This window comes from Faecalibacterium prausnitzii, assembly GCF_049532945.1.
Taxonomy (GTDB): domain Bacteria; phylum Bacillota; class Clostridia; order Oscillospirales; family Ruminococcaceae; genus Faecalibacterium; species Faecalibacterium prausnitzii_N.
Genome location: NZ_CP186691.1, coordinates 173,015 through 287,319, shown reverse-complemented (window position 1 = coordinate 287,319; position 114,305 = coordinate 173,015). Strand labels below are relative to the sequence as shown.

The 114,305-nt window shown below is 53.8% G+C and carries 108 protein-coding genes, 2 tRNA genes and 5 pseudogenes (2 of these 115 running past the window's edge); 76 read left to right on the top strand and 39 right to left on the bottom strand.

Annotation, left to right across the window (positions count from 1 at the left end; translation table 11 throughout):
- Together ACNQFG_RS01355 and ACNQFG_RS01350 are read left to right on the top strand one after the other, a co-directional pair.
- Positions 1-176 carry the 3' portion of a hypothetical protein gene (locus ACNQFG_RS01355; protein WP_423405729.1) on the top strand. It extends 94 nt beyond the left edge of the window, so 176 of the gene's 270 nt are visible here — the last part of the coding sequence; the start codon falls outside the window, past its left edge; it ends in the stop codon at positions 174-176.
- Complete coding sequence (locus ACNQFG_RS01350; protein WP_423405728.1) at positions 113-508, top strand: hypothetical protein; 396 nt, start codon at positions 113-115, stop codon at positions 506-508. The genes ACNQFG_RS01355 and ACNQFG_RS01350 overlap by 64 nt, the downstream gene beginning before the upstream one ends.
- 54 nt (positions 509-562) lie before the next feature.
- On the opposite strand, the gene ACNQFG_RS01345 is transcribed toward ACNQFG_RS01350, so the two are convergent.
- Both ACNQFG_RS01345 and ACNQFG_RS01340 read right to left on the bottom strand, forming a co-directional pair.
- Complete coding sequence (locus ACNQFG_RS01345) at positions 563-1,669, bottom strand: DUF3048 domain-containing protein (protein WP_423405727.1); 1,107 nt, start codon at positions 1,667-1,669, stop codon at positions 563-565.
- 36 nt (positions 1,670-1,705) lie between these two features.
- Complete coding sequence (locus ACNQFG_RS01340; RefSeq protein ID WP_423405726.1) at positions 1,706-2,965, bottom strand: DUF3048 domain-containing protein; 1,260 nt, start codon at positions 2,963-2,965, stop codon at positions 1,706-1,708.
- A gap of 243 nt (positions 2,966-3,208) precedes the next feature.
- On the opposite strand from ACNQFG_RS01340, the gene ACNQFG_RS01335 reads away from it, so the two are divergent.
- Positions 3,209-3,284 (top strand) — tRNA-Lys (locus ACNQFG_RS01335).
- Positions 3,285-3,439: 155 nt separating this feature from the next.
- On the opposite strand, the gene ACNQFG_RS01330 is transcribed toward ACNQFG_RS01335, so the two are convergent.
- From ACNQFG_RS01330 to ACNQFG_RS01300, 7 genes and pseudogenes are all read right to left on the bottom strand, one after another.
- A complete protein-coding gene (locus tag ACNQFG_RS01330; RefSeq protein WP_423405725.1) occupies positions 3,440-4,843 on the bottom strand; it encodes a site-specific integrase in 1,404 nt (467 codons plus the stop codon).
- Positions 4,844-4,857: 14 nt separating this feature from the next.
- A complete protein-coding gene (locus ACNQFG_RS01325; protein ID WP_097774241.1) occupies positions 4,858-5,163 on the bottom strand; it encodes a helix-turn-helix domain-containing protein in 306 nt (101 codons plus the stop codon).
- A 371-nt stretch (positions 5,164-5,534) separates the two neighbouring features.
- A complete protein-coding gene (locus ACNQFG_RS01320) occupies positions 5,535-6,881 on the bottom strand; it encodes a DNA primase family protein (protein WP_097774213.1) in 1,347 nt (448 codons plus the stop codon).
- The gene (locus tag ACNQFG_RS01315) at positions 6,844-7,296 is read right to left on the bottom strand and encodes a CHC2 zinc finger domain-containing protein (protein ID WP_423406533.1); all 453 of its coding nucleotides are present in this window, start codon (positions 7,294-7,296) and stop codon (positions 6,844-6,846) included. Before ACNQFG_RS01315 ends, ACNQFG_RS01320 begins: the two co-directional genes overlap by 38 nt.
- A gap of 192 nt (positions 7,297-7,488) precedes the next feature.
- Positions 7,489-9,051 (bottom strand): relaxase/mobilization nuclease domain-containing protein, encoded by a 1,563-nt coding sequence (locus ACNQFG_RS01310; RefSeq protein WP_423405724.1) that lies wholly within the window; start codon positions 9,049-9,051, stop codon positions 7,489-7,491.
- Positions 9,014-9,460, bottom strand: a pseudogene (locus ACNQFG_RS01305) (plasmid mobilization protein). Before ACNQFG_RS01305 ends, ACNQFG_RS01310 begins: the two are co-directional and overlap by 38 nt.
- 303 nt (positions 9,461-9,763) lie before the next feature.
- Positions 9,764-9,913, bottom strand: a complete 150-nt coding sequence (locus ACNQFG_RS01300) for a hypothetical protein (RefSeq protein ID WP_181969060.1) — start codon at positions 9,911-9,913, stop codon at positions 9,764-9,766.
- A 455-nt stretch (positions 9,914-10,368) separates the two neighbouring features.
- On the opposite strand from ACNQFG_RS01300, the gene ACNQFG_RS01295 reads away from it, so the two are divergent.
- The 4 genes from ACNQFG_RS01295 (at position 10,369) to ACNQFG_RS01280 (ending at position 15,232) form a co-directional block, all read left to right on the top strand.
- Positions 10,369-11,049 carry a response regulator transcription factor gene (locus ACNQFG_RS01295; RefSeq protein WP_005942822.1) on the top strand — a complete coding sequence of 227 codons (681 nt, stop codon included), beginning with the start codon at positions 10,369-10,371 and terminating at the stop codon, positions 11,047-11,049.
- Positions 11,050-11,058: 9 nt separating this feature from the next.
- The gene (locus tag ACNQFG_RS01290; RefSeq protein ID WP_423405723.1) at positions 11,059-12,096 is read left to right on the top strand and encodes a sensor histidine kinase; all 1,038 of its coding nucleotides are present in this window, start codon (positions 11,059-11,061) and stop codon (positions 12,094-12,096) included.
- 101 nt (positions 12,097-12,197) lie between these two features.
- A complete protein-coding gene (locus tag ACNQFG_RS01285; RefSeq protein WP_005942816.1) occupies positions 12,198-12,881 on the top strand; it encodes an ABC transporter ATP-binding protein in 684 nt (227 codons plus the stop codon).
- A complete protein-coding gene (locus tag ACNQFG_RS01280; protein WP_423405722.1) occupies positions 12,878-15,232 on the top strand; it encodes an ABC transporter permease in 2,355 nt (784 codons plus the stop codon). Before ACNQFG_RS01285 ends, ACNQFG_RS01280 begins: the two co-directional genes overlap by 4 nt.
- Positions 15,233-15,305: 73 nt before the next feature.
- Here the strand turns inward: ACNQFG_RS01280 and ACNQFG_RS01275 are convergent.
- Positions 15,306-15,485, bottom strand: a pseudogene (locus ACNQFG_RS01275) (DUF6061 family protein); the annotation flags it as partial.
- A 305-nt stretch (positions 15,486-15,790) separates the two neighbouring features.
- On the opposite strand from ACNQFG_RS01275, the gene ACNQFG_RS01270 reads away from it, so the two are divergent.
- Entirely contained in the window at positions 15,791-16,405 is a 615-nt protein-coding gene (locus ACNQFG_RS01270; protein ID WP_423405721.1) for a PBECR4 domain-containing protein, read from the top strand.
- A 54-nt stretch (positions 16,406-16,459) separates the two neighbouring features.
- Here the strand turns inward: ACNQFG_RS01270 and ACNQFG_RS01265 are convergent, their stop codons facing one another.
- The 3 genes from ACNQFG_RS01265 to ACNQFG_RS01255 all read right to left on the bottom strand — a co-directional run bounded on the left by ACNQFG_RS01265 (position 16,460) and on the right by ACNQFG_RS01255 (position 18,953).
- Positions 16,460-17,791: a hypothetical protein gene (locus ACNQFG_RS01265; RefSeq protein WP_423405720.1), complete on the bottom strand. Its 1,332-nt coding sequence runs from the start codon at positions 17,789-17,791 to the stop codon at positions 16,460-16,462.
- The gene (locus ACNQFG_RS01260) at positions 17,788-18,261 is read right to left on the bottom strand and encodes a DUF4365 domain-containing protein (RefSeq protein WP_423405719.1); all 474 of its coding nucleotides are present in this window, start codon (positions 18,259-18,261) and stop codon (positions 17,788-17,790) included. Before ACNQFG_RS01260 ends, ACNQFG_RS01265 begins: the two co-directional genes overlap by 4 nt.
- Positions 18,262-18,704: 443 nt before the next feature.
- Positions 18,705-18,953, bottom strand: coding sequence for a DUF6061 family protein (locus ACNQFG_RS01255; protein ID WP_423405718.1), 249 nt, complete (start codon positions 18,951-18,953; stop codon positions 18,705-18,707).
- Positions 18,954-19,631: 678 nt separating this feature from the next.
- Between ACNQFG_RS01255 and ACNQFG_RS01250 the strand changes: the two genes are divergently transcribed.
- From ACNQFG_RS01250 to ACNQFG_RS01210, 9 genes are all read left to right on the top strand, one after another.
- Positions 19,632-21,164 carry a type I restriction-modification system subunit M gene (locus tag ACNQFG_RS01250; protein ID WP_423406532.1) on the top strand — a complete coding sequence of 511 codons (1,533 nt, stop codon included), beginning with the start codon at positions 19,632-19,634 and terminating at the stop codon, positions 21,162-21,164.
- Positions 21,164-22,258 (top strand): restriction endonuclease subunit S, encoded by a 1,095-nt coding sequence (locus ACNQFG_RS01245; protein WP_423405717.1) that lies wholly within the window; start codon positions 21,164-21,166, stop codon positions 22,256-22,258. The genes ACNQFG_RS01250 and ACNQFG_RS01245 overlap by 1 nt, the downstream gene beginning before the upstream one ends.
- A gap of 86 nt (positions 22,259-22,344) precedes the next feature.
- Positions 22,345-22,794 (top strand): endonuclease domain-containing protein, encoded by a 450-nt coding sequence (locus ACNQFG_RS01240; protein ID WP_423405716.1) that lies wholly within the window; start codon positions 22,345-22,347, stop codon positions 22,792-22,794.
- 201 nt (positions 22,795-22,995) lie between these two features.
- Positions 22,996-23,181, top strand: coding sequence for a hypothetical protein (locus ACNQFG_RS01235; RefSeq protein WP_423405715.1), 186 nt, complete (start codon positions 22,996-22,998; stop codon positions 23,179-23,181).
- A 9-nt stretch (positions 23,182-23,190) separates the two neighbouring features.
- Positions 23,191-24,228: a hypothetical protein gene (locus ACNQFG_RS01230; RefSeq protein ID WP_423405714.1), complete on the top strand. Its 1,038-nt coding sequence runs from the start codon at positions 23,191-23,193 to the stop codon at positions 24,226-24,228.
- 18 nt (positions 24,229-24,246) lie between these two features.
- A complete protein-coding gene (locus ACNQFG_RS01225; protein WP_423405713.1) occupies positions 24,247-24,777 on the top strand; it encodes a hypothetical protein in 531 nt (176 codons plus the stop codon).
- Positions 24,778-24,792: 15 nt separating this feature from the next.
- Positions 24,793-28,179, top strand: coding sequence for a DEAD/DEAH box helicase family protein (locus ACNQFG_RS01220; protein ID WP_423405712.1), 3,387 nt, complete (start codon positions 24,793-24,795; stop codon positions 28,177-28,179).
- Between the two features lie 163 nt (positions 28,180-28,342).
- On the top strand, positions 28,343-28,648 hold the full coding sequence (locus ACNQFG_RS01215) for a hypothetical protein (RefSeq protein WP_423405711.1): 306 nt from the start codon (positions 28,343-28,345) through the stop codon (positions 28,646-28,648).
- A 246-nt stretch (positions 28,649-28,894) separates the two neighbouring features.
- Positions 28,895-29,077 carry a hypothetical protein gene (locus ACNQFG_RS01210; RefSeq protein WP_423405710.1) on the top strand — a complete coding sequence of 61 codons (183 nt, stop codon included), beginning with the start codon at positions 28,895-28,897 and terminating at the stop codon, positions 29,075-29,077.
- A 94-nt stretch (positions 29,078-29,171) separates the two neighbouring features.
- Here the strand turns inward: ACNQFG_RS01210 and ACNQFG_RS01205 are convergent, their stop codons facing one another.
- Both ACNQFG_RS01205 and ACNQFG_RS01200 read right to left on the bottom strand, forming a co-directional pair.
- Positions 29,172-29,645 (bottom strand): hypothetical protein, encoded by a 474-nt coding sequence (locus ACNQFG_RS01205; protein ID WP_423405709.1) that lies wholly within the window; start codon positions 29,643-29,645, stop codon positions 29,172-29,174.
- 232 nt (positions 29,646-29,877) lie between these two features.
- Positions 29,878-30,747: a patatin family protein gene (locus tag ACNQFG_RS01200; protein WP_423405708.1), complete on the bottom strand. Its 870-nt coding sequence runs from the start codon at positions 30,745-30,747 to the stop codon at positions 29,878-29,880.
- Positions 30,748-30,812: 65 nt separating this feature from the next.
- Here ACNQFG_RS01200 and ACNQFG_RS01195 point away from each other — a divergent pair, with 65 nt between their 5' ends.
- Complete coding sequence (locus ACNQFG_RS01195) at positions 30,813-30,983, top strand: hypothetical protein (RefSeq protein WP_423405707.1); 171 nt, start codon at positions 30,813-30,815, stop codon at positions 30,981-30,983.
- Positions 30,984-31,023: 40 nt separating this feature from the next.
- Here ACNQFG_RS01195 and ACNQFG_RS01190 read toward each other — a convergent pair.
- A tRNA-Ile gene (locus tag ACNQFG_RS01190) sits at positions 31,024-31,100 on the bottom strand.
- Positions 31,101-31,182: 82 nt separating this feature from the next.
- The gene (locus tag ACNQFG_RS01185; RefSeq protein WP_423405706.1) at positions 31,183-31,602 is read right to left on the bottom strand and encodes a hypothetical protein; all 420 of its coding nucleotides are present in this window, start codon (positions 31,600-31,602) and stop codon (positions 31,183-31,185) included.
- A gap of 135 nt (positions 31,603-31,737) precedes the next feature.
- Between ACNQFG_RS01185 and ACNQFG_RS01180 the strand changes: the two genes are divergently transcribed.
- The 6 genes from ACNQFG_RS01180 (at position 31,738) to ACNQFG_RS01155 (ending at position 37,212) form a co-directional block, all read left to right on the top strand.
- Positions 31,738-32,232 (top strand): conjugal transfer protein TraD, encoded by a 495-nt coding sequence (locus tag ACNQFG_RS01180; protein ID WP_423405705.1) that lies wholly within the window; start codon positions 31,738-31,740, stop codon positions 32,230-32,232.
- Positions 32,229-33,512: a glycoside hydrolase family 10 protein gene (locus ACNQFG_RS01175; protein ID WP_423405704.1), complete on the top strand. Its 1,284-nt coding sequence runs from the start codon at positions 32,229-32,231 to the stop codon at positions 33,510-33,512. Before ACNQFG_RS01180 ends, ACNQFG_RS01175 begins: the two co-directional genes overlap by 4 nt.
- Before the next feature lie 94 nt (positions 33,513-33,606).
- On the top strand, positions 33,607-34,152 hold the full coding sequence (locus ACNQFG_RS01170; RefSeq protein ID WP_097791546.1) for a hypothetical protein: 546 nt from the start codon (positions 33,607-33,609) through the stop codon (positions 34,150-34,152).
- On the top strand, positions 34,149-35,078 hold the full coding sequence (locus tag ACNQFG_RS01165) for a DMT family transporter (RefSeq protein WP_423405703.1): 930 nt from the start codon (positions 34,149-34,151) through the stop codon (positions 35,076-35,078). The genes ACNQFG_RS01170 and ACNQFG_RS01165 overlap by 4 nt, the downstream gene beginning before the upstream one ends.
- On the top strand, positions 35,054-35,611 hold the full coding sequence (locus ACNQFG_RS01160; RefSeq protein ID WP_423405702.1) for a M48 family metallopeptidase: 558 nt from the start codon (positions 35,054-35,056) through the stop codon (positions 35,609-35,611). Before ACNQFG_RS01165 ends, ACNQFG_RS01160 begins: the two co-directional genes overlap by 25 nt.
- Before the next feature lie 110 nt (positions 35,612-35,721).
- Entirely contained in the window at positions 35,722-37,212 is a 1,491-nt protein-coding gene (locus ACNQFG_RS01155; RefSeq protein WP_423405701.1) for a lipopolysaccharide biosynthesis protein, read from the top strand.
- 79 nt (positions 37,213-37,291) lie between these two features.
- Here the strand turns inward: ACNQFG_RS01155 and ACNQFG_RS01150 are convergent, their stop codons facing one another.
- From ACNQFG_RS01150 to ACNQFG_RS01135, 4 genes are all read right to left on the bottom strand, one after another.
- Complete coding sequence (locus ACNQFG_RS01150) at positions 37,292-38,410, bottom strand: foldase (protein WP_423405700.1); 1,119 nt, start codon at positions 38,408-38,410, stop codon at positions 37,292-37,294.
- Positions 38,411-38,464: 54 nt separating this feature from the next.
- The gene (gene mfd / locus ACNQFG_RS01145) at positions 38,465-41,923 is read right to left on the bottom strand and encodes a transcription-repair coupling factor (RefSeq protein ID WP_423405699.1); all 3,459 of its coding nucleotides are present in this window, start codon (positions 41,921-41,923) and stop codon (positions 38,465-38,467) included.
- A 30-nt stretch (positions 41,924-41,953) separates the two neighbouring features.
- A complete protein-coding gene (gene pth, locus ACNQFG_RS01140; protein ID WP_423405698.1) occupies positions 41,954-42,532 on the bottom strand; it encodes an aminoacyl-tRNA hydrolase in 579 nt (192 codons plus the stop codon).
- A gap of 167 nt (positions 42,533-42,699) precedes the next feature.
- Entirely contained in the window at positions 42,700-43,455 is a 756-nt protein-coding gene (locus ACNQFG_RS01135) for a UDP-N-acetylglucosamine diphosphorylase (RefSeq protein ID WP_423405697.1), read from the bottom strand.
- Between the two features lie 373 nt (positions 43,456-43,828).
- On the opposite strand from ACNQFG_RS01135, the gene ppdK reads away from it, so the two are divergent.
- Together ppdK and ACNQFG_RS01125 are read left to right on the top strand one after the other, a co-directional pair.
- A complete protein-coding gene (ppdK, locus tag ACNQFG_RS01130) occupies positions 43,829-46,495 on the top strand; it encodes a pyruvate, phosphate dikinase (RefSeq protein ID WP_298638711.1) in 2,667 nt (888 codons plus the stop codon).
- Between the two features lie 245 nt (positions 46,496-46,740).
- Positions 46,741-48,324, top strand: a complete 1,584-nt coding sequence (locus tag ACNQFG_RS01125; RefSeq protein WP_423405696.1) for a C69 family dipeptidase — start codon at positions 46,741-46,743, stop codon at positions 48,322-48,324.
- A 111-nt stretch (positions 48,325-48,435) separates the two neighbouring features.
- Here ACNQFG_RS01125 and ACNQFG_RS01120 read toward each other — a convergent pair whose 3' ends face one another.
- On the bottom strand, positions 48,436-49,596 hold the full coding sequence (locus tag ACNQFG_RS01120; RefSeq protein ID WP_423405695.1) for a helix-turn-helix transcriptional regulator: 1,161 nt from the start codon (positions 49,594-49,596) through the stop codon (positions 48,436-48,438).
- 173 nt (positions 49,597-49,769) lie between these two features.
- Between ACNQFG_RS01120 and ACNQFG_RS01115 the strand changes: the two genes are divergently transcribed.
- The 9 genes from ACNQFG_RS01115 to ACNQFG_RS01075 all read left to right on the top strand — a co-directional run bounded on the left by ACNQFG_RS01115 (position 49,770) and on the right by ACNQFG_RS01075 (position 58,444).
- Positions 49,770-50,288, top strand: a complete 519-nt coding sequence (locus ACNQFG_RS01115; RefSeq protein WP_423405694.1) for a hypothetical protein — start codon at positions 49,770-49,772, stop codon at positions 50,286-50,288.
- A 10-nt stretch (positions 50,289-50,298) separates the two neighbouring features.
- Positions 50,299-50,523 (top strand): hypothetical protein, encoded by a 225-nt coding sequence (locus ACNQFG_RS01110; RefSeq protein WP_128118643.1) that lies wholly within the window; start codon positions 50,299-50,301, stop codon positions 50,521-50,523.
- A 463-nt stretch (positions 50,524-50,986) separates the two neighbouring features.
- Positions 50,987-53,671, top strand: coding sequence for a CRISPR-associated helicase Cas3' (gene cas3 / locus ACNQFG_RS01105; RefSeq protein ID WP_423405693.1), 2,685 nt, complete (start codon positions 50,987-50,989; stop codon positions 53,669-53,671).
- Positions 53,658-55,292, top strand: a complete 1,635-nt coding sequence (gene casA, locus ACNQFG_RS01100; RefSeq protein WP_423405692.1) for a type I-E CRISPR-associated protein Cse1/CasA — start codon at positions 53,658-53,660, stop codon at positions 55,290-55,292. Before cas3 ends, casA begins: the two co-directional genes overlap by 14 nt.
- A 12-nt stretch (positions 55,293-55,304) precedes the next feature.
- Complete coding sequence (gene casB / locus ACNQFG_RS01095; protein ID WP_423405691.1) at positions 55,305-55,919, top strand: type I-E CRISPR-associated protein Cse2/CasB; 615 nt, start codon at positions 55,305-55,307, stop codon at positions 55,917-55,919.
- Between the two features lie 2 nt (positions 55,920-55,921).
- Positions 55,922-56,980, top strand: a complete 1,059-nt coding sequence (gene cas7e / locus ACNQFG_RS01090) for a type I-E CRISPR-associated protein Cas7/Cse4/CasC (RefSeq protein WP_412375881.1) — start codon at positions 55,922-55,924, stop codon at positions 56,978-56,980.
- Entirely contained in the window at positions 56,980-57,642 is a 663-nt protein-coding gene (cas5e, locus tag ACNQFG_RS01085; protein ID WP_423405690.1) for a type I-E CRISPR-associated protein Cas5/CasD, read from the top strand. Before cas7e ends, cas5e begins: the two co-directional genes overlap by 1 nt.
- A 15-nt stretch (positions 57,643-57,657) precedes the next feature.
- Positions 57,658-58,290 (top strand): type I-E CRISPR-associated protein Cas6/Cse3/CasE, encoded by a 633-nt coding sequence (gene cas6e, locus ACNQFG_RS01080; protein ID WP_423405689.1) that lies wholly within the window; start codon positions 57,658-57,660, stop codon positions 58,288-58,290.
- A 1-nt stretch (position 58,291) separates the two neighbouring features.
- Positions 58,292-58,444: a hypothetical protein gene (locus ACNQFG_RS01075; RefSeq protein WP_423405688.1), complete on the top strand. Its 153-nt coding sequence runs from the start codon at positions 58,292-58,294 to the stop codon at positions 58,442-58,444.
- A gap of 411 nt (positions 58,445-58,855) precedes the next feature.
- Here ACNQFG_RS01075 and ACNQFG_RS01070 read toward each other — a convergent pair whose 3' ends face one another.
- Positions 58,856-59,386, bottom strand: a complete 531-nt coding sequence (locus ACNQFG_RS01070; RefSeq protein WP_423405687.1) for a YcxB family protein — start codon at positions 59,384-59,386, stop codon at positions 58,856-58,858.
- Positions 59,387-59,520: 134 nt separating this feature from the next.
- Here ACNQFG_RS01070 and ACNQFG_RS01065 point away from each other — a divergent pair, with 134 nt between their 5' ends.
- From ACNQFG_RS01065 to ACNQFG_RS00995, 15 genes and pseudogenes are all read left to right on the top strand, one after another.
- Complete coding sequence (locus ACNQFG_RS01065) at positions 59,521-61,053, top strand: histidine kinase (RefSeq protein ID WP_423405686.1); 1,533 nt, start codon at positions 59,521-59,523, stop codon at positions 61,051-61,053.
- Positions 61,025-61,858 carry a response regulator transcription factor gene (locus tag ACNQFG_RS01060; RefSeq protein WP_423405685.1) on the top strand — a complete coding sequence of 278 codons (834 nt, stop codon included), beginning with the start codon at positions 61,025-61,027 and terminating at the stop codon, positions 61,856-61,858. Before ACNQFG_RS01065 ends, ACNQFG_RS01060 begins: the two co-directional genes overlap by 29 nt.
- Positions 61,855-62,865, top strand: a complete 1,011-nt coding sequence (locus tag ACNQFG_RS01055; RefSeq protein ID WP_423405684.1) for a TRAP transporter substrate-binding protein — start codon at positions 61,855-61,857, stop codon at positions 62,863-62,865. The genes ACNQFG_RS01060 and ACNQFG_RS01055 overlap by 4 nt, the downstream gene beginning before the upstream one ends.
- A 240-nt stretch (positions 62,866-63,105) precedes the next feature.
- Positions 63,106-64,200: a TRAP transporter substrate-binding protein gene (locus ACNQFG_RS01050; protein ID WP_423405683.1), complete on the top strand. Its 1,095-nt coding sequence runs from the start codon at positions 63,106-63,108 to the stop codon at positions 64,198-64,200.
- 99 nt (positions 64,201-64,299) lie between these two features.
- Positions 64,300-64,821: a TRAP transporter small permease gene (locus tag ACNQFG_RS01045; protein WP_005937205.1), complete on the top strand. Its 522-nt coding sequence runs from the start codon at positions 64,300-64,302 to the stop codon at positions 64,819-64,821.
- Between the two features lies 1 nt (position 64,822).
- Positions 64,823-66,163: a TRAP transporter large permease gene (locus ACNQFG_RS01040; protein WP_005937207.1), complete on the top strand. Its 1,341-nt coding sequence runs from the start codon at positions 64,823-64,825 to the stop codon at positions 66,161-66,163.
- 277 nt (positions 66,164-66,440) lie between these two features.
- Complete coding sequence (locus ACNQFG_RS01035) at positions 66,441-66,992, top strand: hypothetical protein (RefSeq protein WP_097791565.1); 552 nt, start codon at positions 66,441-66,443, stop codon at positions 66,990-66,992.
- A gap of 195 nt (positions 66,993-67,187) precedes the next feature.
- On the top strand, positions 67,188-67,982 hold the full coding sequence (locus ACNQFG_RS01030) for a dipicolinate synthase subunit DpsA (RefSeq protein WP_423405682.1): 795 nt from the start codon (positions 67,188-67,190) through the stop codon (positions 67,980-67,982).
- A pseudogene (locus ACNQFG_RS01025) lies at positions 67,979-68,565 on the top strand (dipicolinate synthase subunit B). Before ACNQFG_RS01030 ends, ACNQFG_RS01025 begins: the two are co-directional and overlap by 4 nt.
- Before the next feature lie 76 nt (positions 68,566-68,641).
- On the top strand, positions 68,642-69,955 hold the full coding sequence (locus ACNQFG_RS01020) for a D-alanyl-D-alanine carboxypeptidase family protein (protein ID WP_423405681.1): 1,314 nt from the start codon (positions 68,642-68,644) through the stop codon (positions 69,953-69,955).
- 186 nt (positions 69,956-70,141) lie between these two features.
- Entirely contained in the window at positions 70,142-70,708 is a 567-nt protein-coding gene (rfbC, locus tag ACNQFG_RS01015) for a dTDP-4-dehydrorhamnose 3,5-epimerase (protein WP_423405680.1), read from the top strand.
- A 6-nt stretch (positions 70,709-70,714) separates the two neighbouring features.
- Entirely contained in the window at positions 70,715-71,524 is an 810-nt protein-coding gene (locus ACNQFG_RS01010; protein ID WP_223388262.1) for an ABC transporter permease, read from the top strand.
- A gap of 12 nt (positions 71,525-71,536) precedes the next feature.
- Positions 71,537-72,280, top strand: coding sequence for an ABC transporter ATP-binding protein (locus ACNQFG_RS01005; RefSeq protein WP_005943870.1), 744 nt, complete (start codon positions 71,537-71,539; stop codon positions 72,278-72,280).
- Between the two features lies 1 nt (position 72,281).
- Positions 72,282-74,173, top strand: a pseudogene (locus ACNQFG_RS01000) (glycosyltransferase family 2 protein).
- A complete protein-coding gene (locus ACNQFG_RS00995; RefSeq protein WP_423405679.1) occupies positions 74,170-74,706 on the top strand; it encodes a DUF5662 family protein in 537 nt (178 codons plus the stop codon). Before ACNQFG_RS01000 ends, ACNQFG_RS00995 begins: the two are co-directional and overlap by 4 nt.
- A gap of 52 nt (positions 74,707-74,758) precedes the next feature.
- Here ACNQFG_RS00995 and ACNQFG_RS00990 read toward each other — a convergent pair whose 3' ends face one another.
- Both ACNQFG_RS00990 and ACNQFG_RS00985 read right to left on the bottom strand, forming a co-directional pair.
- Positions 74,759-76,054 carry a cation:proton antiporter gene (locus ACNQFG_RS00990; protein WP_423405678.1) on the bottom strand — a complete coding sequence of 432 codons (1,296 nt, stop codon included), beginning with the start codon at positions 76,052-76,054 and terminating at the stop codon, positions 74,759-74,761.
- Between the two features lie 271 nt (positions 76,055-76,325).
- Entirely contained in the window at positions 76,326-77,354 is a 1,029-nt protein-coding gene (locus ACNQFG_RS00985) for a glycosyltransferase family 2 protein (RefSeq protein WP_423405677.1), read from the bottom strand.
- Positions 77,355-77,603: 249 nt separating this feature from the next.
- On the opposite strand from ACNQFG_RS00985, the gene ACNQFG_RS00980 reads away from it, so the two are divergent.
- Complete coding sequence (locus ACNQFG_RS00980) at positions 77,604-79,187, top strand: RecQ family ATP-dependent DNA helicase (RefSeq protein ID WP_423405676.1); 1,584 nt, start codon at positions 77,604-77,606, stop codon at positions 79,185-79,187.
- A 44-nt stretch (positions 79,188-79,231) separates the two neighbouring features.
- On the opposite strand, the gene ACNQFG_RS00975 is transcribed toward ACNQFG_RS00980, so the two are convergent.
- On the bottom strand, positions 79,232-80,353 hold the full coding sequence (locus ACNQFG_RS00975) for a glycosyltransferase family 4 protein (protein ID WP_423405675.1): 1,122 nt from the start codon (positions 80,351-80,353) through the stop codon (positions 79,232-79,234).
- Positions 80,354-80,653: 300 nt separating this feature from the next.
- Between ACNQFG_RS00975 and glmM the strand changes: the two genes are divergently transcribed.
- The 3 genes from glmM to ACNQFG_RS00960 are packed head-to-tail and all read left to right on the top strand — an operon-like array spanning position 80,654 to position 82,808.
- The gene (glmM, locus tag ACNQFG_RS00970; protein WP_423405674.1) at positions 80,654-82,039 is read left to right on the top strand and encodes a phosphoglucosamine mutase; all 1,386 of its coding nucleotides are present in this window, start codon (positions 80,654-80,656) and stop codon (positions 82,037-82,039) included.
- 26 nt (positions 82,040-82,065) lie between these two features.
- The gene (locus ACNQFG_RS00965; RefSeq protein ID WP_423405673.1) at positions 82,066-82,521 is read left to right on the top strand and encodes an InlB B-repeat-containing protein; all 456 of its coding nucleotides are present in this window, start codon (positions 82,066-82,068) and stop codon (positions 82,519-82,521) included.
- An 11-nt stretch (positions 82,522-82,532) separates the two neighbouring features.
- Entirely contained in the window at positions 82,533-82,808 is a 276-nt protein-coding gene (locus tag ACNQFG_RS00960) for a hypothetical protein (RefSeq protein ID WP_118552354.1), read from the top strand.
- 81 nt (positions 82,809-82,889) lie between these two features.
- Here ACNQFG_RS00960 and lepA read toward each other — a convergent pair whose 3' ends face one another.
- The 3 genes from lepA to ACNQFG_RS00945 are packed head-to-tail and all read right to left on the bottom strand — an operon-like array spanning position 82,890 to position 86,536.
- Positions 82,890-84,701: a translation elongation factor 4 gene (gene lepA, locus ACNQFG_RS00955; RefSeq protein WP_423405672.1), complete on the bottom strand. Its 1,812-nt coding sequence runs from the start codon at positions 84,699-84,701 to the stop codon at positions 82,890-82,892.
- A 34-nt stretch (positions 84,702-84,735) separates the two neighbouring features.
- Entirely contained in the window at positions 84,736-85,935 is a 1,200-nt protein-coding gene (gene alr / locus ACNQFG_RS00950) for an alanine racemase (RefSeq protein ID WP_423405671.1), read from the bottom strand.
- A gap of 31 nt (positions 85,936-85,966) precedes the next feature.
- The gene (locus ACNQFG_RS00945) at positions 85,967-86,536 is read right to left on the bottom strand and encodes a hypothetical protein (RefSeq protein ID WP_207685813.1); all 570 of its coding nucleotides are present in this window, start codon (positions 86,534-86,536) and stop codon (positions 85,967-85,969) included.
- 288 nt (positions 86,537-86,824) lie between these two features.
- Here ACNQFG_RS00945 and rplM point away from each other — a divergent pair, with 288 nt between their 5' ends.
- Both rplM and rpsI read left to right on the top strand, forming a co-directional pair.
- Positions 86,825-87,253: a 50S ribosomal protein L13 gene (gene rplM, locus ACNQFG_RS00940; RefSeq protein ID WP_005938158.1), complete on the top strand. Its 429-nt coding sequence runs from the start codon at positions 86,825-86,827 to the stop codon at positions 87,251-87,253.
- 17 nt (positions 87,254-87,270) lie between these two features.
- Positions 87,271-87,669: a 30S ribosomal protein S9 gene (rpsI, locus tag ACNQFG_RS00935; protein WP_005938160.1), complete on the top strand. Its 399-nt coding sequence runs from the start codon at positions 87,271-87,273 to the stop codon at positions 87,667-87,669.
- A gap of 228 nt (positions 87,670-87,897) precedes the next feature.
- On the opposite strand, the gene ACNQFG_RS00930 is transcribed toward rpsI, so the two are convergent.
- Both ACNQFG_RS00930 and ACNQFG_RS00925 read right to left on the bottom strand, forming a co-directional pair.
- Entirely contained in the window at positions 87,898-88,782 is an 885-nt protein-coding gene (locus ACNQFG_RS00930; RefSeq protein WP_423405670.1) for a tyrosine-type recombinase/integrase, read from the bottom strand.
- 236 nt (positions 88,783-89,018) lie between these two features.
- A complete protein-coding gene (locus ACNQFG_RS00925; protein WP_423405669.1) occupies positions 89,019-89,645 on the bottom strand; it encodes a helix-turn-helix domain-containing protein in 627 nt (208 codons plus the stop codon).
- Positions 89,646-89,804: 159 nt separating this feature from the next.
- Here ACNQFG_RS00925 and ACNQFG_RS00920 point away from each other — a divergent pair, with 159 nt between their 5' ends.
- The 10 genes from ACNQFG_RS00920 to ACNQFG_RS00875 all read left to right on the top strand — a co-directional run bounded on the left by ACNQFG_RS00920 (position 89,805) and on the right by ACNQFG_RS00875 (position 102,096).
- A complete protein-coding gene (locus ACNQFG_RS00920) occupies positions 89,805-90,038 on the top strand; it encodes a hypothetical protein (RefSeq protein ID WP_118657895.1) in 234 nt (77 codons plus the stop codon).
- 136 nt (positions 90,039-90,174) lie between these two features.
- The gene (locus ACNQFG_RS00915; RefSeq protein ID WP_423405668.1) at positions 90,175-90,558 is read left to right on the top strand and encodes a hypothetical protein; all 384 of its coding nucleotides are present in this window, start codon (positions 90,175-90,177) and stop codon (positions 90,556-90,558) included.
- Complete coding sequence (locus ACNQFG_RS00910; protein WP_423405667.1) at positions 90,555-92,483, top strand: DUF3987 domain-containing protein; 1,929 nt, start codon at positions 90,555-90,557, stop codon at positions 92,481-92,483. Before ACNQFG_RS00915 ends, ACNQFG_RS00910 begins: the two co-directional genes overlap by 4 nt.
- 350 nt (positions 92,484-92,833) lie before the next feature.
- Positions 92,834-94,096 carry a plasmid recombination protein gene (locus ACNQFG_RS00905; RefSeq protein ID WP_423405666.1) on the top strand — a complete coding sequence of 421 codons (1,263 nt, stop codon included), beginning with the start codon at positions 92,834-92,836 and terminating at the stop codon, positions 94,094-94,096.
- Between the two features lie 35 nt (positions 94,097-94,131).
- On the top strand, positions 94,132-94,359 hold the full coding sequence (locus tag ACNQFG_RS00900; RefSeq protein WP_423405665.1) for a hypothetical protein: 228 nt from the start codon (positions 94,132-94,134) through the stop codon (positions 94,357-94,359).
- 118 nt (positions 94,360-94,477) lie between these two features.
- Positions 94,478-94,702 (top strand): helix-turn-helix transcriptional regulator, encoded by a 225-nt coding sequence (locus ACNQFG_RS00895; protein WP_320761317.1) that lies wholly within the window; start codon positions 94,478-94,480, stop codon positions 94,700-94,702.
- A complete protein-coding gene (locus ACNQFG_RS00890) occupies positions 94,695-97,730 on the top strand; it encodes an Eco57I restriction-modification methylase domain-containing protein (RefSeq protein WP_423405664.1) in 3,036 nt (1,011 codons plus the stop codon). The genes ACNQFG_RS00895 and ACNQFG_RS00890 overlap by 8 nt, the downstream gene beginning before the upstream one ends.
- Positions 97,727-99,355: an Eco57I restriction-modification methylase domain-containing protein gene (locus tag ACNQFG_RS00885; RefSeq protein ID WP_423405663.1), complete on the top strand. Its 1,629-nt coding sequence runs from the start codon at positions 97,727-97,729 to the stop codon at positions 99,353-99,355. The genes ACNQFG_RS00890 and ACNQFG_RS00885 overlap by 4 nt, the downstream gene beginning before the upstream one ends.
- Positions 99,356-99,375: 20 nt before the next feature.
- Positions 99,376-100,374: an SIR2 family protein gene (locus tag ACNQFG_RS00880; protein WP_423405662.1), complete on the top strand. Its 999-nt coding sequence runs from the start codon at positions 99,376-99,378 to the stop codon at positions 100,372-100,374.
- Between the two features lie 12 nt (positions 100,375-100,386).
- The gene (locus ACNQFG_RS00875) at positions 100,387-102,096 is read left to right on the top strand and encodes an ATP-binding protein (protein ID WP_423405661.1); all 1,710 of its coding nucleotides are present in this window, start codon (positions 100,387-100,389) and stop codon (positions 102,094-102,096) included.
- A gap of 128 nt (positions 102,097-102,224) precedes the next feature.
- Here the strand turns inward: ACNQFG_RS00875 and ACNQFG_RS00870 are convergent, their stop codons facing one another.
- The 3 genes from ACNQFG_RS00870 to ACNQFG_RS00860 all read right to left on the bottom strand — a co-directional run bounded on the left by ACNQFG_RS00870 (position 102,225) and on the right by ACNQFG_RS00860 (position 103,193).
- Positions 102,225-102,488, bottom strand: a complete 264-nt coding sequence (locus tag ACNQFG_RS00870) for a DUF6809 family protein (protein ID WP_423405660.1) — start codon at positions 102,486-102,488, stop codon at positions 102,225-102,227.
- A complete protein-coding gene (locus ACNQFG_RS00865) occupies positions 102,485-102,874 on the bottom strand; it encodes a TnpV protein (protein WP_423405659.1) in 390 nt (129 codons plus the stop codon). The genes ACNQFG_RS00870 and ACNQFG_RS00865 overlap by 4 nt, the downstream gene beginning before the upstream one ends.
- Before the next feature lie 190 nt (positions 102,875-103,064).
- Entirely contained in the window at positions 103,065-103,193 is a 129-nt protein-coding gene (locus tag ACNQFG_RS00860) for a hypothetical protein (RefSeq protein WP_423405658.1), read from the bottom strand.
- A 251-nt stretch (positions 103,194-103,444) separates the two neighbouring features.
- On the opposite strand from ACNQFG_RS00860, the pseudogene ACNQFG_RS00855 reads away from it, so the two are divergent.
- The 3 genes and pseudogenes from ACNQFG_RS00855 to ACNQFG_RS00845 form a co-directional block, all read left to right on the top strand.
- Positions 103,445-103,759 (top strand): annotated as a pseudogene (locus ACNQFG_RS00855) (toprim domain-containing protein); the annotation flags it as partial.
- Between the two features lie 88 nt (positions 103,760-103,847).
- The gene (locus ACNQFG_RS00850; protein ID WP_423405657.1) at positions 103,848-104,108 is read left to right on the top strand and encodes a DUF6061 family protein; all 261 of its coding nucleotides are present in this window, start codon (positions 103,848-103,850) and stop codon (positions 104,106-104,108) included.
- 158 nt (positions 104,109-104,266) lie between these two features.
- Positions 104,267-104,623, top strand: coding sequence for a hypothetical protein (locus ACNQFG_RS00845; protein ID WP_055187024.1), 357 nt, complete (start codon positions 104,267-104,269; stop codon positions 104,621-104,623).
- 190 nt (positions 104,624-104,813) lie between these two features.
- On the opposite strand, the gene ACNQFG_RS00840 is transcribed toward ACNQFG_RS00845, so the two are convergent.
- The 5 genes from ACNQFG_RS00840 to ACNQFG_RS00820 form a co-directional block, all read right to left on the bottom strand.
- Positions 104,814-105,329: a hypothetical protein gene (locus ACNQFG_RS00840; RefSeq protein WP_055187025.1), complete on the bottom strand. Its 516-nt coding sequence runs from the start codon at positions 105,327-105,329 to the stop codon at positions 104,814-104,816.
- 195 nt (positions 105,330-105,524) lie between these two features.
- A complete protein-coding gene (locus tag ACNQFG_RS00835; protein WP_055187026.1) occupies positions 105,525-105,914 on the bottom strand; it encodes a hypothetical protein in 390 nt (129 codons plus the stop codon).
- Between the two features lie 31 nt (positions 105,915-105,945).
- Entirely contained in the window at positions 105,946-106,692 is a 747-nt protein-coding gene (locus ACNQFG_RS00830; protein ID WP_133300985.1) for a hypothetical protein, read from the bottom strand.
- Between the two features lie 265 nt (positions 106,693-106,957).
- Positions 106,958-107,092, bottom strand: coding sequence for a cyclic lactone autoinducer peptide (locus ACNQFG_RS00825; protein WP_165852945.1), 135 nt, complete (start codon positions 107,090-107,092; stop codon positions 106,958-106,960).
- A gap of 68 nt (positions 107,093-107,160) precedes the next feature.
- Complete coding sequence (locus ACNQFG_RS00820; RefSeq protein ID WP_412621048.1) at positions 107,161-107,739, bottom strand: accessory gene regulator B family protein; 579 nt, start codon at positions 107,737-107,739, stop codon at positions 107,161-107,163.
- Positions 107,740-107,918: 179 nt separating this feature from the next.
- Between ACNQFG_RS00820 and ACNQFG_RS00815 the strand changes: the two genes are divergently transcribed.
- The 7 genes from ACNQFG_RS00815 to ACNQFG_RS00785 all read left to right on the top strand — a co-directional run.
- Positions 107,919-108,617 (top strand): LytTR family DNA-binding domain-containing protein, encoded by a 699-nt coding sequence (locus ACNQFG_RS00815; protein WP_317422671.1) that lies wholly within the window; start codon positions 107,919-107,921, stop codon positions 108,615-108,617.
- Complete coding sequence (locus ACNQFG_RS00810; protein ID WP_423405656.1) at positions 108,614-109,882, top strand: GHKL domain-containing protein; 1,269 nt, start codon at positions 108,614-108,616, stop codon at positions 109,880-109,882. The genes ACNQFG_RS00815 and ACNQFG_RS00810 overlap by 4 nt, the downstream gene beginning before the upstream one ends.
- 77 nt (positions 109,883-109,959) lie before the next feature.
- Complete coding sequence (locus ACNQFG_RS00805; protein ID WP_423405655.1) at positions 109,960-110,277, top strand: DUF3847 domain-containing protein; 318 nt, start codon at positions 109,960-109,962, stop codon at positions 110,275-110,277.
- A 269-nt stretch (positions 110,278-110,546) separates the two neighbouring features.
- A complete protein-coding gene (mobQ, locus tag ACNQFG_RS00800) occupies positions 110,547-112,127 on the top strand; it encodes a MobQ family relaxase (protein ID WP_423406531.1) in 1,581 nt (526 codons plus the stop codon).
- A gap of 769 nt (positions 112,128-112,896) precedes the next feature.
- Positions 112,897-113,361, top strand: coding sequence for a replication initiator protein A (locus ACNQFG_RS00795; protein ID WP_242699957.1), 465 nt, complete (start codon positions 112,897-112,899; stop codon positions 113,359-113,361).
- 223 nt (positions 113,362-113,584) lie between these two features.
- Complete coding sequence (locus ACNQFG_RS00790; protein WP_005924684.1) at positions 113,585-113,767, top strand: hypothetical protein; 183 nt, start codon at positions 113,585-113,587, stop codon at positions 113,765-113,767.
- An 81-nt stretch (positions 113,768-113,848) separates the two neighbouring features.
- A protein-coding gene (locus ACNQFG_RS00785) for a recombinase family protein (RefSeq protein ID WP_423405654.1) crosses the window boundary here: on the top strand, positions 113,849-114,305 show its 5' end (the start). Its footprint extends 1,181 nt past the window's final position; the window shows 457 of its 1,638 coding nt (coding positions 1-457); its start codon is at positions 113,849-113,851; the stop codon falls past the right edge of the window.

Below are 114,305 nucleotides of genomic sequence, written 5' to 3'. Positions count from 1 at the left end.
CGGCGCTGGCCCCCTGCTACGAGGGCGAACCTGCCCTGCTGGACGGCAAAGCTGCCGTGGAGCTGCTGGGCTATGCCCCTGCGCAGGAAATGGGCAGCTGGTGTACCTCTCGGTGGAGAACCTCTCGGCAAAGGCGCTGGCCGTGGGCACGAGCTATCTGCAGAGCCGCGAGATGACCACGACCGAAGAGCTGTACCGCCTGGGCACCGGCTTAACGGCCGTCTGCGACGGCCAGCCCGTGCGCTGCGGCAGCTTTGCTGCGCCGCTCTACGGCGAGAACGCGGCGGATGCCTCGGCCTTTACGCTGAATCTGGCCGCAGGGCGCGGGGCCATGCTCCACTGCTTCTGCGAGACGCCGGAGGACTGGAACACGCTGGAGCTGACCTACCAGCCCGATTTTGCCTCTGGCCAGACGATGCACTTTGTGGTGCGCCGGGACATGGACGAAGTCCAACTGGGCGTGGTGCCCACCTCTCCTGCCGAGGTCGGCAGCGTCGTAGACCTGTAATGAGATGACACAAAAAAATCCCTCGTGCATGGCACGGGGGATTTTTGCTGTCTGTCAGGGGGCCGATACGGCGGTCAGGGCTTCCCCGGCGGAATTGGTCACGGTGAGTTCCTGACCGGTCAGGCTGGAAACGAGGGCCAGATAGCTCCGGCCAGCCAGCAGGTTGAAGGGCCGGCCGTCGGCATCGTAAAAGGCAAAGGTGGAGTCTGTGCCCTGCGTCCATGTGATGTGCCACAGCTGGCTGCCGTTCAGCCAGACACCGCCGCCAAGGGACAGGTCGTAGTCCAGCGTGGTGCCGTCGTCCCGCAGGGAGGAGGCGCTGAACAGGATGAGCAGGTTGTCAAAACCGGCCTGCTGGCTGTTGTTGGCATCCAGTTGGGGGGTACCGTCGGCATGGAGCATTTTGTAGGTGCCGCTGTCAGCGTCATAAACAAAGCCGGTGGCGTTGTCCGCACCGAACTGGACCTGAACGCGGATGGCATCGGCAGCGGAGGCGTCGGGCAGCTTGCCTTCCGTCTGCTGGGGCAGCAGCGGCGGGACGGACAGGGTGGGGGATGCTTCGCTCTCGCTCTCCCCTGCGGCGTTGGAAGCGGCGTCGGTCAGGCGGGACTCCGACAGGGCGGAGGAGATGTTCAGGCTGCGCAGCACCCCGGCCAGCGCATTGCCGCTGGTGCGCCACAGCGGGCGGCTGGTCCAGGTGGTGTCGCAGGTGAAGGCGTTGGTGCCCACTTCCAGTGCATCGACCGCGCGCAGGGAGTAGTAGTCCAGATAGTTCTGGTCAAAGGCGCCGCCGCCGCGCTGGACGGGCAGCACCTGCTGCCCCACAAGCAGCCGCCAGTAAAGGTCCTGCCCGGCGGCCACCGGGCCAACCTGCGGCACGGCATCCACGGCCGGGTAGACCAGGCACAGGCTGGTGGCGCTCTGGGGCTCGGTCAGGGCTTCCAGCACCAGAGATGCCGAGGAAAGCCCCCACTGGGTGGTGCTGGACGTCTCATTCTCGATCGTGACGGCTACCGGGCGCTGCCCCGGCCAGAGCGCTTCCTGCCCGGTGAGCGGGTCAGTGGGAGCCGCCGAAGAGGCGGTGTCCGCAGCGGGAACGCAGCCGGTCAGCAGCGCGGCGCAGAGCGCAAGGCACAAAGCAGTCCGCTTCCAAAATTTCATCTTGTTCCTCTTCTGTCCCGCAGCGCGGGGCTGGTCTTACTGATAGCTGAAGTTGGACCACTCATCGTTGTCCACAAGGGCGAAGTAGGTCTTGCCCCGGTTCAGGGTCATCTCTTCGCCCGCGTCGGTGTAGAGCCGGATGGGATGGGTGGGATGACCCTTCTCCCAGCGGCCCGTCTGAACGCCGCCGCTGGTGAAGAGATAGGCCTGTCCGCCCTCGACGTACTGGACTTCCTGCACATCGTGGGAGTCGCCTGCGTAGGCGGCGATGTTGGCAAAGCAGACCACAACATTCGCGAAGGTCAGCTGTTTGCCGGTCAGCTCGTCCACCGCAGCCTCGAATTTCTTGGTGCGGTTGCTGTACATGGACATCTTATAGTTCCGGTTCCAGCTGTTGTAGGCAAAGCTCGTCTTATAGCTGGCCGAATGGGTGATGAGGATGCTCCGGGCCGAGGGCGCGTCGGCCAGGTCGTTCACGGCATCGGTGCGGTAGTCCGCAAAGCGGAAGAAGGTGCCCTCGTACGGATAGGTCAGGCCGATGCCGGCGTCAGCAGCCGCCTGTTTGATCTCCTTGCCGGAGGTGAACTCGGTGTGCTCGTAGGCGACGTTCTTATTTCGCTTGATGCGGTGGGCCACATGCGGATGGACCGGCGTGTTGAAGTAATTTTTGCCGCCGATGTTCAGGCCGGAATAGTTGTATACGCTGATGAATTTGGTGCAGGCGGCGCTCTCACCGTCGTGGTAGTACAGCGCCTGATAGGGCATCAGCAGCTGCAGGAACTGGTCGCGGCCAGAGCGCAGCGGGCCGATCTCCGGGATGGAGTCGGCATCGTGGAACACCGCGCAGAAGCGGGTGATGCCGCCCTCCACCTTGCACTCGATCAGCAGATCGGCCGAACCGATGCCGCGCTGCGGGCGGGCGTTCTGCCGCTCGGAATTGCAGATGTTGTTCACCATCACGCCCACGATACGGCCATTGCTGCGCTTGGCCTCACCGGTCAGCGGGTCGGCATCGTAAGCGGGCAGCGCGCTGTCCGCGGCCTCCGGCTGTTCGACACCCGGCAGCGAGGACGCCGCCAGCTCAGACGATGCAGCGGCCTCGCTGGACGCTGCCGAAGACGCAGCCGAGGAGCTGGCCGAAGAGGCGTCAGACGAAGGCACGCGCAGCACCTTTTTCATCCAGTCGGGCAGGCAGCCGCCAAGGCTCGCATTCCCGGTGGGGGCGCAGCCGGTCAGGGTCAGCCAGGCCGCAGTCAGACCTGTGTAACGAAGTACGGACCGTCGAGAAATTTTCATCAGAAAAAGACCTCCTATCGCAGCGGCCTGTGTGCGGCCTGTGGGCGCACGGCACGGCCGGGACCATCGTGAACGATACTTGATTTGATTGTACTGATTCTTACCGGATTTGTAAAGGGAAAGTTTGCGTCCGGCATGGCCCATTTTTGTGAAAGAAAGTTTTTTGCCGCGAAGCCTTGCTTTTTGGCCGCAGTTGTGGTAATATTATACGGCAATATTTCTGATATTGTACAAATACTGTATGCGCTCGTAGCTCAGCCGGTAGAGCATCTGACTTTTAATCAGAGGGCCAGGGATTCGAGTTCCCTCGAGCGCACCAAAATCCCACGAAGAATCGTAAGATTCTTCGTGGGATTTTCCATTTTCTGGGGCTCTGCACACTTTTGCACACTTTTTGCACACCGGCGGGAAAGCCGTGTTTTTCCTTGCATTGTCTGCATTCTGTGCATTGTGAGCGTTTTTTCCATACTTTTTTCAGGCGAACAGCAGGCGGGTAAACTCACGCCGCTGCTCGGGGTTCATCTGTCGGACAACTTTCAGCATCCCTTCCGGGGTGATCTGGATGCTGTCCGGCAGATTTTCTTTTACCGGCACAGAGCCGGATTTGGGGGAACCGATGTCCTGTGAATAGAAGTCTGCTTCCAGCTTCTCAGCCAGCTCCAACCGGGGCTTGTCCTGCGTGTGGGCGTAGGTGTCCATCAGGATGCCGGTGGTGGCGTGACCGGTGTTGCCCTGCACGGCTTTAATGTTGCCGCCGGATTCAATCAACTGGTAAGTGGCACTGGAGTGGCGCAGACCATGGAACACGATCTTCTCAAACTCCGGGTGCTCCGCACGCCATGCGCGGTACCATTTAGAAAGGGCTTCCGGGGCAACAGGCATACCGTTGGGCAGGCGGAAGAGCTGGCCACAGTTGCGATATCTGCCATCCATGGCAAGCTCTTCCTGCCGGAGCTTTTCCAGCCAAGCCAGCAGTTCATCTTTCAAGGGTCTCGTCAGATAAAGGGTGCGGCTGGATTTCTTGGTTTTCGGCTTCTTCAGCACCAGTGCGGAGCTGCTGCCCTCACGCTGGTCGGGGAAGATGTGGTAGATCTGGTTCGGATCGGTCTTTTCCAGTGCAGCCTTTTCGGTGCGCTGTAAGCTCCTGCCGACCGTGATGGTCCCACGTCCATCCGCTGCATCGAAGTCGATGTCTCCCGGCTGCAAGCCGAGGATCTCTCCGACACGCAGCGAGAGGATCATGCTCAGATGAACAGCAAGGTGGAGCGTAGGGTCGGTCATGGTCTGCAACGCAGCAAGCATGGTCTTTTCGTCCCAGATGGCACGTTCTTCCGAGGTCGATTTCGGGGCTTCTCTCGGAATCGGTGACTTGAGGAGCAGACCCCACTCAACGGCATAGGAAAAAGCAGTCTTGAGCATGGCGTGGACTTCCCGGATGGAAGCACCCGTCAGAAACTGCCGCTTCTGCTTGTCGGTGAGCGTTTGCTTGACACCCTGCTTATACAGTCCGCGCGGTGTCCGGCTCAGCGTAGCGTAAAACTGTTCGAGGTCATACGTCTGAACCTTCTGAATCTGTTTCTTGCCGAGATAGGGTATGACAAGATTCTGGATCATGGCTACCGTGTGGGTGTAGGTCTTGGGAGACCACTTGTGTTTGCTGGACTGAATGGGGATCCACTTGTACAGCATCTCCTCGACCGTCATGGTGTCGGGCACGAGGAAGGTACCATCCAGCAGTTCCTTCTCCACCGTGATCTTGCGCTCCTGCGCTTCGGCCTTGGTCTTGAAGGTTTCCCAGCCCTTGCAGGGCTTGCCAGCATGATCTTTGTAGTTGTATCGGACGGAATACGTGTTGCCACGTTTCATAATAGATGCCATAGATGTTCCCTCCCTCAGACCGCAGCAAACCAATCGTCAAAGCTCTGCTTGCTTACCCGGATGCTGGTACCGAGGCGGATCACCTTGAAGTCTTTCGTGGTGTTGCACAGATTGTACGCAGCACGGTTGGAGATCGCCAACAGTTGGGCGATCTCTTCCACCCGGTAAACGAGCGGGGCATGTCGGACGGTTTTGCTGGTCTGGTCAGAAGGTTCTACGGCAGGGGTTTCGGACAATTTCATTGTAGGGGATTCGGGCGCGATTTTCAAGTCCTCACAGGTCAGTTTGGTGGAATTTTTGCGGACATTCGTCATAGGCATGTCTCCTTTGCACTTCTCCAGACCCGGCGCAGTTCCGGTTGAGCTGCACCCTGTGGGCCGGTAAATATGTAAGGGCCTGCCGCTCCTGACCCGAAGCAGCAGCCCAAAAAAGTGCGAGAACTTGAATTTACGCGCCCCACGCGCCCCAAACCGCACAAAAGTACCTTCCTGTGTTGATTTTATAGGGCGCATGGCTGAATTGTATGCGCCCTTTTGGGGCGCATCTTGCCTTCTCTCCCGCCCCGAAGGGCGTGTTGCCGCCCCACATCCGCCCGAAAAGGGCAGATACGCGCCCGGAGAAAACAGCGATAACAAGTCAAAACTACTGATTTGGGGCGCGTAGGGCGGGAGAATTTCACTTTTCGTGTGTTTTATGCCGCAGCAAAAGCGGGGTGGACGCATACGCCCCGGAAGCCGCGGTACTTTCCCTCGATGTGCTTGGAAAAGGTCAGACCATACTTCCCTGCATTTTTCAGCAGGAACTGGCTGAACTTCTTTTGCGGAACAGGCGATTCCAGATTATCCTCGCACCACTTGGTGTAGGCGCGGTAGAGATAGGTGGAGCGTTCCTCGGTGTCGGGCTTGAAGCGGACATACGCACTGGCCTGCATGAACTGGGTCAGGTTGTCGCTGTCCGCCATAGCTGCTTCAAGGTTCTGGATGGAGCGCTCGCTGATGGTGAACTGATAGCAGTTCGCCAGCAGACGGTGCAGCCCCTCCAGCATCCACAGCAGGATGCCGGGACGCTCCTCGGACAACTCTTCGATGAGGAAGGGATTATCCACCCGGGCAGGGTCACGGTCTTTCACCGTGATGAGGATCTGTCTGCGCCAGAAGCCGTCGCTGTCATCGTGAGCGGCCACAAGGTTGCCATTGCCGAAGCAGATGAAACGAACGTACAGCAGGCCTTGGACAGCCTGCTTGTTTTTCCGCTCGATGCACAAACGGTCCTCGGCGGTGACGATGGACTTGATGTTCCGTGTTTCGGGCAAAGCCACCATGTTCAGGTCGTCATCGACCATGACCAACTTGTACTCCAGATTTGCACTGGCAAAGCGGTTCGTTTCGATGCGGAGGATGGATTCGGAGTGAGAGGCTTCCCCGAACAGCTTCTTCAGCAGCAAGCCGATGCGGGATTTTCCCTCGCCGCCCTTGCCGGTCATGACCAGCATCTTCTGCGCCTTGGTAGACGGGATCAGGAGATAGCCGAGATATTCCTGCAAGGTCAGAATGTCCTCCGGGATGAGCAGACCGTCCAGAAATTCCAGCCACTTGGTCGGTGCGGGGGCATCGGGCTGGTATTCCACGGGGAGCCGGTTCAGGCAGAGTTCCTTTTCCGGCACAAATCCCCGCTCGTCCAGAAAGTAGGTTCCGTTCTGGAGATGGATGCGGTCAAGCTGGGGTTTCCATTCAGGGGTATAGGTTTCGATACGGAGTGCGTCCAGAACCTGCTTCTCCTTCTTGGCAAGGTTGTCGAGCACAAAGTCACGGAGGTCGCTGTGGACTTCGTAGAGCAGTGCGTCCTCGTCTACCTCGCCGTTCTGGTCGAACAGCTTCTGTTTCAGGCACATCATGGGGTGTTTCTCTAAAAGGTACTGGCAGTAAGCGGTTTCACGCACTTTGCCCTTACTGTCTACCCAAGGGCATTCGCATTCTTCCTCTTCTTCCAGTTCGTCCTCATCACGCCAATCTTCGTTCCTCTTTTTCCAGTCGCTCATGCAATCCCTCCCAATACTTCCGTAGCTCGTTTTCGGTCTGCGGGTCCGGGAGCACCGAACAGTCCAGATAATATTCAACGATGTCAAGGTTCTTTATCGCTTCAAGAAAGCAGGGGTGAAGTTCTTCTGTGGGTGACTGCGGTGCGTATCGGACCCGCCAACGCTGCAGACAGCGGTAATAGTCCAGCAGCTGCTGCCGGACGGTGGGCGGTCTGCGGGGAGCAAGCCGCACCTTGCCGTCGGCAAGTGCCATGCCGAAGTCATCCTTCAACTTTTCCACAGCCTTGTAGGGAGAAAGTTGAAAAAGTCTGCCGACAAAATCGATCACATCGCCATCTGCCTGACAGGCGAAACAGTGGAAACGGCTGTCTACCTTCATGCTGGGGTGTTTATCCCCGTGGAAGGGGCAGCACATCATACCGTTCCGGTTTACGGCGAAGCCGTATAGCTCCGCTGCCTGCCGGGTCGAGATAGCGTTTTTTACGTCCGAAAAGACAGAGGTGCTACCCTCCGTCCCAATGGGTGGGGTACAGGCGAAAGGACGAAGCCCGGTGAGGGGCGTGGGTGAGGTTGGGTTTATTCACACATCGATCCGTCAGAGTGTTGTTCATTTGACCTCCTGCTGCGGTACGGCGTGGCTGCGCTCTTCCTTGCGGAAGAAGGCTTCCACGTTCTGTTGTGCGGTGCGGAGTTCACGCAGTTCGATCTGCGCTTTCTTGTAGCGGGTGTAGAAACCGTTTTTCTCCGAGGAAAGGGTCTGGTATTCGGCATCCAGTTTTTTGAGGTCCGGCAGCGTCCTGAGCCCGTTGGCCTTGAAATAGGCGCAAGCGGCCTCGTACACGGCAAACTCTGCACGGTGCTGCTCCTTGAACTTGGCGGGATTCCGCACAGTCTGGAGCTTCTGTGCAAGAGGCTTGTACTGCCGATAGACCACAAGATGCCCGCGCAACTCCTTGAGGGAGACCATGCGGGCATCCAAGTCTTTGACCACCGCCAGTGCATCGTCGTGCTGGGTTTGCAGTTCGGCAATGCGCTGGTGCAGGGCATCTTCGCTGAGCAGCTTTTTCTCCTGTAGGAGACACAGAGTCTGCGACCAGCGTTTGAGGTTGAACTTTTTCGCCCAACGCTCATAGCCGATGCCCTTGCCCGCAGCAACGTTCGCCTGAATGTCAACCAGTTTCCTGATCTTATCCGGCTTCTTCTCGCTGTTGGGCTGGATGATGGCGGCAAGCTGGATGTTCTGGGAGAGGGCGGTCAGCACCTGCTCCTTTTCCAGCTTCTTGCTCAGTTTCTTGGCGGTGATGAACTTTGTCCGGCCGGGCGGGCAGTAGCTCAACCGGCCTCGGCTCTCATTCACGGCGATGCCGTATTCCTGCATGAGCAATGCAGAAAATTCCTCGAAGGTGGTGGTCTTGTTCAGCACGGAGTAGATCTGCTTTCGCAGTTTGTCCAGCTCGGTCTGGTAGACGGTCTGGGTGGGCTGCTGCCCTTCGGCGGCAAGTTTGGCGTTGGCATGGTCGAGACGGCGTTGTCCGCGCCGCTGCGCCCAATACTCGCGCTCCGAAACATGGTCGCCTTGGGCTTCCAGCAGATTGATCTGGTTCAGATCGGCTTGCTCGCACATCTCCATGACTGCGACACGGAGGTGCCGGAGCATGGCAGAAGTGCAGCGGTGCTTCTTGCCCGCTTCCCAGTCGCACGGCTTGTCCATGAAGGGCTGCCGTTCCACGGTGCGGACACGCAAGCTGCCGATGACGATGTGGACGTGGATGTTTCCCGCACTGTTGTGACCGTCCGGGTGGGTGCAGACGATGGCGGGATGACCGGGGAAGTTGTCCTTGCAGAACTGCAAGCCAAGGGCTTGCGCCCATTCCATGGTCAGGCCGTTCTCCACTGCGTCCTTCGGGTCGAAGCTCACAATGTAGTGGTGGGTCTTCACGTCCTCCCGCCCGCCATTCTTACCGTACTTGCGGTTAGCAATCAGGCAGGCCATAGCGAACGAGGATTCGCCGCACTCAAGGGTGTCGAGCAGGTACGAATCCCGCAGCTTGGGTCTGCCTTTCTCGTCCAGAATGGGCAGACCGGTGTACTCGTTGTGCTGAAAGGTGAGATAGCTTTCGGCGGCGGCATAGTTAGAGTTCTTCGAGCTTAAATGCTTGATGGTTGCCATACAGTTCACCAACCGTTTCTTCGGCTTTCAGCCGAAAGTTCGTGAGCGCGGACAGTTCCTCCAGTATTTGCGCCCGGAGCTGCTCGGTGTCTTTGCCGTCGGAGTTGAAGTGCCGTGCAAGCTGGTTGAGGTTGCTGCCCACCTTGCTGCACTGGGCAGACAAGGCGGCAAGCGCCGCCAGTGCATCCTCGCCGCCCTGCGCCACCACAACGGTGTGCTTGACGTTCACGCCGTACAGGACGCGGCGGACGAGTTCGGATTGGGTGAGGTGGAGTTCTTTGCAGGCTTATGCGATCCGCAGTTTTTCTTCTGCGGTCACTCGGACTTTGATGATGTGTGTCTTTCGTTTTTGCGGCGTATCATTGCGGTTCTTCTTTGCGTGTACGTTCGGACTTTTCATTTCAGCCATATTCGACCTCCTGTGAAAATGATAAATGCCCGTTCCGGGATGGAGAGGGCTATGTAATGCGACACGCCGCATTCGCACCAACGGTGCGAAGCTAGAGCAGGGTTTGGGGAAGGCACTCCCCAACAAGGATGACTGAGTGGACAGCAATTTTTCAAGCATTGAAAATTTGTGGCCACAGGTCGATACTTGCTTTCGCCCTTTCCGTGCAACACTGAAAATTTCAGAAGTCGAACCGCAATGCACGTTGAAAATTTTGCAGAGCAAAACGTGTGAAAAGGCAAAGCCCCTGCTCATGGTCACCGTTCACACCGAACGCAGTTCCTGCCCCTGTTTTGCAGCGGCGTTGTCCGGCTCGCCCACAGAAAGCGTGAGGTCATGGCGCAGTATCTCGTTCAGACGGCTTATGAAAAATTCAAGGTACAGTATGAAGAAAGCCGGGCGCAGTGCGGACACTACAACCCGCTTCTTTCAAGCACAAGAATAACACTTTGAAGTTGTACTGTCAACAACCGAAAACAAATTTTGGAAGATTGAACAACTACATAAGATTTTATTTGTGAAAAAGAAAAATACCGCCCACGCAGCGCAGCGATGATTTTGTCGGGTGAATCGGCGGCAAAATAAATCGGGTGTGTTGCGGGGCGGTAAAAATCTTCATGGGGAATAAATCCTCGCCGTTCTGTACTTTTCTACAAATTTGGTGGGATTTGCGATAAAGGGTATCATGGATTGCGGAGCGCGTCAAGATGGTTTTGCAAATTTTATTGCAGTAAAGCGGTGATAGTAGGACTTATATTTAACACACGGCAAGAAACAATTTCCGTTTCGCACATTGTAATGTTCGCAGAAAAAACTTATAATGCTTTTGAACCTGTAGGACACACAAAACGCGGAAAAGAGAGGGAATCATGAGAAAACTGTTCCTTTTGGAAGATGATCTGAGCCTGATCAGTGGGCTGACCTTTGCATTCAAGAAACAGGGCTTTGCACTGGATACAGCCCGGACGCTGGCAGAAGCCGAGGTGCTGTGGTCAGACAGAAAATATGATCTGCTGGTGCTGGATGTTTCCCTGCCGGATGGCTCTGGCTTCGATTTCTGCCAGAAGGTGCGGCGCACATCCAACGTGCCGATTCTGTTTCTGACTGCTTCGGATGAGGAAATGAATATCATCATGGGGCTGGAACTGGGCGGGGATGATTACCTGACCAAGCCGTTCAAGCTGGGTGTCCTGTTGTCGCGGGTCAATGCACTGCTTCGCCGTGCAAATGCGTCCAGCGCAGGAGAACCCGTACTGGAATCGGGCAGCATCACCGTCCGGCTGTTGCAGGGGCAGGCATACAAAAACGGAATCTTGCTGGAACTGACCGGCGCAGAGTACAAGCTGCTCTGCTTCTTTATGCAGCATCCGAATGCCGTGCTATCCAAGGAACAAATTCTGGATGCACTGTGGGACTGCGATGGGGATTACATTGACAGCAGTGCTTTAACAGTGTACATCCGGCGGCTGCGGATGAAGATTGAGGACGACCCCGGCAAACCGCAGATGCTGCTGACTGTCCGCGGCATGGGCTATAAATGGAATGGGTAAAGGTGCCGTATGAAAGTATTCGCAAACCGGGAGATCCGAAATTTGTTCCAAGCCGTGCTGGCGGTCTGGGCGGTGGCATTGGCTCTCACGCAGGGCATCGTATGGTATACAACGCACGCATTCTCTTTCGCATTACTGTTGGTTTTTCTTCTGCTGGGCGGCTGTCTCTGGGGCGTGCTTTTTCGCTATTTCCAAAGGCAGAGCGCGCTTCTGGAACAGGCAGTCCAGCAAATCCAAAGCTGTCTGGATGGCAACCCGGATGCACGACTGGACTGCGACCGGGAGGGAGAACTTTACCGTCTGTTTCACTCCGTTAATGCATTGGCGGCAGTTCTGAGCGCACACGCAGACAACGAGCAGCGGGAGAAGCGTTTTTTGAAAAATACCATTGCAGATATTTCGCACCAGCTCAAAACACCGCTGGCGGCGTTGAATATCTACAACGGTCTGCTTCAGGACGAAGCTGTTTCGCCGTCGGAGGTCAAAGAGTTTGCAGACCTGTCCGAACAGGAGTTGGACCGCATCGAAACGCTGGTGCAGAATCTGCTCAAAATCACCCGGCTGGATGCCGGTTCGGTCGTCTTGGAGAAGAAAAACGAAAATGTTGCTGAAATGGTGCAGGACATCGCGCGGCAGTATCACTATCGTGCCAAGCAGGAACAGAAAAAGCTTGTTCTGTCCGGCTCAGAGGCGGTTACACTTTGGTGCGACCGTGACTGGATGCAGGAAGCTGTGGACAATCTTGTAAAGAATGCCCTTGACCACACAAAGAGCGGAGATACGATTCAGGTAGAGTGGAATGCACTGCCGTCCATGGTTCAGATCAAAGTGCGCGACAACGGCAGCGGCATCCACCCGGAAGATTTGTACCATATCTTCAAACGGTTTTATCGCAGCCGCTTTTCACAGGATACACATGGCATCGGGCTGGGTCTGCCGCTGGCAAAAGCCGTTGTGGAAGCCCATCACGGCACCATTGAAGTAGACAGCGAGCTGGGAAAGGGCACGACCTTTACTCTGAATTTTCCGATTCCTACAAAATTGTAGGCTGGGTGTAGGCTTGCAGTAAGGTTGACGTGTTATCCTTTTCTGCACAGACAGAGAAAATCCGTCTGAATCGAAGGAACCTGCAAAGTGAGGGATACACTATGGAACTATTAGAAGTCAACCATCTCTGCAAGACCTACGGCAGCGGAGAAACCGCTGTCCATGCGCTGAAAGATGTTAGCTTTTCAGTGCCGAAAGGCGAATATGTGGCGGTCGTTGGCGAATCCGGCTCCGGCAAAAGCACCCTGCTCAATCTGATTGGCGGACTGGATACGCCGACTTCCGGCAAGGTGCTGATTGATGGCAAGGATGTTTTTGCCATGAAAGACCGGGAGCTGACGATCTTCCGCCGCCGCAATATCGGTTTTATCTTTCAGGCATTCAACCTCATCCCGGAACTGACCGTAGAACAGAACATCCTGTTCCCGGTGCTGCTGGACTACCAAAAGCCGGACAGAGCATATCTGGAAGAACTGCTGACCGTGCTGAATCTGAAAGACCGTCGGAAGCATCTGCCAAGCCAGCTTTCCGGTGGGCAGCAGCAACGGGTAGCCATCGGCCGCGCCCTGATGACCCGCCCTTCCCTGATTTTGGCGGATGAGCCGACCGGCAATCTGGACACCCAGAACACCAGCGAGGTCATTGCCCTGCTAAAAGAAACGTCCCGGAAATACGAGCAGACCATCCTGATGATCACCCACAACCGCAGCATTGCGCAGACGGCAGACCGGGTGTTGCAGGTATCGGACGGCTGCCTGACCGATTTTGGGAGGTGCCGGGAATGAGCAGCACAGAAATGAAAAGCTATCTGAGCCTGATCCCGATTTCTGCCAAGGTACGCAGACGGCAGAACCGCATGACGATTTTGTGCATCGTCCTTGCGGTGTTTCTGGTCACGGCGGTGTTCAGTATGGCAGATATGGCGATTCGGATGGAAACCTCAAACCAGCTGAACAAAAACGGAAACTGGCATATCATGGTAAAGGACATCTCCCCTGAAACAGCCGCAGAGCTTGCCGCACAGGAGGATGTTGCTGCATTTTCGGCGTATAGCGACATCAACGCTTCCCTTACGGAAAACTACTTTGCCGGAGATAAACGTGCCGCACTGGTAGGAGCAGATGATGCAATCCTTCAAATCTTTCCGGGAATGCAGTGCAGCACTGCCCCGGCGGATGGCGAAGTGCTCGTGACAGCAAACATCCGGGATTGGCTGGATGTTACGGTCGGTACAGCGATTCCGCTGACGCTCCCGGATGGACAGACCATTTCGCTTACTGTCGCAGGTTTCAATGAGGATACCTCCGATGCGAACCAGTATGATGCTGTTGTGCTGGTGATGAACCGCAGTACATTTTCTCAGATTGCCGCACAGGTAGAAGAATCCTTTGAAACACAGTATTTCATCCAGTTCAAGCCACGTACCAATTTGCGGCAGTCCATTGTGAACATCGAAAACAAGTACGGAATTTCAGAAGAAAAAATCTCCGAAAATACTTACCTGATGGCGTTGAACGCAAGCAGCAACAACGATTATATTGTAGGCTTATATGCGGTAGCGGCTGTGTTGGCTGGCATGGTCGTCCTTGCCGGAATTTTTATGATCACAGGCAGCATCAACAGCAATGTAGCGCAGCGCACCAGCTATTATGGAATGCTGCGTTGTCTTGGGGCAGGAAAAAATCAGGTTCGGATGCTTGTCCGGCTGGAAGCCCTTTTCTGGTGTAAAACTGCTGTTCCAGCAGGATGTGTGCTGGGAATCGTTTCCACATGGGGATTGTGTTCCTTTCTGCGTGGATTTATCGGCGAGGAGTTCAGCTCTTTACCAGTGCTTGGCATCAGCCCGGTCGGTATTCTCTGCGGTTCCGCGCTGGGACTTATCACGGTTTGGTTCGCGGCATCTTCTCCGGCACGGCGGGCGGCAAAAGCTTCTCCGATCACAGCAGCAACTGGGAATGCGGTGGAAAATGCAGCGGATTCTCCGTGTCATGCTCGGTTGTTTGGAAGTCGTGCAGAGCTTTCTTTGGGCGTGAGCCATGCAATCTCGTCCAAAAAGAACTTGCTTCTGATGACAGGTTCCTTTGCGTTAAGCATTCTCCTGTTTTTGAGCTTTTCGGTTTTGCTTCGATGGGTTGGATTTGCGCTGAATCCGTTGCAGTCCTACGCACCGGACTTATCGGTGGCTGAAACATCCGGGCAAAATGTCCTTGACCCGGTGCTGGTGGAGCAGCTGGAAGCTCTGCCGGAAGTCAAACACGCATTCGGGCGGATGTATTGCCCGCTCCCGGCGGAATATCAGGGAAAACAGGGGTCCATCGACCTGATTTCATACGATACGATACAGTTTGGCTGGGCGAAAAAAGACCTGATTGGCGGAACCCTTCCGCAGGAGCCGGAGGATGGCACATACCCTGTGCTGACAGTATTCGACAAAAGCAACTCCCTGACCGTGGGTGATACCATTCAGCTGGAGGATGCAAAGCTCACAGTCGTGGGTGTATTGAACGACAGCCCGTTCAGTAGTACCGATTCCCCGATTGTTATCTGCACCGAAGAAACCTTCCATCAGCTGACCGGGCAAAACCGCTATGCGGTGATCGATATTCAACTAAAAGATACCACAGCAGACGCAGCCATTGCACAAATACACACCCTGCTGAGCGACACGTTAAACAAGCAGGTTGTTTTTTCCAACCGAATCGAAGGAAATCGGATGATACAAAGCACCTACTGGGCGTTCCATCTGGTGGTCTATGCGTTTCTCATCGTGATTGCAGGAATCACCATTCTGAACATCGTCAACAGCATTTCCATGAGCGTGTCGGCACGAATGAAGCAGTATGGCATCCTGCGTGCCATCGGGATGGATGATGCACAGCTGAAACGCATGATCTCTGCCGAAGCTGGCACCTATGCGGTGTCCGGTCTTGTGGTGGGCATTGCGCTGGGTCTTGTGCTGAATCGGAAGCTGTATATCCTGCTCATCACCCATTATTTCGGTGCAGCGTGGCAGATGCCGTGGGGCTGTCTTGCCGTGATTGTCGTAGTCGTGCTGGCGGCTGTGGTGCTGGCAGTATATAACCCGGTCAGGCGAATCCTCATGCAGCCCATTACTGCAACCATCAGTGAATTATAAGCCAGAACAACAGATGCCCACCAGCTTATGGCGAAAACCATAGGTCGGTGGGCATCGTGTTCTTTATAAGGGCTTAATCTTCCGGTCTGCCGTGGTCACAGCCAAGGGAAAGATAATGCTCCGTCCCTCCACCCAGCACAAGCTGAGCGTACTCCAAGGGCTTGTTGTAGAGCAGCCAGTCCAGCTCTGCCCGCTGTGCCGGAGTGTTGCCGTACTCATCCTCGACGGCGATGCAGTCGATGGCAAGGGTGGTGTATGACGTTTGCAAACATTGCAATGGCCAAACCCCTTTAGCATATAATACGATTGAGTGTTTTTAGAATTTAAGTGCTTGAACTTACGTCCTTTTGTGGTATAATAAAGCTAGAGGATAGCGGCATTGACCAGCTATCGGTGGCGATGAAACAGTAGACTGGTTCGGTATCAGCCGATTGTGGAGCCAGACCGTGGGTTAAGCGATAACCACAAGCCGAATAGATTCGATGAATCGAAAGAAAACGCTTAATAGGAGCCTTGCCTTTCGGCAGGGCTTCTATTTTTTTGAGGGAAGGTGAAAACGTGCAGGACGAACAGCAAGATATTTTGTATCGGGCAGCAGAAGTCTGGAAAGAACTGACTGAGTACCACTATGTTTTCACCTACGGCTATAAGGGTGAACTGCACGAGATCAAGCTGACATTTTCACCAGAGGACTTCCCTCACCTTGCTGGATTCCACTACCTGAAAGATATTGCCCTTCCCCGGTATAGCCCGCGCAAAACAGTGGATATGATTCTATCCGGCAAGATCACCTACGACAAGGTAAAGAAGGGTACACTCTATCAGGAGTATGTGAAACCGCGTCTGCTGGCACTGGTGCGGTTGAAAGAAACACTGGAACAGGAGTTCGATTTGTTTTCCTATATGCCCCAGTTCTATCCGTTCGTGACCAAAATCAAAGCGGATTACTTGATTTCCAGCCAGATTGAACCAACTGCCTTTGTATTCATTATCCGTGAATCCCTTTCCGGCAATGCGATATGTGACTTTCTGTGTTGTTCTGCTTTTGAAGAGAGCGGTCGCGACTACCGCGCAAACCAACGTCCCCGAACCCTCCTGAAGAAGGAGCGTGTACATATCGAAACACAGGACACGGTGGTTCTGTATGACCGCTTGCCGAAAAATCTCGATTAACAAAACGATGCCCACTCACTCATGGAAAAACCATGGGCGGGTGGGCATCACTTGTTACCCTTCTGTCAGAGCAGAAATGGTAGGTTGTCCATTTGGCATAAAATGATAGATGGGACAAGATTCAAAGAACTTCTGTGATTCTTCAGGTAGCTTATCAAAGTGAATTTTAGCCGCAACAGGATTATCTAATAGTAGATATGCACCAACGTAAATAGACTCATTGTCTTGGGCTACTTCAATAAGAGAAAGAATTTCGGCTTGTTCAGTCGAAGTCAATATGCGAGAGCGTTTGACGGACTGAAGATAGTTGAGAATAGCAATCGGATGCTCTGTATATGGATCAGAATCCTTAATCCAAAGCGCGAGGGTAGTCGCAGTGGATAGTAGCTCAATGCGACTATTTTTACTTTCATCGTATGCTTTAAGCATTTCAAGAAGAAGTGCATTGAGCGAATGAGAATAATCTTCGGAAAAAGGAACGTGCTGAACGGCATCAAGTAGCGCGTTATAGTCGATATTGCAGTACTTCAACATTGCATCTTTATTTAACATGACGAAGTGAGTGGATGGATATTCTTTATCATTTTTGTCAAACTCGCGATATATCAGTGGTACATAGTTAAAATCATAGATGTTATGGTATTCACTATTTTCTTCAGTCGGAACAACCCATAAAAGAAGTTCTAGATTAGCAATATGGCAGCTTCGAAGAAGCGATTGGCTTGAACACATCTTGATTGGTTCTTTGTCGATTAGTGCAGCTCTCAAGATGCTAAGATTAGTATTGTCTGTGACAGAAAGGGAAGAACAGTCGAGGTCGGCTGTTGCATGAACTGCCTCTAGCGTCTTTTTCACATCTAGAAGAAAGGAAAGCTTTTTTTGAAGTGTAGGAAGATTGGCACAATCAGCTTCACTGAAAGCGATTTTTCCACCATTGATTTCATAGTGATGGGCAGAAAGGGCAGCAACCATAAACTCTGCATCTTTGATACGCTCTGATAGTGTTCCGGATAAAGTAAAATTGAATTTTGTAGGCAAGGATTGCGCTGTACTGAAACTCATTTGTATTCCCTTACCAAAACGAATGACCGTAGATGATTTAGAACGTGTGACAGTATAACTCTCAAAATAAACTTTAGAATCAATGCTGATAGGAGCATCTCGTGTAAACGAAAATAACTCAATACGGTCAAGATGAGCAATGGGCAGTTCGACTTTTTGAGGGAGAACAGCATAAATGTAAGTTTCGTGGTCAAAAAAATAATCAAGGGGCAAATCGTAATGTTTTGCTGCACTAGTAGAATAGCCTAGAGAAATAGTGTTGGTGGGTAAGTCTGAATCGAAGGATAAGAGCGCGCTATTGATAGCGGCGCGTTGCCTATTCATGTGATGCGCGAAATTAAGGAAGATATCATCGATATCTTCTTTTTGGTCGGAAAAACTTTTAATTCAATGCTTTTGCATTTAGAGAAATCTCCTTTATAGTCCTTGAGCATTTTTTTGAGGTCGAACGGAAGAAGTCCAACATAGTATATAGTATAATGCTCATCTTCCTTATCGAAATACACGACAAAAAAGATGGTTCCTCCAACATAAAGATAGTTTCTTAAATCAGAATATTGGATAGAATACTTTATGCTCTTTTTCTTTAGATTTGGTTTAATATGACCTTTGACCTGAACAGGTACTTTTAAAATCAAGTCAGCTTTTGCATGAACGTGGCCGGACTTTTTATAGACTTCTACATCTCCATCCCATGAGGGCTCTTTATCATTGGAATTGATGTGAGAAACCAAGTGACCCGTTTTGCTTATGGCAAGTTCAACATGATTTGTAGCAATCTTTTCAGAATCCATATTAGACCTCCAGATAAGGTGATTGCAGAAATATGCATGAGAGTGCAGTTTCTTGTTTGTACTGATTATACACCTAAAATCAGAAAAATTAACAAAACATCTGAAAAATCTTGAAATTGTGATAGTCTTGACAAAAACTGAATTTATGGAAGATAATGGAATAGGTCTGCTATCGGTAGCGAGTTGAGCAGAAATAAAAGGGGCATCTACAACACCGTGGTGCTGTCCGATGTCCCTTGTGACTGATTTTATCGTTGTCCGCCAACCTCAGGCTCCTATGTCCTGCATCGCTTTCGGGTTTTATCGCTGCCCGCCAGCCTCAAGCCCTTACGTCTTGCATCAGATCGGATTTTAGGTGTCAGCCACACCAGCGGAGTGACGTCCGCTCTCCTGTTTATAGTATATTCAATTGGTACTCAAATGGCAATGGCCTTTCGAAGTAATCAATCTTCCAGTCTGCCATGGTCGCAGCCAAGCGACAGATAATGCTCTATCTCACCACCCAGCACAAGCTGTGCATACTCCAATGGCTTGTTCCACAGAAGCCAGTCCAGCTCTGCCCGCTGTGCCGGGGTGTTGCCATACTCGTCCTCCACGGCGATGCAGTCGATGGCAAGAGTGGTGCCATCCTCGAACCGGGCTTCCACCCGGTTGGTGTCCATATTGAAGCGGCAGGAAAGCAGTTTGTTCATGGTGAACCTCATTTCTATATCAAACGGTGTCTGTTCGGATGTCCTAAACCCTGCCATAAAACCGGTGGTTGATTTGTCCATTGGGCTTTGTTTTGCCCGTCTGCACATTTTTGCACACTTTTTGCACACCTGAATAGCTGAATAACGGTTGCAAAGCATTACACTGTATGCAAATAATGCGGTGTGTGCAAAGGAACGTTTTGCGATGATACGATAAAAACAACGTTTCTTCGAACTTTTGAAATTTGACGAATGATGCGCCTTGGATTCTTTTAATCAGAGGGCCAGGGATTCGAGTTCCCTCGAGCGCACCAAAATCCCACGAAGAATCGTAAGATTCCTCGTGGGATTTTCTTTTTGTACGCCAGTTGCACGGTCTCTGCACGGTTTTCACATCACCGCCGGAGATCATCAGTTGGTAGGTGGCGCTGGAATGCCGCAGACCATGGAACACGATGCGGGTGAACTCCGGGTGCGTATGCAACAGCGTTGAATTGCATATCGCAAATTGCTGTTTTAACGTTCCACTAACTTTTTGCCTTGCAATCAAGAAAGCACGTTTGCTAAACGCTCTACATTGAAAATATAATCGTACACTGCTATAATAAAATTGTGATATTATCACCAAAAATTCAAGATACAAAGCGTTTGCAATTGGCAAACATTCAGGAGGAACGCATGGTAACAGGAGCCATTAAAAATAAGGTAGACAAAATCTGGACGGACATTTGGGCAGGCGGCATCACCAATCCGCTGACCGTCATTGAACAGCTGACATATCTCATGTTCATCCGGTCACTGGACGAGAAAGAGCTTGCCACCGAAGATTTTGAAAACATGGCAGGCGAAAAGATGGAGCACATCTTCCCGGCCAGCGCGGCAGGGCAGTCCATGCGGTGGAGCCGCTTCAAGGACAAGGACTCCCGCGAAATTTTCCTGACCATGCAGCAGCGGGTGTTCCCGGCCATCAAAAAGATGAAGTATGGCCGTCTGCCGGACTTTGACGCAAACGGCGAGCTGGTGGAGATTGTAGACGACCCCACCCGCCCGGATGAGGGCAACACCGCCTTTGCGCGGTACATGGACGATGCCATGTTCCTGATCCCCACGCCGCAGATGCTGCAAAAGATCATCACCGGGCTGGAGGATCTTTACACCCACGACATTGCCGACCTTGATATGCAGGGCGACCTGTACGAGTATATGCTGGGCAAGCTGGCAACCGCAGGGCAGAACGGCCAGTTCCGCACGCCCAAACACATCCGCGACATGATGGTGGAGCTGGTGCAACCCACGCCGGACGACTTCATCTGCGACCCCGCCTGCGGCACGGCGGGCTTTCTGGTGTCCAGTGCACAGTACCTCCGCGCCCACTACGAGGACAGCATGACCCCGGAGCAGTGGCAGCATTTTGCCGGCCCGATGTTCACCGGCTTTGACACGGACCGCACCATGCTGCGCATTTCGGCCATGAACCTGATGCTCCACTCCATCACGAACCCGGAGATCGACTACAAGGACAGCGTGTCGAAGCAAAACTCCATTTGTAGCAAGTATACCGTCTGCCTTGCAAACCCGCCGTTCAAGGGCACTGTGGATGCCGAGAGCATCAACGACGACCTGAAGGCCGTCACAAACACCAAAAAGACAGAATTGCTTTTCCTTGCGCTCTTCCTGCGGATGCTCAAAACCGGCGGACGCTGCGCCTGCATTGTGCCGGACGGCGTGCTGTTCGGTTCCAGCAAGGCGCACCAGAGCATCCGAAAAGAACTGATTGAAAACCACCAGCTGCGGGCGGTCATCTCCATGCCCTCCGGCGTGTTCAAGCCCTACGCAGGTGTGTCTACGGCGGTGCTGGTGTTTACCAAGACCGGCGCGGGCGGCACTGACAGGGTGTGGTTCTACGATATGAAAGCCGACGGCCTCTCGCTGGACGACAAGCGCACCGAGGTGAAGGAAAACGACATCCCGGACATCATCGCCCGGTTCCATAACCTCGACGCCGAAACTGACCGCAAGCGCACCGAGCAGAGCTTCTTTGTGCCCAAAGCGGAAATTGCCGCCAATGGGTACGATTTGTCTATCAATAAGTACAAAGAGACGGAGTATGTGCCGGTGGAGTATCCATCGACCACGGAAATTCTGGCCGACCTGCATGAGCTGGAAATGGAGATCACCAAGGGTCTGGCAGAGTTGGAGGAGATGGTGTGATGGCGAAGTTGGGAGAATTATATAAAATCACTTCTGGAGGAACTCCATCGAGAAACCATTCGGAATATTATGAAGATGGAACTATCCCATGGGTTAAAACCGGAGATTTAAAGGACAAATATTTATTTGAAACGGATGAAAAAATAAGCCAATTGGGCCTTGAAAATAGTTCTGCACGGATATATTTGAAAAACACAGTGCTTTTGGCAATGTATGGAGCAACTATTGGCGCAACATCTATTTTGAAAATTGATGCCGCAACAAATCAGGCTTGCGCTGCGTTTTCTCCGAGAGAAGATACTCTTCCGGAATATTTATATGCGTTTCTGGAAAGCCAAAAAGATAAATTTATAAAAGATGCTGTTGGTGGAGCACAACCCAATTTATCAGCAGGATACTTGAAAACCATAGAATTCAAACTTCCATCACTAGAGCAGCAAACCAGAATTACACGAAATTTGAGCAAAATTGATGAGTTGTTGCTTCTTCGCAAGCAGCAAATTGCCAAACTGGACGAGCTGATAAAGGCACGGTTTGTGGAGATGTTTGGGGAGCCAATGAGTAACCCGATGGGCTGGAAACGAGTTCGGTTTGATTCTATAAGTGAGAACTTGGATTCAAAACGAGTTCCAGTTGCAGAAAGTGACCGAAAAGATGGTATATATCCATATTATGGGGCTTCCGGCATTGTCGATTGGATAAACGATTATATTTTCGATGAAGACATTCTTTTAGTATCAGAAGATGGCGCCAATTTGTTAATGCGTTCTGCACCAATAGCGTTTTCGGTATCTGGTAAGTCGTGGGTCAACAACCATGCTCACGTTGTGAGGTTTCATGATTTTGCAACGCAAAAATTTATTGAAATCTATTTTTCGTTAATAGATATTAGTGAATATATTACAGGAACAGCACAGCCTAAATTAAATCAGGCAAAGCTGAATGCAATGCTATTCTGTTGGCCACCTCTTGCCCTTCAAAATCAGTTTGCCACCTTTGTGGAGCGTGTAGACCAGCAGAAGCAGACTATACAGCAAAGCCTTGAGAAACTGGAACTGATGAAAAAAGCACTGATGCAGGAATATTTTGGGTAACTCCCTCAGCCGCCTGACGGCGACAGCCCCCTCAGAGAGGGAGCCTTTGATGTGGTGGTGCCGAAAAGCCTCCCTCCTAGAGGGAGGTGGATGCGAGCAAAGCGAGCAGACGAAGGGAGTTTGTTCAGCAGGCGTCCCAACAACAAGGAAATGATTTTATGTCTTTACCTTATCAGAACAAATTGATCCCGCGTGCAAAAGAACTGCGCAAGGGCGCAACCAAACAGGAAAATCATCTCTGGTACGATTTTCTGCGCAGCTATCCCGTGCGGTTTCAGCGGCAAAAGGCCATCGACCACTTTATTGCAGACTTCTATTGCCATGCCGCAAAACTGATCGTGGAATTGGACGGTTCCCAGCACTATGAAGAGCAGGGCATCGAACGGGATAAGGAGCGGACTGCAATTCTGGAACAATATGGGCTGAACGTGATTCGATTCTCCAATCTGGAAATCAAGCAGAATTTTCAGGGCGTTTGTACGGCGATTGATTTGGCAGTGAAAGAGCGGATGAACTCCTTCCGTCACCTTCGGTGACAGCTCCCTCGGAGAGGGAGCCTTTAACGCTGCTGTCCCGAAAAGCCTCCCTCCTTGAGGGAGGTGGATGCGAACAAAGTGAGCAGACGGAAGGAGTTTGTATATAAAATGCCCCAAATTTCAGATAAAAGGGTGTGCAACAGAGGATTTTAGCGGTATAATAACGTTAAACAGAACATTTTACCACGAAAGGAGCATACGATGATGACTTTTGAAGAAGAAAGAGACTACAATAATGCAAAGTTTGATGCGATCAAGGCAAAGAACTCGATTCAAAAGCTGAAACCTGAGCTTCGGGAGCAACTGCTAAAAGAACTGGTTGGAGCAGAAGCGTATGCTGCGGTGTGGACGATTTTTAACAAGGCCGGACAAATGGAAAATCGCTGAGGTGAATTTATGAACCCTTTAGAATTCAAAAAATTCCATAGTCAGGTTGCAAAGCAAAGCAGAGAAAAATCAAGATTAACGGTTTGTCCGATTTGCGGAAAAGAACAAACAAGCTTTTGCAATTCGCATTCTATTCCGCAATTTATTCTGAACAACATTTCGGTGAATGGCCAGCTTTTACAATTTCCGAGTATTGCAGCCGACGATTTCTTGATTGAAAATCGGGTGTTTGATGCTAAAAAGGGAACAAAGAATTCATGTACATTTCAGTTTATATGTAGAGAATGCGATAGTAAAATTTTTTCAGAATACGAGGATGTTTCAAATATTCGTCAACGACCTTCTAACAAAATGATGGCTGAAATAGAATTAAAAAACACTTTGCTGATGTTATCAAAACGACGGTATGAGCAGCCTTTTTATGAAATTGTAGAAGGTGAACTTGAGAATTTCGATCGAGGACCATTAGTTGAAATTCAAGAGGATGATATCAGGGACTACACAATCGAATTCGAAAGAGCTTTACGAACCGTGTATAATTTACAACCCGCAAAATACAAGTTGCTCTATTGGAAAAAATATTCGTATAAGATGCCGATTGCGTGCCAAACCTTAATCCCGCTTCGAGAAACAATAAATGGATTTTTAGTAAACAACGTTCACAGTCTTGATAAGAATTACCATTTGGAAGATATGAATCTTTGTATCTTCCCTCTCGAAAAAGAAACGGTTGTAATGATTTTCTATTGCGAAAAATATGAAAAAAGATATCGAAATTTCCGGAACGAGTTTTTAAGGTTGCCCGAAAAGCAGAAGTTACAGTATATATCCTATCTTGTTTTTGCCTACACCGAAAATTTTGTAATATCGCCTGATATTGACCATGCGATTTTAAAAAATGAAAATTTGAAAACTCTTTCACAAGAAACAAACGGCATCCCTAATATGGGAATTGTCCCTATGGGCTTATGGGACTTAGAAGATTACCATCCGATTTCGTGGCAGGAAATTCCTAATATTATGGATTCGAAGTATGCAATACAATAATTGATTTGAGGTATAGTAGTGGTACAAAATGGATTTAGTTGGGAAATGTTCTGGCAAGCAGCGAGTGCTATCGCAACAACAGCAGCTGTAATAGTTGCATTATGGCAGACTCGATATCAGAATAAAAAGAAGCTGAAAATTGGGTTTACCGAAGATATGACTTACATACCAATTGGCAGATGCGGAACAGTAAAGAAGAACCAATATTTTGAAATTAATGTTGTAAATGTTGGAAACAGAAAAGTATACATAGAACATTTTGGAGTCCTTGGAAAAGATGAGGATGGACTACGCGAACGTATTATACAGCCGTCAGAACCTTTTGGTCGTCCGATAATATTTCCATACGAACTGGATATTGAGCAAGGCCTGTCTTGCCCGCTAGAAAAATCTGTTTTCCTAGCCAACCTAAAAAAAGGAAATCTGTTGGATGAAAGCCAAAAGCTGGTTTTTTATGCAAAAGATTCGACTGGTGAATTTTATACTTGTCAAAGTACAAAAACGCTACAGCAGTATTTCGATGAGTATAAGATCACAGATGTAAAATAGAAAGGAGCCCTCCCCATGTCCAACTTCTCCTATCTCTCCACCCGCCCCGAATACTCCCTCTTCGCTAATTCTGCCATCGAGGCCGAGAAAGTGTTCTCCACCTCCCCGGCGATGTGCGCGGTGGGGTGTCGGAAGGCGTTGGAGCTGGCGGTGAAGTGGGTGTATGCGGCAGACAAAACCATCACGATGCCCTACAAGGACAACCTGCAATCCCTGCTGCACGAGCCGAGTTTCCGGTTTGCGGTGGACCGCAATGTGTGGAGCGTGCTGCCCAGCATCGTGAAGGCGGGCAATCTGGCGGTACATACGGGGCATAGTGTGTCAGCGGCGGATGCAGTGTTCAGCCTGCGGGGGCTGTTCGATTTCATCCAGTGGGTGGATTACTGCTATGGCACGGACTATGTGGAGCGCTCCTTTGATGAAACAGCCATCCCTGGTGAAAAGGTAACACTGGACGAAAAGAAGATCCGGGAGCAGGAAAGCCTGCTGTCCCAGAAGGATGCCGAACTGGAAGCCTTGCGCAAGCAGGTGGAGAGTCTTTCGGCGGCATACACGGCCAGCAAACAGCAGAACCAGCAGAGCCGCAGTTTCACCGCCGCCGACCTGACCGAGGCCGAGACGCGGCGGAAGATCATCGACATCGACCTCAAGGCCATGGGCTGGAAATTCACCGGGCCGGACGCCGATGTGCGCACCGAGTACGAAGTGGACAATATGAACGGCGTGCTGGGGCAGAAGGGCTATGCGGACTATGTGCTGATGGGCAAGGACGGCTTGCCGCTGGCGGTCATTGAAGCCAAGCGCAGCACCAAAGACCCCAACATCGGGCGCAAGCAGGCTCAGCTTTATGCAGACTGTCTGGAGCAGAAGTTTGGCCGCCGTCCGATGCTGTTTACCACCAACGGCTACACCACCTATTTCTGGGATGAGCAGAGCGGCCCGCAGCGTGCCGTGAGCGGGGTGTTCTGCAAGGACGACTTGCAGAAGCTGATGAACCGCCGCACCGAGAAAAAGCCGCTGGACACCATCGAAATTGACGATAAAATCACCGACCGCTACTATCAGAAAAACGCCATCCGGGCAGTCTGCGCCCATATTACGCAGGGCTTCCGGCGCAATCTGCTGGTCATGGCAACGGGCACAGGCAAGACCCGCACCGCATCCAGCCTGACCGATGTGCTGAGCCGGGGCGGTCATGTGACCAACGTGCTTTTTCTGGCGGACCGCACTGCGCTGGTCAAGCAGGCAAAGGACGACTTCAAGAAGTATCTGCCGGACCAGTCGCTGTGCAACCTGTGCTCCTCTAAGGACGATAAGGCCGCGCGCATCGTGTTTTCCACCTATCCCACCATGCTCAACGCCATCGACAACGCCAAGACCAAGGACGGCGTGCCGCTGTTTTCGCCCGCCCACTTTGACCTCATCATTGTGGACGAGAGCCACCGCAGCATTTTCAAAAAATACCGCGCCATTTTTGATTATTTCGATGCGATTCTGGTGGGTCTGACCGCCACCCCGAAAACCGATGTGGACCGCAACACCTACGACTTTTTCGAGATGGAGCACGGCATCCCCACCTACGCCTACGATTACGACACGGCGGTCTACACCGACCATGTGCTGGTGCCTTACTACAACTACGAGGTCAAGACGAAATTCACCGAAGAGGGCATCCACTACGACCAGCTTTCACCGGAGGATAAGGCCCGCTACGAGGACGATTTTGCCGAGGACGACACCCTGCCCACCTTCATCCCGTCCGAAAAGCTGAACAAGTTCATCTTCAACGCCAACACCGTGGACACGGTGCTGCAAGACCTGATGGAACGCGGCATCCAGACGGCGGGCGGCGACCGCATCGGCAAAACCATCATCTTTGCCCAGAACAAGCGCCACGCGGAGTTTATCCGGGAACGCTTTGGCAAGCTCTACCCGCAGCTGGAGACCCAGTACCCGGGATTCATCCAGCGGGTGGTCTGCGATGATGCCTATGCACAGTCCATCATTGACGACTTCAAGCAGCCGGACAAGCCGCCGTTTATTGCGGTCTCGGTGGATATGATGGACACGGGCATCGATGTGCCGGAGTGCGCGAATCTGGTGTTCTTCAAAAAAGTGCGCAGCAAAACGAAGTTCTGGCAGATGATCGGCCGTGGTACGCGGCTGTGCCCATCCCTTGCCTGCGTGGATGCCATCGACGGCGAATATACGGGCAAACGGCGTTTTCTGATCTTCGACTACTGCGGCAACTTTGAATTTTTCCGTCAGAAACCCAACGGCTACGAGAGCGCGGACACCAAAAGCCTGTCCGAGAGCATTTTCTGCAAGCAGGTGCGCATTGCCGCCGCGCTGCAGGATGGAGCCTATGGGGACGAAAACTACCAGAACTGGCGCAAGATTTTAACAGAGACCTGCCGTGCCGAAGTGGGAGCGCTGAACCCGGAGCTGGTATCCGTGCGGCTGCACCGACAGGCCGTGGAACACTATCAAAAGCCGGAAGCCTTTGTCAGCCTGACTGAAACGGACAAGGGTACTCTGATGAAAGAGGTGGCACCGCTCATCTCGCTGGACGATAAGGACGAGGCCGCCAAGCGGTTCGATAACTTTGTGTATGGCTTGCTGCTCTGTGAACTGGAAGGTCTGCCGGGGCTGGGCCGCGCCCAGAAACAGCTGCGCAGCACGGCGGCAATGCTGGAAGGGAAAGCTACCATCCCACAGGTGCAGGCAAAGCTGCCGCTCATCCGGGAGGTGCAGACAGACGAATTTTTGACCTCGCATGATTTGCTCCGCTTTGAGGAAATGCGGCAGGAACTGCGGGAACTCATCAAGTTTCTGGTGGACGGTGTAGAGGGGCAAAAGCCTGTCTACACGGCCCTTGCCGACCCGGTACTGGAACAGACCGAGGGCAAAACGCTGGATTCCGGCTATGATTTCGGCGAGTACCGGGAACGTGTGAACCGCTACATCATGGAGCACCGCAGCGATACGCTGGCCATCCACAAGCTGACCCAGAACATTCCGCTTTCCCGGGGCGACTATACCGAGCTGGAACATATCTTCACCTGTGAGCTGGGCAGCAAAGAGGATTATGCACGGGAGTTTCGGGATACACCCTTTGGTCTGCTGGTGCGTAAAGTGGCAAAGCTGGACCACGATGCTGCCATGCAGGCATTTTCCAAGTTCATCAACGACGAATCGCTGAATGCGAAGCAGATCGCGTTCGTGCAGAAGATCATTCATTACATCGAGCAGAACGGTTATGTGGAAAGCAAAGCGGTGCTGATGAAACCACCCTTTGACCAGCCCATTCTGTTTACCCGCCTGTTTGATGGCAAAACAGGGAGTGAACTGATGGATACGATCAATTCGGTGAAAGAGAATGCCACCCATGTGACTGCATAAAGTAGTGGAATGTACTGATAAAAACCGGTATAATACGCTTGAACTATATTAGGACTTAGAGCTTCATGTGGAAGTAGCCCAGAAGCCGACTTTCTACTCAGATTCGGATTTCTTTATCGTTACGCTGCCGAATAGAAGTGTAGCGACTCCGGCACAGATCAGTATGGAAAGTGTGGCAAGTGGTGCGGAAAGTGCGGAAACTTCTACAGTGCTCCACGGAATGAGTACGGATGCCGAAGTGAGTGAACTTTGCGAAAGGCTGAATGACACGAGACTAACTGCAAGTACAAAAGAGCGGACGCTTGAACTTTTCAAGAGATATCGGTATCAATATCAGTTCCGCAGCATAAACGTTGCACAGCTATATGGCGTTCAGAAATCTCGTGCATCCTCTATTATCAAGAATCTTATCAAGCATGGATTGGTGACGTCACCAGAATATGGCGTATACCAATTTGTGAAGAAGTAACACCGCTATCAACAGGTGGTTTTTGAAAACCAAGCGGTGAAGCTGTTACAGCCCATGGAACGTCTTAATATAATTTGAATTATCATAATCGAAATTATATTAACCGCTTGCGCAGAAATGCCCACTCCCCTGAGAACTCCTCAGACGAGTGGGCATTCTTCTTTCCGTGTATCAAATTTACCTTTGTGGTCACTCAGATCGCCACCAAGTCATGGATCAAAAATCATCATTTTGACGGATAGCGGAATGACCGCAAACAGCGTCAACCACTATATCCGTTCGGTGAAAGTGTTCCTTTACTGGTGCATGGAGCAGGACGAAATAGCACCGTTCAAAATCAAGATGGTAAAGGCACAAGAAACCATCAAGGACGTTTACACGCAGGAAGAACTTTGTGCACTGATTCAGCCGCCGAAGAGAACTGTATAAGGATAAGTTCTGATGGGAAAAAGAAAAGCACGAAGGCCGAAACCTTCGTGCTTTTTTGGTGGGCCAGGCAGGACTTGAACATGCGATACCCCCGTTATGAGAACGTCGCTAATTTTGAAATCCCGTTTTTCTTGTGAAATTTTATGGCTATTTGATAATTCCATAAAAGTGCCTTTGTGTACTTTGACGTAACTTTTGGTATCTTTTTGTCTCTAAAACGGCTCTTTGTACCCAGAACCGTACCCAAGAATTTCTGGGTACGAAACTCGACACTTACTGTTACCATTTTGGCTTTACATGGCTCACTTTCTAAAATTGAAGGTGAGCTTTTTCTTTTACAGAAATCGGGAAGGAGGTTTTCCACATGAACACACCCATACCGAACGCTGCCCGCATCCTCGGACAGACGGGTGTCCTGCGTGCTGACGACGGCGGCAGGCGCAGGATCGGCCGCTGCGGTCACAGCCTTTTTGGCAAGGCCGGTATGGATGGTGAGCAGTGCCGTTACCAGCAGCACCAAAGCGCAGCCCAGCAGGCGGATATCCACATCACATTTCCGATCGTACATTCTGAAACGCCCCTTTTCCATTTTTGCCCTGCCCGGCGGACACGTTTCCGCTGCGGCGGGCCGACTGATGTTTCCTATCCTCTGCTGCGGACCCCCTCTATCTGTCCGCAGCAAAACAACAAAATGCAAAAAGCCCAGAGCGATACCGCTCCAGGCTCCGTTGTCTGTATGTACACATCATCTTATAATGTCCGGGGCGGATATTGTCAAGGAAAGTGAACGGGGTTCATCTCTAGGTGCCCACCGATTCATCTTGTTTGGTGTTTTGCATCCACCGCACCAGCGCTTCGGCGTCCTGTTTGCCTTTGGCGTACATTTTTTCAAGGCAGGCGCGGTTCTTGGTCAGGGTGGACATTCCCTCGGTGCTGTCCGGAGCGATGATGCAGACAAGGCCCTGTCGCTCCAGCTCCCGCGCCCGCTGGACAGCCGTGTTGTACCGCCATGCCCGGCGGCGCAGCCCCTCGGCTGCAGCGGGGTAATGCGACTGCAGCAGGTGTGCCAGATGCTCGTCCCGGGCATCACTACTCACCAGCCCGATGGGCTTGGTCAGGATGAGAGCCACCCGGTCGCAGCCGTGGGCAAAGGCCCATTCCAGCGGGACGGGGTCGGCCAGGCCGCCATCAAAATAAGGCACGCCGTCGATGACGCAGGGCTGGTCGATGACCGGGATGCAGCAGGACGCCATGAGGACGCGGTAGTCGTCCGGGTGGAGGTCTGCCTTGGTGAAATACTGCGCCTCGCCGTTCTGTGCATTAGCGGCCACCACGCAGAGCTCTGCCGGGCTGCGGGCAAGCGCCGCGTAATCCAGCGGATTCTCGCCGCCTGCATTGCTGAGGGTGCCGTAGACATAGCCCAGATCGAGATAGGAGTGATTGCGGATGAGGTTGTGCACGCTCATGTACTCCCTGCGGAAGGAGTATTCATCGTAAAAGGGCTTGTTCCGCCCATGCTGGCCTGCCAGATAGGACGTCATATTGGCGCTGCCCGCCGAAACGCCGATGCAGAGATCGAAGCGGAGGTCCTCCTCCAGGCAGCGGTCCAGCACGCCAGCGCCGTAAATGCCCCGCAGGCCGCCACCCACATCGATGACACCGTATTTCATGATCTGTTCCTCCATCGTTTAATTCCATTTCCCTCCCAGTATAACGGGACGGCGGGAAATACTCATTGAGCAAACGGCGGGATCTGATGCAATTTGCGGCAGAAAGCAGGATCTGCCGCAATGGGGGAGAAGCCGGACGCGCTCAGCCCAGCACGACCCTTGCAATCTACACGCAGGTCTATGACAAGCGGCGCAAAGAGATTCGCAGCCAGATGAGCAAAGAACTGTATGAATGAGCAAAAAAGAAGCACGAAGGCCGGAACCTTCGTGCTTTTTTGGTGGGCCAGCCAGGACTTGAACCCGGGACCAAGCGGTTATGAGCCGCCAGCTCTGACCAACTGAGCTACTAGCCCGCAGAGGCACCCGGCGAAAAAGCAGGGCGCAACAGATAGTATAGCAAAAAAATGCGAAAATGAAAAGCGTTTTCGGACAAAATTATTTTGTGCGGTGGGCCTGGAGCTTCTGCATCATAAAGGTGTCCAGCATTTCCTGCGGGAACAGCGGCTCCTTGTAGCCAAAGGCTTCGCGGATGAAGATCAGGGTCACTACGGTCTGACGACCGGGGTCCAGTCGGAGGGTATACAGGGTGTCCAGCGGCTGCTGGGTGGGCTGGTGCAGGGTGAGATGCAGCAGAAAGCCGCCGTCCTTTTCCCGGCGGCACTCGTACACGAACTCGTCGGCATCCCTGTGCTCGTCCAGCCGGTCGAAGCACTCGTCCAGCGGCAGGTCGGTGCGGAACTCCGAAAGGCCGGCGGGGCCGTACTGGCTGCGGCGGTTATTCTCGCGCCGGGTGAGCAGCAGAACGATGGCGCCCAGCGCCACCGCCAGCAGGATGATGGAAATGACAGCGTTCATGGAGCCCTCCTGAATGGCTTTTTTGATCAGAGTTTTTCTTATTGTAACACAACCCGCAGGAAATTGTGTTATAATATTGGAAAAATTCTAAAATTTGCGGTCGCCCATGCCGTCTCATGGGCGGGGAGGCTCACAATGAAACTGAAATTCACCCACAAGACCTGGTACTTTTTCCTGCTGGCGGCAGCGGCAATGTCCATGCTGGGCGGCTTTGCCGTGCTGGGCGGCATGGACTTCTCCTTTTTGGAGATGGCGGCATTCTGCATCACCGGCATCACCCTGCTGTTTCTGGCGGCGGAAAAAGGTAGCCCAGCCAAAGACAAGCGCAATTACTTCGGCCTCTTTGTGGTGCTGATGCTCAGCTACATGGGCCGGGGCTGGGCGGCATACATCTGCTCGGCGCTGGTCTGGCCCGGCCTGCTGGGCTACGAATACCAGAAGGGCAGACCCATTCAGCGGCAGCTGCAGCTGGTGGGCGCGGCAGAGGTGCTCCACCTGCTCTTTGTTCTGCTGACGGTCTACGGCGGCATGGCGGGCCTGAGCTTCTGGGCGAACCTGCTCTGGGTGCTGCTGGCCTGCGCCCGGGGCTGGGCAGCGCTGAGCCTGTATAAGATGCAGGAGGACGCATGAGCCCGCAGCGGCGCGCACCGCGCAGGAAGAAAAAGATCGGCCGCCGACGGTTCCTGGCGGGGCTGGGCTGTGCCGCCGGAGCGTATTTTCTGTACCGTTCTGTCCGGAACGTAGAAAAAATAGACCCGCCCGCAGTGCTGCAGCCGGATGAGACGCCGAACCCGGCCCTGCCCTCCGGTGAGTGGCGGGCCGTATGGGTGAGCTATCTGGAATGGGCGCGGATGGATTTTTCGTCCGAGGCAGCGTTCCGGGCGGACATCGTCGCGCTGATGGACAACTGCGCCGCTCTGGGGCTGAACACGGTGCTTGCGCAGGTGCGGCCCTTCGGGGATGCACTTTACAAAAGCCAGCTGTTCCCGTGGAGCCACCTGTGCACCGGCGTGCAGGGGCAGGACCCCGGTTTTGACCCGCTGGATGTGCTCATCACCGAGGCACACGCGCGGGGGCTTTCGCTGGAAGCCTGGATCAACCCATACCGGCTGAAAAGCTCTGCGGCCATGCCGCCCAGCATTGGGGAGACGAATCTGATGCACACCCATCCGGAGTGGTGCTGCACGGTGGGCGAGGGGGTCTACCTGAATCCGGCCATCCCGGAGGCCGCCGCGTATGTGGTGCAGGGCGTGGCCGAGCTTTTGCAAAACTACGCGGTGGACGGCATCCACTTTGACGATTATTTTTACCCTACGACCGAAGCCTCTCTCGACGCGGCGCAGTTTGCGGCCAGCGGTGAGAAGGATCTGGCATCCTGGCGGCAGCAGAACGTGACGAGCCTGGTCAAGGCTGCGCACGATGCCGTGAAGGCAGCAGACCCGACGCTGCGCTTTGGCATCAGTCCGCAGGGGAATCCGGAGAACGATCTTGCCACCCAGTACAGCGACATCTACACCTGGCTGACGGCCAGCGGGGCCGACGCCGTGGTGGATTATCTCTGCCCGCAGATCTACTGGGGCTATGGCTACACGCTGCAGAGCGGCAGCACCCGCTTTGCCTTTGAGAACATCGTGCCCGCGTGGCTGGGCATGGCCCGCGCCGGGGATGTGGCGCTGTATTTCGGGCTGGGGGCCTACCGCATCGGCGTGGGGGACGGCGGGGCCAACGCCGACAGCACGAGCCAGTGGGCCACCGGTTCCGCGCTGGCCCGGCAGACGGCCGATCTGCGCAGCCGGGGCGCGCAGGGCTGGGCGCTCTACCGGTACGATTCGCTCTTCGGCCCGGCCCGGAACGACCTTGCCGCCGCCGAATGCGCGGCCCTGACAGCACAGAATGGGGAAACGCGCTGAAGTGTCTTGTATGCAGGAAAAAAATGCGGTATACTATATCTGTATCATGCCTTGCAAAAGTACACTTTTCTGCGATTTTTGAGGATAAAAAACCATGAAGAAAACAAAACGGATCTTTGCCTTTGCGCTGGCGCTGCTTCTGGCTGCGCTGATGCTCACCGGCTGCAAAAGCACACTGACGTCCATCGCCCACAAGCTGACCGGCGCGTCGGACGAGGTACAGGAGGAGGACACCACCCAGTGGGCGGCCCCCAGCAGCGACCCGCTGATGATCGAGGGCATCGCCGACACCTCCGCCAAATACGCCACGGCTGTGGCCAACGGCTCGCTGAACATTGTCTTCAACGGCATCTGGAGCCGCCAGACCGATTACTTCACCGCGCCGAACGGGCTGCTCTCCGTCTACGGCTGCGGCACGGCGGAGGGTGTGCAGAAGTTCAAGATCTCGCTGTGGAAGAAGGTCGATGGCGGCGCACAGTATGTGGACAACACCACCTATTACTTCGTCACCGACGGCCAGAACTACCACTGCGACATCGGCAATCTGGACCCCAACGCCAGCTACCGGCTGACCATCTCCTATGACTCCAGCAAGTACTACCTGTACGGCCTGCTGAAGGTGGAGGGGATCGGCGGATGAATACACAGACTCGGCATTCCCTGATGCTGATGCTCTGCGCCCTGATTTGGGGCACGGCCTTTGTGGCCCAGAGCGCCGGTTCCGGCATGGGAGCCTACAGCTTTCTGGCCGGGCGCAGCTGGCTGGCCGTGTTGGTGCTCCTGCCCACCGTTTACGCCTTTGACGCCCTTCGCCGCCGCCGGGGCGAACCCACCGGCAGGCCGCAGACCGCTGCCGACCGCAAAACGCTGGGAACAGCGGGCTTTGTGTGCGGCACCCTTCTGTTTGCGGCCAGCGCGGCCCAGCAGATCGGCATCACGCTGAACCCTTCCACGGCCAAGGCCGCGTTCCTGACGGCGATGTACGTCGTGATGGTGCCGGTGTTCGGACTGTTCGTGGGGCGGCGGGGCAGTGCCCGGCTCTGGCTGAGCATGGTCATCGCCGTGGGCGGGCTGTATCTGCTCTGCATGAAGAATGGCTTTGGCGGCATCGAATCCAGCGACTGGGTCCTGCTGAGCTGTGCGGTGCTGTTCAGCTTCCAGATCATTGCGGTGGACCACTTTTCCCCGCAGGTGGACGGCGTGCGGCTGAGTCTGGTGCAGTTCGTTGTGGTGGCGGTGGAGAGCACCGCCGCCGCTTTCCTGTTTGAGACGCCCACCCTCGCCGAGTTCGGCACCAACTGGCTGCCCATCGTCTACTGCGGTGTGCTGTCCAGCGGCGTCGGCTATACGCTGCAGATTCTGGGGCAGAAAGAGCTGAACCCCGCCATTGCCAGCCTGATCATGTGTCTGGAAAGCGTGTTCAGTGCGCTGGGCGGCTGGCTGCTGCTGCACCAGAACCTTTCTGCCCGGGAAGTCTTTGGCTGCGTGCTGATCTTTGCTGCCGTGGTGCTGGCTCAGCTGCCGGTGGAGGAGTGGCAGAAATGCCGAAGCGCAAGCCGGAAGTGACCCTGCGCACGGCGGGCGGCATCCTCTACAAGGCCACCCGCCGGAAGGTGAAGAACCTGAACATTCGGGTGCATCCGGACGGCACCGTGGCCGTCAGCATCCCGTTCCGCTCCTCGTGGGAGGAGGCCGACCGCTTTGTGCTGCGGCATCGGGACTGGGTGCAGGAGGCGCAGAGGGACCTGGCCGACCGCGAGGCCCGCACCTACTGGCGGCCCCTGCCCGAAAAGGACGTGGCGCTGGCCTATTTTACGGCCATGAGCGATAAGGTCTACCCGGCCTTTGCCGGAGTGCTGGGCGGGCACAAGCCCATCCTGAAGGTGCGGAGCATGACGAGCCGCTGGGGCGTCTGCACACCGGGCAAGCGGCAGATCACGCTGGCATTGGAACTTTACAACATGCCCGAAGCGGCGCAGATCTATGTGGTAGTGCATGAGTACTGCCACTTTCTTGTGCTGGATCACAGCCCGAAGTTCTGGGCGGAAGTGGAAAAGATCCTCCCGGACTGGAAGGCCCGGCGGGAGCTGCTGAAATAACCCTCGCAGTTTCGTATGAGTGGAGGGGGAACGCATCAGAGAATCGCCCTGCGGGCTCCAGAACAAGCGGGCCCTGCGCACAGGGGCGGATAGTACAGGAGTTGAAAAACGTGGCAAACGAAAAAAGCTCCGGCGGCGACAAGTATTCCAAGCTGGCCGGAAATACCATCATTTTTGCGATCTCAAGTTTTTCGTCAAAGCTGCTCACCCTGATCGTCCAGCCGTTCCTGACCTATGCAATGGCGGAGATCTCCGATCTGGGCCTTTCCAAGATCCTGAGCCAGTACGCGAACCTGCTCATCCCGTTCGTGTCCATGGGCATGTCCAACGCCATCATCCGCTTTGGTCTGGACAAGGGCAACAGCGAAAAACAGGTGTTCACCAACGGCCTGCTGACCATTCTGGGCGGCTTTGGCATTCTGGTGCTGTGCTGGCCCATTGCGCAGTTTCTGCCCGATATGGCACAGTACGGCCTGCTCATTTACATCTATGTGCTCATGAGCTGCCTGCGCACCCTGTGCACCCAGTTCGTGCGCAGCCGCCAGTGGAACAAGCTGGTGGCCGTGGACGGCGTGCTGTGCACCGTAGCCACTATGGCTTTCTACGTGCTGTATCTGGTGGGCTTCAAGTGGGGTGCCAACGGCTACCTGCTGGCCATCATCAGCGGCGACCTTTCCAGTGTGCTGTTCCTGATGTTCACCGGCAAGCTGTGGAACTATGTGGAGCTGAAGGGCATCAACAAGGATCTGTGGAAGCAGATGCTGCGCTTCTCGCTGCCCATGATCCCGGCACAGATCAGCTTCTGGATCATCAACGCATCCGACCTGTTCTTTGTGCGTGAGATGTGCAACGGTCTGGACGGCCGCGACGGCAATGCATGGAGCGGTCTGCTTTCCACCGGCTATTTCCTGCCCACCATCCTTACTACGCTGGGCCTGATCTTCTACGATGCATGGCAGCTTTCCGCTGTGACCGAGGAAGAGGGCCGCGCAAAGTTCTTTACCAAAATTTTCCGAACCTATTCCAGTGTGCTGTTCTGCTGCGCAGCCGGTATCATCTGGCTGTGCCGCCCGGTGATGCACGTGATGAAGTCCAACTACTACTATGCATGGCACTTTGTGCCGTTCCTTGTGCTGGCTTCCACCTGCAGCTGCTTCAACCAGTTCATGAACAGCGTGTATGTCGTCAACAAGAAATCCAGCCACAGCCTGTGGACCATGCTCTCCGGTGCTGTGAGCAACTGCATCATGAACTACTTCTTCATCAAGTGGTGGGGGCCTGTGGGCGCTACCTATGCGTCCTTCCTGGGATTGGGTCTGGTGTTCACCCTCCGTGCGCTGGATGCCCATCACATGATCGGAATGTCCATCCATCCGGTGCGGGTGGCGGTCAACTTCGGCGTGTTGGCGGCGGAAGCCTTTGTCCTGCTGGCGGATGTACCGCTCTACGGCCTGTGGACCGGACTCGTCACCGCAGCGGTCATCCTGTACAACTTTGCCGGTGTGTGGGCCATGGCCCGCATGCTGCTGCCCAGGCTCTTCGGCCGCCGCGGCCGGGCGCTCGTGAGCGCCGTGGACGGCTGGGCCGGTCATCGCAAGTGACCACCGCCGGTAGAAAAGCATAAAACAAAGGCGTCTGCATCGACCGGGTGCAGACGCCTTTGTTCGTTTCAGGGGATGGTCAGTTCGAGCTTGCGGCCGCGATCTTCTGGGCCGGGAGCTTCCCCATGGCGGAGCTGTCCAGGCTGTGCTGCATGGAGGCACCATAGGCAGCCAGCGCATCCTGCAGCTCATCGCTCTTCAGGTCGGCCAGGACTTGTGCGCGGACATCGTCCAGCGCTGCCCCGTCCAGCGGGTCGAGACGGACGGCCAGCATCATGGAGAGGGAGGAATACTGCACGGCGGCGGCCTGACCGAAGGACAGGCTGCGGATGGTGTCTGCAGAGCCTTCGGTGGAGAACGCCGAGTCGAGGGTGCTGCTGCTCAGCAGCTCGGTCTGCAGGGAGGCGGTGCCGTCGGTGGGGACGGTGGAGTCCAGCACGGCGTAAATGCCGCTCAGGGCCGCAGAGGACACCTCATTGAAGGCGGTGAACTGGCTGACCGCATCTGCCGGAGCGGAGGCGTTGTAGCTGTCCACAGCAGCCTGTGCCAGGCGGAGCATCGTGTCCTTCTGGTCGTCATCGGCGAAGGCATAAGTGCTGGAGTTGTAGAGCGGGATGCTGTAATAGGCCAGCTTGTACATCTTGTTCTCCAGATGGCTGGCCAGGTCGGCGTCGGAAACCGGGGTCTCGCCGTTGGTGCCGTACACGAGGTCGAGCAGGTCGGTGCTCTTGAGCAGGATGCGCTCGAAGCGCTGCAGCGTCTCCAGACCGATGCCGTTGGCCTTGTAGGTGTCGCCATACTGGTCCATCAGCTGGGAAGCGTAGCTGTCGGCCTGAGCCTCCTCGGCTTCGGTCAGCTGGCCGCCCAGCTCGTCGAAGCGGGTCTCGACGGCGGCGTACAGCTCCAGATTCTCCTGGGTCTTCTGGGCGACATAGTCGCTGACGGCTGCGCTCTCGCCGGAGTCCGCGTCGGTGGTGATGGTCTCCTTCAGGAAGCTCTTGACGTTGGTGGAATCCTGGTCGGAGGAAGCGAGCTTTGCGGCGGACTGGTAGGCGTTGTACTGCGCCAGCAGATAGAGGCCGGAGGAGATCTCCACATTGCCGATGGAGCCGACCGTGTCCGGCGTGGAAAGGACGCAGCCGGCCAGACCGAAGGCCAGTGCCGCCGCGCAGAGAAGGGCAAGAAGTTTGTGTTTCATAAAAGTGTGCTCCTGATGTTTTGTGTTACGACCTCTCCGGCATCGCGGAGGGGGTTATTTTGTTCCTAAAATCTCTGCCATCGCCTTGAGGATGCTTTGCAGCAGCTCCAGCGGCTTTTCGTCGGGCTGCAGCGTGACCGAGAGATAGGGCCGGTTGCCTGCACCGGCGGTGACGCGGCCGTTGAAGGCTACCAGCAGGCCCCGGATCATGGGCAGATCCAGACTTTCCAGCTGCAGGGTGAGGGTGTCCTTTTTCTGGGTCACTTCGGTCACGCCCACAGTGCTGGCCTGCACGCGTACCAGCGACACGTTCACCAGATCGCTCACCGAGGGCGGCGGGTCTCCGTAGCGGTCGATGAGCTCGTCCAGCACATCGGCGGCATCCTCTGCCGTCTGGATGGCGGCAATGCGCTTATAAGCTTCAATGCGGCCCGGGCCGTCTGCGATATATTTCTCCGGGATGAAGGCATCCACCCGCAGGTCCACAAGGCATTCGCTCTTGTCCCGCCGGATAGGTTCGCCCTTGGCCCGGGCGATGGCCTGCCCCAGCATCTTCACGTAGAGGTCGTAGCCCACGGCCTCCATGTGGCCGTGCTGGCTGTGACCCAGAAGACTGCCTGCACCCCGGATCTGCAGATCCCGCATGGCGATGCGGAAGCCGGAGCCGAAGGCCGTGAACTCCCGGATAGCGGAGAGCCGCTTCTGGGCGATATCGGTCAGGGTCTTGTCCCGCCGGAAGGTGAAGTAGGCATAGGCCTTGCGGCCGGAGCGGCCCACCCGGCCTCTGATCTGGTACAGCTGGGCAAGGCCCATGCGGTCAGCGTCCTCGATGATGAGGGTGTTGCAGTTGCGCACATCGATGCCGGTCTCGATAAGGGTGGTGCACACCAGAATATCGATCTCGCCGTTCAGCAGATGCTGCCACACGGGGTTCAACTCTTCCTCGGTCATCTTGCCGTGAGCAATGCCGATGCGTGCGCCGGGCACCAGCTTGCTCACATGGGCGGCGCAGGCTTCGATGTTGTCCACCCGGTTGTGCAGGTAGTACACCTGCCCGCCCCGGGCAAGCTCCTTCTTCATGGCTTCGGCAAGGATCACGTCGTTGTATTCCAGCACAAAGGTCTCCACGGGCTGCCGCTCGATGGGCGGCTGCTCGATGGTGGAAAGGTCCCGGATTCCGCTCATGGCCATGTTCAGCGTGCGGGGGATGGGGGTAGCCGACAGGGTGAGCATGTCCACCCCGATGAAGTTCTCCTTGAGCTTTTCTTTGTGCTTCACACCGAAGCGCTGCTCCTCGTCGATGATGACAAGGCCGAGGTCATGGAACTTCACGTCCTTGGACAGCAGCCGGTGGGTGCCCACCACGATGTCCACACTGCCCGACTGTAGGCCCCGGAGGGTCTCCTTCTGCTGTTTTGCGGTGCGGAAGCGGGACATCATCTCCACCTTTACGGGAAAAGCTTCCATGCGGGAGAGGATGGTGTTGTAGTGCTGCCACGCCAGCAGGGTGGTGGGGGCAAGGATGGCGCACTGCTTGCCGCCCATCACGCACTTGAAGGCGGCGCGCAGGGCCACTTCGGTCTTGCCCACGCCCACGTCGCCGCACAGCAGGCGGTCCATGGGCCAGCCCTTTTCCATGTCCTGCTTGATCTCGGCGGTGGCGTTCAGCTGGTCGTCGGTCTCGTCGTAGTCAAAGCGGGTCTCAAAGTCCCGCTGCCAGTCGCCGTCCGGCGGGAAGGCGTAGCCCGTGGCCTGACGGCGGCGGGCGTAGAGCTCGATCAGTTCCTGCGCCATTTCCTCGGTGGCTTTTTTTACCTTGGCGCGGGTGCGCTGCCACTCGGCACCGCCCAGCTTTGCCAGCTTTACCTTTTCCTCGTCGCCGGGGGCGGTGTAGCGGCTCAGCAGGTCCAGCTGGGTCACCGGTACATACAGCACATCCGAGCCGGAGTACTGCACCTTCAGGTAATCTTTCGTGGCACCCTGCACTTCCAGCCGCTGGATGCCCGCATACATGCCGATGCCGTGGCTCTGGTGCACCACATAGTCCCCGGGCTTGATGTCCGAAAGGCTGGAAAGGGCGTTCTTGTTCTTTTTGCGCTTTTTGGTCTCGGCGGCTTCGTCCAGACCATGCCGCCGGGACGAGATGACCGCCATCCGGGCGAACGGAAAGGTGCACCCAGCGGTCAGATGGCCCGGCAGCACCTGTACGATGCCTTTTGTGGGCCGCACATCCCGGCTCATGCTCACGGAGTAGCCCTTGTCGGCAAGGTCGCGGGTGAGGGCGGCGGCACCCTTGGGCGTTCCGGAAAACAGGGTGACGGCATAGCCCTGCGCAATGAGCGGGTCAAGGTCTTCTCGCAGGGAGACAAGGTCGCCGTTCCAGTTGGGGGCGGCAAAGGCCTCGGCGTTGATGAGGTCTTTCAGCTTAAATTCGTTCATGCCGCGCAGGAAGTTCTCGCACAGCAGGGTGCTCTGCTTCTGGGCGGCAGCGGCAAGGTCGTCCATGGTCTGGTAGAGTACATCCAGCCCGGGGCAGAGCACACCCTCTTCCAACAGGCCGGTCAGCTCTTCGCTGCGGCGGAACTCGGTGGCCTTCTGGGCATCCCGGATGCCGCCCACCTCGTCCAGAATGAACAGCGGTGTGTCCAGATGATCCAGCAGGGTGGCCGGGCTCGGATAGCGCAGGCCGTAGTATTTATCCATGGCTTCCGGCATCAGGCCGGAGTCCAGCTGAGCAAGGTCGGCTTCCATGGCCTTTTCCAGTGCGGTGCGGTGCCGGCCGCGTGCCTTTTTGATGGCGGCACGCAGGGCCTCGGCAGTCTCGGCGGTATCGCCGAACAGCACCTCGCGGGCAGGGGAAAGATAGATCTTTTCCAGTGCGCTGTCCCGCCGCTGGGTGAGCAGGTCGAAGGAAGAAATGGAATCGATCTCGTCGTCCCAGTACTCCACGCGGGCAGGCTGGCGCATATCCGGCGCATAGATATCCACGATATCGCCGCGCACACTGAACTGTCCCGGGCCGTCCACCTGACTGCGCCGCACATACCCGGCGGCGAACAGCCGGGCCACAAGACCCTCGCGGTTGTACACCATGCCGGGTTTGAGGGTAAGAGTGTTCTTCTGGAACTCCACGCGGGGGACGGTGTATTGCAGCAGGGCCTCTGCCGGGACGCAGACCGCGTTCAGCCGCCCGCCTGCAAGGGAGCCCAGCACCGAAAGGCGGCGGTACTCATACTCGCGGCCCGCGCCCTCCACGGGGCGCAGCATAAAGTCCCGGGGCGGGAACACCGCAGCGGCAAGCCCCAGTGCCTTGAGGTCGTCCGCAAAGTGGGTGGCCTCGGCCTCGCCGGGGGTCACGATGCACAGCACCCGGCCAAGGTCTTTCTGCATGGCGGCGTACAGCAGGGCACGGCCTGCGGGCGGCAGACCGAACAGCGCCGCCGGGCCGGGCGTGGCAAGGCTCGCAGAAATCTTCTGGTACTCTGCCGTATGCTTCAGCAGGGATTCGTACATCGTGGACCTCCTCTCGTTTACAGCATCCGATTACCCGTTGTAGCGGCTCTGTGCCAGACTCAGCTTGCCGTCCATGATGAGCTTTGCGGCGGCTTCCAGATCAGGGTAGCGGCCGCTCAGAGCCTTGGCATCCTCTGCCGGGAACTTGCCCAGCACCCACGCGGCAAGGTCGTAGTCCGGGTGGGGCTTGGCACCCACGCCGATGCGGATGCGGGGAAAGTTCTCCCCGCCCAAGCGGGCGATGATGCTCTTCAGGCCATTATGTCCGCCTGCGGAGCCGGAGGGCCGGATGCGCAGCTTGCCGGGGTTCTGGGTGATATCGTCGCACAGAACGATGACGTGGTCGGCAGGGATCTTGAAAAAGCCCGCCGTGGGGGCGATGGAGTCGCCCGAAAGGTTCATGTAGGTCAGGGGCTTGAGCAGCACCACCTTGTGGCCGTCCACTTCGCCCTGACCCCACAGGCCTTCAAATTTGGTTTTGCTGACCGAAATGCCCCACTTGTCGGCCAGATAGTCCAGCGCGGCATAGCCCGCATTGTGGCGGGTGCCGTCGTATTTTGTTTCCGGGTTGCCAAGACCGGCGATCAGCCAGATGTCATTTGTATTCATGAGTGTTATATTTTCCTTTTTGTGATAAATTGTCCGATGCAAGTCCTAAGTATAACATACGCGCGTGCAAAAAGATATACATTATAAGCGAAAAAGATGCACCTGCAAACAAAAACCGCCGCGCAGGGCCATCCTGTGCAGCGGTCTGTACGCGAAAAACGGACAGCTTACTTGCTCTGCTCGTCTTCCAGCTTCTTTTTTTTGGCAATGTAGGCTTCCATCTTGGGCTCTGCCCAGCCCTCCAGATTGGTCTGGCGCTCCCGGGCGATGCCCAGCGCCTGTGCGGGCACGTCCTTGGTGATGGTGCTGCCGGCGGCGGTGTAGGCACCATCGCCCACCTTCACGGGGGCTACAAGGTTCGTGTTGCAGCCGATGAAGCAGTAATCGCCGATCTGGGTGCGGAACTTATCCTTGCCGTCGTAGTTGCAGGTGACGGTGCCGCAGCCGAAGTTGCAGTACTTGCCCACATCGCTGTCGCCGATGTAGGTCAGGTGGCTCACCGTGTTGCCCCGGGCAAAGTTGGAGTTCTTGGTTTCTACATAGGCACCCAGATGCACGCCGTAGTCAGTGACGGTGTTCACCCGCACATGGGTGAAGGGGCCGATGTTGTTGTGAGGGCCGATGTGGCTGCTGTATACCTGACTGGCGTTGACGGTGCTGCCCTCGTCTACGATGCTGTCCTCAATGTGGGTGTTGGGGCCGATGATGCAGCCCGCACCGATGACCGTTCTGCCGCGCAGGATGGTGCCGGACAGGATGGTGGCACCGGGCGCGATGACGACGCCCTCGTCGATCTCTACGGTGCGGCTGTCGATGATCACGCCGTTGGCGAGGTGGTACAGCAGGATATCCTCCCGCTTTGCCTCAGCGGCGGCCAGCCTGGCGCGGGCAGCCTCACGTGCAGGATTAGAAATGGATTCCATGAATGATCCCTCCTTGGAACTGGATCGAAATTGATTGGGGGAGAGGAGAAATTGCGGAAGATCCCCGGAGGGCTGTCCGCAACAAAACTCATTGGATAGAAAGATGTATCCAACAGGCGGAAAAATGGCTCCAGAAAACAAAAACCTCTCGAAATCTTTCCCATTCTATATTACTCAAAAACTCAGTAAAATGCAAGGGATTGCACAAAAATTATCAAACAAATTCGGGATTTTGCATGGTGGAAAGGAATGGATTTTCTGGTATAATAGTTTAGCATTCACAAACAATGTTCATCGTATCAGTAATTGTGAGCAAACGATGAGACCGCCGGGACATCTGGACCGGGGGCCACGAATGGGAGGTAAACAACGCATGAGCAAAAAGTATCTGTACTACTTCAGCGAAGGCAATGATGCTTTCGGCGGCGACAAAGTCACCATGAAGAATACTCTGGGCGGCAAGGGTGCTGGTCTGGCAGAAATGACCGCAGCCGGTATGCCGGTGCCGCAGGGTTTCACCATCACCACCGACGCCTGCACCCAGTATTATGCAGACGGCCGTCAGATCAATGACGAGATCACTGCTGATATCTTTGAGCACCTCAAGGGTCTGGAAGAGATCACCGGCAAGAAGTTCGGCGATAACCAGAACCCCCTGCTGGTCTCCGTCCGTTCCGGCGCACGTCAGTCCATGCCCGGCATGATGGACACCATCCTGAACCTGGGCCTGAACGACGAGGCTGTTGAAGGTCTGGCAAAGAAGACCGGCAACGCCCGTTTTGCATACGACTGCTACCGCCGCTTTGTGCAGATGTTCGCGGACGTCGTTATGATGGTCCCGAAGAGCCTGTTCGAGGTCGAGATCGACAAGATGAAGGAAGCCAAGGGCGTCAAGAACGACGTGGACCTGACTGCTGATGACCTGAAGGAACTGGTCGGCACCTTCAAGAAGATCTACGAGGAGAACGAAGGCCGTCCCTTCCCGCAGGATCCCCGCGATCAGCTGATCGAGGCTGTCAAGGCCGTCTTCCGCAGCTGGGACAACCCCCGTGCAAATGTCTATCGTAAGATGAACGAGATCCCTTACGAGTGGGGCACCGCTGTCAACGTTCAGCAGATGGCATTCGGCAACTCTGGCGACCGCTCCGGCACCGGCGTTGCATTCACCCGTGACCCCGCCACCGGCGCTAAGAAGCTGATGGGCGAGTACCTGATCAATGCACAGGGCGAGGACGTTGTTGCCGGCGTGCGCACTCCTTCTCCCATCAGCCACCTGAAGGATCAGATGCCTGAGGTGTACGATCAGTTCGTTGAGATCGCAACCCGTCTGGAGAACTACTTCCGCGATATGCAGGATATGGAGTTCACCATCGAGGACGGCCATCTGTACATGCTGCAGACCCGTAACGGCAAGCGTACCGCTCAGGCTGCTCTGCAGATCGCATGTGATCTGGTGGACGAGGGCATGATCACCGAGCAGGAAGCTGTCCTGCGCGTGGAGCCCAAGCAGCTGGATACCCTGCTGCATCCCCAGTTCGACGCCGCTGCCCTGAAGGCCGCCGAGGTCGTCGGCAAGGGTCTGGCAGCTTCTCCCGGTTCTGCCTGCGGCCAGATCGTCTTTACTGCTGAAGAGGCAGAGGAGATGGTCAAGTCCGGCAAGATGAAGAAGGTCGTTCTGGTCCGTCTGGAGACCAGCCCCGAGGATATCGTGGGCATGCAGGTCTCTCAGGGCATCCTGACCGTCCGCGGCGGCATGACCAGCCACGCAGCCGTTGTTGCCCGTGGTATGGGCACCTGCTGTGTCTCCGGCTGCGGCAATGACAACGAGGTCAAGATCGACGAGGAAGCAAAGACCTTCGAGATCAATGGCCACAAGTTCGCCGAGGGCGACTGGATCTCCATCGATGGTTCTACCGGCAACATCTACGGCGAGCAGGTCGCTACCGTGGCCGCTACCGGCAATAAGAACTTCAACCGCTTCATGGGCTGGGCAGACGCTGCTCGTCAGCTGCTGGTCATGACCAACGCTGATAACCCGCGCGACGCACAGCAGGCAGTGGATCTGGGTGCTGAGGGCATCGGCCTGTGCCGTACCGAGCACATGTTCTTCGCTGAGGACCGCATCAAGGCTGTGCGTGAGATGATCTGCGCACGTACCGTGGAAGAGCGCGAAGCTGCTCTGGCCAAGGTCGAGCCGTTCCAGCAGGGTGACTTCGAGGCCATGTACCGCATCATGGGTGAGCGCCCGATGACCATTCGTTATCTGGATCCGCCTCTGCACGAGTTCCTGCCCACCAAGGACGAGGACATCAAGGAGCTGGCTGCCGATATGGGCATGACCTTTGATGACCTGAAGAACGTGGTTACTTCTCTGCACGAGTTCAACCCCATGATGGGCCACCGTGGCTGCCGTCTGGCTGTTACCTACCCTGAGATCGCAGCCATGCAGACCCGCGCTGTGATCAAGGCTGCTCTGAACGTCTCTGCTGAAACCGGCCATGTGATCACCCCGCACATCATGATCCCGCTGGTCGGCGAGGTCAAGGAGCTGAAGTTCGTCAAGGACGTTGTGGTCAAGGTCGCAGACGAGCTGATCGCTGCTGCAGGCGTTGAGATGAAGTATCAGGTCGGTACCATGATCGAAATCCCCCGTGCAGCCCTGACTGCCGGCGAGATCGCCAAGGAAGCCGAGTTCTTCAGCTTCGGCACCAACGACCTGACCCAGATGACCTTCGGCTTCAGCCGTGATGATGCCGCCAAGTTCCTGGGCGCATACTACGAGAACAAGATCTACGAGAGCGATCCGTTCCAGCATCTGGATCAGATCGGCGTTGGCAAGCTGGTCAAGATGGCTGCCCACGACGGCCGCGAGACCCGTCCCGATCTGGGTCTGGGCATCTGCGGCGAGCACGGCGGCGATCCCACGAGCGTGGAGTTCTGCCACAATGTCGGTCTGGACTACGTCAGCTGCTCTCCCTTCCGTGTGCCTATCGCACGTCTGGCCGCTGCTCAGGCTGCTATCAAGAATCCCCGCAAGTAATTGCGTGAGGGCTTGAGAGAGCACCAATAAAGTATATGAACCGTCCCGGTTTTCGTAACAGGAAGCCGGGGCGGTTTTTTGCGCTCACGGAGGGGCAGATGAAAAACGCGGTATGAATATATACTATATAAAAATGAATATATGCTAAAATTTCGGGAAAATACTTGCATTTTCATTAAAATGGGTGTATTATGACACCTGCCGACGAAATGCCGACAATCAACAAGAGAGGGATCGATACTATTATGTCTTTGAAGAAGAAAATTGCTGCGGCTTTCATCGCCTGTGCGATGACGCTTGCCGTGGTTCCTTCCGCCTTCGCCTGCACGGCACTCTATGTCGGCAGCGACCTCACCGAGGATGGCACCACCATGTTTGGCCGGATCGAGGATCTGGGCACCAACGATTACAACAAGCTGTTCAACATCAGCCCCGCCGGGAAGCACACCGCGGGCGAGGTGTACGAGGGCTGCTACGGCTTTACCTACACCTTCACCCACGACAGCTACCGCTACACCGCCCGCCGGGACGACAACGGTCTGGGTGTCTGCCCGGACTGCGACAGCACCCACGAGCACACCCCCTATGAGGAGGCTGGTACCAACGAGAAGGGCGTCATGGTCTCTGCCACCGAGTCTCTCTACGGCACCGACGCCGTGCTGAGCGTAGACCCCTATGTGGACAACGGCATTGAGGAAGCCGAGATCACCACGGTGCTGCTGAGCGAAGCTTCCACGGCCCGCGAGGGTGTTGCCCTGCTGACCTCCATCTACGACAACGCCGGTGCAGCCGGCGGCTCCGGCGTGTTCATTGCCGACCAGAACGAGACCTGGTTCGTGGAGAACCTGACGGGCCACACCTACCTTGCCCTGAAGCTCTCCTCCAGCGTGGTCTTCATGCAGCCCAACATCGCCGCTATGGGCAAGATCGATCTGGATGACACCGACCATGTGGTGGCCTCTGCCAACCTGATCTCCGTGGCCCAGAAGGCCGGTACCTTTGTGGGCGACGCCGCTGCCAATGTCATCGACCTGGATGCCTCCTACAACGGCGACATCGCATCGGACCGCATGGCAGCCGGCCTGAACTACCTGTACGGCACCGACACCTTTACGAAGGACAACTACAGCGAGACCGACTTTGCGATCAGCAACGTCGGCGAGAACGGTGCCATCGTCCCGGTCTACTCCAATATCCAGCTGACCAAGAAGTTCTCGGTGGAGGATTCTATCCACTTCTTTCAGACCGAGCCCATCGGCAAGACGGGCAATGTGGAGACTCATCTGTTCCAGGTGAGCGCCACCGGCGATCTGAACACCGCCATTACCGAGTGGACCGCTTTTGACGACGACGTGTACAACGCCTTTGTCCCTTACTATCCGATGCTGACCACCGACACTGCAGATGTCTACAAGGTCTCGGTCCATAAGGTCACCCGTTCCGACGAGCAGCCCACCGAGGGCGTCTGGTATCAGGATGCCAAGGGCCGCTACTACACCTACCCGGACGACTGGACCGACTCCTTCTACGGCGTGCGTGACGCCCTCTCCAACCTGCTGACCTACGGCAGCAATGGCAATCAGGTTACCGCAAAGGATCAGGCTGCAGCCAAGGCCAGCTACGCCGCGCTCCAGCAGGAGATCATGGCCGACTACGCCGATATGAAGGCCGCCGTTGCCGCCGCCGACACGCTTGAGGCCAAGCAGGCTGCCGCCACCAACGCCAGCAATGCCATGAGCCAGAAGGTGTACAACACCACCCTGAAGATGTACAATAAGCTCCAGGCCAAGACGACCGCCCGGGCATGGGTCAGCTCCCTGCTGCACTGAGGCTTTGCAGCGCCTGAGGCGTTTCCCATAAAACCGCAGCGCCCCCGGTTTCCATGACAGGAAGCTGGGGGCGCTTTTTATATTGTGGATTATCAATGAATTGATTCCCAGTTACGCATCATCCGTCTCGGACAGGGATCTCTTAATGTCGCACTCAATTTTTGCAAGTGGAAGTTGAATCATTGATATGTTCTTGAAGTTGATCAGAGTCTCGACTTCATCGCAGGCCTCAATCGTTACAATGCTATTATCAAGTAATTCGCCCATTTCATAAATTTGCTGCACAGCAGTGGCTAAAGAGTCCGAGACATCGTAAGACAAAGAGAGGTGCTGAATTCGACCATTCGAGAATATAATAGTGGCGGTGTTCAGTTTAGAAGCGAACGCTTCAGAATCGATTTTACAAATATCAATAATGTGGTCGATGGCCCCTACTAGTAATGCAGAAAGATCGTAGTGGGAAGGAGTGTCTCCGACGTCTTTGTATGCCATATAATCATCAAACGCTTCATACACGACTGCCGGAATTTCGCCCTCACTTACAGTGCTGTCCCAATCCATGTCAACAGGAGAGTCGCAGGCCTCATCAAGAAGTACCAGCTCTTCAATTTTATCGCAGTTGATCAGCAAAAGAGAGTTGTCCATACAAGGAATGGCCATATATTTTTCAGTGCTATTTTTATAAACTAGCTGCCGGGTATAGGACGTTATCGGAAACCACAAATATTTTGGCTGACCTTGGACTAAGATGCCTAAGTGTCCCCAAAATCCACCGGGAGACTGGATTGTTGTTGGATCGTTTTTGACAAAGTAATCCATGCTGCTGACCGGAGTTTGAAAATAACCGTCGCCCAGTACACCAGTTACTCCGGTTCCAAGGCAATAGGCGACATCTCGCAGTTCTGCGAGGGGGACATCTTCGCCAGCTTCAATTTTTTGCAGTTCATCAATGGAAAGTCCACATCGTTGGCTCAATTGTTGAAGATCGAGGTGGAGTGCATCACGCAACGTTTTAGAGTCAGTGAAAGGGTTGGCGATGCCACCCATCAGTTCACTGGGCGTGAGGGAAAGAAATGCAAGCAGCTTAGAAATGTGCTTTTCAAAATTGGTTTTGTTGGTTACTTCGCCATTTAAGAGTTTATCAAGTGTTGGGCGAGAGATACCTGCACCAGTGCATACATTGCTTTTAGTATATTTGTGACTGCCAATGATTTGGTTTAGCTTGCATCCTACTACATCACGGGAATTAAACAAATCATTCATGTCATACATGGCTATCGCCTCCTTTAATGCAGGTATACGTCGATTCCCCAAATTTGTCGATATTTATTTTACATATTTACACAAAAATATTTGAAAAGAGTGGAACGGTGACTGGTTGAAAATTTAAGAGCGACTGAGTATAATAAGACTATAAAATGCTTTATTCAGGAAAAGAGGTCTGTATGGCAAAGTTTGTACCATTTATTATAAAAACAGACGGCAGTCAGAATATCAGTGTGAAAATCGTGCGCATGAGAAAGTCTGATGCGGTACAGACTGAAAAAGAACCCGTCTGGCAAACAAGCTGGTTGTCAGATTATATTCAGGATGATGCCTTTGAAAAGTATGCCTTAAAGACGAGTAATGGCGAATTGGTTGCGCTGGCTGCATACGAAATATTGGAAAATGACGTGATGGTCCATATTACCTACATTGAGAGCCAGCCGGAAAGCAATCCGACAATTGTCGGGCATTCTAAAAAGTATCAGGGCATTGGCCGGGTGTTGATTGCGTACGGAATCAAGCTGTCGATTGACCATGAATGCGGCGGGACCGTCACGTTCGAGGCAAAGGTTCCGGAGCTGGCAGAGCATTATGTCCGGGACTATGGAGCTTGTCCATTGCCGAGTTTTGGTGGAGCACCGCGTTATGAACTTTCTGGTGAGGCGGCAATGAACATCTTTGTAACTTACTTGAAATGAGGTGTGTTTGATGAGTGCAAAAGAATATTTTCAGCGTGATGCAGAGCGAGAGACATTTTATCGCACATTTTATCAAATTTGCAGACGCTTTAATGTCACATGGTCAACAGCAACGCCGGAAGTCCGAGCTTTTATTGAGGAAGTTACCCGTGTGACTTATGAACAGGAAAAAGCAAAGCGTAACGGAGTTTCTCTTAGTACAGTGAAGCCGTTCTTTGGAGATACAGCGTGTTAAAGAAACGGCATATCACTGTTCCGAACGCTCTGTAATTTTGCCACCCGTGCAGGCTGCCATCAAGAACCCCCGCAAGTAATTGCGTAAGGGCCTGAACCGACACAAATAACGCAAACGAACCGCCCCGGTTTCCGCAATGGAAGCCGGGGCGGTTTTTTATACAAAAAAGAAATCGTTTTTTTTTGTAGCTTTGATGAATTGGCGCAGAGTCATTGACAGCAGAAGGGCAGAAGCGTATCTTTGAAACAGAAAACGGAACCGGGCTATAAATAGCAGGTTTCTTTACCTTGCGAGGACACTTTCGTTTTGATGAGGCACGACCCGGTGTGCCGCTTTTTTTCATTTGCGGAGATAAAATACAAAAAGTACGGATTATAGTACACATTATCTGTTATGCTCGGTACATGGAAGGCACACCGGAAAAGGAGCAAAAATGCGAAGGACGTTGAATAAAACAAGGTTTTTGGCCGGTAAAACGGACCCGGAAAATACCAGCCTGTGGCTGCCGCTCTGGATGCATCTGTGGGATACGGCGGGCATCATGGAGCGGCTAGTCCGGCAGTGGCTCCCCGAAAGCGTAAAACGGGCCATGGGCTTTGATCGCGAGGAAGCGTTGCTCGCGCATGCCCGGTTTTTGGGTGGAATCCATGATATAGGCAAGGCTACGGTAGCCTTTCAGGCAAATATCCTGCGCACCCTGCCGGAGGCGAGGCAGCGGCTGGAAACGTTGACGCCGCTGGACTGTCCTGAACAGAACCGCCGGGAGTCGCCGCATGCCCGGGCGGGCGAGGCAGTCCTGCTGTGGGATGACTGCCCCGGCGGGATCGCCTCCATTGTGGGGGCGCACCACGGCAAGCCACAGAGCTGCGCGGCGGTCGATGATCAGTTAGAGGGTTGGGAGAGCAACTACTACCCCAAGGGACAGAAAAAGGTCTGGGAGGACTTCTGGACAGAACTGCTCATGACTGTTTTGCAGGACTGTGGCTTTGACGACACAGCGGAGTTGGATGATCTGAATCCGCAGGAGGAAGTGCTTCTGACCGGACTTCTGATCATGGCAGACTGGATCGCCAGCAATACGGAATACTTTCCCCTGATCCCGGTAGAGGAGTTGGGCAGCATGGAGGATTACCCGGCGCGGGTGGACAGGGCTTGGGAAAAGCTGGCGCTGCCCTTCCCGTGGGAGGCACAGCCGGGCATCGCAGACCCGCAGGAGTTTGCGGTGCGGTTCGGCTTTGCGCCCAATGCGGTGCAGAGGGCTGTTCTGGAGGCTGTGGATACCGCAGCAGAACCGGGCATCCTGATTTTGGAAGCACAGATGGGCGTGGGTAAAACCGAGGCGGCGCTGGCCGCTGCGGAGGTCATGGCCAGCCGGTTCGGGCTGGGTGGTGTCTTTTTCGGGCTGCCCACACAGGCCACGGCAAACGGCATCTTTCCCCGGCTGCTTGGCTGGGCAGACACACAGTCTGAGGAGACGCTGCCGCAGGCTATAAAGCTGGCACACGGCATGGCAGAACTGAACGAGTGCTATCTGCGGCTGCAGGGGCGCGGGGTGCAGTTGGAGGAGGACGCGCAGGAAGCGCATCAGGTGCAGGTACACCAGTGGTTTCGGGGAAACAAGCAGGCACTGCTGGCAAACTTTGTGATTGGCACAGTGGATCAGTTGCTGCTGGCGGCACTTGCCCAGAAGCACGTTATGCTGCGGCATCTGGGGCTTGCGGGCAAGGTGGTCATTATTGACGAGTGCCACGCCTACGATACCTACATGAACTGCTATCTGGACCGCGCACTGGAATGGCTGGGTTGGTACAAGGTGCCGGTCATCCTGCTGTCAGCCACCCTGCCTGCCCGGCGGCGCGCGGAACTGGTCGAGGCTTACCAGCAGAAAAAGGCTGTCCCGGACGCCCCATGGAAGACCAGCTGCGGTTATCCGCTGTTGACATGGACGGACGGCGCAGAGGTAAAGCAGACGGCCATACCACCAGACGCACCCGGTAAAACGGTGCAGCTGACCACGCTCACAGAGCCGGAGCTACCCGCGCTGCTGCGCCGGAAGCTGGCAGAGGGCGGCTGCGCGGGAGTGATCGTCAACACGGTCAAAAAAGCGCAGAAGATCGCGCAGCTGCTGCGGGAAAGCCTGCCGGACAAAGAGGTGCAGCTGTTCCATGCGCAGTTCCTGATGCCGGACCGCGCAGCGCGGGAAAACCAGCTGATGGCACGCATTGGCAAGGGCTCTGCACCGGAGCGCCGGAACGACCTGATCGTGGTGGGCACGCAGGTGATGGAGCAGTCGCTGGACATTGATCTGGATGTTCTTGTTACAGAGCTTTGCCCCATGGATCTGCTGTTGCAGCGCATCGGACGGTTGCACCGTCACCGCCGCAGCCGCCCCGCCCCATTGCAGCAGGCCTGCTGCGCGGTGCTGGACACCGGGGAAGATGCCTTTGATGCGGGCAGCGAGGCGGTATATGGACAGTGGTTGCTCTGGCGCACCCGGAAGTTTCTGCCCCGGAGCATCCGGCTGCCGGAGGAAATCTCTCCGCTGGTGCAGCAGGTCTACGGCTGGGAGCGGGAAGCTCCCGGTGGAGCGCAGGGGGAGGAAATGCGCTGCGTATATGAGCAGACGCAGGAGAAAAAGAAAGCGCGCGCCGAGGCGTACCTTGTGCCGCAGCCGGAAACGCACCGGCTGGCGCAGTTGAATACGCTGGACGACTGGATGCAGAACGAGGGTGCCCGCTCCGACCCGGCGGCGCGGGCAGCAGTGCGGGACGGCGACCCCTCGGTAGAGGTGCTTGTAATGCAGCGCCGGGCAGACGGAAGCATCCACTTTCTGCCGTGGCAGGAGGGTGGCAGCGCCGTAGCTGCCGACAGCCCGCCCCCGCCGGAAACGGCACTGAAGATTGCCCGGCAGAAGCTGCGGCTCCCGGCGGTGTTCGGCAAAGCGTGGAAGGTGGATAGGGTCATCCGGGAGTTGGAAGCGGATAACCGCAGCCGCCTTGCGGCGTGGCAGCTGTCGCCGCTGCTGCACGGAGAACTGATCCTGCTGCTGGATGAAAACCTGACTGCCCGGCTTGCGGGCATGGAACTTTGTTATGACCGTGAAAACGGCCTGACCTACCAAAAGGAGGAAACGGATGAAGGAAATTGAATTCAACCTGCTGACCGAACCGTGGATACGGGTGCGGCTGCGGGACAACACGGTGCGGGAGGTGTCCCTGACCGAGGCGCTGGTGTCGGCGCAGGATTATGTGGACCTTGCGGGCGAGATGCCCACCCAGAACGCCGCCGTGCTGCGGCTGTTGCTGGCGGTGCTATTCACCGTGTTCTCCCGGGTGGATGCAAAGGGAAAACCCCAACCGCTGGCACAGAGCGATGATGCACTGGAGCGCTGGAGCGAGCTGTGGCAGCTTGGGCATTTCCCGGCAGAGCCTGTCCGGGACTATCTGGAGCAGTGGAAGGACCGCTTCTGGCTGTTCCACCCGACACACCCCTTCTGGCAGGTGCCGACCCTTAGCAATGGCATTGCGTTTGACGGAAAAAAGTTGAACGGGGAACGAGCGGAAAGCGGTAATAAAACGCCGCTATTTCAGAACATTTCAAAAGCAGAATGTGCGGTACTCACCTATGCACAGGCAACTCGATGGCTGATTTATCAAAATGGATACGATGAACGCGGCGGCCGCCCGAAGGCTGGCAATAAGCCAAGGCATGGTGTTGGTTGGCTGGGGCAGATTGGGTTTGTGGCTGTTAAGGGGAAAAATCTGTACGAAACGCTGCTGCGGAACATGGCGTTTTCAACGGAGCCAGATGCTCTGCGGGAAAAGCAAATGCCTTGCTGGGAGCGGGAGCATGCCAGGACAGAACAGAGCGTTGAGATCGTGATGCCGAAAAATCAGGCAGAACTTTTGACCCTGCAATCCAGACGCATTTTGCTGATACGCTCGGAAGAAATGCCCGGTGTAGTCGGGTATGAGGTGTTGGGAGGAGACTATTGGGACAGCGAAAATGCGTTTGGCGAGCAAATGACTCTTTGGCGCAGAACATCGAAGGAAAATGAAAAGGTGACCTATGAACCGCAACAGCATGAGATGGGAAAGCAGCTGTGGCGAGAACTTCCCGCCATGCTGGACCCGGAGGGCCGTAAACCGGGTGTTCTGATATGGAATCAGAAGCTGCAAAGTCTGCGAATCCTGAGCAAAAAAGAACAAATCGTGATTAGTGTGGTCGGAATACGATATGACGATCAGGGAGCATCTGTTAAGGATGTGTATACTGACCAGTTGGAAATGCAACTTGCAACGTTAAACGATCTTGGCCGAAAATGGACGGTACGTATAAACCGGGAAGTACAGCGCTGTGAAGAAACTGCCAAAAACATTGGCACACTGTGCGTGGAACTGAAGCTTGCCGGGGGATTGGACTACAATAAAGTGAAAGGGTTCAAGGATAAGCAAAAGGTAACGGAGGACTCCCGTGCACAATTCTACTTTGCAGTGGATCAGCCTTTTCGGCAGTGGCTGCAGGCGATCGACCCGGAGCAGGACGACCCGGATGAGGCAGCGCTGCGCTGGCAGGCGCAGGCGCGAAACATCGCGGAAAAGCTGGGAAAACAGATGGTGATGGAGGCCGGAAATGCCGCCCTGAAGGGACACCGCATTGTGGTGGATAAGGATAAAAAGACCGAGCGCACCATCCTGTATACCTCGCCAAAGGCCTATAATCGTTTCCGCACAAGGCTTTGGGAGATCTATCCCAAAACAGAACCATAAAGGGGGAATTGTATGAAAACACAGGACGTCAAACTGTATGCGGCGCAGCAGCTGCACAGGCTTCAGGCTCTGCCGGACAACCAGCGGCGGGCAGAACTGGCAAAGCTGCGTCGGGGCATCGGCCACGCACCCGGCGAGCTGCCGGAACTGTGGGGAAGTTTTTTGCTGGAAATGCCGGAAAGCTTTCAGGGCCGCAGTGCTCCCTCGGCGGCAGAGTGGGCGGTCTACCTCGCCCTGACCCTGTATGCTATGCATCAGCAGGGGAACGACCGCCTTATGAACTGCCCCGGCAACACGCTGGGGCGTGCGGTGCGGCAGCTGGCAGAGCGGAACAGTGCCGGACAGGACTGGACCGAGGCCAGTGTGCTCCGGCGGTTCAATGCGCTGGCCACCGCAGAAGAAATTACCGAGATCAGCTACCATCTGCGGGGCATGATCCAGCTGCTGAGCGCGGCAAAGGATGGCGGCATCCCGCTGGACTATCCGCAGCTTGCGGCAGACTTGTATGAATTGCAATGCACCGACCCGCGATATGCGCAGACCCCCGCCAATGTTCGTCTACGGTGGGGACAGGACCTGTACCGCGACCCGAAGCCTGCACCGGATGAGAAAGAAAAGGAGAATTGATCATGAATAAGCGCCTGTATGTTGATTTCCACATTTTGCAGACCGTCCCGCCCAGCTGCATCAACCGGGATGATACCGGCAGCCCAAAAACGGCAGTGTACGGCGGTGTGCTCCGCGCCAGAGTTTCCTCACAGGCGTGGAAGCACGCCATGCGCGCTGCCTTTGCGGAGAACGCCCGGCTGGACGTGGGCAAGCGCACTAAAAAGGCCGCAGAACTGGTGAAGGCGCAGATCCTTGCACTGGCCCCGGAACTGGATGCGGACAAGCTGGCAAAAAAAGCGCTGGAGAATGCGGGCATCAAGAGCGACGATAAGGGCACCAAGGCGCTGTTCTTCATGAGCACTGCGCAGGCAAAGGCATTGGCAGAGCTGGCTGTGGAGGGCTCTGCGGATAAAAAGCAGTATCGGGATGCCCTGAAAGCGGCGCCCTCGATGGACATGGCGCTGTTTGGCCGTATGGTGGCAGATGACCCTTCTCTGAACTATGACGCCGCTGCGCAGGTGGCACACAGTATCTCCACTCATGCTGTGCAGAACGAGTACGATTACTTTACCGCCGTGGATGACTGTCAGGCAGAGGACAACGCCGGTGCAGGCCATCTGGGCACGGTGGAGTACAACTCCTCCACCCTGTACCGCTATGCCACAGTGAACGTGATGGAGCTGGCCGGGCAGCTGGGTGCAGCGCAGGCCGCGGAAACGGTGCGGGCTTTTGGTGAGGCGTTCCTCTTCTCCATGCCCACCGGCAAGCAGAACACCTTTGCAAACCGCACTCTGCCGGATGCGGTATATGTGACCCTGCGGGAGGATCAGCCGGTGAACCTGTGCGGCGCATTCGAGCGGGCCGTGCCCCGCAGTGCGCAGGGGTATGCCGCGCCTTCCAAGGCGGCACTGGCACAGTATGCGCAGCAGATGTACAGCAGCTTTGCCGAGGCCCCGGCGCAAAGCTTTACCGTGGGCAGCGGGCTGGAGGAACTGGCTCCGGCGCAGACGGCAAAGGCGATGCTGGACGCACTGGAAAAGGCTGTCCGGGATGCACTTGCCGGAAATGAGGTGGGGTAATGGCAACGCTGTTGCTTCGGCTGGCAGCGCCTTTGCAGGCGTGGGGCGCAGACTCTAAATTTGAGACCCGCAAGACGGGCCGTGAACCCACCAAGAGCGGCGTGATCGGCCTTTTGGCGGCAGCTCTGGGGCTGCGGCGGGACGAGCGCGAAGCACTGCTCCGATTGACCGGGCTGCGGTTCGGCGTCCGCGTGGAGCGGGAAGGGCAGCTGCTGGTGGACTACCACACGGCAAAGACGCAGGATGAAAAGACCTCTTATGTGACCTACCGCCATTATTTGCAGGACGCCGTGTTTCTGGCCGGTATTGAAAGCGAGGATGCCGCCCTTTTGCAGCAGCTGCAGCAGGCGCTGCTGCACCCGGCGTTTCCGCTGTATCTCGGCCGCCGCTGCTGCCCGCCTACCCTGCCGCTCTGTCTGGGAGTACGCCCGGGCAGCTTGCAGGAGGTGCTGCAAACGGAACCGCCCCTGTGTCCGGGACGGCAGAGCCGGATCTTGTTGGACGCCGACCCGCTGGAGCCGGGCACGGCTCCGCAGCGGGATGTGCCGGTGAGCTTTGACCCGCATCATCGGCAGTACGGCTACCGCTCGGTACGGGAGCTTTGGCAGAAAGTGCTGGACAGCCCGGAGACTATGGAGCACGATCCATTCCGGGAATTGTAAAAAGGGGGCGAGAGAATGTATTTATCACGGGTAGAACTAGATCCCACCCGCCGCAGCACCATGGCTGCGCTGTCGGCACCGCAAAAACTGCATGGCGCAGTGGAAAGCGCTTTTGCAGGGGAGCGCCGCCGCAGACTGTGGCGGTTGGATCGTCTGGGAGAGCGGTTGTATCTGCTGCTGCTCAGCGAAGATGCGCCAGAGCTGTCCGGCGTGGTGGAGCAGTTTGGCACCGGAGCGGCTGCGGAGACCCGCAGCTACGACCCGCTTTTGCAGCGGGTGGAGCCGGGCAGCAGCTGGCAGTTCCGGCTGACCGCAAACCCCACCAAATGCTGCAAAGACCCCAAGGCACCCGCAGAGCGGGGAACTGTGGCGGCGCACTGCTCGACAAAGTATCAGAAGCAGTGGCTGCTGGACCGCGCCGCGAAGCATGGCTTTGCTTTGCGGGAAGAGGAATTTACTGTGACCCGGGTGCAGTGGCAGCACTTTGCCAAGCATGGCATCCGGCCTGTGACCCTGCTGGCAGTGACCTACGAGGGCGTTTTGCGGGTGACCGACCCAGAGCAGTTCCGGGCACTGCTGTGTCAGGGCATGGGACGCGGCAAGGCCTACGGCCTTGGCCTGATGACCGTCATGCGCGGAGGAAACTGAGATGGACGAGATGCCGGGCATGATCCGGCCGGACCTGCAGGCACTGCCGCAGGTGAAAGACCGGATGACCTTTTTGTATCTGGAACACTGTACCCTTGGCCGGCAGGACGGTGCCATCACCGTTACAGACTTTTCCCCGCATACGCGGGGGTGATCCCAGGTAGTGGTACAGGGTGGACTTGCTCTCAAACTTTTCCCCGCACATGCGGGGGTGATCCCTGCAACGCCAACTTCCGCAGCATGATGGACTACTTTTCCCCGCATACGCGGGGGTGATCCCAAGCAAACCGCACTGGCACAGGCTGAAACGGACTTTTCCCCGCATACGCGGGGGTGATCCCATTAAGGGCATCATTGACGCAGTGCAGTCTGGCTTTTCCCCGCATACGCGGGGCTTACAAAAAAGAACCACGGGCGCAACGGAAAGTGAAATGATATTTCTGGAAAGGAGAACTCTGCAATTTTATCGCCCGCTCAGGCTGCTATTAAAAGCCCCATGAGACCGGGGACGGCAGTACGCTGTCCGGGTTCCATGGGGCTTGTTGTTTGCAGGGGGAAAGCGGCGTTATCGCAGGTCCCGCAGCCGGGAGGCGGGGAGATGCGTCTTCAGGCAGTCCCACACTGCGTCCCGCTCCTCGCCGTTGACAAGGTAGGCTTGGGTCTGCTGGACGTAAAGGTACACGGCATCCGGGGTGCGGTAGGCCACGTGAAGGTCCTGCCACGGGTACTGGTGGCTGGGCTGGGGCTTGTCCTGTTCCCCGGCCATCCAGACGGAAAGGCCTGCATCGTCCAGCTGAAGGCGGTAGAAGGGCCGGGGGAGGCCCAGCTTCTGGATAGTGGTGCGCAGGTCCCGGAAGAAGGTGTAAAAGTACACTGCCGGGAGCCCCAGCGCCACCATGGCCAGCACTACCGCCAGCAGAGAAGCCCCCTCCCGCACTCCCACCTGCGACAGGCAGATGCCGGAGGACCCCAGCAGGATGGCAGCGAACAACAGGGGCCGCTGCCAGCGCTTTTGGTGGTGGAACAGGTCGAAGGAACGGAATTTCTGGAACGATTCGGCGTCCATGGTGACAGAGGTCGTAATGGGCTGCGACATAGACAAGCATCTCCTTTTTAGTCATAGTACCATATTCTTTTTCAGCAGGCAAGGGAAATCTTGCACAAATGGCCCAAAACGTGGTAGAATAAAAACATCTATGGGGCAAAAAACAAGCCGGGGAGGGGAAAACCTTGCATCGACAAAGTACGCTGAAGCAGCGGATGGTGCTGTGTCTGACGGCATTTTTTGCCGCGCTGGCGGCTCAGATCGTTCTGAGCTTTTACCAGTCCGGCACGGTGCTGCGGGAACTGGACGACCAGATGGGCAACTTCAATGCCATCAGTCGCTTTCAGAACGGGGTGGAGCGCAGCCTTACGGCGTTGGACGACTACCGCTGGGAGTACGGCGACACCGATGCGCTGCTGGCAGAGCTGGACAGTGCCTTTTCCGTTACCAATGCGTGGCTGTGGCGCATCAACGGCAGCCTGGACACGGTGAGTGAGGAGCAGTACCTGCTGTACAGTGCCGTCTGCACCACCTATGACAGCTACACCGCCCTTGTGGAGGAGTTGCGGGCTGAGATCGCCGCTGGGCAGGACGCTGCGGCGGCCCAGCTCTACTACGAAAAAGTCTCGCTCTGCGGCAGCTATCTGCGGCAGTACGCCCAGCAGCTGCTGAACACCGCCATCTCCGACGCACAGAGCACCTACACCACGGTGTCGGCCCTCAGCAGCCGGGTCAAGTGGGCCCAGACGGTGGTGGTGGCGCTGTGCCTTGTGCTGGGTCTGGTGATGGCATGGTCCCTCATGCGGCTGCTGACCCCGGTGCAGGAGATGATCGGGGCATCGCAGGCCATCATCCGGGGGGAGCTGGAGACCCCGGACATCCCGGTGCCCCGGCAGGACGAGGTGGGCCAGCTGACGGATGCCTTCAACCACATGAAGCACTCCATGGCCCAGCAGGTGACCACCCTGCAGGAGAAAAACGAGATCGAGCGGGAGCTGCACCGCCAGAAGACCGAAGCACTGGAGCTGCAGAACCGCATGGAGCGCAGCCGGCTGCAGCAGCTGCGCAGCCAGATCGACCCGCACTTTCTGTTCAACACCCTGAACGTCATCTTGCAGACGGCAGGGCAGGAAAAGGCCTACCGCACCCAGGCGCTGATCACGGCCCTGAGCCACCTGCTGCGCTACAGCCTGATGAGCAACGATGAACAGGTGCCGCTCTCCCGTGAGGTGCGCATCGTGGATGAATATTACTCCATCTACCATGTCCGCTTTGGTGACCGTGTGAAGATGCGGTGGTGCATCTCGGATTCCATTGACCTGACCGAGACTATGGTGCCGTCCTTTATTTTACAGCCCATCGTGGAAAATGCGTTTAAGCATGGGATTGCCCCCAAGGAAGAGGGCGGTGCAGTGCGCATCCGCATTACGCCGCTGCGGGAACAGGGGCTGCTGCGGATCAGCGTGTGTGACAATGGCCTGGGCATTGAGCCGGAACAGCTGGCCCGGCTGCAGGCGGGGCTGGCGGCCCCCGGCGACCGGTGGGAGCACATTGGTGTGTATAACGTGGCGGCACGTCTGCGGCTGCTGGACAAGCGCTGCCGGTTCGAGGTGCGCTCACACCCAGGGCGGGGCACGGCGGTGAGCCTGTATCTGCCCCTTGTGGAATTGACAGAAGAGGAGGACTTGGATGATGATTCGCCTGTTGATTGCGGATGACGAGCGGCTGGAGCGAGAAGCGCTTGTGGAAATGGTGTCCCGGCGCTTTGAGCATGAGGTGGTGCTGGAGACCGCCGAAAATGGCCGCAAGGCTGCTGATACCGCCATCCTGTGGGGAGCGGACCTCATTTTGATGGACATTGAGATGCCCGGTATGAACGGTCTGGATGCAGCCCGCGCCGTGCTGGCCCAACGGCCCGGCTGCCGGGTCGTCTTCGTCACGGCCTACAGTCTGTTCCAGTACGCCCACGAGGCCATGCATCTGGGTGCCTGCGATTATCTGCTCAAGCCGGTGAACCCGGACGAAGTGGAAGCTTCCATCCGCAAGGCCATCCGTCAGATCGAAACGGAGCGGAAGCTGGAAGCGCTGGCCCCGGTGCAGCCGGAGCCGGAAGCTCCCACCGCCCCGGAGGCTCCGGCACCCGCCCACCCGGAAAGCGAGAACCAGCAGACCGCCCTTGTAATGGCCCACGTGCGGCGGTATCTGGAGGATAACTATATGTTCGACCTCTCGCTGGACAGTGTGAGCGAGATCCTGCATATCAGCCCGGCGTATCTCTCGGCACAGTTCAAGAAGTACCAGAAGATGAACTTTCTGGACTGCCTGACCGAACTGCGGATCAACGCTGCCAAGGAGCTGCTGAATGACCCCTTCCGCTCCTCGGCGGAGGTGGCCTCCATGGTCGGCTATGAGGACGCCAGCTACTTTGCCCGTGCCTTCAAAAAGCGCACAGGTGTCACCCCCACCCAATACCGGAAACAGGCCGCCAAAGCCGCCAAAGACCAGCAGGAGGCGGCATTGTGAGCCGGGCGTTTACCCGGCGGCAGGTGCTGGCGGCGGCCGCCGGAGCCATGCTTGGCTTTGGGGCCTGCCAGAAGCAGGAAACGGCTTCGGACAAGCCGGAGCTGGTGCTGCGCTATGCGGAGAACCAGCCGGAGGATTATCCTACTACGCAGGCGGCGCTGGCCTTTGGGAACCTGCTGGAAGAGCAGACCGGAGGCCGGGTGAAGGTGGCCGTGTACAGCGGGGGAGAGCTGGGCGCGGAGCAGAGCGTGATCCAGCAGATGCAGTTCGGCGGCATCGACTTTGCCCGTGTCTCGCTGAGCCAGCTGGCAGAATACATGCCCGCCCTGAACGTGCTGCAGCTGCCGTTCCTCTATCAGGATGCCGGCCAGATGTGGCGTGTGCTGGACGGAAGCATCGGGGACGAGTTTCTGACCCGGCTGGATGCGATCGACCTGACCGGCCTTTCCTGGTTCGATGCCGGTGTGCGCAGCATCTACACCCGGCAGAAGGTCACATGTCTGGCCGAGCTGCAGGGGCTGAGGCTCCGTGTGCAGGAATCCGACACCATGAGCATGATGGTCTCGGCTCTGGGGGCCGACCCGGTGCAGGTGGTGTACAGTCAGGTGTATGCCGCCCTGCACAACGGTGAGATCGATGGCGCAGAGAACAACTGGCCCAGCTACGAAGCCATGGGTCACTACGAGGTGGCACCTTACTTCCTGCGGGATGAGCACACCCGCGTACCGGAGATCCAGCTGGCCAGCATCCCGGCAATGGAAAAGATGGCCGCGCTGGACCCGACGTTCCCGGACATCCTGCGCAGCTGCGCGCGGGAGTCGGCGCTGATCGAGCGCACCCTCTGGGCCGAGCAGGAGGAGGGTGCGGAACAGGAGATGCTGGCCCGCGGCATTGTAGTCACCGAGCTTTCCAGTGAGGAAAAACAGAAATTCCGCGCTGCAGTCCAGCCTCTGTACGATCAGTATGCGGACCAGTCGGAGCTGATCGCCCGTATTCAGAACAGTTAAAAATATCAGGAAGAATCCCAGCCGTTGGCAGGTATGCCCAAAGGCTGGGATTCTTATTTGTGCAGGATGCACAGAAGTTGTTTTCACATTTTTTCGAAAAACAGGATATTTTTTGGAAGCCCTTGTTCTGACCAAGAAATTTTGCTAAAGTATGAACAGTGAATGAACGACAGCACCGCACCTGTGCAGGAGGATGCTGCCGGAAGAAAACAGAAGAATATATTTCAGGAGGGTTTTACCATGAAAAAGATCACTCGTCGCAGCTTTCTCGCCGCTGCCGGTGCAGCTACCGCAGCTGCTGCCCTGACCGCATGTGGCGGCTCTTCCAGCTCCACTGCATCCTCTGCCGCCGGTTCCACCGCCGCTTCCACCGCAGCTTCTGCTGCTGGTGATGCTACTGCTGCTGCAAACGATCCCAAGGTGACTCTGGTCTACGCCGAGGTCAACCCGCTGGATACCATCGTTGGTCAGACCGCTACCCACTTCAAGGAGAAGGTCGAGGAGCTGACCGGCGGTTCCGTCGTCATCGACGTGCAGGCTTCCGGCGTTCTGGGTTCTGAGAACGACGTTCTGGACGCAATCCTGGGCGGTTCTACCTCCATCGATATGAGCCGTATCTCCGCTTTTGCACTGACCAGCTACGGCTGCAACAAGTCCAAGTTGCTGTCCATCCCCTTCACCTTCGAGAACCGCGCACACTTCTGGAACTTCGCCAACAGCGATCTGGCACCTGAGTTCCTGAACGAGCCTCAGGAGCTGGGCCTGCCCGTTCGTGGTGTCTTCTACGGCGAAGAGGGCTTCCGTCACTTCTTCACGGTCAACCCTGTTTCCGGCATTGATGATTTCAAGGGCCTGAAGCTGCGCGTGTCCAACGACCCCGTCATGAACGGCCTGGTCGAGGGTCTGGGCGCTAACCCCACCGTCGTTTCCTTCGGTGAGCTGTACAGCGCACTGCAGACCGGCGTTGTGGATGGTGCTGAGCAGCCCATCGCAAACTACAAGTCCAATGCATTCCCCGAGGTTGCCAACAACCTGATCCTGGACGGCCACACTCTGGGCGCTGTTCAGGCTGTTATCACTGATAACGCATGGGGCAAGCTGACCGAGAACCAGCAGGCTGCCATCATGGAGGCCGGTGCTGATACGCAGGCCTTCAATGCAGACCTGTCCGAGACCGCTGAGAACAAGGTTCTGGATGAGCTGAAGAGCTCCGGCTGCAATGTCGTGGATGTTCCCGATAAGGCACCTTGGCAGGAAGCTTGCCAGAAGGTCATCAGCGAGAACACCTCCGATCAGGCTGAGCTGTATCAGCAGCTGCTGGACATGAAGGCATAATTGAAAAAGCCTTTCCTGTTCTGAGATAGTATATAGCCCGGCGGGGGACTACGGGATACGCCCGCAGACCTGCCGGGCTTTTTATATGGAGGAATTCATATGCCGAAAATCTTTACCACTTTGGATAAGATCAAGCCGGTGTACGACATCACCTACAAAGTGGTCCTGTTTATCTGCAAGCTGCTGCTGATCGCAGATATCCTCATCACTACCATGTCGGTCATCGGTCGTTACGTCTCGTTCATCCCGGACCCGGCATGGTCGGAAGAGGTTGTGCTGACCTGTATGAGCTACATGGCCGTGCTGAGTGCTGCTCTGGCCATCCGCCGCGGTGCCCATATCCGCATGACTGCGTTTGACGTGTATCTGCCCAAAATCGCCGTCAAGGTGCTGGATATTCTGGCCGATCTTGCCGTGTGCATTCTGGGTGTCATCATGATGGTGGTCGGCTGGAACTATGCCACCACTCTGGGCGGCCGCGGCTTCTACGTGTCCATGCCCTGGCTGAGCCGCTTCTGGATGTACTTCCCGGTGCCGCTGGCCGGTGTTGCCATGATCATCTTCGAGATCGAGGCACTGTACAACCACATCAAGAGCATTTTTGTAAAGGAGGAAGTGTAATATGACAGTTCAGACACTGGCAATCATTGTCCTTCTTGTCAGCTTCTTTGTAATGATCTTCCTGCGTTTCCCCATTGCATACGCCGTTGGTCTTTCCAGCGTGCTGTGCATGATGGTGCAGGGTCAGGCACTGACCGATGTCTGCCGTCTGATGGTCAAGGGCATCTCTTCCTTCAGCCTGATGGCCGTGCCGTTCTTCATCACCATGGGCGTACTCATGGGCTCCGGCGGCATTTCTGAAAAGCTGATCGCTCTGGCTGATGCCTGCGTGGGCTGGATGCGCGGCGGCATGGCAATGGTCAACATCGTTGCTTCCTACTTCTTCGGCGGTATTTCCGGTTCTGCATCTGCAGATACCGCTTCCATCGGCTCCATCATGATCCCCATGATGGTCGATCAGGGCTACGATGCCGACTTCTCCACTGCTGTTACCATCACCTCCTCCTGCGAGGGTCTGCTGGTTCCTCCGAGCCACAACATGGTCATTTATGCCACCACTGCCGGCGGCATCTCGGTCGGCAGCCTGTTCCTGGCAGGTTATCTGCCCGGTGCTCTGCTGGCCATCGTCCTGATGATCGGTTCCTACATCATCTCGGTCAAGGAGAATTACCCCAAGGGCTCTCCGTTCAGCATCAAGGGCTTCGTTAAGCAGCTGGGCACTTCCATCTGGGCACTGGCCGCTGTTATTATCGTTGTGTTCGGCGTTGTTGGCGGTGTGTTCACCGCTACCGAGTCTGCAGCTATTGCAGTTATCTACTCTCTGTTCGTGTCGGTGTTCGTCTACAAGGGTCTGGACTGGAAGGGTGTCTGGCATGCACTGGATGAGTGCGTGAACACTCTGTCCATCGTGCTGATCCTGATCGCCACCTCTGCAGTCTTCGGCAACTGCCTGACCATGCTGCATGTGCCGGATCTGGCTGCAAATGCCATCACCAGCGTCACCGATAACCCCTACATCATCGCTCTGCTGATCGACCTGATCATCTTGGTTCTGGGCTGCATCATGGATATGGCTCCCATCATCCTGATCGCTACTCCCATCCTGCTGCCCATCGCAACCTCCATCGGCATCGATCCCATCCAGTTCGGTATCATCGTGGTTCTGAACTGCGGCATTGGCCTGCTGACTCCTCCTGTCGGCGCTGTGCTGTTCATCGGCTCTGCCGTTGCAAAGCGCCCGATGGAAAAGGTCGTCAAGGCGACCCTGCCGTTCTACCTGTGCATGTTCGTTGCACTGCTGCTGCTGACCTTCATCCCCGACATCAGCCTGGCGATCCCCAAGCTGCTGGGCGGCTACGTCAGCCCCATCACCAACCCGCTGGGTCCTGTGTTCATCCACTGATGTGCGTGTGAGCAAGTTTCTTCTCCTGAAACGATAACCTATCGGAAAGAGCCATTCTCACGGTGCGATTCCTGCGCCGTGGGGATGGCTCTTTGTTTGGCGTTTTTTTTGCCGGAATCTCCAATTCTGCGGCCCTGGAATTGTGATTTAATACAAAAATAAAATAACCTATTGAATAAATTGTGACAAAATGGTAATATAAAGCCAACAAATCGGGTGCATGGAAAGACCATCACTCGTATGGGTGCAGTGTGAAACTATTTTGGAGGATACGATTATGAAAATGTTCAAAAAGCTCATGGCTGTTGCGCTCGCTGGCGTTATGGCACTGGCAGTCCTGACCGGCTGCGGTACTTCTCTGAATGGGAAAGAACTCATCAAGCAGATGAACGACCAATTGACTTACACTTCGATGGTCGATCCGAGTTTTAAGAACTATAAGGAGTTCAAGGCCGACAAGGAAATGGATGCAAAGGCTGAGACGATCGCAAAGAAGGTCGCAGAAAAGGCAAAGACCCAGGCTGAGATCGTGACCGTGCTGAAGTCTGACGACGTGAAGAACATCCTGGTGGGCAAGGACGATACCAATATCTACGAGGTCAGCTATGTGAAGAGCGTTTCCTTCGGCAGCAAATACTACCAGACCAACAAGGACATGGTTGACCTGCAGGTTATTGATGAAAACGCAACAAGCCATTTTGACATCACCGCACAGGTGGGCCGTGAAGTGAAGGATGCCGTGGTTGGCGTTGGCTTTGCAGATGCAACGGTTGGCGGCAGCGTTTATACCATCGTTGTCATGAAGGTCCCCACCCAGAAGATCGCATAACTTCGAACGATACCTTTTAACTTGGGCATTGCAATAAGATTGAAACACCCTGAACTGCACCAAACGAATCATTGAATCACACTCCTGCCCCGGAGCGAGCCATGCGGCCTCGCTCCGGGGCCTTTTGCGTTTGCAGTCACATCGGTGCCCGGCCCGGCATAGGCTGACACAGACCTTGGAGAGGGGGAGCCGGGCATGGAAGGACGAAAGCAGATTGCGGTGATCGGCGGCGACGCGCGGCAGGCGGCAGCGGGCCGGGCGCTGGCACGGGCAGGATACACCGTCTGCGGGGCAGAACAGGTGGCCCTTGCGGATTATATTTTGCTGCCTCTGCCGCTGGATGCGGCCCGCACCCCGCTGGCAGAGCTGCTGCGGGCCGCAAAGCCCGGTGCGGTGGCACTGGGCGGCAGGCTCTCAGTTCAGGCAAAGACCATCGCACAGGAAGCTGGCGTGGAGCTGGTGGATTACTTTGCGCGGGAGGAGCTGACCATCCGGAACGCCATCCCGACGGCAGAGGGCTGTCTCGCCATCCTGCTCCGTCAGCGGAAGCGGACGCTCTGGGGCAGCGGGGTGCTGGTGACCGGCTTTGGCCCGGTGGGGCAGGCGCTGGGGGCGCGGCTGGCGGCACTGGGGGCCGACGTGACCATTGCGGCCCGCCGCCCGGCGCAGCGGGCGCTGGCCGAAAGTCTGGGGCTGCACAGCGTCCCGCTGGCGGCACTGGCCGGGGTGGCCCCGGCCTTTGATACGGTGGTGAACACCATCCCGGCCCCGGTGCTGACCGAGCCGGTGCTGGCGGCTCTGCGGCCCGGCAGCCTGATCGTGGATCTGGCGTCCCGCCCCGGCGGCACCGATTTTGCGGCCGCCCGGCGGCTGGGGCTGACGGCGCTCCATGCGCTGAGTCTGCCAGCGGCCTGCGCACCGGAGACGGCGGGCGAATTTGTGGCGCAGACGGTCTGTGAGATCCTGCGGGAACGGGAGGGGAGTGCATGAACACGCAACATCGGGGCAGAGCCGCATTTGCGGTCTGCGGGAGCTTCTGTACGCTGGGCGCGGCAGCCGCGCAGGCAGAGCAGCTGGTGCGGCAGGGCTGGGAGCTGCTGCCCATCATGAGCTTTGCAGCGTCCCGGCTGGACACCCGCTTCGGGCGGGCGTCGGAATGGAAAGAGCGGCTGGAGCAGCTGACCGGGCATCCGGTGCTGGACAGCCTGCAGGCGGTGGAACCGCTGGGGCCGAAGCGTCTGGCTGAGGCGCTGGTGATCGCGCCCTGCACCGGGGCCACGCTGGCACGGCTGGCGGCAGGCATTTCCGATACGCCGGTGACGCTGGCGGCAAAGAGCCTGCTGCGGGTGGGATGCCCGGTGGTGGTGGGCGTTTCCACAAACGACGGGCTGGGCGCATCGTGGGAGAACATGGCCCGGCTCTACCAACGCAAGCATTACTATTTTGTGCCCTACGGGCAGGATGACCCGTTGGAAAAGCCGCAGAGCCTGAAGGCCGATCTTTCGCTGCTGCCCGCCGCGCTGGAAGCGGCGCTGCAGGGCGGCAACTCCAGCCGATGCTGCGGATGTTCTGAGCGTTGCATTTCTCTTTTCAGCGGGGAAAAAGTGTGGTATACTAAAAAAGATTAAAATGACGATGGAGTATACCAGATGAAAAAACAGATCGCCGTGCTGTGTGCGGTGCTGCTCTGCCTGCTGACGGCCCTTGTGCCCGGCGCGGCGGCCGCTGCCCCGGCACTGACCACCACCGAAGCCTACTGCATCATCGATGCAGACACCGGCCTTGTGCTGGCACAGCAGAATATGAACGAAGAGCTGCACCCGGCATCCATCACCAAGGTGATGACGCTGGGCCTTGCCTGCGAAAAGGCGCAGGGAAACTGGGAGGATACAAAGCTGACCGTGAGCCACGAGGATGTGTACTCGCTGGCAGGCACCGATTCCAGCCACATCGCCCTGCTTGAAGGCGAAGAAGTCCCCCTGACGGATGCGCTGTATGCCACCCAGATGGCCAGTGCCAACGACGGCGCGAACCTGTTGGCCGAATACTTTGGCGGCGGAACCATCGCCGACGGCGTGGCCGCGATGAACGCAAAGGTGAAGGAACTGGGCCTTGCGCACACCCACTTTTCCAACCCCCATGGCATCAGCGACGAGGACCACTACACCAGCTGCTACGACATGGCGCAGATCCTGCGCTGGGCGCTGACCCAGCCAGGGTTCGAGACCCTCTTCACCCGCAATGAGATGTACACCATGGACCCCACCAACATCCAGCCCGTGACCCGCTACTTCCACCAGCAGGATAAAATGCGGGTGGCGTCCAGCCGGTACTACATCTCGTCCATTCTGGGTTCCAAGCTCGGTTATACCAACACGGCCCGCTACAGCTACGCCTGTCTGGCGGAGCAGAACGGCGTCCGGCTCATCTGCGTGACCATGCAGAGCGAGCTGAGCACTGATAAATACAACGATATGCGCACCCTGCTGGATTATGCGTTCAGCACCTTTACCGGCTACACCGAGATCCCGGCGCAGGGCGTGACGGCGCAGCTGGAGGTCGTGGGCGGCGGCGATGCCATGGGCACCGTGACCGTCTCCGACCCCGGCGTGCGGCTGCTGCTGGCCAACGGCCTGACTGCCGAAAACGTTTCGGTGAGTCTGGAATTGCCCGAACGCTATATTTTGGGGGTTGACCCGGAGGCGTATGCGGTGTATACCATTCAGGGCGGTGGATTGCAGGAGACGGCCAGTGTCCGTGTCAAGGCGAAGATCGAGGGGCTGGAAGAGGTCGTGGCGGCCAACGCAGATGTTTCGCTCCCGGCCTCCCGCAGCCTGAAAAAGACCGCAGGCGGGCTCATCGCCATCTCGCTGGGCAGCACCGTGCTGGCCGCCGTGGTGGTGTTTGCAGTCATCCGCATGCAGGCAAAAAAGAAAAAGCGAAAGCCAGGAAGCAAACACTGAATGCTCATGCCAAGGCCTCTCCTACCAGGAGAGGTGTCACCGCAGGTGACGGAGAGGTTGTACGAAGGATAACGTTCCGGCAACCGTGAAACGGAACCCTTTCATTTATGCGCAAAAGCCGTCAAGGCTTTTCCAAATAAAACCAAAACGATATTTTTCAAAAAAGAAAACAGAGAGGAAACAATTATGGGCAAGTTTACGTTTACTCAGACCGAGATCCCCGGTGTTGTGGTCATTGAGCCGCAGGTGTTCGGCGACGACCGCGGCTATTTTATGGAGACCTATCAGAAGGATCAGTTTGCCGAAGCCGGCATCGATAAGGAATTCGTGCAGGACAACCAGAGCCGCTCCACCCGCGGCGTGCTGCGCGGCCTGCACTTCCAGAAGAACCACACGCAGGGCAAGCTGGTGCGCGTGACCAAGGGCGAGGTGTTTGATGTGGCCGTGGACTGCCGCCCCCACAGCGCCACCTTCGGTAAGTGGGTGGGCGTGACCCTGTCCGAGGAGAACAAGAAGATGTTCTACATCCCGGAGGGCTTTGCACACGGTTTTCTGGTGCTGAGCGATGTGGCAGAGTTCTGCTACAAGTGCACCGATGTGTACGACCCCACCAGCGAGGGCGGCATCCCCTACGATGACCCCACCGTGAACGTGCAGTGGCCGGACTGCGGCTGCGATCACAAGACCAGCGCAAAGGACAAGCTGCACGAGCCCTTTGCTGCACAGAAGTTTGAATATTTTGAAAAGTGGTGATCGCCTGTGGCAAAATTCAAAGCAATGTGGAACGGCTTCTGGTGCTACCGCTATCTGCTGTGGAACCTCGTCAGCCGTGACTTCAAGCTCAAATACCGCCGCAGCGTGCTGGGCGTGGTGTGGAGCGTTCTGAACCCGCTGCTCATGTGCCTTGTGTACTGGGCCGTGTTCAGCAGTCTGATGGACATGCGCGGCAGCGGCATCGACAACTTTGCCGTGTTCCTGATGTGCGGCCAGCTGCTGTTCAACTTCTTCAACGAGGCCACCTCCACCGGCATGAGCAGTGTGCTGGGCGCTGCGCCCCTGCTCAAAAAGGTGTATATCCCCAAGTATATCTTCCCGCTGGAAAAGTGCTGCTTTGCCATGGTGAACTGCGTGTTCAGCTTTGTGGCGCTGCTGCTGGTCATGATCTTTACCGGTGCACCCTTCCACCTGACCCTCATTGAGGCGGTCTACCCGCTGGTGACGCTGTTCTTCTTCAGTCTGGGCGTGGGCCTGCTTCTGGCAGCGGCTACCGTGTTCTTCCGGGATATCATGCACATCTGGAGCGTGTTCATCACCGCATTGCTGTATTTTTCCGCCATCTTCTACGACCCCACCCAGATGACCTTTTCCATCGGCGGGTTCAACATGCAGCAGATCATCAAGCTGAATCCCATGTACTGGTACATCACAGGCTTCCGCCGTACCGTGATGTGGGGCATCCCGCTGGATTTCAACATGTTCGCGGTGTGCGGCTGCTGCGCCGTGCTCTCCATGCTGGTGGGCGTGTGGGTGTTCCGCAAAACGCAGGACCGCTTTGTGCTGCATATTTAAGGAGGAAGAACAATGGAACCGATCATCAAAGTGGACAATGTTTCCATGTGCTTCAACCTCTCCAAGGAAAAGCATGAGAGCCTGAAAGAGTATTTTCTGGCCATGGTGCAGGGCCGCCTGCAGTACGATGAATTTTACGCCCTCAAGGATGTGAGTCTGGACATCATGCCCGGCGATTTCTATGGTCTTGTGGGCCTGAACGGCTCGGGCAAGTCCACCCTGCTCAAGACCATTGCGGGCGTGTACAAGCCCAGCAAGGGCAAGGTGACGGTCCGCGGCTCCATCGCCCCGCTCATCGAGCTGGGCGCGGGCTTTGATATGGACCTGACTGCCCGCGAGAACATCTATCTGAACGGCACGGTGCTGGGCTTCTCGCCCAAGTATCTGGACGAAAAGTTTGATGAGATCGTGGAGTTCAGCGAGCTGCAGAACTTTCTGGATGTGCCGCTCAAGAACTACTCCTCCGGCATGGTGGCCCGCATCGGCTTTGCCATTGCCACCATCACCAAGCCCGATATCCTCATTGCGGACGAGGTGCTTTCGGTGGGCGATTTCCTGTTCCAGCAGAAGTGCGAAAAGCGGATGCAGGAGCTGATGGCGGGCGGCACCACGGTCATTCTGGTGTCTCACTCCATTGAGCAGATCGAGCGCATGTGCAGCAAGGTGGCATGGCTGAGCCACGGCCACCTGAAAATGAATGGCGATACGGCAACGGTTTGCGCGGCCTACAAGGCAACGCAGCGCGGCGAGGCCTGATATGAATGTACGACTGAAACGTGCCAGAGAACTGGCAGGCTATGCGGTGCAGCTGACGAAGGACGAGGGCCTGCCCACCATGCTCAAACGGGGCGCGGGCTTTGTCAAGCGCCGCTGCTTTGGCAAGCGTGCCCGTTATCTGCCCGCCAAAAAGGTGCTGGAAGCCCAGCGGGCTGAAATGACCGGCAAAACGGCGGCAGACTGCGGCCTGCCCACCATCAGCATCCTGACCCCGCTGTATAATACACCAGAAAAATACCTGCGGGAATTTCTGGATTCCTTTGTGAACCAGACGGCCCCCAATGGTCAGCTCTGCCTTGCGGATGCTTCCGATGCAGAACATGCCGATGTGAAGCGCATCGTAAAGGAATATCAGACAAAGAATCAACGCATCGTATACAGAAAGATCGAAAACAAGGGCATCGCGGCCAACACCAATGCTGCGGCAGAGCTTGCCACAGGGGAATATCTGGCCCTTGCCGACCACGATGATATCCTTGCGCCCCACGCCATGTACACCATGGGCAAAGCCATTCTGCAGCTGCGGGCGCAGGGCGAGCCGGACGGCTTCCTCTACAGCGACGAAGCACTCTTTTCCAAGAGCATCCAGAGGCCCATGGTGGCCCACTTCAAGCCGGATTACGCCCCGGACTACCTGCTGTGCTGCAACTACATCTGCCACTTGGCGGTGTTCCAAAAGGCGCTGTGGGATGAGATCGGCGGGGAGCGGCCGGAGTGCGACGGCAGTCAGGACCACGACCTGTTTCTGCGCCTTGTGGAAAAGACCAGCGGTGCGGCCCATGTGCCGCAGGTGCTGTACTACTGGCGGGTGCACGCAGGCTCCACCTCCGGCGGCACCGATGCCAAGCCCTATGTGGCGGCAGCAGCCAAAAAGGCGCTGGCCGACCATCTGGCCCGCACCGGACGCACCGGCACCGTGGAGGATGGCCTGTTCCCCAGTACCTACCGGGTGAAGTGGGATATCGTGGGCGATCCGAAGGTAAGCATCCTCATCCCGAACAAGGACCACACCGACGATCTGGAAAAGTGCCTGCACAGCATCTGGACCAAAACCAGCTGGGAGAACTTTGAGGTTATCGTCATCGAGAACAACTCCACCGACCCGGCCACCTTTACCTATTACAAGGAAGCCCGGCAAAGCAGCGCTACGACGGCCTGCAGGTGGTCAACTACCCGCAGAAGGGCTTCAACTTCTCCGGCATCAACAACTTTGGCCGGAAAGCGGCTGCGGGCGAGTACCTGCTGCTGCTGAACAACGACGTGGAAGTCCTGAACGGAGACTGGCTCACCGAACTGCTGCGGCAGTGCGCCCACAAGGGCGGTGCCGCCATCTGCGGTGCCATGCTCTATTATCCGGACGATACGCTGCAGCATGCGGGCGTCATCACAGGTCTGGGCGGCTATGCGGGCCACAGCCACAAGTATAAGCAGAAGGGCGGCAGTGGCTACATGTTCCGCGCTGCAACGGTGCAGGACTTTTCCGCCGTCACCGGTGCCTGCCTGCTGGTAAAGACCAGCGTGTGGGACGAAGTGGGCGGTCTGGACGAAGCCTTTGCGGTGGCCTTCAACGATGTGGATTTCTGCCTGCGGGTGCGGGATGCAGGATACCGCATTGCGTGGACACCCTATGCTCAGCTGACCCATTACGAGAGCAAGAGCCGCGGCGGCGACGAAAAAGACCCGGCCAAGGCGGCGCGGTTCGCGGCGGAACAGCAGCGGCTCTATGCCATCCACGGCAAAGAGGATATCCTGCACGACCCCTACTACAACCCCAACCTGACCATGGACCGGGAGGATTTTTCCGAAAGCAATGATCTGCGCGGGCTGAAAGAGGGAACGGTGACCGTACGTTTTCGCGGAGGCGAAGCATGAACATCAAGGGCCATTTTGAGACCATCACCCGGCACAAGCTGCTGGTGATGAAATACTGCTTTGCCTGCGGGCTCTATGAGCAGGGCCTTGCCCACGACCTGAGCAAGTACAGCCCTACCGAGTTCATACCGGGCTGCATCTATTATCAGGGTGACCACAGCCCCAACGAAGCGGAACGTCTGGCGCGGGGCTATTCCTCCGCGTGGCTGCACCACAAGGGCCGCAACAAGCACCATCTGGAATACTGGATCGACTACAGCACCCGGAAGGTGGGCCTTGCCGGCATGAAGATGCCCCTGCGCTATGTGTGCGAAATGGTGTGCGACCGCGTGGCTGCCAGCCAGATCTATCTGGGCGACAAGTACACGGACGCTTCCCCGTGGGAATACTACGAGCGCAGCAAGACCCACTACCTGCTCCACCCGGAGACCCGCGCTCTGCTGGAAGAACTGCTGAAAATGGTGCGTGACCTCGGCCAGGAGCGGACCTTCGCGTACATGAAGTTCCTGCTCGGCTGTCAAACGGATTACTGAAAAAAGACCTCTCCGGCTGTGTTCGGAGAGGTCTTTTTGTCAGTCCAGTTTATCAGTCCAGTGTGACCGGAGCTTCGGGTTTGTTGGCCGTGCGGGCGCTGGTGCGGCCTTCCGGCTCGATCTCACCCGCCGCGGTCAGGCTGATCTTGGTCAGGGTCGGGCCGACCAGCTCATACACGAGAACCGAGAAGAGCACGACGTTCCGCACCATGTGGCCGTCGGAGAGCTCGGCGGCTTCGGCCGCCATGCCCAGTGCAACACCGGCCTGGGGCAGCAGAGTGATGCCGAGATACTTCTGGATGTTGTCGCTGCAGCGGGTGGCGCGGCAGCTGAAGTAAGAGCCGGAGATCTTGCCCAGTGAACGGGATGCGATGTACACCACGCCGATGAGGAGCACCAGCGGATTCGAGAGGATGTTCAGGTCCAGCTCGGCACCGCTGAGCACGAAGAACAGGATGTTGACCGGCGAGACCCAGCGGTCCAGACGGTCCATCAGCTCATCGGACGTGGGGCAGATGTTGCAGAAGACGGTGCCGGTCATCATACAGACCAGCAGCAGCGAAAAGCCGCAGTGCACCGGTCCGATCTGGAAGGTGACCATGGAGAGGCCGACCGTCAGCAGAACGAAAGCCACCGAAAGGCTCATGCGCTTGGAGCGGGAGTGGAAGTAGATCTCCAGCTGGTTGAGCACAAAACCGGCCAGCGCACCCAGCCCCAGCGAGAGGACGATCTCCACCAGCGGCTCCACGATGACGCCGAGAGGGTCGATGCGGCCCTGCTCCAGCGCGTTCGCCACGCCGAAAGAGGCAGAGAAGAGGACGAGGCCGACGGCGTCGTCGATGGCGACGACCATCAGCAGCAGGTGGGTCAGCGGGCCGTTGGCCTTGTACTGCTTGACGACCATCAGAGTCGCGGCCGGGGCCGTGGCCGCTGCGATCGCACCCAGCGTGATGGCCGAGGCCATGGAGATGACATCCGGGCGGAGCAGGTGCAGGACGACCAGCGCGAGATCCACCAGTGCGGTGGTGACGACGGCCTGCAGGATGCCGACCGTGATGGCCTGCCGGCCCATGCTTTCCAGCGTGGTCAGACGAAATTCGTTGCCGATGACAAAGGCAATGAAGCCCAGCGCCACCTGGGTGATGAGGCCGTAGCTCTCCACCTGAGCCAGGCTCCCGAAGCCGATGCCCCAGCCGCTCAGGCCGAGACGCCCCAGAAAGAAAGGCCCCAGCAGCAGGCCCGCCACCAGATACGACGTCACAGCGGGCAGGTGGGCGACCTTGGCCAGCCGGGACATCAGAAGCCCCGCGATCAATGCGAGGGACAGACAGATGAGTAATTGTTCCATGTTCATTGCGGGAGCGCGTTTTACCGCTCGGCTCCCCGATCCTTCCTTTGAATGTGCTGCAAGCGGGGCGGATGCCGGGCCGCCGGGCGCTGCGCGTTGAAATGATGCCTAAAAATTATACTCCATTGTAAGCAAAAAAGCAACAACAGTTCATCTACTTCAAATCTGAAGTTTTCTTAACGTGCTGGGATGCAAGCAAAAACCGGGCTGCTGAAAACGACAGCAGCCCGGTTTTGGAAACATTTGTGCAAAAAATGCGACAAGAATTGTCTCAATTGAATTTGAAGATCTTCTGTGCGATGCGGTAAGCGCCCACCACGATGGCGTCGCCCTTGGGGAAGTTCAGGTTGGTGATGCCGCCGAAGCTGTAGCGAATGGCGCGGTAGACATCAGGTTTGGTGTTCTCCTTGAGGTACTTCCACAGGCCGGCCTTCTTGGCCTGCGCCTCGTCGCTGCCGTCCAGCAGCAGGAAGATGTCGCTCACAGCCATCATCGTGGAAAGGTAGTGCAGCATATAGGCGCGCAGGCGCTTTTCGTTCTTGAGGGCGTCGAGGTCCTGACAGTCGATCATGTGCCGGGTGACCCGCAGCTGCTGATCCACCCGCTTGACCATGATGCTCTCGTTCACGCTCTGGTCGGCACGGCCGATGAAGTAGCGGTACAGATCCAGATCCATGTAGTACATGCTCTTGACATAGGGCAGGGGCTGGTAGACAAAAATGTTGTCCACATAGAAGGTGTGCTTGGGCAGCACCATGCCGCACTTGCGCAGCACCTCGGTGCGGTACATCACCGAGTGCATCAGGATGTTCTGGTCCGGGCGGAAGTGGCCCACATGGGTCCAGTTGAACAGGCGGTTCTGGGGGAACACGTTGGTGTAGCGCACGGTCAGGGTGGTGTTGTCCTCCACATGCTCGTACACATAGTTGCAGATCATCATGTCCGGCGCGGTGCCGCGGGCCACCAGAGTGGTCAGGCGGGCCAGAACCTTTTTCAGGGCGTCGGTGTCCAGCCAGTCGTCGCTGTCCACTACCTTATAGTACAGGCCTGTGGCGTTGCGGATGCCCTGATTCACACCCTCGCCGTGGCCGCCATTTTCCTGATGGATGGTCTTGACGATGGTGGGATATTTGGCGGCGTACTCGTCGCAGATGGCGGGGGTATCGTCCTTCACGGAACCGTCGTCCACAAGGATGATCTCGGCCTGCTCTCCGGCAGAAAGCAGGGTCTCGATGCAATGGCGCATATATGCCGCCGAGTTGTAGCACGGAACGGCGAAGGTGATGAGTTTCTGCTGCATAAGATGATTGCTCCTTTTTCTATCAACAGTCGGCGCACAAAAAACGCCGGACATGGAGTTATGTGCTCCTATTATATCATTTTCGCGCCTGAAAAGCTATCATTTGCAAAAAAATTACCTTTGACATTTCGTGCTTTTTGCCAAAAAAACGGCTCTGCACCTGCGCAAAAGCCCGGCTTTTGTGGTATACTGATATGGTTTTGAAGACATTGCGCAGAAAAAAACCTATTCTATGATACGGAGGAACCCATGGAAAACCCGCACTCGATCTTAAAAAAGGTATTTGGCTACGACAGCTTCCGCCCCGGGCAGGAGGAGATCGTCAGCCGCCTGCTTGCCGGGCAGGATGTACTGGCGGTGATGCCCACCGGTGCGGGTAAATCCATCTGCTATCAGGTGCCGGCGCTGCTTTTGCCGGGCATCACCATCGTGGTGTCGCCGCTGGTCAGCCTGATGAAGGATCAGGTGGGGGCACTGGTGCAGGCGGGCGTGGCGGCGGCGTTTCTGAACAACAGCCTGAACGATAACCAGAAGGCCCTGATGCTGCGCCGCGCCCGGGAAGGCTGGTACAAGATCATCTATGTGGCACCGGAGCGGCTGGAAATGCCCGGCTTCCAGCGGTTTGCACAGGAGCGGGAGATCAGCATGGTGACGGTGGACGAGGCCCACTGCATCAGCCAGTGGGGACAGGACTTCCGGCCCAGCTACCTGCGCATCAAAGCCTTTGTGGACAGCCTGCCCAGGCGCCCGGTCATCGGGGCGTTCACAGCGACGGCTACGGCCCACGTCCGGGACGATATCCGGAGCTGCCTCGAACTGAAAGACCCCTACGAGGTGACCACCAGCTTTGACCGGCCCAACCTCTATTTTGAGACCCGGCGCGCCCTGCCCAGCCAGAAGCCCCGCGTTCTGCTGGAACTGGTGCTCAGGGAGCGGGACCATGCGGGCATCATTTATTGCAGCACCACCCGGCAGGTGGATGAGACTGCCCGCCTGCTGCAGAGCCGCGGTATCCGGGCTGCGGCCTACCATGCCAAGCTGGACGCGGATACCCGGCGGAAGAATCAGGACGATTTCCTCTACGACCGGGTGCAGATCATGGTAGCCACCAATGCCTTCGGCATGGGCATCGACAAGCCCAACGTGCGGTTCGTAATCCACTACAATATGCCCAAGGATGTGGAAAGTTATTATCAGGAAGCAGGCCGTGCAGGCCGCGATGGACAGCCCGCCCGGTGCACGCTGCTCTATTCCGGCACCGATGTGCGCACCATCCGCTTCTTTATTGAAAAGGAGATGGAGGCAGACAACGGCCTGCCCGCCGATGTAAAGGCCGAAGCGGCCCGCAAGGCGGAGGAGCGGCTCAAGTACATGACCTTCTATTCCACCACGCAGGACTGTCTGCGGGGATTTCTGCTGCATTACTTCGGCGAAGCTGCACCAAAGAAATGCGGCAACTGCTCCAACTGCCTGCTGGCCGAACAGGCGGCAGAACAGGTGGAGCAGCAGGCGGCGCAGGCCAGAGAACGGGCCGCTGCCAGCGCCAGACGTCTGGCTGGCGGCCGCCGCCGCAATGCAGACGATGTGCCTCTGAGCGAAGCGGACGAAGCGCTGCTGGGCGCGCTGTACGCTCTGCGCAAGCGGCTGGCGGCAAAGCAGAAGGTGCCCGCCTACATGATCTTCAACGATGCCACCCTGCGCGAGATGGCCCGGAAAAAGCCGCTCAGCCTTGACGAGCTGCTGAACATCACCGGCGTGGGCGAAAAGAAAGCCGCCCACTATGGCCGCGACTTCCTCCGTGTCATCGAGGAGATGGTGGAGAGCCGGGGCTGAAAAACGAACAGGCCCACCGGCGCTGCCGGTGGGCCTGAGATGGTTCAGGTTGTTTGGTAGAGCTTCAGGGTCGCATCCACGACCTTGTCCCACTGAAAGCGGTCGCAGATGTAATCTGAGGAGAGCCGCTTGAACATCCGGACTGCGTTGGGGTGCTCGATGGCATAGCGCAGCTTGGCTTCCAGATCGTTCACGTCGCCCTTGCGGAAGGTGATCCCCCGGTCATGGATGACGTTGGTGCATTCCTCAATGTCCGATACCAGCACACAGTTGCCGTAGCTCATGGCCTCCAGCAGGGAGAGGGGCATTCCCTCCAGGTCGCTGGGCAGAACGAACAGATAGGCGTTGCTGAACAGCTCATCCCGCAGCGCGCCGTCCACGAAGTCGGTGAAGAGGATGCGGTCATCGCCGGCGGCCAGAGCCTTCAGGGTGTTCATGTAATCGCCGGAGTCGGACACGCCGCCCGCAATGACCAGCTTTTTGTCGGTCTTGAGCCGCCTGAAGGCTTCGCACAGATGGTGGCAGCCCTTTTCCGGCACCAGACGGCCCAGAAACAGCAGGTAGGAACCGTATTCCAGCCCGAACCGTTCCCGGATGAGCTCCGGCGGGGCATACGCCGGGCGGTTGACGCCGTTGGGGATGTAGTGGGTCTCGCGGTGATAGGTGTCGCGGAAATAGGTCTGGTTGCTGTGGTTGAGCACGATGATCTCGTGCGCGAACCGGGCACCGACCTTCTCGCCGAAGTGGATGTACCAGGAGCCGAAGCTGCCCTTCCACTTGTCCCGCGCCCAGTCCAGCCCATGGACCGTCAGGACGACCCGCTTGCCGAACAGCCGGGGCAGCCAGCAGAAAGCGGCCGGGCCTTCGGCATGGACGTGCACGACATCGTAAGGGCCGAGCGCCGCCGCAAGGCTGGCAAAAAAGCTGGATGTAACGGCCGCAAGCCCTTTTTTGTCCAGTGTGGGTACATGGCGGATGCGAATGCCGCGGTATTCGTCCAGCTTTTGCACTTCATATTCTTTTCCGCTGACGTGCTGGCCGGTACGGTTGAAACAGGTGACCTGATGCCCCTTTTCGACCATCCGCGCGGCCAGCTCTTCAACAACGACCTCGATGCCGCCCTCGTGGGAGGGGACACGCTTGTGGCCGAGCATTGCGATCCGCATAATTGTCCATTCCTTTGTCTGTTGTAGAGGAGCACCGACAAGCCCTGCGGTGCTCTGAGGTATCTTTCATTCTACACAGTTTTGCGGTTCAGGTCAAGAAAAAATAGGGAATCTGTGAAAATTTGCAAGATCATGTCGAAAGAATGAAATTTATTGAATGCTCTGGAAGGTTTCCACTGCTTTTGGGAAAATCCAAATTCAGGATGGAAACTTCCGCGTCAATATGTTATGATATAAGGTGCAGAACGATCTTGCAGAACGAATGCTGATTTTATATAGAACGAAAAAGGAAGGATCATTATGGGAAAATATTTTGGAACCGATGGCTTCCGCGGCGAAGCTGGGATCACGCTGACCGCTGACCACGCCTACAAGGTGGGCCGCTTCCTCGGCTGGTATTACAACAAGCTCCGCGAGCGCAACGGCAACAACGAGCCTGCCCGCATCGTCATCGGCAAGGACACCCGCCGCAGCTCCTACATGTTTGAGTACAGTCTGGTTGCTGGTTTGACTGCCTCCGGCGCAAACGCTTACCTGCTGCACGTCACCACGACGCCCTCTGTGGCCTACATCGCCCGCGTGGACGACTTCGACTGCGGCATCATGATCTCGGCCAGCCACAACCCGTTCTACGACAACGGCATCAAGCTCATCGACTGCTACGGCGAGAAGATGCCCGAAGAGACCCTGCTGCTGGTCGAGGATTACATCGACGGCAAGCTCCACGTCTTCGATCAGGACTGGCCGGAGCTGCCTTTTGCTCACCGTGAGCACATCGGCTGCACGGTGGACTATGTGGCTGGCCGCAACCGCTACATGGGCTACCTCATCAGCCTGGGCATCTACTCCTTCAAGGGGATCAAGGTCGGCCTGGACTGCGCCAACGGTTCCAGCTGGAACATCGCGAAGTCTGTGTTCGATGCACTGGGTGCCGACACCTATGTCATCAACAACAAGCCGAACGGCCTGAACATCAACAACAATGCCGGTTCCACCCACATCGAGGGCCTGCAGAAGTTCGTGGTCGAGAATCATCTCGATGTCGGCTTTGCCTACGACGGCGACGCCGACCGCTGCCTGTGCGTGGACGAGAAGGGCAATGTCATCACCGGCGACCACATCCTGTACATCTATGGCTGCTACCTGCAGGAACACGGCGAGCTGATGAACAATACCGTCGTCACGACCGTGATGTCCAACTTCGGTCTGTACAAGGCCTTTGACGAAAAGGGCATCGGCTACGCCAAGACCGCCGTCGGTGATAAGTATGTTTACGAGTACATGGCCAAGAACGGCTGCCGCATCGGTGGTGAGCAGAGCGGCCACATCATCTTCAGCCAGTACGCCAGCACCGGCGATGGCATCCTGACCAGTCTGAAGATGATGGAAGTCATGCTGGCGAAGAAGATGCCCATGAGCAAGCTGGCTGAGCCCCTGAAGATCTACCCGCAGGTTCTGGAAAATGTTCGTGTGACCGACAAGAAGGCGGCGCAGGACGATGCCGCTGTGCAGGCTGCCGTCAAGGCAGTGGCTGAGGCGCTGGGCGATACCGGCCGCATTCTGGTGCGCGAGTCCGGCACGGAACCTGTTGTGCGTGTAATGGTGGAAGCTCCCGATCACGACACCTGCCAGAAGTACGTGTCGCAGGTCGTGGAGGTCATCGAGGCGCAAGGGTATAGCGTCTGAACGACGCCTCAAAAAGAGGAAGTGCAATGAAACGAGTAAAACAGAGGCTCGCCGTACTGCTGTGCATCGCAGCACTGTGTGTGCTGGCTCCGGCGGCGCTGGCTGCCCAGCCGCTGGACGAGAGCGAGAACGACGGAAAGGTCATCGTCTATTTTGACACCTGCGGCGGCACCGGCATCTCGGTGGTGGAGCGTACCAATGCCGACGGCAAGCTGTCCAGCCTGCCCACCCCCACCATGGAGGGCTACACCTTCAACGGCTGGTTCACCGACATCGTGGGCGGCAGCGCCATCGTCGCGGGTGAGACTGTGTTCTCCGGCGAAGAGGCCACCGTCTACGCGCAGTGGAGCCCCATCGACCAGGTGCCCACCGAGCCGACGGCTCCGGCTGACACCGCTGCGGGCATTCTGGAACGCCATAAGGGCACGATTTTGATCGTGGGCGGCATGCTGGTGCTGGTCGCAGTAGGCCTTGCAATGTGAAAGGGACTGGAATGGAACAAAAACTGAAACTGCCCGCCCAGTGCGCAGCGATCCCGCAGGAGGAGCTGGAATCCATCTGTGGCGGTGCCCCCGCCTGGTTCGAAAACACCGTCACCGCAGTCAAAAACACCCTCCGCCCGGCCAAGCCCTACCTCAAGGCCGCCTGGGAGGTGCTCATGGTCACGATGGCCTGCATCAATGAGCTGTATCAGGCATACGGCTATGGCATGATCGTCATCTCTTCTCTGAAAGGCATCAAGAAGTGCCTGAAGGAGTTTGGACAGTAACGGACAAACGATAAGACCCCCTGTGCAGGACGGGATGCTGCACAGGGGGTCTTTGCTGTCTATGGGATGCGATGGGAATGTTTAATCGTCGTCGCTGTCCAACTTGAGCACAGCGGTAAAGGCTTCACTGGGCAGGGAAACGCTGCCCAGCTGACGCATCTTCTTTTTGCCTTCCTTCTGCTTTTCCAGCAGCTTCTTTTTGCGGGAGATGTCGCCGCCGTAGCACTTGGCAAGCACGTCCTTGCGCATGGCTTTGACTGTCTCACGGGCAATGATCTTTCCGCCGATGGCAGCCTGTACCGGGATCTCGAACAGGTTGCGGGGGATGTTATCCCGCAGCTTTTCGCAGATGCGGCGGCCCTTGGCATAGGCGTTATCGCGGAACACGATCATGGACAGCGCGTCCACAGGGTCGCCATTGAGCAGGAAGTCCAGCTTGACAAGGTCGCTCTCGCGGTACTCCTTAAACTCGTAATCGTAGCTGGCGTAGCCCCGGCTGCGGCTCTTGATGGCATCAAAGAAGTCGTACACGATCTCGCCCAGCGGCAGAGCATAGTGCAGATCCACCCGCACATCGTCCAGATACTTCATGTCGATCAGCACGCCGCGCTTGTTCTGGCACAGATCCATCAGGCCGCCCACATAGTCGTTGGGGGTGTACAGGTGAACATCCACAAAAGGCTCTTCCTGCTTGACGATGTTGGAGGGGTCGGGGTAGCTGGAAGGATTGTCGATCATCTCCACAGTGCCGTCGGTCAGGGTAAGGCGGTAGCGCACGCTGGGGGTGGTGGTGATGATATCCAGATCAAATTCCCGTTCCAACCGCTCGGTGATGATCTCCATGTGCAGCAGGCCAAGGAAGCCGCAGCGGAAACCGAAGCCCAGCGCGGCGCTGGTCTCCAGCTCAAAGGTGAGGGAGGCGTCGTTCAGCTGCAGCTTTTCCAGTGCATCCTTCAGGTCGGGGTACTTGGCACCGTCGGCGGGGTAGATGCCGCAGAACACCATGGGCTTGACCTGACGGTAGCCGGGCAGTGCTTCGGCGGTGGGATTATTGGCCAGCGTGACGGTATCGCCCACGCGGGTGTCCTGCACGGTCTTGATGCTGGCGGTCAGATAGCCGACCTCACCAGCCTGCAGCTGGGCACAGGGAGAAAGGTTGGTAGCACCCATGTGGCCCACTTCTACCAGCGTGAACTCCGCGCCGGTGGCCATCATGCGGATGGTATCGCCGGGCTTCACGGTGCCCTCAAACACACGGATATAGACGATAACGCCCTTGTAGCTGTCGTAGATGCTGTCGAAGATCAGCGCCTTCAGCGGGGCATCCGGGTCGCCGGTGGGAGCAGGAATGTTGGTGACGACACGCTCCAGCACCTGATCCACATTCAGGCCGGTCTTGGCAGAGACGCGGGGCGCATCCAGACAGGGCAGGCCGATCACGTCCTCCACCTCCTGCGCCACCTCGTCCGGGTGGGCGCTGGGCAGGTCGATCTTATTCAGGATGGGCACCAATTCCAGATCATGCTCCAGCGCCATGTAGGTGTTGGCCAGCGTCTGAGCTTCCACACCCTGGGTGGCATCCACCACAAGGATGGCACCCTCGCAGGCGGCCAGACTGCGGCTGACCTCGTAGGCAAAGTCCACGTGGCCCGGGGTATCGATGAGGTTGAACTCGTAGGTCTTGCCGTCCTTGGCGGTATAGTTCATGGTGACAGCGCGGGCCTTGATGGTGATGCCGCGCTCGCGCTCAATGTCCATGTTGTCCAAAATCTGGTCTTCCATGGTGCGCTCGTCCACACTCTTGGTCAGCTCCAGAATACGGTCCGACAGGGTGGATTTGCCGTGGTCGATGTGTGCAATGATACAGAAATTGCGGATATTGTCTCTTGCCATGTGTTCCTCCAACGGAAAATAGTGGGTGTTCGATTTATGATAAGATCCAGTTCTCCACGGCGATGATCCGGCCGTGCTCGAGGTAGACGCGGGGCACGCGGCGGGACACGCCGCACAGCACCTCGTAGGAAATGGTGTCGGTCTTGCGGGCGATGGTCTCGGCAGTATCACTGACGCTGCCGCCCCACAGGATGGCTTCGTCGCCCTCCTGCACATCGGGCACGGCGGTGACATCCACCATCATCTGGTCCATGCACACGCGGCCCAGCACCGGGCAGGCCTTGCCGTGGATCTCCACGATGCCCTTGCCGCAGCTCAGCTGGCGGGGATAACCGTCCGCATAACCGGTGCACAGGGTGGCCACCAGCGTGGGCTTATCGGCGGTGAAGCGGCGGCCATAGCTGGCGCTCTGACCGGGCTGCATTTCCTTGACCATGCTCACCACGGTCTTGAGGGTCATCACCGGCCGGAACTGCCCAAAGCGCACCTCGTCGCTGGGGTCGTAGCCGTAGAGGATGATGCCGGGCCGCGCCATGCAGGGCACGGAGACCGCGCTGCTGGGCCAGTCGGGATGGAGCATGACCCCGGCGGAGTTGTCGCAGTGGACGAGCGGTGGCTCCTGCCCGGCAGCCTTTAAGGCGCGGTAGGCGCGGAGAAAGAGCTGGTACTGCTCCTCGGTGTAGGCGACGTTCCCGGCATCGGTGTCGTCGGCCACCGAGAAGTGCTGGAACAGGCCGGTCATCCGCAGGCCGGGTAGGGTACAGGCCTCCAGCATCTCGGCGATGGCCCGGTCAAAATCGGTGCGCAGGGCAAAGCCGATGCGGCCCATGCCGGTATCTGCCTTGAGGTGGATGTCCACGGTCCCGCCCGCCCGTTCGGCGGCAGCGCTCAGGGCCTTTGCCTGCGGCAGCGAGTAGCAGGCGGCGGTGATGTGCTGCTCGATGAGGGCGGAGGCGTACTCCGGCTGAACATGGCCCAAAATAAGGATGGGCAGAGTCTGCCCGTCCTGACGCAGCTGCACGGCCTCGGTCAGGCAGCTCACTGCCAGCCATGCTGCACCCTCCTGCGCAAAAACGCGGGCACACTGCACAGCGCCGTGGCCATAGCTGTCGGCCTTGACCACCGCGCACAGCGGCAGGTCACCGGCCCGGGCTTTGACGGCCCGGAAGTTATGCCGCAGGGCATCGAGGTCGATCTCGGCCCAGACGTGTTTTTCAAAGGTGGTTGTCGGCATGGAAGATCCCTTCCTTTTCTGTGAGCGGCCCTCAGGTCAGGGAAACGCTCTCTACAAGATTCACGATATCACTGATGGAGGCCAGCTTGGTCAGGCCCGAAACATAGACCACATCGCCGCTGTCGTATTCCACGGTGGCAAGGACTGCATAATAGGCCTGGATGTCGCAGCGCACGGCGGTGACGGTGGCCCCCTCGATCTGGATCTTGACCTTGCGCGGGCTGATGACGCCGTAGGCGCTCTTCAGGTCGGATTCCGACTGGCCGATGTAATCCTCGTAGGTCGAGGCGTCTCCCCGCTGGAACAGCACGATCTGATAGTTCGCGTTGTCGCTGTCGGTGCCGGAGGCCAGCTTGAGGGCGTGGCCGAGGGTGTCGTCCTCGGTCATCTCGCACACGGGCCAGACGGCGCTTTCGTAGTCCAGCACGATGCCATTGTCGGCGGTGTAGTGGGTGTCAGGGGCTGCCGGAGTGCGGCGGTTGACGACCAGCGTCAGCACAAAGTAAGCCAGCGCACCGACCAGCACGATCACGCCCATGGCGAGCAGCAGCCGGGATGCCCGCTGCTGGGAAGAGTCCTGCGTGTGAATGTTCTTCGGCATGGAATCGTCTCCTTTTTACAATATCAAATATAGTATAGCACATCTCCGGGCAAAATTGTAGCGCCCCGCCCCAGAAATCCGCCCGCAGCGGCAAAAAATCAGTTGAAAAATCCAAAATCTGAAATAACGAGATTTCAAGAGATTTCAAGCGAAAACGAGAGAATGAAAAGTTTGCGCCGAAAAAATCAAAAAATGCTGTTGACAGGCACCTTTTTATGATGTATACTGACACTCGCGCCCCAGAAAGGCGCCTGAAACGTACAAAAAGCTTATCAGGAGGAAATAGATATGAGCACTACTCTCGTGAAGCCCGCTGAAGTCGAGCGCAAGTGGTACCTGCTCGACGCTGCCGGCAAGAGCCTGGGCCACGTCGCTGCTGAGGCCGCTGTTCTGCTGCGCGGCAAGCAGAAGGTCGATTATACCCCCAACGTGGACTGCGGCGATTTCGTTGTTGTCATCAACTGCGATCAGGCTGTTCTGACCGGCAAGAAGGCTGAGCAGAAGTTCCACATCACCCACAGCAAGTACATCGGCGGCCTGAAGAAGGTCCAGTACAGCAAGCTGATGGCTGAGCACAGCGATCTGGCCATGACCTACGCTGTCAAGGGCATGATCCCTTCCAACACCATCGGTGCTAAGGCTCTGACCCGCCTGCACTGCTACCAGGGTGCCGAGCACGCTCACGCAGCTCAGAAGCCCGAGAAGATCGAGTTCTAAGAAGGAGGCAATCGAACATGTACGAAACCAAACCTTATTTCTACGGCACTGGTCGTCGTAAGGATTCCGTTGCCCGCGTTCGTGTTTACACCGGCACTGGCAAGATCACCATCAACGATCGTGATATCGACAACTACTTTGGTCTGGAGACCCTGAAGCTGATCGTCCGTTCTCCGCTGGTCCTGCTGGGCCTGGAGGGCAAGTACGATGTCGTCGTCCGCGTTTCCGGCGGCGGTGTTTCCGGTCAGGCTGGCGCTATCCGCCACGGCCTGAGCCGCGCTCTGCTGCAGCAGAACGAGGAGAACCGTGCTGCTCTGAAGAAGGAAGGCTTCCTGACCCGCGATCCTCGTATGAAGGAACGTAAGAAGTATGGTCTGAAGGCTGCCCGTCGTGCACCTCAGTTCAGCAAGCGCTGATTTACCCTACTTCTCAGTACGTCTCACGACGTCGATTTGCAGGAAAATTCAGTACTTTTGGAGCTGTGCGTGGTCCTCGAAAGTGGTCCGTTTTGCTTCGTAAGAAGCAAGCAAGGAGCACACAAGGAACAAGAATCGCAAGCGAAAAAAGCCTTATGAAGCAGGAGATCATTCCGCAAGGAGTGCATCTCCTGCTTTTTTGTGCTGCACGGCTTTTCCTTCTTCCGTTTAGATCTTGTTGATTGCCTCCACCAGTGTTTCAATATCCAGGTGGGTGTAGACACGTTCGGTGAGCGTCATGGCACCGGAGTGTCCCACAATCTTCTTGATCATGGTTTGGTCTACATGGGCCTCTGTCAGCATGGAGATGCAGGTATGCCGGGTACAGTGCGGCGTCTGGTCATATCCAAGCTGCTCCATCAGGGGCGTGAAGTAACTGTCGTAGTAGTTCCTGTAATCAAAGTGCTTTTGATCCGGCGTGTGGAGCAGGTATTCACACTGAGAACCTTCGTACCATGCTTTGTAGAATGGCAGCATCTTGTCGGCAATAGGAACTTTACGCAGGCCATTTTCGGTTTTGCTGGCGATCACATCAAAGTACTGTTCTTCCAAATGTACGTTTTCCTTCTTTAAGTCGAGGAACTCCGAGATGCGGCAACCGTTGTAGATCAGCATCAGCACGATCTGATAGTACGGGTCCTCTGTAAGCTCCCACAGGCGGGCAATCTGCTCCTTTGTGAATTTGTTCCGGTCACGCTTGTTGGGGTTCTTATCCTTGTACCGGCTCAAATCTACAAACTCGGAGTAATCCTTGTTGCAGATGTCGTTTTTCATGGCGTAGGCGTACAGTTGGTTGAACAGCCCCTTGAGTTTTTTCAAAGTGGGGTAATTCTTCCCGCAGGTGTCCACCACGAATTGGAGGTCCATCAGCCGAATATCCCGAAATACCTTGTTGTAAAGTGTTCCGCATACCCGATAGGATGCCTCATAGCCTTTTACATTTGACTTGGAGATGGTGGGAAACTTCTCCTTTGACCAGCGTTCATAGACCTCCTGGAAGATGGCTTTGGATGCCTTGATGTCAAAGGGGTTGTTGTTATACTCTGCCAACATTTGCAGCCCCTCTGCTCTGGTTGCTGCATAGCCGATGGTGATTTGTTCTTGAACGGACTTGCCTGTTTCTGGGTTAACATGCCACCCTACGGTTTTACTCACTGCATAGGGTCTTCTTCGCTTTCCGGACATTTTCTTTACGCTTCCATATCCGTTGGGTAATCTCAAAAAATCTCAAACTTCCTTTCTCCCAGCGTTTTCAAATTAAATTTGACAGGGGTATGTAACACCCACCGTTATTTCTGGTCGCCGTTTTCTTCGGCGGCCTTTTTCATTTTCTCCAGCATCTGCTGATCCAGTTCGTTGCGCCGCTGAATGCGCTCCAAATCGGAGAGAGCTTCCACTTCCTTGTCCTGCAACTTGGCACCTGCGTAGTAAGCCAGTTCTTTTTCAATCCAGCGGTCAAAGGATTCTTGATCGGTCCAATAGGTTTCCAGCTTTTCACGCTCGTCCCGGAACTCTTCCAAAATCAGGCACAGGGAATCATTCATTTCTGCGGAGTGGTCATTTCCCTTGAATTTCAGGGAGCAGGACCATTCTTCGCTATGGGGCGGGCGCTGGACATCGATTTCGAACCGAATACCGGCCTTCTTGTTTAATTGGTAAAGAACCGCAATTACATCAGACAGGCTGTCTAGCTGGATTTCAGGTTTCTGGTAGCCAATCAGGTCTGCCGGAGATATGTTTAAGATTTTGGCGATGGCATTGATCATCGCTATGGATGGCTCAATTTCACCGCTTTCGTATTTTTGAACTGTGCGCATCGTCTTGTCCAGACGCTGTGCCAGCTCCGTTTGGCTCAAGTGAGCGGCCTTGCGGGCTGCCTTGATTCTCTCGCCAATTTCAGCCGGGTTGCTGTGCATTGTCATCACCTCGTTTGTATTGTAACACGAAGCCGTGCGAATTACAAGGTCGTAATACGAATAATTTTTTCGTATTTAGCGTTGACAAGCGGTCTTGGATGGCTTATAATCAAAATGCGAACTAATAATTCGCATATTAGCAATAAGGAGGTCATTCACATGGAGAAGAAAGTTTATGTCGAACTGCCGCCCTTCACTGGACGCAATGTCCCCATCACCGAGATTGCAGTCGCCATGCACAAGGATGCCCAGTATGTGCGCATTGGTTTGCAGCAGGGAATCCTGAAATTCGGCTATGCGATCAAGCTGGAAAACTCTAACGAGTACAACTACTACTGCCCCGACAGAAAGGTGTGGGAGGAAATTGGATACTTCCAACCGGAAATCGCATAAAAAAGAGCCCTCATCCTGGCAGATGAGAACTCTTGACGGACAGTACAAACGGCAGCTGCCGTGTGACTATCACTCAGCAAGGATATTATAACACGGCAGCTGCCAAATTCAATAATTATTTAAGGAGGAATAGAATTTGACAGCTTTACCAGACAGCATCATACAAAATGGTCTGTTCTGCTGCTGGAAGTATGAGGAACGGAATGAGAGGAAAACGAAGGTGCCATACCAGCCGCAAACCGGTCTGGGAGCGAAAAGCAACGATCCTTCCAGCTTCGTACCTTATAAAACAGCAGTACAGGCAAGCGGATATGATGGCATTGGAATTGGAATTTTCAACGGCATCTGTGCGATTGACCTGGACAACTGCGTTTCGGACAGCGGCTATTACACCCAGACCGCCGCAGAAATTGTGGCCTTAATGCACAGCTATACCGAGTACAGCCCCAGCGGAAACGGTCTTCACATTCTCTTTTGGCAAAAGGGTTTCAGTATGATACCAAACGATTTTATATTATGAACCACCAGGCTGGAATTGAGGTGTACGTGGCGGGAGCAACCAACAAATATGTCACCGTGACCGGAAACCGCTGTGAGGATTATGAGTATGGTGACCGGACCCAGGAGCTGCAAGTGTTACTGGACAAGTTCATGCGCAGGCCGGAGGTAGGCGCAGAAAATGCAATAAATGCCAAAAACTCTGATTTAAGCATGGAGCAGCTTCTGCAACTGGCAAAAAGCAGTAAGAATGGGGCAGCATTCACAGCCCTTTGGAATGGTTCATTGGAGGGATATTTGTCCCCATCAGAGGCAGATCTGGCGTTGTGCAGTCATCTCGCCTTTTGGACAGGACGGGATGCTGCCAAGATGGACACTATGTTCCGGCAGTCGGGATTGATGAGGGATAAATGGGACCGGCAGCAATCCGGCACAACGTATGGTGCAATCACCATTCAGAAAGCAATCGAGCATTGCCGGGAGATTTACACGCCAAAAGCGGAGTCGTCACTGGTTTTTCAACCTATTGTTCCGCTGACTCCACAGTGGAGTGACCTGCCTGCATTTCCGGTAGATGCTCTCCCGGATGTGGTTCGGAATTATGTGAGTGCGGTAGCTGAACACAGTCAGACTGCCCCGGACATGGCAGCGGTGATCAGCCTGGGTGTGCTGGCTATCTGCTTACAGGGAAAATACAAGATAGAGGGAACGCCGGGATACTGTGAGCCTTTGAGCTTGTACACAGTGGTGATCGCCGCACCGGGGGAGCGAAAGTCCAGCGTCATGCGGGATATGACCACATTCCTCTATGAGTATGAGCAGGAATATAACAAGGCGCACAGCATGGAAATACGGGAAAACCATTTGCAGCGGGAATCTATGGAGCGCCAGATCTCCGGTCTGCAAAAGAAGCTGGAGCGCAAGGAAAGCCGGGAAATGGAGTTGGAGCTGCGGCAACTTCAGGAGCAGCTGGAAGAAATTCCAGAACTAAAGCCGGTTCGCTTTTTTGCGGACGATTGTTCCAGTGAAGCTCTGACCAGCTTGATGGCGGCCAACAACGGAGTATTCTCCGTGATTTCCACCGAGGGCGGTATCTTTGACATCATGGCCGGACGGTATTCCAACAAATCCAACATTGATGTCTGGCTGAAAGGTCATTGTGGAGATGCCATTTATGTGGATCGAATGACCCGTGAAGCAGAGTGCATCATGCACCCGGCACTGTCGGCTATCCTCTCTATTCAGCCCAGTGTGCTGGATGAAATCATGTCCAATACCACCATGACCGGACGTGGCTTAATTGCCCGCTTCCTGTATGCGTCTCCACCATCCAGAATTGGCAGCCGGGTCTTTCGTACCCAGCCGATTCCGCCCGAAATAACCGCCGTTTATCGCAGCTTGATTTTTCGCCTGATGGCTCTGCCGATTGCTGGAAATGCCCAGACGGTACACCTTTCCGAAAAAGCCTTTGATCTGATGGCCGATTACTTTCAGGAACATGAGAAGTTTCTGGTTGGCGAGGGACAGGCAATTTCCGATTGGGCAAGCAAATATATCGGTGCCGTGCTCCGGATTGCGGGATTGTTGCACTGTGCTGATATGGAAGATGACAAAACAGAAGTGGCAGCTTCTACGATGAGCAGGGCGATTCAGATCGGAAAATATTTTCTGGCTCATTCCACCTACGCCTATTCCATGATGGGCACTGACTTAACCATCCAGAAAGCCAAATTTGTCTTGGCAAAGCTGAAAAAGAAGAACGTATCGGTGATCAAGCGTTCTGAGCTTTTTCAGATGTGTCGAGGAAAGTTCTTCAAGAAAACGGAGGAGATTTTTCCGACACTGGAACTGTTGGAGGGACATGGATACATCCGGTTGGAAGAACCGGAACGCCAGTCGGTGGGCAGACCAGCCGATGTGAAAATCATTGTGAACCCCGCCGCATGAAACCGCAATTATCTGCATTTATTGCATTTCCTGCACAGAGTTGCACTCTGGTATCGCATCACCGTCCCCATCGAAAAATCCGCAGATTTGGAGATGGATGATTCGGGAGAATCCGGTGGATTTTCCCGAACCGTGGGCGGCAGGATTGCTTACAAGAGCAAGGATGCCGACCACACCTGACTTGCTGTGTGGATAGCACACACAAGCTAGGGGGCTCCCGCAGGAGCCGCATCCCCCTCGGAGAGCCCACGATACTTTGCAGCCGCAGGATGAAAGTATCATAGTGGGTTATTACACTTCCGCAGGAAGTGCGCCCGGCCCGCAGGCCGTACAAACGTGAAAGGAGCTCTATGGCGAGAAACGACGGGATTGACCGTACCAGTGCAAGAAACGTAAACTTGACTGCCGCCAAAATCGGAAATGCCCAGCGGCACAACGAACGAGAAAAGGGATCCTATACCAACCCAGATATTATACCAGAACACACCCCTCAGAACATTCATTTTAAGAAACCTACCGCCGGATATGCAGAGATGTTTGCTCAGATGGAAAAAGACGGTGTAATCTCCACCCGTGGTCTGAAATCAGACGCCAACCTTTACGGGGAATTGATTTTTGATGTAAACTCCGCCTACTTCTATAACCATGGTGGGTATGAGTTTGCCAAGCAATTTTATGAGGACGCTTACAAAGCTGCCATAGAGATCGTTGGCGGCGAACAGTATATTCTCTCCGCTGTTATGCACGCTGATGAGCGTAACCGGGCCATGTCCGAAGCACTGGGGCGGGATGTATTCCATTATCATCTCCATGTGGTCTATGTTCCGGTTGTGGAGAAGCAGATCCTCTGGTCCAAGAGGTGCAAAGATAAATCACTTGTGGGAACCGTCAAAGAAACGATTATACAGGTGAGCAGCAGTAAAAAATGGCTGTCTAAACCGGCATTGGACGAACAGGGAGCGCCCATTCTCCAAAAGAATGGAAAGCCGGTGCTGCGTAAGTCTTACAGCGTTCTTCAAGATGATTTTTTCAAAGCTATGAGCAACGCAGGATATACGGATGTGGAGCGTGGAGAACGGGGCAGTTCCGAGGAACATTTGACCGTGACACAGTTCAAGGTGGAACGGGAACAGGAGCGATTGGAACAACTCACCGCACAAACGCAGCAAAAAAAACAGCAGGCAGCTTCTCTGGAAAAGAAGATTGAGAAGATTCAAAAACAGCAGATTGCGGTTCAGGAAGTGGAGCAAATAGAACCTCATGCCGTTCCGTTTTCCTTAAAAGTTATGCTGGATTGTTCCGAATATGAAAACCTGGCAGCTGCGGCAAAGAAGTATGTGATACAGGAGAAGAAAGAACGACACCTACAAAAGATGCTGGATGCTGCCAACAAGCTGATCTCCGAGCTAACATCCAAGGTAACGGCACTGACCGCTGAATTGGTAGAGTATAAGTCAATCCGTGGAAAGCTGCACACCAACGAACTGGAGCATGAAAATAGGAAACTTCGGGATAAGCTCCGCGGCTATGAAGCGGTGATTGACCGGCATGATCTATGGCATTTGTTTGGCCGGAAGCGGTCTAAAATGGTGGCCAGAGAAGAAATCCGCTGATTCCCGTGTAGAACCGCAAAATGGGAGCAACCCGGATGAACAGTGGTGTCGTCCGGGTTCTCCCTGCTCAAAAATTGCCATGCTTTTCTATTTCAAGAGATGAAGAAAAATTCGGAAAGCAGAAGGTGTTCATGAAAACAGGTCCTACCAAACATCAGAAAACACCTACATCTTTTTCGACGAGCAAGGGAATACCTGATTGCCTACGCATGGCACCCGGCCAGCAATGCCAGGGAGCCGGTGAAGTATGCAACCACTTATAACAAGGTATATATTACGCAATTATATGACCGTTATCATATATAAAATTACATTTACACTTGATAAAATCACGGATTCGTGATAAAATCAAATAATACATTTGATTATGAGAGGTGCGGTATGGCAGTTTGTTACGATAAGCTTTTTCATTTGATGATAGATAAAAAAATTTCCAATGTTCAATTGAAAGATATGGCAGGTGTAAGTGCCAATATTATCACTCGTCTCAAAAGAGATGAGTATATCTCAACAGAAAGCATTGAAAAAATATGCTTGGCATTGAACTGCGGAGTAGATGATATTTTGGAATTTGTTCCTGAGAAAGAGGGTCGTGACAATGCCTAATGTAAACTTGGTTGCAGCCCAGAATCAATTAAGAAATTTGGTTAGCATATACAACAGTAATTTTGACCAGTATCAACAAGCGACATATAACGAAACCCAAGTGAGAGTAGATTTCGTGAACCCGTTCTTTCAACTGCTGGGGTGGGATGTTTTAAATGAAGCAGGATTGCCTCAGCATTTACGAGAAGTTACTCACGAAGCTACAGTTTTAGTTGAAGAAAATGGTGCACATAGGAGCAAAAAGCCTGATTATTCCTTCAAAGTCGGAACAGAAATACTTTTCTTTTTAGAGACGAAAAAACCTTCTGTAAACATCACTGTTGACCGAGCACCATCTTTCCAGTTACGACGCTATGGATGGAGCGGAAACCTTAAAGTATCTGTCCTTACTAATTTCACAGATTTATTTATATATGATTGTACAGTACGCCCAGTTGAAGGCGATGAAATTGGCACCGCACTTATTGCACACTATCATTACACTGAATATGAAGATAAGTTTGAGGAAATTTACTCGTTGCTCTCGAAAGAGTCGGTCTTAAACGGAGATTTCCAGCGAGTCTTCGGTAATGTCCATGGTACAATGCGCAGAGAACCTTTCGATGCTTATTTTCTGGATCAAATTCGTGGATGGAGAAATCAATTAGGTAGCGATGTTGTGCGGAACAATCCCAATGTCGATGCTGTTACCCTTAATATTTTTGTCCAGAGAATTTTGAATCGATCTATTTTCTTGCGCATTTGTGAAGATAAAAATCTTGAAAATTACGAATCACTAAGGAGAATTACGACATATCAAGAGTTAAAAAATCTGTTTGCGGTTGCTGACCAAAAATATGATTCTGGATTATTTGAGATGCTGGATGAAGATCGGCTGATTATTTCTGATGCTGTCATCATTGATATTTTCCAGAGCTTGTATTATCCGAATAATTCTTATGAATTTGGAGTTGTAGATCCCTATATTATCGGTCAGATCTATGAACTATTCTTAGCTGAAACCCTGGAAATTGAGGCCGACGGTCAAGTTATCTCTGCTAAAAAACCCGAAGTGGTAGATGCTCAAGGAACTGTTAATACTCCGAAAAATATTACCGATATTATCGTGAATGAAACCTTGAGCAGTTTATATGCGGGGAAGACACCAGAAGAAGTGGCAAATTATCATATTGCTGATATTTGTTGTGGATCTGGAAACTTTTTGCTGTCTGCATTTGAGTATGTGGTGAATTTTCACATTGAATATTTACGCCAAAATAAATTGGAAGAATCTCTGCAAAATGGTAGCCTGTATCAACTTCCTGGGACACAAAGCCTTTTTCTTTCTTATGAACAGAAACGAGATATTATGAAGAATCTAATTTTTGGCGTAGATATTGATCCTCTGGCAATTGAAGTGACAAAATTCAGTTTGCTGTTAAAAGTATTGGAGGATTCTTCAGCGGAAGAATTAGATGCGTACCATGTAAGAACGCACAACCGGATTTTGCCTAATTTGGACGAGAATATCAAACTTGGAAACAGTTTGGTTGATACAAGCTATGCTCGTTACAACCGTACAATTTATCAAAATCCTAATTTGATGAACAAGTTGCGGATGTTTGATTGGAACCACGAGTTTCCAGCAGGAAAGTTTGATGCCATTATAGGCAACCCTCCCTATATCCGAGTGCAGAACATGGTTCACTACTCGCCGGAGGAATATGCTTTTTACAAGAGTAATCACTCTGGATATGTAACTGCAGTTACGGAGACATTAGATAAGTATTATTTGTTTATTGAAAGAGCTCTTTCACTTTTAAAAGATACCGGTGTTTTAGGCTATATTGTTCCCCATAAATTCATGAACATCCAATCTGGTGCTGAATTAAGAGGACTTCTCTCAGCTCATAGAAATGTTAAAAAAATTATGCACTTCGGCACACATCAGGTCTTTGAAAACAGAAGTACTTATACTTGTATTTTGATTATGTCAAAGCAGCCGAATGATGAATTTCAGATTGGATTTGTGCAGAATCTAAACCAGTTCTTGTTTGAGCACACTGTGGAATGCGCTACATATGCGGCCCCTTATTTGTCTCGGCAGCCTTGGGCTTTTTTGCCGCAGTTACTTATTAACCAGCTGCATAGAGCCGAGGAGAATTGCGAACCTCTTGCAAATTTAGCTGATATTTTTGTGGGAGTACAGACAAGCGCTGACAATATTTATATCATTCATGTAGATCGGGAAGATGTAGATTTCGTATACAGTCATGAAGAAAATGGAACTGAGTTTCAGCTCGAAAAAGGCATCTTAAGAAAAAGCGTCTATGATGCCAAACTGACGAGCTACGAGAAGATTACAGCAAATAGTTATATTATTTTCCCATACAAAGAAGTTGACGGAAAGCCTAAGCTTTATGATATAGAGGAAATGGAGAACCAGTTCCCTCACGCATTCGAGTACCTAAGGCGTCATAAACAGGCATTGGATAGGCGTAATATGCCCAATCGAACGGAACTGAATTGGTATGCATTTGGCCGCAGCCAAAGCTTGAGAAGATTTATGTCTGGTGAGCACTTAGTCTGGCCCGTACTCTCGCTGTCCTCCAATTATGTTTACGATGATGAACTGGTTGTTTTTACTGGTGGAGGAAATGGGCCGTTCTATGGCCTGCAGATGAAACAAAATGCTCAAGAATCAATTTTCTATGTGCAGGCAATCTTAAATCATTGGCTGATGGAACTTTTAGTGAAAAGTAAAGCCAGTATTTTCCGTGAAGATTACTACTCACATGGAAAACAGTTTATTGCGACATTGCCAATTTATCGGATTGACTATGGGAATCCGTCAGATGTGCAGAAGCATGATAATATTGTTGAACATGTACGTACGATTATGAATCTAAAGAATCAGGCCAATCATGCACGAAATACTACGGAGAGAACTGTGTTTGAACGCTCTATAAATGCAGTAAACGATGAGTTGAATACTTTGATTGATGAATTATATCAAGTGGAAGCTCAGGAAAACGGGGATGAAGAATGAAACCAATCGAAGGATACAACAAATTGAGAGGCGGATATTATACGCCTGAAAAGATAGCAGAGTTTATTGCAACTTGGGCAATCAGGACGAAGAATGATGAAATTCTGGAACCAAGTTGCGGAGACGGAAGTTTCATCAGCGCCATTGCAGATAGGCTGCACAAAATGGGAGCATCAGATCAGTCCATTAAACACAATGTTACTGGTGTTGAACTGGATAAAGTTGAAGCAAGTAAAGCCAGTCAGTACGGACCTAATGTAGTCCAGAGCGACTTTTTTACCTACTATCAGAAGTGCATTGATGGGGAAAAAGAGTTTGATGTCATCGTAGGAAATCCGCCCTTCATTCGTTACCAAAATTTTGAAGAAGAGCATCGGAAAGTTGCGTTTGAACTGATGACAAAACATGGCTTCCAGCCGAATCGACTTATGAACATTTGGCTGCCTTTCCTTGTGCTTGCTTGCAAAGCGTTGAAACCAGATGGTCGAGTAGGTATGGTAATTCCGGCTGAACTGTTTCAGGTGGATTATGCTGCTGAAGCAAGACTGTTTTTAAGCAATTACTTTGAAAGCCTGACTCTCGTAACATTTAAAAAGCTGGTTTTCGATGATATTCAGCAGGAAGTCATTCTACTTCTCGGTGAAAGAAAATCGACCAAACAGGGCATTAGAGTTGTTGAGTTAGATGGTTTGGAGTCTTTAATTTCTGCTGGTCAAGCGTGTTTGGAAATTGTAGAAGTGAAAAAACTGGACCACAGCAAAGATAAGTGGGTAAAATACTATCTTTCAAACGAAGAGCTGAACCTTCTTGATCGACTTAACAAATCCAGTAAGATTACAAATGCAACAGATCTTTATGATGTGAATGTCGGTTTGGTGAGTGGCGAAAATGCTTTTTTTGTAATAAACCAAGAAATTGTAGATAAATTTCATCTGCAGGAAAGTGTGGTTCCCATTATTAGCCGTACGGATCAGATTAAAGGTCTTGAGTTGACTGAACAGGACTACGAAAATCTGGTTAAAGCAGGCAAAAAAGTCTATTTCTTTGAGCCCGCAGACCTACAGATTGATGAATTGCCAAAATCTCAACGAAAGTATATCCAGTGGGGCGAAGCTCAAGAGTATAACAAAAATTATAAATGCCGAATTAGGCCAAGATGGTACCATGTTTCTTATACATGGCGTGCAGAGGCGTTTTTAGTACGACAGGCTAATCTTTACCCCAAGATGGTCCTGAATAATAGACATGCACTTGTGACAGATACACTTCATAAGGTTCGGTTCCATGAAGGGGTTGATGGCAGAACAGTTGTTGGAGCATTCCTAAACACATATACTCTGGCGCTTAGTGAAACATTGGGCCGAAGCTATGGCGGTGGTGTTTTGACCTTTGAGCCAGGCGAGATGCGCAAAATGCGTATACCCATGATAGCAGCTGATAAACTCGATTTGGACAAGATGGATGCATTGCAACGTGAAGGAAAAATTGATGATATTCTTCAGTATACGGATGAAATTCTGCTACATCAGGGGCTTGGTCTTACAGCTCATGAGGTAGAACTACTCCATAACATTTGGAGCAAAATGAGGGACCGTAGACTTTCAAGAAAAAATCGAAAAGGCTAAGGAGAAAGGCGGTAGAATATATGGACTGGGATGGTTGTGTTAATTTGGCGCAAAGCTATTTGGAAAACAGTCCACTAATTGTATTAGGGTCAGGTGCTTCAATGCCGTACGGACTACCTTCCATGAGAAATTTGGCTGAAGCAATAGAGGCTGACCCCGTTGTAAAAGACGATCCAGAGTTTGCAAACTTATATCAAGCAATAGATGCAAGCGGTCTTGAGGCGGCAATCGATAGTGTTCAACTTAGGCCGGAAACCATTGAACACATCAGGACAGTGACTTGGGAAACCATAAATCGCCATGATACGGAATTCTTTGACACGAACCAATTATCTCCGCCTAAAGAATTTGTGGAATTGCTAAATAAGGTAATCGCACCTGCACCAAATAAGGCAGTTGTTGTTACTACAAACTATGATAGACTTCCTGAATATGCTGCGGATGGCATTGATGCCACATCTATTACTGGATTCGAAGGTTCTATTTTGCGGAAATTAGAAATTCCAAGTTCGGCAACTAAGCAGCGCCGCACACGGTGTAGGGAACGAACTGTTGATATTTGGAAAGTTCATGGTTCACTGGATTGGTTTGTTGATAGAAATGATAAAATCATTTCTGTACCAATGTCAAGAAAAATCCCGGAAGGGTTTTATCCTCTTGTTGTACCACCAGGAAAAGAAAAATATAGCAGCACCCATAAAGAACCGTATCGTTCGATCATTGCTGAAGCGGACAAGGCATTTATCCAAGCAGGAGCATATTTGTGTATTGGATATGGATTTAATGACGAACATATTCAACCGAAACTGTTGGCGCAAATAGCAACAGGAAAACCAATTATTATTCTTGCTCGTACTATGACGGAGGCATGCCGAAAACATATTATAGAAGCTAAAATACGAAAGTATTTAATCTTTGAAAGGGCAGATGATCAGCATACTACCGTTTATAGCAATGGTTGGTCTGAGACATATGATGGACAATATTGGTCTCTTGAAGAATTTCTAAAAATATGGTGAGGAGGTAGTGTGATGGGCATATTTGAATATAACCAAGATGAGTTGCTGGGAACAGTAGAAAGCGTAGATACATCCACAGCAATTATTAAAGTTGAGAATGATGACAAGCTTAGAGGACTACAAGTTAATCACCTTGTGACTATTCAAAGCTCTAAAGTAGGTCACCACTTAATTGGATTGGTATCTAAAATTATACGAAAATCTGGATTTACAGATTCTGCAGAAGACCTAACGCCAGATTTGAGCTTTAATGTGATTAAAGTAGTGCTGATCGGAACACATTTAGATAAAGAAGGTCTCAAAGAAAATGTCTTCCGCCGCTCTTTGGCAACAGTTCCAACCATTAATGCAGAATGTTACCTGATTAATGGCGAAAGATTGAAACAATTTATGCAGGCGGTCTCTTCTGTTCCTGAAGGACAAGATCAAATTTGTCTTCAAATCGGAAATTATTCTATTGATGAAGATGCGACTGCATGGATTAATGGTAATAAACTATTTCAACGTCATGCTGTAATTGTTGGCAGTACTGGCTCCGGAAAATCTTGGTGCGTAGCAAAAATACTTGAGCAAGTAGCTGAGCTGAAATCAGCAGATGCACTTCTTTTTGATATTCATGGGGAGTACTCTACGCTGGAGGGAGACAACTTTACACACTTAAAGGTTGCGGGCCCTAATGATACCATATCAGAAGGTATTCTGTTTCTTCCATATTGGCTACTTACTTATGAAGAAATGTTGTCTCTAATGTTAGATCGTAGTGATAATAATGCACCTAATCAGGCTATGATGTTCAGTAACCAAGTAATTAAGCATAAAAAAGACTTTTTACATGGTATGGGCTTAGAAGAAATGGAAGCTAACATTACGTTAGATAGTCCCATTCCTTATAGCTTGGATAAAATGATCGACTGTCTGACAGCGTTAGATCAAGAAATGGTACCGGGAGCACGTGCAGGGGCAGAGAAAAAGGGACCGTACAACGGTCAGTTTACTCGTTTCATCCAAAGATTAGAGACAAAGCGAAAAGATAAACGATTGAACTTTATGTTTAGCCGAGAGGAATCGCTGTTAAAATATGACTATATGGATGAACTTTGCTGTAAACTGATGCTACCAGCACAAAATGGGAAAAAGGGTGTCAAAATTATAGACTTCTCCGAGGTTCCTTCTGATATTCTTCCTCTGATAGTCTCCTTGATTGCGAGAGTCGTTTTCTCAGTTCAGCAGTGGTCACAAGTTGGAGAGCGACATCCAATAGCTATTTTCTGCGATGAGGCTCATTTGTATATCCCTGCTCATACAGAGAAAAGTATTGATGATGCCAGTTTGGTTACTTTTGAGCGAATTTCAAAGGAAGGGCGTAAATACGGAGTTGGACTGGTAGTAATATCTCAACGCCCGTCAGAAGTAAATCGAACGGTGTTGAGTCAGAGCAACAACTTTATTGCAATGCGTTTGACCAACGCTGATGACCAGGCGGTAGTCAAGAGATTGCTTCCTGATAGCTTAGGTGATTATGCAGAGATGCTCCCAATTTTGGATATTGGTGAAGCGTTGATTGTGGGGGATGCCAGTCTTCTTCCGAGCAGAATTAGGATTGCGCCTCCAAAGCTGAAGCCAAGAAGTGCGACGATTGATTTCTGGGATGAGTGGGCTAAGGAAACTTCGGCAGTTAATATCCGTAATGCGATTGAGGCGCTGAGAAAACAATCCAAATAATCATAAAACACTTGCTTCTACCTCTCGCAACAGTTGTACTAAGCTTAAGAGCCAGGAGCGAGTTGAAGTAATAAATCAGCCGAGCAGCATCCCACTGCCCGGCTGATTGACTTCATTTAGTTGCTGATTTATTCTTCCATGACCTCAAGCATCATTCTGGCCCCCAGCTTAAAACTATTCCGGAACAGCAGGCACTCTGCCATGGTCTGATATTCACGAACGGCGTCCGTATATCGAGAGAACAGTTCTTTCTGATCATCTGTCATAGTAGCCAGAAGCTTTTCCTCATTTCGGGCAATCAGGCAAAGCACTTCCTTGTATTCCTTGCAGGAGTTTGTGTCGTATTTCGTCGGTTCAATGTTACCATACCAAAATTCTTCAAGAAGTATCATACGGCATCCTCCCCATAGATCAGCTCTTGGAGGATGATTTCTTCCGCCCGATTTCGGATGTTGTTCATGGCACCGACCCATGCCATCTGGTCCTGCGCTTTCAGCTGCTCATTGATACCCTCCTTCTCTGCCAGCTGTGTTATGAGCAGATGGAGTTTGTTTCGTGCCTGGGTATCAATATCAGCCAGATAGCTGTGCAATTTCCCGCTGAGAACAAGGTCGAAATAGAGCACGGGACGATGTTCTTTCAGGTATTGCTGGTGCTTTCTGCCCCACATACCAATAGGAGATGTCCCTGTTTCATCCAACACTAAGCAGGGGATATAGGAGTCGCCCTGGAGTTCATACCAAAGGCCGTTGCTTTGATCGAAAATGTATTTTTTCATTATGCTGTCCTCCGTGTGTGAATTTAATTTTGAGGTGATGACAAGAACAGCAACCAGGTTTCTTTCCCTACCGTTGTCCTGCGTCGCCCTGGGCAGCAATACGCAAGGTACACATAAGGAGCAAAACCTGCTTTTGTGCGTCATGCACGAGGATAAAAATTAGAATCTGATGTGTAGAAAAACAACGATATTAAGCCAAAAATCTGGCTAAAAGCGAAGAAATGACCAGATGGTTGGCAGGGCCAGCACCAAGTCCTTGAAGTTCAGCAAGCGATAATCTACAACTTAAAAATGCTAAAAAAGCCCGGAAATACGCCATTTTCCGGGCTTTTTCTATACCCAAAATTCTGCCTGGACTGTTCGGTTTTGATGGAATTTGAACGGAAATTTATGGGTTTATAGTGGTCAAATTACTGGTGGACAATAATCAAGATATAATAACAGTTATATCTTGAACATTGTACAAACAAATTCCAGTTTGTAGACCTAAAACAGAATACCGTTCCTTACATAGCAGTCATGCGCTTCGGTGCCTGGCTGCTAATTTTTTTGCGAAAGGAGCAGTATCGAATGAAGCTTGTATTAGCGGAAAAGCCCTCGGTTGCCATGAGTCTCTCGAAAGTGATCGGGGCAGATCAGCGCGGGGACGGTTATATGGAGGGCAATGGCTACCTTGTCAGTTGGTGTGTGGGGCATCTGGTGGAACTTTCCCAGCCGGAAGCCTATGATGAAAAGTATGCAAAGTGGAAGTATGATGATCTTCCGATTTTGCCGGAACATTGGCAGTATCAGGTGTCCGCCAGCACGAAAAAGCAGTTCGGAATCCTGAAAAAGCTCATGCAGCGGAAAGATGTGGAGAGTCTGATCTGTGCAACCGACGCAGGATAGTGCGGATAGGTGACTTAAGGAAAAGAAAAAAGAGACCTCATCTCGTTGAAAATCAAATTTCAAAGTCATTAAAGGAGCTATTCAAATGAAACGAAATCAGAATTTCGATCATAATCACTCTCAAAAAGTGCTTTCCTGCCACTATAACATGGACACCAACCGGGTGGAAGCCCGGTTCACGGATGGCTCTGCCGTCGCCAACAGGATGCCCAACTGCCTCAGAACATCCTCAACCCGCTACTTTACAGTGGGGTTGACACGGAGGATTGAGTGTCATCGTTTTTTCATGGCTACCGCCGAAAATCATTGTAACGTATTTTGTGTTACAAATTGGTCAAGCGAATGATTATGATTAAAATTCTCTTACTCGCACAATAAGTCATTTGATAAACTGGTTAAAATGCCAAATAATTTCAAATCATAGTCCAACACACAACAAATGTGGTATAATAACAATATATTTAATGCTTTAACTGTGTTTGCAAAAAGGAAAAGAAGATAAGTATGGAGATTACATGGTTGAAAAATGAAGATAATGCCATTCAATACGTCTATGCCTCTGCTGTTCCCCAAAAAATACCATTAGACATTTTTAAAGAAATTGTTCAGAGCAGTAAAGAAAACTGTCTACCTGAATTTTATGTGATATCTGAACAGGGAAAGTATATCGGATATATTTTATTATTGGCCGATAAAAAAGAAGACATCCCTAAACCTTTTACATTTCTTGCATGTCATAATGGCGATACTCTGCCAAAAGAAACTCACAAAAAAATATTGGAATTTATCGGCAAACGGTGTCGTGTAAACAACTGGAATAAACTCGCTTGGTTGGCCGAACAAGAAATCCAGCAATTGTGATATCATCGTTTTTTAAGCTATCTCTCTATAAAAACTCCTTAAAGACATAAAGGCAAACTTGAATAAATAAATTTATCTAAAAGCCCCACCTACAATAGATATTCCAAATCGAAGAATCTACTGCAGGTGGGGCTTGTTCTATGTGATAAGCTATTTTGTAAAAATCAAATACGTAGATTATATGGCAGAATCATTTGGTGACACTGAAAGCTAATGTTGCGCCATCAACGACACTATACATATCGCCGTTAGCCGCAGTAGCAATTCCAGTAAACTCAACCTCCCATTTTCCTTTAGAGAGTCCATATTTTACATCTTCCGTACCGATTGTGCCGTATGCAGAAATGGCATGATCAAAGGTTCCAAAGGGTGTACCAAGTTTATTGAAATGCAGGTTACCTTCAAAGGAAACAATTACTGCACCCGGAACGGTAATCGTCCATTGGATATACCCTTCAGACAGATAATCAAGTGTACATGAACCAGCATCGCCCCAGAAGGTTTCGCGAGAAATTGGGACAAGTTTGAATGTTGCAGAGTTTACAGTTGTTCCTTTATCAATTTCGATACTAGATTTTTTGGAAGAAAGTGCTACAACGCCTGGTTCAACTGCAACAGCAGCAGGCATCAAAACTGTGTTGAAAACAACCAACGCAGCACTCGTTCCAGCCATTTTAAGGAATTCATTTCGGGTCATCTTTTTCATGTCGATTTGCTCCTTATATTTTATTGACTGTTACAAGTCACCCAGCTACAATTTGGATTCTTTTTCGCTTAATTCTGCACTGGAATCACCTCTTACAAAATTTTAGTATATTGGCATCATCGTGATCAAAAGCAATATCACTAACAGCCACCTCATCACACTATAAAGCCGCAAATTTTCAACTCAGGTGTATGCTCATCGGCAAATAAATGTGAACCATACGAATGCCGCTGTTAAACAACCTGCCAAAACCACTAAAATACAACTTGCCAACTTTGGCTCAATAGCAACTTTTTGATTTTCGCACAGCGCAAATTTCTGAAGTTCCTGAAATGTTGTTTGATTGACATTGCCGTGTATTGCTTTCCATGCAACGAAATGATTTGTAATCAGAAGATAATCTGAAACGATTCCTACAAAAACAATGGCAAAAAATGCTGCGGAAAAGAACCACATTCCATCGCATTGATTCACCGTCAGGATATCCTGAAGGCTTGCTGGCTTCAATGCCCATAAAGCCACAACATATAGCAATACTTCGCAGAAATCTCTTTGGAGTGGCCCTTTTTGCTTAAAGAATCCCATTACATGTTCTCCCTGTTCTTTGAAGTCACTATCAGCCACCAATGGCCTGATAATAATCCGTTTTAGACCGAATCAAAGAGCCATTTGACTTATATTCCTTGACAGTTTGATGATAGCAATGTGTATAGTAGCTATTGTCATAGGAAAATAGGACTTCATACGTAATAGAAGATATTGTCACTTTATAGCAGTCCGAGGACATACTCTGAAGCATCTGATCGAAAATAAACGATGCTGTAGAAGAAATAACTGCTGCTGGTGTGCTTCCCCATGCAGTTGCTAAAATACTGGCTACATCAGATGCTTTTTTGCATTTACGCAAATCACTAGCATAAACCGTATCGGTTGCACTTGTGCCAACATAGCGGTGCTTGAACTGCGACCCTGTCACCTCGCTTCCAGTGAGTGCAGGAATTTGTGCCAGCTGTCCGTTTTTGTAATTTTGCTGATCTTGATAAATTTCATAGAACAAGCTATAGTCACTTCTTGCAGTTGATGTTGTTGATTCACCAGATGCACCTACAACAACAATGTCCATCACATCATTAGGATGCACCGTACGCGTAATTCGTGTGATACCTCCATCACGAATTGTAAGCTGTTCAACAACATCTTTTCCATTCATCGAGTACGAAACAGAATAATTTGATCCTGTCAAAAGAGATTCGCTATTGCCATGATTTGTTGAATCTGCAAAGGCAATGGGCATAATGGAAGCAACACAAAGCAGCACCGCTAACACGCAGGAAATATAACGCAAATATGTTTTTGTTTTCATTTTGTTTTTTCCTTTCATGCATTCCTATAGAACAACGGACTCTCATCTGTGCATCGGAAACACCTCCGAAGTACATTGATTATCGATGCTCTCACTTTTTCAAGAGATATTTTCCAAATGCAAGGACGCCTAGAATATAGAAAAGCTGACGAACAATCAACATAATGAATGAAAGCAGCTCCAACATAATCGAACAGTTCCTTTTAGAAAATTATCAAGAAATATATCCCGTAAGAGTATCGCTATCTTACCTTTCATATGAATTTCAGTCATGCTCAAGCGATTCCGGGACATCCGGCTGATATGCCGTAAAGCCACAGGTGCTGTTCACGCTCAAGACTGCGAGAGCCATTGCCATAATGCAAGTGACCTTGCTCAAGAGCAACATAATCTTTTTCATTTCTGTTACCTCCGTTTGATATTTTTTAGAGCATTCATCTTCTGAAAACACATGAACGCCCTCGTACCTTAGGATATCTTCGCTTGTTTCTGAAAAAACGGAATGATTGCAAAAATCACTAAAACCCATTTTGAAATGTAGTATACCGTTATACTGCGGGTGTCCGGAAGCACATTGAAAATGGCAAACAGGAAATCTATTGACGAAAGAACAGATGCGACCATCTTGTAACTTGACCGCTTCTTTTCACTTAAAGGCTTATTCTTTGCTTCGATAGGTGAGAGAAAGATAGAGATGCCCAAAAGAGCTACTGTTGTCAGGATACGGAAAAGGTGATTTGCTGCGATTGCCTTACTTAGCAAAATGCAGATAAGTGCCAGTCCGGAGAATGCCAAATAGCATCTGGTGTGCGATGTTGCATGGTATCCGCCAATGTAGATTCGCTGTGGGATAAACCCAATCAAAAATGAAAGTGCGTACCGCACATCACCACACACAACAGCGATTAAAACAACAAGCAGAACGCTCACAACAGATGATATGAGCAACTCGTACCCATAGACATACGCATCCGCCTTTGCTTCATCTATCACTTTTTGCTCGCAGAAAAGACGGACTGATTTTTGAGACAGCGTGCGTTCCCACATTGCAGTTGCGCCACCTTATCTTCTGATTTTTGCTTCACTGTATCATAAATTTCAGCAAAATCAAGAGGTTTGGCAAAACTGGTCGTTCTGGTGACAAAAGTGGTAGGTCAGGCTACTTGTAAGGAGCCTTTGCACAGTCTATAATAGTAGCAGGACATTATTTTGTGGAGGTTGTCGAAATGCTGAAGTACCACGTTGCAGTCTGCGATGATGAGAAATCAGACCTTGATGGCATTGTTCAAAGCGTCCAGCAGTACGATGTGCAAGGCTGCTTTGACATTGAAACTTACATGGATGGAAACGAACTTCTGAGCGAATTGCAAATGCAGAAGAAATCCTTTGATCTGCTTCTTCTCGATATCGAGATGCCATCCAACGGTTTTCAGCTGGCGCAGTCTTTGATTCAGATGGAGAAGCATCCTTTGGTGGTATTTGTCACGAAGCGGCATGAGTACGCTGTGCAGGGATATGGCATTGCATTCCGCTACCTTGTCAAACCTTTGGATCAGACGCTGTTCGCTGCGGCAATGGATGCCGTCCTTCAGGAACTGAACTCCAAACATTTCACGATCGAATACGATGGTGTTACCATGTCCTTGGAAACATCGGACATTTACTTTCTGGAAAGCCACGGACATAAAGTTCTGATTCACTGCAAGGAGCAAGACCTTACATTGCGAATGAGCATTCCTGAAGTCTTGGAGCAGCTTCCCAAACGGTGCTTTGTGTCACCACACAAAAGTTATCTCGTCAACATGGAACACATTGTTTACGCTACGGGAACCGCTGTTTTTCTTTCCAGCGGACATCAGCTGCCGATCAGCAGGAGGAAGCGTCAGGAGTTCAATCAGATCTTCAACGCTTATTTGGGAAGATGATGCTTTATTATTTCGTTGAGTTTGCAGGGAGCTTTGCCAACATTGCCCTGTTGCTGCTTTTTATCGGTCGGCTGTTTCCCAAAAAGGAGCCCGTCTCAAGGTGGTTCTATGCCTATGTTGCACTCTTGATTGCTGGGCAGTGTGCTTTGAGTTTATTCCCGGATTGGGTGACGCAGCGCACGATCTATCTTTTAGTTGGCGGATTTTTCCTTGCATTGCTGTTCTATGAGGTTCGACCGTGGCAGGCGGTTTTTGCAAGCGGAGCTTTCTTCACACTGATTGCTTTGGTGGAAGTGCTTGCAATGCTTCTGATTGGGCTGCGTATCCCGGATACCGACATTCTAATGCAGGCTGGGGCAGCACGGTTGGTCTATGTTGTTTTTTCAAACCTGATTCAAATTCCACTCGTAGTCCTGATCTCACATTTTTTCAGCCGAAAAGGAAATGCTCTGCGTATCCTATGGCTGCTGCCGATCATTGCGATTCAAATCGCAAGTATTGCTGTCTGTTATGTGGCACAGTATCATGCTGCGGATGAGTATTTTCCGGATTATATGGTCGGTCTTATGGCGGTGCTTCTCCTTATAAACATCCTGATCGTGTTCTATGTGGAAGCTCTCCGGGAAAATGAACTGGAAAAATTCAAAGTTAAGTTCAACGAACAGCAGTACAATCTTCAAATGGAATACTACCAGCAGCTCAAAGAACGCCAGGAAGAAGTCCGTTCTCTGCGGCATGATGTGAAGAAATACATCCTGGCGATGCAGGCAGTTGCAGAACACGGTGATACCGAAGAACTTCACAAGATTGCGCAGGCTGCCACGGATGTTTTCGAGCGTTCCACAAATATTTCTGCGGTCGGAAATCCTGTTGTTGATGCTCTTTTGAATTATTACTTACGAATTGCGGAAAGGAATAACATCAACGTCAAACTGGATGTGACGATTCCTGAAGTCCTGACGATCTCATCGTTGTCTTTGAGCATCATTATCGGAAACACATTTGACAATGCCATCGAAGCCTGTTGCGACCTGCCAGCGGAACAGAGAATCATTCATCTACAACTGCGCAAGCAGTATCGCAGTCTCTTTTATCGGCTTGAGAATCCATACAGCGATACCGTCCGCAGCATCCGCATCGGAGAGTATCGCGGTTACGGACTAAAGAACATAAATCGTATCGTTCAGGAGAATCATGGTGACTTCTATACGAAAAAGAAAGACGGTGTGTTTACCGTCCAAGTCCGCCTGAACTGCGAAAATTAAATATGTTTCTCAGCCAAACAATCCGTATAAATCAATACCGATTGTTTGGCTTTTTATCAGTAAAGGAGCGTGATGCCATGACCCAACCGAAAACCGACCTTGCCTATCTCCGCAGCGAAAAAGCCAAAGCCGAGCAGCAGCTGCGCTACTACAAGTACCGCGAGAAAATTCTGGAGCATCAGATACCGGAGCTGACCCGCAAAGCCCGTGTGCATCGACTGTGTACCCGTGCCGGGATGCTGGAAAGTTTTCTGATCGCGCCGGAAGAACTCACCAACGATCAGGTGATGGAGCTGCTGAAGATCTCATTCCGCCAACCGGAAGTCGTGCTGGCGCTTGCAAAGATGGTGCATGACGTTCACGAACGCAGCAACGTCCAAAACCCTTTAGAATAAAGGGCGCAATTATACACCGTTCCGGTGAAATTGCGGTCTTGCAGACGGCTCGATGAAATCGAAGCTGGCGTTTGTGCGCCAGCCCGATTCCATCCCAAGGAAAACTGCATTTTCCTTGCGCTGCTTTGCAGCTATCCTTTTGCGGCTCCCGCCTGAGACCGAAGCGCACAGCACTCCGCTCCAAGGCGGCGAGCAAAACCGAATACGATTCCAGACCGTTCATCAAGAGCAATCTTGCTGGGCGGTCTTTTTGTTTGGGGGTGATGCCTATTCCGTGTCCGCATTTCAAAATCACCATCGTCAAGCGCAGCCAAGGGCAGTCCGCTGTTGCCGGGGCCGCTTATCAGAGCGGCGAACGGCTGTTCAGCGAGTACGATCAGAAAACGAAATTCTACAACAAGAAGAAAGAACTTGTCCATGCCGAGATCATGCTGCCGTCCCATGCGCCACCCGGATATGCAGACCGGGCAACACTTTGGAACGCCGTGGAAGCCGTGGAGAACCAGTGGAACTCCCAGCTTGCCCGGCGCATCGTGCTGGCGTTTCCGGTGGAGGTGCCGAAAGAACAGTATCTCTCCATGATAAAGGAATTCTGTCAGGAGCAGTTTGTTTCCAAGGGTATGATTGCTGACTTTGCCATCCACGACAAAGGAGATGGCAACCCACACGCTCACATTCTGCTGACGCTCCGGGCAATGGACGAACATGGCAATTGGCTCCCGAAAGCCCGAAAGGTATACGACCTTGACGAAAACGGTGAGCGCATCCAGCTCCCCTCTGGCAACTGGAAGTGCCACAAGGAAAACACGGTGGACTGGAACGACCAGAAGTATGCCGAGGTCTGGCGGCACAGTTGGGAGACCATCACAAACCGCTATCTGGAGGCTGCTGGCAGACCGGAACGTGTTGACCTGCGCTCCTTTGAGCGGCAGGGCGGCATCCAGCAGATACCGACCGTTCATCTCGGCCCTGCTGCACACCAGATGGAAAAACGGGGAATCGAAACATTTCTCGGAAATCTCAACCGGGACATTCGAGCCGCCAACAGCCTGATGCAGTCCATCCGCAGTGCAATTCGTGGTCTGCAACACTGGATCGCAGACCTGAACGAAAAGAAGCAGCTTCTTCTGGACGCTCTGGAAAAGGCGAAGGAGCCCACACTGTCCGACCTGCTGGTGGACTACTTCAATCTCCGCAATGAGCAGCGCAGCGATTGGTCTGGCAAGGCAAAACTGAAATGCACTGTCCGAGACTTTGAGGAAGTCAAACAGGCGGTGGACTATTTGAAAGCCCATTCTCTGAACACCATTGAGAATCTGGATACCGCAATTTCTAACCTGAACCAGACCGCCGCCCCTCTCCGCAGGCAGTTGAAGCAGAACGAAAACCGTATGCGGGCAATCGCCCAGATCAAGGATGCTGCCGCCGCCCATGCCAAGCTGAAGCCCATCCACGACACCTTTATCAAGAAGAACTTCAAGTTGACCAAGGACGCTTATGCCGCCCAGCACAAAGAGGAGCTGGACACCTTTAATAAAGCTGTCCGCACTCTGATGAAACTGAACGGCAGCACAGCGGTAGATTTTTCGGCATTGGATGCCGAATTTTCTGCGCTGCAATCCGGCAGCGCAGAGCTGCGCACCCAACTGGAAACCTTGCAGCCGGATATCTCTGCACTGAAAAATATCCGCAAGTATATCGACATGGTGCTGAATAAGCAGCAGCTTTCCGCGCCGGGCGGCAAGATGCCGGAGAAGGAATCGGTGCTGAAACAGCTGGAGCAGCTTCAGCAGAAAAAGTCCAACTACAAAACGATTTCCACCACCCCAAACCGCGAAGAATCGCTCTAAACGATCTTTCTGTCACCGATACGCCGTTGCAATCAGTGGCAGAAATACATAATTCGTATGTTTTTGTTAGCTTTTGACTATTCTCGTTGGCTAGTGAGTAGAGGCGTATTTTTAAGGCGGAAATTTTCTCCAACACCCCCCATTTTAGGCCACTTTTTCTGTTAATAGTAGAAGTGTTTCTTTGAAGGCCAGTCATTTGTGACCTTTTTGTTAATTCTCAAAAAGATGGTTGTCTTTGGGCTGTTTTCGTTGCCTACCTATTGAGAGGATTTTTTCAAAAGCGGAGATTCGGTCTCAAGAATTACAATTCAATTACAAGTTTCTCACCAATGCTACGAAACAGGCGTTCTCGATGCCTACCAAGTGTAGGGCATCTTTTTCAAGACCACTTTCAACTTCAGGCACTGCCGCTGCTGCAAAGTTTCGTCCTCCGTCGGTCGCCCATGGATCAATGTTATTTTAATCAAGCAGCCACTTCAACTATATTTTCCAAAAACTTTTCAACAAATTTCTTTTTCGGGCTACTTTTGGGCCGTTTTCGATGGCTCGTAAGTAGAGGGACAATTTTTCGGAAGCCTTAAATTCCGAAGATTTTCTATAAAACTCCGTTCTTTGAAAACAGAATAGTTCAATCGTCCGGTACTTCACAAAAGGTACTTCTGTAACTCGCAGCCCGGTCATAACGAAGACGGGGTGGCTGAAACGCCAATGGTGCGGTGCAAGTCCGCCGCCGGACGATTCCCCACTCCTAGGGAAGTCGAGGACCAATATGGGAGACCTTAACTTATTAACGCAGTTGAGCACTTGTTTCGTGCTTTTCTGCGACTGGAGAATTGGAACCCACCAATTCTCGTTACATACGCTTTGTTTCCGATTTCTGCTTCAGCTGGAGGTGATCAACATTTCAGAATATCTTACCACGCAAACTCCGCTGCCGCCGTTTCTCCCATACCCACGCTTTCTTTTGGAACTTGACCTGAGCCAGACTGCAAAAATGACTTATGCGCTGCTGCTCGACCGTGCCACGCTCTCGCAGAAAAATCTCTGGACAGATGAACGAGGTTTCGTGTTTGTCATTTTTACGATTTGCTCTTTGGCTGAGCAGCTAGGGCGCAGCACGGTCAGTGTTTCCAGTGCGCTTAAGGAATTGGACGCTGCGGGATTGATTGAGCGCAGACGAACGCGGTTTTCTTCGCCCAATCACATCTTTGTAAAAATTCCAAATGTTGAATAGTTCTGCGTTTTTCACGATTCAAGAACCGCCAAAATCACGATTCTGCGATGCAGATTCTTAATGGCATCTGCAAAAGAGATTTTTCCTATGCAGTATAGCAGCCTTTAAGACTGTATCAAAGAAAACTTTCACCTAACCAACGTAATAAAACAAAAAGAGAAAAACGAATAGAATCCATCCATTCCTTTCCGTATTTGCACCACATGAATGAGGAGGTCTGCCCTTGAACAAAGAAAAATCTGAGAAGAAGCCCACTACACGCAAACGTGCGCCGAGAAGTCCGAAGTCTGTGCGCCTGATCGTGGAACGCCATTATATCGGCAATGTGCCGATGAATACGCTTTTTCAGCGGCTTGCGGAAGAAGAAATTCGTAAAACTGCCGAATCGTATCTCGCCGCTGGTTAATTGGACGTTTTACTGCGGAAAAGGGCTTGCATCATCACGCAGCATCCGCTACAATGTGATTGATGAGGTCTCTTTTCCATTATGGAGGTACACATGGAAAAGGACAAAAAAGTAACTGCTTTATACTGCCGGCTGTCAAAAGATGACGGTTCAAACAGCGAAAGCCTGAGCATCCGCACTCAAAAGGCGATGCTTATGGAGTATGCCACACGCAACGGTTTCGGGAATTGCCAGTACTATGTCGATGATGGTTACAGCGGTACGAACTCTGACCGCCCTGCCTTTCAGGAACTTCTGGATGATATCCGGGAAGGAAAGGTGGCAACAGTCATTACCAAAGACCAGTCCCGACTTGGACGCAACCACATCGAAACCGGAACGTATATGGAAATCTTCTTTCCTGAGCACGGTGTCCGCTATATTGCAATCAACGATGGTTATGATTCCAACGAGCAATCTCAGATGGATATTGCCCCGTTCCGAAACATCATCAATGAAATGTACGCCAAAGACACTTCCCGAAAAATCAAGAGTGCCC

Excerpts from the sequence above, each read along its gene's own strand:
- ACNQFG_RS00930 (WP_423405670.1), bottom strand. The coding sequence starts at position 88,782 with ATGTTGGCAGAGTATAACAACAACCCCTTTGACATCAAGGCATCCAAA.
- rpsI (WP_005938160.1), top strand. The coding sequence starts at position 87,271 with ATGTACGAAACCAAACCTTATTTCTACGGCACTGGTCGTCGTAAGGAT.
- ACNQFG_RS01060 (WP_423405685.1), top strand. The coding sequence starts at position 61,025 with ATGATGATTCGCCTGTTGATTGCGGATGACGAGCGGCTGGAGCGAGAA.
- ACNQFG_RS00995 (WP_423405679.1), top strand. The coding sequence starts at position 74,170 with ATGAACATCAAGGGCCATTTTGAGACCATCACCCGGCACAAGCTGCTG.
- ACNQFG_RS00900 (WP_423405665.1), top strand. The coding sequence starts at position 94,132 with ATGAACAGTGGTGTCGTCCGGGTTCTCCCTGCTCAAAAATTGCCATGC.
- ACNQFG_RS00910 (WP_423405667.1), top strand. The coding sequence starts at position 90,555 with ATGAACCACCAGGCTGGAATTGAGGTGTACGTGGCGGGAGCAACCAAC.
- ACNQFG_RS00870 (WP_423405660.1), bottom strand. The coding sequence starts at position 102,488 with ATGATACTTCTTGAAGAATTTTGGTATGGTAACATTGAACCGACGAAA.
- ACNQFG_RS00820 (WP_412621048.1), bottom strand. The coding sequence starts at position 107,739 with ATGTGGGAACGCACGCTGTCTCAAAAATCAGTCCGTCTTTTCTGCGAG.
- ACNQFG_RS00885 (WP_423405663.1), top strand. The coding sequence starts at position 97,727 with ATGAAACCAATCGAAGGATACAACAAATTGAGAGGCGGATATTATACG.
- ACNQFG_RS01135 (WP_423405697.1), bottom strand. The coding sequence starts at position 43,455 with ATGGAATCCATTTCTAATCCTGCACGTGAGGCTGCCCGCGCCAGGCTG.
- lepA (WP_423405672.1), bottom strand. The coding sequence starts at position 84,701 with ATGGCAAGAGACAATATCCGCAATTTCTGTATCATTGCACACATCGAC.
- ACNQFG_RS01125 (WP_423405696.1), top strand. The coding sequence starts at position 46,741 with ATGTCTTTGAAGAAGAAAATTGCTGCGGCTTTCATCGCCTGTGCGATG.
- ACNQFG_RS01325 (WP_097774241.1), bottom strand. The coding sequence starts at position 5,163 with ATGCCTATGACGAATGTCCGCAAAAATTCCACCAAACTGACCTGTGAG.
- ACNQFG_RS01115 (WP_423405694.1), top strand. The coding sequence starts at position 49,770 with ATGGCAAAGTTTGTACCATTTATTATAAAAACAGACGGCAGTCAGAAT.
- casA (WP_423405692.1), top strand. The coding sequence starts at position 53,658 with ATGAAGGAAATTGAATTCAACCTGCTGACCGAACCGTGGATACGGGTG.
- ACNQFG_RS00810 (WP_423405656.1), top strand. The coding sequence starts at position 108,614 with ATGATGCTTTATTATTTCGTTGAGTTTGCAGGGAGCTTTGCCAACATT.
- ACNQFG_RS00920 (WP_118657895.1), top strand. The coding sequence starts at position 89,805 with ATGGAGAAGAAAGTTTATGTCGAACTGCCGCCCTTCACTGGACGCAAT.
- ACNQFG_RS01255 (WP_423405718.1), bottom strand. The coding sequence starts at position 18,953 with ATGAACAAACTGCTTTCCTGCCGCTTCAATATGGACACCAACCGGGTG.
- ACNQFG_RS01230 (WP_423405714.1), top strand. The coding sequence starts at position 23,191 with ATGAACCCTTTAGAATTCAAAAAATTCCATAGTCAGGTTGCAAAGCAA.
- cas5e (WP_423405690.1), top strand. The coding sequence starts at position 56,980 with ATGGCAACGCTGTTGCTTCGGCTGGCAGCGCCTTTGCAGGCGTGGGGC.
- ACNQFG_RS01330 (WP_423405725.1), bottom strand. The coding sequence starts at position 4,843 with ATGGCATCTATTATGAAACGTGGCAACACGTATTCCGTCCGATACAAC.
- ACNQFG_RS01295 (WP_005942822.1), top strand. The coding sequence starts at position 10,369 with ATGAGAAAACTGTTCCTTTTGGAAGATGATCTGAGCCTGATCAGTGGG.
- ACNQFG_RS01160 (WP_423405702.1), top strand. The coding sequence starts at position 35,054 with ATGCCGAAGCGCAAGCCGGAAGTGACCCTGCGCACGGCGGGCGGCATC.
- ACNQFG_RS01170 (WP_097791546.1), top strand. The coding sequence starts at position 33,607 with ATGAAGAAAACAAAACGGATCTTTGCCTTTGCGCTGGCGCTGCTTCTG.
- ACNQFG_RS01290 (WP_423405723.1), top strand. The coding sequence starts at position 11,059 with ATGAAAGTATTCGCAAACCGGGAGATCCGAAATTTGTTCCAAGCCGTG.
- ACNQFG_RS01310 (WP_423405724.1), bottom strand. The coding sequence starts at position 9,051 with ATGGCAACCATCAAGCATTTAAGCTCGAAGAACTCTAACTATGCCGCC.
- ACNQFG_RS01320 (WP_097774213.1), bottom strand. The coding sequence starts at position 6,881 with ATGAGCGACTGGAAAAAGAGGAACGAAGATTGGCGTGATGAGGACGAA.
- ACNQFG_RS01345 (WP_423405727.1), bottom strand. The coding sequence starts at position 1,669 with ATGAAATTTTGGAAGCGGACTGCTTTGTGCCTTGCGCTCTGCGCCGCG.
- rfbC (WP_423405680.1), top strand. The coding sequence starts at position 70,142 with ATGGGCAAGTTTACGTTTACTCAGACCGAGATCCCCGGTGTTGTGGTC.
- ACNQFG_RS00830 (WP_133300985.1), bottom strand. The coding sequence starts at position 106,692 with ATGAAAACAAAAACATATTTGCGTTATATTTCCTGCGTGTTAGCGGTG.
- ACNQFG_RS01265 (WP_423405720.1), bottom strand. The coding sequence starts at position 17,791 with ATGAATAGGCAACGCGCCGCTATCAATAGCGCGCTCTTATCCTTCGAT.
- ACNQFG_RS00795 (WP_242699957.1), top strand. The coding sequence starts at position 112,897 with ATGGGAGACCTTAACTTATTAACGCAGTTGAGCACTTGTTTCGTGCTT.
- alr (WP_423405671.1), bottom strand. The coding sequence starts at position 85,935 with ATGCCGACAACCACCTTTGAAAAACACGTCTGGGCCGAGATCGACCTC.
- ACNQFG_RS00985 (WP_423405677.1), bottom strand. The coding sequence starts at position 77,354 with ATGCAGCAGAAACTCATCACCTTCGCCGTTCCGTGCTACAACTCGGCG.
- ACNQFG_RS00815 (WP_317422671.1), top strand. The coding sequence starts at position 107,919 with ATGCTGAAGTACCACGTTGCAGTCTGCGATGATGAGAAATCAGACCTT.
- ACNQFG_RS01235 (WP_423405715.1), top strand. The coding sequence starts at position 22,996 with ATGATGACTTTTGAAGAAGAAAGAGACTACAATAATGCAAAGTTTGAT.
- ppdK (WP_298638711.1), top strand. The coding sequence starts at position 43,829 with ATGAGCAAAAAGTATCTGTACTACTTCAGCGAAGGCAATGATGCTTTC.
- ACNQFG_RS00805 (WP_423405655.1), top strand. The coding sequence starts at position 109,960 with ATGACCCAACCGAAAACCGACCTTGCCTATCTCCGCAGCGAAAAAGCC.
- ACNQFG_RS00875 (WP_423405661.1), top strand. The coding sequence starts at position 100,387 with ATGGGCATATTTGAATATAACCAAGATGAGTTGCTGGGAACAGTAGAA.
- ACNQFG_RS01035 (WP_097791565.1), top strand. The coding sequence starts at position 66,441 with ATGAAAATGTTCAAAAAGCTCATGGCTGTTGCGCTCGCTGGCGTTATG.
- ACNQFG_RS00975 (WP_423405675.1), bottom strand. The coding sequence starts at position 80,353 with ATGCGGATCGCAATGCTCGGCCACAAGCGTGTCCCCTCCCACGAGGGC.
- ACNQFG_RS01220 (WP_423405712.1), top strand. The coding sequence starts at position 24,793 with ATGTCCAACTTCTCCTATCTCTCCACCCGCCCCGAATACTCCCTCTTC.
- ACNQFG_RS00845 (WP_055187024.1), top strand. The coding sequence starts at position 104,267 with ATGGAGATTACATGGTTGAAAAATGAAGATAATGCCATTCAATACGTC.
- ACNQFG_RS01175 (WP_423405704.1), top strand. The coding sequence starts at position 32,229 with ATGAGCCCGCAGCGGCGCGCACCGCGCAGGAAGAAAAAGATCGGCCGC.
- ACNQFG_RS01245 (WP_423405717.1), top strand. The coding sequence starts at position 21,164 with ATGGCGAAGTTGGGAGAATTATATAAAATCACTTCTGGAGGAACTCCA.
- ACNQFG_RS00965 (WP_423405673.1), top strand. The coding sequence starts at position 82,066 with ATGAAACGAGTAAAACAGAGGCTCGCCGTACTGCTGTGCATCGCAGCA.
- ACNQFG_RS01260 (WP_423405719.1), bottom strand. The coding sequence starts at position 18,261 with ATGGATTCTGAAAAGATTGCTACAAATCATGTTGAACTTGCCATAAGC.
- ACNQFG_RS01315 (WP_423406533.1), bottom strand. The coding sequence starts at position 7,296 with ATGTGCTGCCCCTTCCACGGGGATAAACACCCCAGCATGAAGGTAGAC.
- cas6e (WP_423405689.1), top strand. The coding sequence starts at position 57,658 with ATGTATTTATCACGGGTAGAACTAGATCCCACCCGCCGCAGCACCATG.
- ACNQFG_RS01250 (WP_423406532.1), top strand. The coding sequence starts at position 19,632 with ATGGTAACAGGAGCCATTAAAAATAAGGTAGACAAAATCTGGACGGAC.
- glmM (WP_423405674.1), top strand. The coding sequence starts at position 80,654 with ATGGGAAAATATTTTGGAACCGATGGCTTCCGCGGCGAAGCTGGGATC.
- mfd (WP_423405699.1), bottom strand. The coding sequence starts at position 41,923 with ATGTACGAATCCCTGCTGAAGCATACGGCAGAGTACCAGAAGATTTCT.
- ACNQFG_RS00840 (WP_055187025.1), bottom strand. The coding sequence starts at position 105,329 with ATGAAAAAGATGACCCGAAATGAATTCCTTAAAATGGCTGGAACGAGT.
- ACNQFG_RS01110 (WP_128118643.1), top strand. The coding sequence starts at position 50,299 with ATGAGTGCAAAAGAATATTTTCAGCGTGATGCAGAGCGAGAGACATTT.
- ACNQFG_RS00895 (WP_320761317.1), top strand. The coding sequence starts at position 94,478 with ATGGCAGTTTGTTACGATAAGCTTTTTCATTTGATGATAGATAAAAAA.
- ACNQFG_RS01050 (WP_423405683.1), top strand. The coding sequence starts at position 63,106 with ATGAAAAAGATCACTCGTCGCAGCTTTCTCGCCGCTGCCGGTGCAGCT.
- ACNQFG_RS00880 (WP_423405662.1), top strand. The coding sequence starts at position 99,376 with ATGGACTGGGATGGTTGTGTTAATTTGGCGCAAAGCTATTTGGAAAAC.
- ACNQFG_RS00850 (WP_423405657.1), top strand. The coding sequence starts at position 103,848 with ATGAAACGAAATCAGAATTTCGATCATAATCACTCTCAAAAAGTGCTT.
- casB (WP_423405691.1), top strand. The coding sequence starts at position 55,305 with ATGAAAACACAGGACGTCAAACTGTATGCGGCGCAGCAGCTGCACAGG.
- ACNQFG_RS00945 (WP_207685813.1), bottom strand. The coding sequence starts at position 86,536 with ATGCCGAAGAACATTCACACGCAGGACTCTTCCCAGCAGCGGGCATCC.
- ACNQFG_RS01180 (WP_423405705.1), top strand. The coding sequence starts at position 31,738 with ATGAAACTGAAATTCACCCACAAGACCTGGTACTTTTTCCTGCTGGCG.
- ACNQFG_RS01285 (WP_005942816.1), top strand. The coding sequence starts at position 12,198 with ATGGAACTATTAGAAGTCAACCATCTCTGCAAGACCTACGGCAGCGGA.
- ACNQFG_RS01075 (WP_423405688.1), top strand. The coding sequence starts at position 58,292 with ATGGACGAGATGCCGGGCATGATCCGGCCGGACCTGCAGGCACTGCCG.
- ACNQFG_RS00980 (WP_423405676.1), top strand. The coding sequence starts at position 77,604 with ATGGAAAACCCGCACTCGATCTTAAAAAAGGTATTTGGCTACGACAGC.
- ACNQFG_RS01030 (WP_423405682.1), top strand. The coding sequence starts at position 67,188 with ATGGAAGGACGAAAGCAGATTGCGGTGATCGGCGGCGACGCGCGGCAG.
- cas7e (WP_412375881.1), top strand. The coding sequence starts at position 55,922 with ATGAATAAGCGCCTGTATGTTGATTTCCACATTTTGCAGACCGTCCCG.
- ACNQFG_RS00990 (WP_423405678.1), bottom strand. The coding sequence starts at position 76,054 with ATGGAACAATTACTCATCTGTCTGTCCCTCGCATTGATCGCGGGGCTT.
- ACNQFG_RS00825 (WP_165852945.1), bottom strand. The coding sequence starts at position 107,092 with ATGAAAAAGATTATGTTGCTCTTGAGCAAGGTCACTTGCATTATGGCA.
- ACNQFG_RS00890 (WP_423405664.1), top strand. The coding sequence starts at position 94,695 with ATGCCTAATGTAAACTTGGTTGCAGCCCAGAATCAATTAAGAAATTTG.
- ACNQFG_RS01070 (WP_423405687.1), bottom strand. The coding sequence starts at position 59,386 with ATGTCGCAGCCCATTACGACCTCTGTCACCATGGACGCCGAATCGTTC.
- ACNQFG_RS01120 (WP_423405695.1), bottom strand. The coding sequence starts at position 49,596 with ATGTATGACATGAATGATTTGTTTAATTCCCGTGATGTAGTAGGATGC.
- ACNQFG_RS01150 (WP_423405700.1), bottom strand. The coding sequence starts at position 38,410 with ATGAAACACAAACTTCTTGCCCTTCTCTGCGCGGCGGCACTGGCCTTC.
- ACNQFG_RS01020 (WP_423405681.1), top strand. The coding sequence starts at position 68,642 with ATGAAAAAACAGATCGCCGTGCTGTGTGCGGTGCTGCTCTGCCTGCTG.
- ACNQFG_RS00960 (WP_118552354.1), top strand. The coding sequence starts at position 82,533 with ATGGAACAAAAACTGAAACTGCCCGCCCAGTGCGCAGCGATCCCGCAG.
- ACNQFG_RS00905 (WP_423405666.1), top strand. The coding sequence starts at position 92,834 with ATGGCGAGAAACGACGGGATTGACCGTACCAGTGCAAGAAACGTAAAC.
- ACNQFG_RS01005 (WP_005943870.1), top strand. The coding sequence starts at position 71,537 with ATGGAACCGATCATCAAAGTGGACAATGTTTCCATGTGCTTCAACCTC.
- ACNQFG_RS01040 (WP_005937207.1), top strand. The coding sequence starts at position 64,823 with ATGACAGTTCAGACACTGGCAATCATTGTCCTTCTTGTCAGCTTCTTT.
- ACNQFG_RS01205 (WP_423405709.1), bottom strand. The coding sequence starts at position 29,645 with ATGTACGATCGGAAATGTGATGTGGATATCCGCCTGCTGGGCTGCGCT.
- ACNQFG_RS01340 (WP_423405726.1), bottom strand. The coding sequence starts at position 2,965 with ATGAAAATTTCTCGACGGTCCGTACTTCGTTACACAGGTCTGACTGCG.
- ACNQFG_RS01280 (WP_423405722.1), top strand. The coding sequence starts at position 12,878 with ATGAGCAGCACAGAAATGAAAAGCTATCTGAGCCTGATCCCGATTTCT.
- ACNQFG_RS01210 (WP_423405710.1), top strand. The coding sequence starts at position 28,895 with ATGACCGCAAACAGCGTCAACCACTATATCCGTTCGGTGAAAGTGTTC.
- ACNQFG_RS01165 (WP_423405703.1), top strand. The coding sequence starts at position 34,149 with ATGAATACACAGACTCGGCATTCCCTGATGCTGATGCTCTGCGCCCTG.
- ACNQFG_RS01215 (WP_423405711.1), top strand. The coding sequence starts at position 28,343 with ATGGAAAGTGTGGCAAGTGGTGCGGAAAGTGCGGAAACTTCTACAGTG.
- ACNQFG_RS01045 (WP_005937205.1), top strand. The coding sequence starts at position 64,300 with ATGCCGAAAATCTTTACCACTTTGGATAAGATCAAGCCGGTGTACGAC.
- ACNQFG_RS00835 (WP_055187026.1), bottom strand. The coding sequence starts at position 105,914 with ATGGGATTCTTTAAGCAAAAAGGGCCACTCCAAAGAGATTTCTGCGAA.
- ACNQFG_RS00925 (WP_423405669.1), bottom strand. The coding sequence starts at position 89,645 with ATGCACAGCAACCCGGCTGAAATTGGCGAGAGAATCAAGGCAGCCCGC.
- ACNQFG_RS00860 (WP_423405658.1), bottom strand. The coding sequence starts at position 103,193 with ATGGCGTATTTCCGGGCTTTTTTAGCATTTTTAAGTTGTAGATTATCG.
- ACNQFG_RS01200 (WP_423405708.1), bottom strand. The coding sequence starts at position 30,747 with ATGAAATACGGTGTCATCGATGTGGGTGGCGGCCTGCGGGGCATTTAC.
- ACNQFG_RS00865 (WP_423405659.1), bottom strand. The coding sequence starts at position 102,874 with ATGAAAAAATACATTTTCGATCAAAGCAACGGCCTTTGGTATGAACTC.
- rplM (WP_005938158.1), top strand. The coding sequence starts at position 86,825 with ATGAGCACTACTCTCGTGAAGCCCGCTGAAGTCGAGCGCAAGTGGTAC.
- pth (WP_423405698.1), bottom strand. The coding sequence starts at position 42,532 with ATGAATACAAATGACATCTGGCTGATCGCCGGTCTTGGCAACCCGGAA.
- ACNQFG_RS01185 (WP_423405706.1), bottom strand. The coding sequence starts at position 31,602 with ATGAACGCTGTCATTTCCATCATCCTGCTGGCGGTGGCGCTGGGCGCC.